89 protein-coding genes, 6 tRNA genes and 1 pseudogene (2 of these 96 only partly in view) are annotated in these 115343 nt (G+C 54.4%); 31 read left to right on the top strand and 65 right to left on the bottom strand.

The features are described from left to right. The 4 genes from ACFOTD_RS02160 to ACFOTD_RS02175 all read right to left on the bottom strand — a co-directional run. Window positions 1–563, bottom strand: the 5' portion of a protein-coding gene (locus ACFOTD_RS02160; RefSeq protein ID WP_378115272.1) for a DedA family protein. Its footprint begins 40 nt before the window's first position; only the first 563 of its 603 coding nucleotides appear in the window; it begins with the start codon at window positions 561–563; its stop codon lies beyond the left edge, outside the window. Window positions 564–706: 143 nt separating this feature from the next. Beyond that, window positions 707–946 carry an HPr family phosphocarrier protein gene (locus tag ACFOTD_RS02165; protein WP_271749424.1) on the bottom strand — a complete coding sequence of 80 codons (240 nt, stop codon included), beginning with the start codon at window positions 944–946 and terminating at the stop codon, window positions 707–709. 83 nt (window positions 947–1029) lie between these two features. After that, a complete protein-coding gene (locus ACFOTD_RS02170) occupies window positions 1030–2145 on the bottom strand; it encodes an aminopeptidase (RefSeq protein ID WP_378115275.1) in 1116 nt (371 codons plus the stop codon). Between the two features lie 143 nt (window positions 2146–2288). Next, window positions 2289–4271, bottom strand: coding sequence for a GGDEF domain-containing protein (locus tag ACFOTD_RS02175; protein WP_378115277.1), 1983 nt, complete (start codon window positions 4269–4271; stop codon window positions 2289–2291). A 376-nt stretch (window positions 4272–4647) separates the two neighbouring features. Here ACFOTD_RS02175 and rpsD point away from each other — a divergent pair, with 376 nt between their 5' ends. Beyond that, window positions 4648–5247: a 30S ribosomal protein S4 gene (rpsD, locus tag ACFOTD_RS02180; protein WP_378115279.1), complete on the top strand. Its 600-nt coding sequence runs from the start codon at window positions 4648–4650 to the stop codon at window positions 5245–5247. Window positions 5248–5471: 224 nt separating this feature from the next. On the opposite strand, the gene ACFOTD_RS02185 is transcribed toward rpsD, so the two are convergent. Both ACFOTD_RS02185 and ACFOTD_RS02190 read right to left on the bottom strand, forming a co-directional pair. Then, the gene (locus tag ACFOTD_RS02185; protein WP_378115281.1) at window positions 5472–7010 is read right to left on the bottom strand and encodes a flotillin lipid rafts scaffold protein FloT; all 1539 of its coding nucleotides are present in this window, start codon (window positions 7008–7010) and stop codon (window positions 5472–5474) included. Window positions 7011–7048: 38 nt separating this feature from the next. Then, window positions 7049–7549: an NfeD family membrane protein gene (locus ACFOTD_RS02190; RefSeq protein WP_378115283.1), complete on the bottom strand. Its 501-nt coding sequence runs from the start codon at window positions 7547–7549 to the stop codon at window positions 7049–7051. Window positions 7550–7774: 225 nt separating this feature from the next. On the opposite strand from ACFOTD_RS02190, the gene ACFOTD_RS02195 reads away from it, so the two are divergent. Then, window positions 7775–10945 (top strand): transglycosylase domain-containing protein, encoded by a 3171-nt coding sequence (locus ACFOTD_RS02195; protein WP_378115285.1) that lies wholly within the window; start codon window positions 7775–7777, stop codon window positions 10943–10945. A gap of 677 nt (window positions 10946–11622) precedes the next feature. Here the strand turns inward: ACFOTD_RS02195 and acsA are convergent. Continuing rightward, window positions 11623–13347 (bottom strand): acetate--CoA ligase, encoded by a 1725-nt coding sequence (acsA, locus tag ACFOTD_RS02200; RefSeq protein ID WP_378115287.1) that lies wholly within the window; start codon window positions 13345–13347, stop codon window positions 11623–11625. 291 nt (window positions 13348–13638) lie between these two features. On the opposite strand from acsA, the gene ACFOTD_RS02205 reads away from it, so the two are divergent. Next, entirely contained in the window at window positions 13639–14271 is a 633-nt protein-coding gene (locus ACFOTD_RS02205; protein ID WP_378115289.1) for a GNAT family N-acetyltransferase, read from the top strand. 19 nt (window positions 14272–14290) lie between these two features. Further along, on the top strand, window positions 14291–15487 hold the full coding sequence (locus tag ACFOTD_RS02210) for an acetoin utilization protein AcuC (RefSeq protein WP_378115291.1): 1197 nt from the start codon (window positions 14291–14293) through the stop codon (window positions 15485–15487). Window positions 15488–15566: 79 nt separating this feature from the next. Here ACFOTD_RS02210 and ACFOTD_RS02215 read toward each other — a convergent pair whose 3' ends face one another. From ACFOTD_RS02215 to ACFOTD_RS02230, 4 genes are all read right to left on the bottom strand, one after another. Beyond that, window positions 15567–16262 carry a 5'-methylthioadenosine/adenosylhomocysteine nucleosidase gene (locus ACFOTD_RS02215; protein WP_378115293.1) on the bottom strand — a complete coding sequence of 232 codons (696 nt, stop codon included), beginning with the start codon at window positions 16260–16262 and terminating at the stop codon, window positions 15567–15569. Window positions 16263–16369: 107 nt separating this feature from the next. Further along, window positions 16370–17377: a catabolite control protein A gene (gene ccpA, locus ACFOTD_RS02220; protein ID WP_378115295.1), complete on the bottom strand. Its 1008-nt coding sequence runs from the start codon at window positions 17375–17377 to the stop codon at window positions 16370–16372. Between the two features lie 127 nt (window positions 17378–17504). Next, on the bottom strand, window positions 17505–17855 hold the full coding sequence (gene ytxJ, locus ACFOTD_RS02225; protein ID WP_378115297.1) for a bacillithiol system redox-active protein YtxJ: 351 nt from the start codon (window positions 17853–17855) through the stop codon (window positions 17505–17507). Between the two features lie 107 nt (window positions 17856–17962). Continuing rightward, window positions 17963–18373, bottom strand: coding sequence for a hypothetical protein (locus ACFOTD_RS02230; RefSeq protein WP_378115299.1), 411 nt, complete (start codon window positions 18371–18373; stop codon window positions 17963–17965). A gap of 231 nt (window positions 18374–18604) precedes the next feature. Between ACFOTD_RS02230 and ACFOTD_RS02235 the strand changes: the two genes are divergently transcribed. Continuing rightward, on the top strand, window positions 18605–19138 hold the full coding sequence (locus ACFOTD_RS02235; protein WP_378115686.1) for a type 1 glutamine amidotransferase domain-containing protein: 534 nt from the start codon (window positions 18605–18607) through the stop codon (window positions 19136–19138). 89 nt (window positions 19139–19227) lie between these two features. On the opposite strand, the gene ptsP is transcribed toward ACFOTD_RS02235, so the two are convergent. The 4 genes from ptsP to aroA form a co-directional block, all read right to left on the bottom strand. Next, window positions 19228–20985: a phosphoenolpyruvate--protein phosphotransferase gene (gene ptsP / locus ACFOTD_RS02240; protein ID WP_378115301.1), complete on the bottom strand. Its 1758-nt coding sequence runs from the start codon at window positions 20983–20985 to the stop codon at window positions 19228–19230. Then, window positions 20982–22868 (bottom strand): glucose PTS transporter subunit IIA, encoded by a 1887-nt coding sequence (locus ACFOTD_RS02245; protein WP_378115303.1) that lies wholly within the window; start codon window positions 22866–22868, stop codon window positions 20982–20984. The genes ptsP and ACFOTD_RS02245 overlap by 4 nt, the downstream gene beginning before the upstream one ends. Window positions 22869–23002: 134 nt before the next feature. Further along, window positions 23003–23431: a CoA-binding protein gene (locus ACFOTD_RS02250; protein ID WP_378115305.1), complete on the bottom strand. Its 429-nt coding sequence runs from the start codon at window positions 23429–23431 to the stop codon at window positions 23003–23005. Between the two features lie 44 nt (window positions 23432–23475). Continuing rightward, a complete protein-coding gene (aroA, locus tag ACFOTD_RS02255; RefSeq protein WP_378115307.1) occupies window positions 23476–24771 on the bottom strand; it encodes a 3-phosphoshikimate 1-carboxyvinyltransferase in 1296 nt (431 codons plus the stop codon). Window positions 24772–24902: 131 nt separating this feature from the next. On the opposite strand from aroA, the gene ACFOTD_RS02260 reads away from it, so the two are divergent. Next, window positions 24903–25205: a rhodanese-like domain-containing protein gene (locus tag ACFOTD_RS02260; protein WP_378115309.1), complete on the top strand. Its 303-nt coding sequence runs from the start codon at window positions 24903–24905 to the stop codon at window positions 25203–25205. A gap of 215 nt (window positions 25206–25420) precedes the next feature. On the opposite strand, the gene gndA is transcribed toward ACFOTD_RS02260, so the two are convergent. The 3 genes from gndA to ACFOTD_RS02275 all read right to left on the bottom strand — a co-directional run bounded on the left by gndA (window position 25421) and on the right by ACFOTD_RS02275 (window position 28462). Continuing rightward, window positions 25421–26836, bottom strand: coding sequence for an NADP-dependent phosphogluconate dehydrogenase (gene gndA / locus ACFOTD_RS02265; protein WP_378115311.1), 1416 nt, complete (start codon window positions 26834–26836; stop codon window positions 25421–25423). 140 nt (window positions 26837–26976) lie between these two features. Next, window positions 26977–27645, bottom strand: a complete 669-nt coding sequence (locus ACFOTD_RS02270; RefSeq protein ID WP_378115313.1) for an SGNH/GDSL hydrolase family protein — start codon at window positions 27643–27645, stop codon at window positions 26977–26979. Window positions 27646–27865: 220 nt separating this feature from the next. Continuing rightward, a complete protein-coding gene (locus ACFOTD_RS02275) occupies window positions 27866–28462 on the bottom strand; it encodes a hypothetical protein (RefSeq protein ID WP_378115688.1) in 597 nt (198 codons plus the stop codon). Between the two features lie 179 nt (window positions 28463–28641). On the opposite strand from ACFOTD_RS02275, the gene ACFOTD_RS02280 reads away from it, so the two are divergent. Further along, the gene (locus tag ACFOTD_RS02280; RefSeq protein ID WP_378115315.1) at window positions 28642–29283 is read left to right on the top strand and encodes a YktB family protein; all 642 of its coding nucleotides are present in this window, start codon (window positions 28642–28644) and stop codon (window positions 29281–29283) included. Between the two features lie 124 nt (window positions 29284–29407). Here ACFOTD_RS02280 and ACFOTD_RS02285 read toward each other — a convergent pair whose 3' ends face one another. Next, entirely contained in the window at window positions 29408–32413 is a 3006-nt protein-coding gene (locus ACFOTD_RS02285; RefSeq protein ID WP_378115317.1) for an efflux RND transporter permease subunit, read from the bottom strand. Between the two features lie 215 nt (window positions 32414–32628). Next, a complete protein-coding gene (locus ACFOTD_RS02290) occupies window positions 32629–33813 on the bottom strand; it encodes an MFS transporter (RefSeq protein WP_378115319.1) in 1185 nt (394 codons plus the stop codon). Between the two features lie 275 nt (window positions 33814–34088). Here ACFOTD_RS02290 and ACFOTD_RS02295 point away from each other — a divergent pair, with 275 nt between their 5' ends. Next, complete coding sequence (locus tag ACFOTD_RS02295; protein ID WP_378115321.1) at window positions 34089–35558, top strand: aminotransferase class I/II-fold pyridoxal phosphate-dependent enzyme; 1470 nt, start codon at window positions 34089–34091, stop codon at window positions 35556–35558. 77 nt (window positions 35559–35635) lie between these two features. Here the strand turns inward: ACFOTD_RS02295 and ACFOTD_RS02300 are convergent, their stop codons facing one another. The 3 genes from ACFOTD_RS02300 to ACFOTD_RS02310 all read right to left on the bottom strand — a co-directional run bounded on the left by ACFOTD_RS02300 (window position 35636) and on the right by ACFOTD_RS02310 (window position 37065). Beyond that, the gene (locus ACFOTD_RS02300) at window positions 35636–35926 is read right to left on the bottom strand and encodes a DUF1292 domain-containing protein (protein ID WP_090115327.1); all 291 of its coding nucleotides are present in this window, start codon (window positions 35924–35926) and stop codon (window positions 35636–35638) included. A gap of 131 nt (window positions 35927–36057) precedes the next feature. After that, window positions 36058–36633 carry a stalk domain-containing protein gene (locus ACFOTD_RS02305; protein WP_378115323.1) on the bottom strand — a complete coding sequence of 192 codons (576 nt, stop codon included), beginning with the start codon at window positions 36631–36633 and terminating at the stop codon, window positions 36058–36060. Window positions 36634–36843: 210 nt separating this feature from the next. Further along, complete coding sequence (locus ACFOTD_RS02310; protein WP_378115324.1) at window positions 36844–37065, bottom strand: hypothetical protein; 222 nt, start codon at window positions 37063–37065, stop codon at window positions 36844–36846. Between the two features lie 175 nt (window positions 37066–37240). Here ACFOTD_RS02310 and ACFOTD_RS02315 point away from each other — a divergent pair, with 175 nt between their 5' ends. The 6 genes from ACFOTD_RS02315 (at window position 37241) to ACFOTD_RS02340 (ending at window position 41904) form a co-directional block, all read left to right on the top strand. Next, window positions 37241–37975, top strand: a complete 735-nt coding sequence (locus ACFOTD_RS02315; protein ID WP_378115690.1) for an MBL fold metallo-hydrolase — start codon at window positions 37241–37243, stop codon at window positions 37973–37975. Window positions 37976–38608: 633 nt separating this feature from the next. Continuing rightward, window positions 38609–38684, top strand: a tRNA-Val gene (locus ACFOTD_RS02320). Between the two features lie 207 nt (window positions 38685–38891). Further along, complete coding sequence (locus tag ACFOTD_RS02325) at window positions 38892–39314, top strand: hypothetical protein (RefSeq protein WP_378115326.1); 423 nt, start codon at window positions 38892–38894, stop codon at window positions 39312–39314. Between the two features lie 130 nt (window positions 39315–39444). Continuing rightward, window positions 39445–39520 (top strand) — tRNA-Val (locus tag ACFOTD_RS02330). A gap of 128 nt (window positions 39521–39648) precedes the next feature. Continuing rightward, window positions 39649–40824, top strand: a complete 1176-nt coding sequence (locus ACFOTD_RS02335) for an acyltransferase family protein (protein WP_378115328.1) — start codon at window positions 39649–39651, stop codon at window positions 40822–40824. A 150-nt stretch (window positions 40825–40974) separates the two neighbouring features. Beyond that, window positions 40975–41904, top strand: a complete 930-nt coding sequence (locus tag ACFOTD_RS02340) for an S-layer homology domain-containing protein (protein ID WP_378115330.1) — start codon at window positions 40975–40977, stop codon at window positions 41902–41904. Between the two features lie 68 nt (window positions 41905–41972). Here the strand turns inward: ACFOTD_RS02340 and ACFOTD_RS02345 are convergent, their stop codons facing one another. Continuing rightward, window positions 41973–42725, bottom strand: coding sequence for a uracil-DNA glycosylase (locus ACFOTD_RS02345; protein ID WP_378115332.1), 753 nt, complete (start codon window positions 42723–42725; stop codon window positions 41973–41975). Between the two features lie 90 nt (window positions 42726–42815). On the opposite strand from ACFOTD_RS02345, the gene dat reads away from it, so the two are divergent. Beyond that, entirely contained in the window at window positions 42816–43661 is an 846-nt protein-coding gene (dat, locus tag ACFOTD_RS02350) for a D-amino-acid transaminase (protein WP_378115334.1), read from the top strand. A 46-nt stretch (window positions 43662–43707) separates the two neighbouring features. Here the strand turns inward: dat and ACFOTD_RS02355 are convergent, their stop codons facing one another. Beyond that, entirely contained in the window at window positions 43708–43875 is a 168-nt protein-coding gene (locus tag ACFOTD_RS02355; protein WP_378115336.1) for a hypothetical protein, read from the bottom strand. 221 nt (window positions 43876–44096) lie between these two features. On the opposite strand from ACFOTD_RS02355, the gene ACFOTD_RS02360 reads away from it, so the two are divergent. Next, complete coding sequence (locus ACFOTD_RS02360; RefSeq protein ID WP_378115338.1) at window positions 44097–44627, top strand: YdhK family protein; 531 nt, start codon at window positions 44097–44099, stop codon at window positions 44625–44627. Between the two features lie 145 nt (window positions 44628–44772). Here the strand turns inward: ACFOTD_RS02360 and ACFOTD_RS02365 are convergent, their stop codons facing one another. Both ACFOTD_RS02365 and ACFOTD_RS02370 read right to left on the bottom strand, forming a co-directional pair. Continuing rightward, complete coding sequence (locus tag ACFOTD_RS02365) at window positions 44773–44982, bottom strand: KGG domain-containing protein (RefSeq protein ID WP_378115340.1); 210 nt, start codon at window positions 44980–44982, stop codon at window positions 44773–44775. A gap of 273 nt (window positions 44983–45255) precedes the next feature. Continuing rightward, window positions 45256–45330: transfer RNA gene (locus tag ACFOTD_RS02370), tRNA-Leu, on the bottom strand. A 367-nt stretch (window positions 45331–45697) separates the two neighbouring features. On the opposite strand from ACFOTD_RS02370, the gene ACFOTD_RS02375 reads away from it, so the two are divergent. Genes ACFOTD_RS02375 through ACFOTD_RS02385 form a run of 3 tightly spaced genes read left to right on the top strand, consistent with a single transcriptional unit; the run spans window position 45698 to window position 46789 of the window. Then, complete coding sequence (locus ACFOTD_RS02375; protein ID WP_378115342.1) at window positions 45698–46324, top strand: hypothetical protein; 627 nt, start codon at window positions 45698–45700, stop codon at window positions 46322–46324. Between the two features lie 23 nt (window positions 46325–46347). Beyond that, the gene (locus tag ACFOTD_RS02380; RefSeq protein ID WP_378115344.1) at window positions 46348–46536 is read left to right on the top strand and encodes a hypothetical protein; all 189 of its coding nucleotides are present in this window, start codon (window positions 46348–46350) and stop codon (window positions 46534–46536) included. A 37-nt stretch (window positions 46537–46573) separates the two neighbouring features. Beyond that, complete coding sequence (locus ACFOTD_RS02385) at window positions 46574–46789, top strand: hypothetical protein (protein WP_378115346.1); 216 nt, start codon at window positions 46574–46576, stop codon at window positions 46787–46789. Between the two features lie 960 nt (window positions 46790–47749). On the opposite strand, the gene ACFOTD_RS02390 is transcribed toward ACFOTD_RS02385, so the two are convergent. Genes ACFOTD_RS02390 through ACFOTD_RS02400 form a run of 3 tightly spaced genes read right to left on the bottom strand, consistent with a single transcriptional unit; the run spans window position 47750 to window position 55688 of the window. Then, window positions 47750–48232: a hypothetical protein gene (locus ACFOTD_RS02390; RefSeq protein WP_378115348.1), complete on the bottom strand. Its 483-nt coding sequence runs from the start codon at window positions 48230–48232 to the stop codon at window positions 47750–47752. Window positions 48233–48262: 30 nt separating this feature from the next. Continuing rightward, on the bottom strand, window positions 48263–52915 hold the full coding sequence (locus ACFOTD_RS02395) for an RHS repeat domain-containing protein (RefSeq protein WP_378115350.1): 4653 nt from the start codon (window positions 52913–52915) through the stop codon (window positions 48263–48265). Window positions 52916–52928: 13 nt separating this feature from the next. Continuing rightward, a complete protein-coding gene (locus ACFOTD_RS02400) occupies window positions 52929–55688 on the bottom strand; it encodes a glycoside hydrolase family 78 protein (protein WP_378115352.1) in 2760 nt (919 codons plus the stop codon). A gap of 579 nt (window positions 55689–56267) precedes the next feature. On the opposite strand from ACFOTD_RS02400, the gene ACFOTD_RS02405 reads away from it, so the two are divergent. Further along, entirely contained in the window at window positions 56268–56786 is a 519-nt protein-coding gene (locus tag ACFOTD_RS02405) for a DUF4365 domain-containing protein (protein ID WP_378115354.1), read from the top strand. Then, window positions 56771–57898 (top strand): hypothetical protein, encoded by a 1128-nt coding sequence (locus ACFOTD_RS02410; protein ID WP_378115356.1) that lies wholly within the window; start codon window positions 56771–56773, stop codon window positions 57896–57898. Before ACFOTD_RS02405 ends, ACFOTD_RS02410 begins: the two co-directional genes overlap by 16 nt. 333 nt (window positions 57899–58231) lie before the next feature. Here the strand turns inward: ACFOTD_RS02410 and ACFOTD_RS02415 are convergent, their stop codons facing one another. The 5 genes from ACFOTD_RS02415 to ACFOTD_RS02435 all read right to left on the bottom strand — a co-directional run bounded on the left by ACFOTD_RS02415 (window position 58232) and on the right by ACFOTD_RS02435 (window position 66911). Then, the gene (locus ACFOTD_RS02415; RefSeq protein WP_378115358.1) at window positions 58232–58414 is read right to left on the bottom strand and encodes a helix-turn-helix domain-containing protein; all 183 of its coding nucleotides are present in this window, start codon (window positions 58412–58414) and stop codon (window positions 58232–58234) included. A gap of 328 nt (window positions 58415–58742) precedes the next feature. Next, window positions 58743–59444 (bottom strand): YfjL-like protein, encoded by a 702-nt coding sequence (locus ACFOTD_RS02420; protein ID WP_378115360.1) that lies wholly within the window; start codon window positions 59442–59444, stop codon window positions 58743–58745. A gap of 63 nt (window positions 59445–59507) precedes the next feature. After that, window positions 59508–64418 (bottom strand): RHS repeat domain-containing protein, encoded by a 4911-nt coding sequence (locus ACFOTD_RS02425; RefSeq protein WP_378115362.1) that lies wholly within the window; start codon window positions 64416–64418, stop codon window positions 59508–59510. Further along, the gene (locus ACFOTD_RS02430) at window positions 64415–65221 is read right to left on the bottom strand and encodes a hypothetical protein (RefSeq protein WP_378115364.1); all 807 of its coding nucleotides are present in this window, start codon (window positions 65219–65221) and stop codon (window positions 64415–64417) included. Before ACFOTD_RS02430 ends, ACFOTD_RS02425 begins: the two co-directional genes overlap by 4 nt. 22 nt (window positions 65222–65243) lie before the next feature. Further along, the gene (locus tag ACFOTD_RS02435; RefSeq protein ID WP_378115366.1) at window positions 65244–66911 is read right to left on the bottom strand and encodes a fibronectin type III domain-containing protein; all 1668 of its coding nucleotides are present in this window, start codon (window positions 66909–66911) and stop codon (window positions 65244–65246) included. A 432-nt stretch (window positions 66912–67343) separates the two neighbouring features. On the opposite strand from ACFOTD_RS02435, the pseudogene ACFOTD_RS02440 reads away from it, so the two are divergent. Beyond that, window positions 67344–67894, top strand: a pseudogene (locus ACFOTD_RS02440) (recombinase family protein). A gap of 746 nt (window positions 67895–68640) precedes the next feature. Beyond that, on the top strand, window positions 68641–69669 hold the full coding sequence (locus tag ACFOTD_RS02445) for a YbjQ family protein (protein ID WP_378115368.1): 1029 nt from the start codon (window positions 68641–68643) through the stop codon (window positions 69667–69669). 504 nt (window positions 69670–70173) lie between these two features. Here the strand turns inward: ACFOTD_RS02445 and ACFOTD_RS02450 are convergent. The 15 genes from ACFOTD_RS02450 to ACFOTD_RS02520 form a co-directional block, all read right to left on the bottom strand. Then, window positions 70174–70299 carry an SOS response-associated peptidase family protein gene (locus ACFOTD_RS02450; protein WP_378115370.1) on the bottom strand — a complete coding sequence of 42 codons (126 nt, stop codon included), beginning with the start codon at window positions 70297–70299 and terminating at the stop codon, window positions 70174–70176. Between the two features lie 275 nt (window positions 70300–70574). Continuing rightward, a complete protein-coding gene (locus ACFOTD_RS02455) occupies window positions 70575–72107 on the bottom strand; it encodes a hypothetical protein (RefSeq protein ID WP_378115372.1) in 1533 nt (510 codons plus the stop codon). A 478-nt stretch (window positions 72108–72585) separates the two neighbouring features. After that, window positions 72586–72768 carry a hypothetical protein gene (locus ACFOTD_RS02460; protein WP_378115374.1) on the bottom strand — a complete coding sequence of 61 codons (183 nt, stop codon included), beginning with the start codon at window positions 72766–72768 and terminating at the stop codon, window positions 72586–72588. 233 nt (window positions 72769–73001) lie between these two features. Then, window positions 73002–73940: a tyrosine-type recombinase/integrase gene (locus ACFOTD_RS02465; protein ID WP_378115376.1), complete on the bottom strand. Its 939-nt coding sequence runs from the start codon at window positions 73938–73940 to the stop codon at window positions 73002–73004. A 172-nt stretch (window positions 73941–74112) separates the two neighbouring features. Further along, window positions 74113–74198: transfer RNA gene (locus tag ACFOTD_RS02470), tRNA-Leu, on the bottom strand. Window positions 74199–74233: 35 nt separating this feature from the next. Next, a tRNA-Ile gene (locus ACFOTD_RS02475) sits at window positions 74234–74309 on the bottom strand. Between the two features lie 32 nt (window positions 74310–74341). After that, window positions 74342–74418, bottom strand: a tRNA-Met gene (locus ACFOTD_RS02480). An 80-nt stretch (window positions 74419–74498) separates the two neighbouring features. After that, entirely contained in the window at window positions 74499–74690 is a 192-nt protein-coding gene (locus ACFOTD_RS02485) for a YycC family protein (RefSeq protein ID WP_378115378.1), read from the bottom strand. A 120-nt stretch (window positions 74691–74810) separates the two neighbouring features. Beyond that, the gene (locus tag ACFOTD_RS02490) at window positions 74811–74975 is read right to left on the bottom strand and encodes a hypothetical protein (RefSeq protein WP_378115380.1); all 165 of its coding nucleotides are present in this window, start codon (window positions 74973–74975) and stop codon (window positions 74811–74813) included. A 95-nt stretch (window positions 74976–75070) separates the two neighbouring features. Next, window positions 75071–76636: an ABC transporter substrate-binding protein gene (locus tag ACFOTD_RS02495; RefSeq protein ID WP_378115382.1), complete on the bottom strand. Its 1566-nt coding sequence runs from the start codon at window positions 76634–76636 to the stop codon at window positions 75071–75073. Window positions 76637–76791: 155 nt separating this feature from the next. Further along, on the bottom strand, window positions 76792–78342 hold the full coding sequence (locus tag ACFOTD_RS02500) for an extracellular solute-binding protein (RefSeq protein WP_378115384.1): 1551 nt from the start codon (window positions 78340–78342) through the stop codon (window positions 76792–76794). Further along, on the bottom strand, window positions 78339–79226 hold the full coding sequence (locus ACFOTD_RS02505; RefSeq protein ID WP_378115386.1) for an ABC transporter ATP-binding protein: 888 nt from the start codon (window positions 79224–79226) through the stop codon (window positions 78339–78341). The genes ACFOTD_RS02500 and ACFOTD_RS02505 overlap by 4 nt, the downstream gene beginning before the upstream one ends. A gap of 3 nt (window positions 79227–79229) precedes the next feature. Further along, complete coding sequence (locus ACFOTD_RS02510) at window positions 79230–82115, bottom strand: ABC transporter permease (protein ID WP_378115388.1); 2886 nt, start codon at window positions 82113–82115, stop codon at window positions 79230–79232. Between the two features lie 3 nt (window positions 82116–82118). Further along, a complete protein-coding gene (locus ACFOTD_RS02515; protein ID WP_378115390.1) occupies window positions 82119–83222 on the bottom strand; it encodes an efflux RND transporter periplasmic adaptor subunit in 1104 nt (367 codons plus the stop codon). Further along, window positions 83182–83874 (bottom strand): ABC transporter ATP-binding protein, encoded by a 693-nt coding sequence (locus tag ACFOTD_RS02520; protein WP_378115392.1) that lies wholly within the window; start codon window positions 83872–83874, stop codon window positions 83182–83184. The genes ACFOTD_RS02515 and ACFOTD_RS02520 overlap by 41 nt, the downstream gene beginning before the upstream one ends. A gap of 235 nt (window positions 83875–84109) precedes the next feature. Here ACFOTD_RS02520 and ACFOTD_RS02525 point away from each other — a divergent pair, with 235 nt between their 5' ends. The 7 genes from ACFOTD_RS02525 to ACFOTD_RS02555 all read left to right on the top strand — a co-directional run bounded on the left by ACFOTD_RS02525 (window position 84110) and on the right by ACFOTD_RS02555 (window position 98144). Next, window positions 84110–85792, top strand: coding sequence for a glutamine--tRNA ligase/YqeY domain fusion protein (locus ACFOTD_RS02525; protein WP_378115394.1), 1683 nt, complete (start codon window positions 84110–84112; stop codon window positions 85790–85792). A gap of 111 nt (window positions 85793–85903) precedes the next feature. Continuing rightward, window positions 85904–87304: a beta-N-acetylhexosaminidase gene (nagZ, locus tag ACFOTD_RS02530; protein ID WP_378115396.1), complete on the top strand. Its 1401-nt coding sequence runs from the start codon at window positions 85904–85906 to the stop codon at window positions 87302–87304. Window positions 87305–87360: 56 nt separating this feature from the next. Further along, window positions 87361–88092 carry a winged helix-turn-helix domain-containing protein gene (locus ACFOTD_RS02535; RefSeq protein WP_378115398.1) on the top strand — a complete coding sequence of 244 codons (732 nt, stop codon included), beginning with the start codon at window positions 87361–87363 and terminating at the stop codon, window positions 88090–88092. Next, entirely contained in the window at window positions 88085–89317 is a 1233-nt protein-coding gene (locus tag ACFOTD_RS02540; RefSeq protein WP_378115400.1) for a sensor histidine kinase, read from the top strand. Before ACFOTD_RS02535 ends, ACFOTD_RS02540 begins: the two co-directional genes overlap by 8 nt. A 110-nt stretch (window positions 89318–89427) precedes the next feature. Continuing rightward, window positions 89428–90204 carry an ABC transporter ATP-binding protein gene (locus ACFOTD_RS02545; protein ID WP_378115402.1) on the top strand — a complete coding sequence of 259 codons (777 nt, stop codon included), beginning with the start codon at window positions 89428–89430 and terminating at the stop codon, window positions 90202–90204. Then, window positions 90179–92146 carry an ABC transporter permease gene (locus tag ACFOTD_RS02550; RefSeq protein WP_378115404.1) on the top strand — a complete coding sequence of 656 codons (1968 nt, stop codon included), beginning with the start codon at window positions 90179–90181 and terminating at the stop codon, window positions 92144–92146. Before ACFOTD_RS02545 ends, ACFOTD_RS02550 begins: the two co-directional genes overlap by 26 nt. A gap of 370 nt (window positions 92147–92516) precedes the next feature. Next, the gene (locus tag ACFOTD_RS02555) at window positions 92517–98144 is read left to right on the top strand and encodes an Ig-like domain-containing protein (protein ID WP_378115406.1); all 5628 of its coding nucleotides are present in this window, start codon (window positions 92517–92519) and stop codon (window positions 98142–98144) included. A 95-nt stretch (window positions 98145–98239) separates the two neighbouring features. On the opposite strand, the gene ACFOTD_RS02560 is transcribed toward ACFOTD_RS02555, so the two are convergent. The 13 genes from ACFOTD_RS02560 to lspA all read right to left on the bottom strand — a co-directional run bounded on the left by ACFOTD_RS02560 (window position 98240) and on the right by lspA (window position 113128). Next, window positions 98240–99025: an ABC transporter permease gene (locus tag ACFOTD_RS02560; RefSeq protein WP_378115408.1), complete on the bottom strand. Its 786-nt coding sequence runs from the start codon at window positions 99023–99025 to the stop codon at window positions 98240–98242. Window positions 99026–99041: 16 nt separating this feature from the next. After that, window positions 99042–99860, bottom strand: coding sequence for an ABC transporter permease (locus ACFOTD_RS02565; RefSeq protein WP_378115410.1), 819 nt, complete (start codon window positions 99858–99860; stop codon window positions 99042–99044). After that, window positions 99857–100900: an ABC transporter ATP-binding protein gene (locus tag ACFOTD_RS02570; RefSeq protein ID WP_378115411.1), complete on the bottom strand. Its 1044-nt coding sequence runs from the start codon at window positions 100898–100900 to the stop codon at window positions 99857–99859. Before ACFOTD_RS02570 ends, ACFOTD_RS02565 begins: the two co-directional genes overlap by 4 nt. Before the next feature lie 392 nt (window positions 100901–101292). Next, window positions 101293–101538 carry a hypothetical protein gene (locus ACFOTD_RS02575; RefSeq protein WP_378115413.1) on the bottom strand — a complete coding sequence of 82 codons (246 nt, stop codon included), beginning with the start codon at window positions 101536–101538 and terminating at the stop codon, window positions 101293–101295. 581 nt (window positions 101539–102119) lie between these two features. Continuing rightward, entirely contained in the window at window positions 102120–102773 is a 654-nt protein-coding gene (gene pyrE / locus ACFOTD_RS02580) for an orotate phosphoribosyltransferase (RefSeq protein ID WP_378115415.1), read from the bottom strand. Beyond that, window positions 102770–103513, bottom strand: a complete 744-nt coding sequence (pyrF, locus tag ACFOTD_RS02585) for an orotidine-5'-phosphate decarboxylase (RefSeq protein ID WP_378115417.1) — start codon at window positions 103511–103513, stop codon at window positions 102770–102772. Before pyrF ends, pyrE begins: the two co-directional genes overlap by 4 nt. 126 nt (window positions 103514–103639) lie before the next feature. Next, entirely contained in the window at window positions 103640–106855 is a 3216-nt protein-coding gene (carB, locus tag ACFOTD_RS02590) for a carbamoyl-phosphate synthase large subunit (RefSeq protein WP_378115419.1), read from the bottom strand. Continuing rightward, complete coding sequence (gene carA, locus ACFOTD_RS02595) at window positions 106842–107987, bottom strand: glutamine-hydrolyzing carbamoyl-phosphate synthase small subunit (RefSeq protein ID WP_378115421.1); 1146 nt, start codon at window positions 107985–107987, stop codon at window positions 106842–106844. Before carA ends, carB begins: the two co-directional genes overlap by 14 nt. Window positions 107988–107992: 5 nt before the next feature. Further along, window positions 107993–109312, bottom strand: a complete 1320-nt coding sequence (locus tag ACFOTD_RS02600) for a dihydroorotase (protein ID WP_378115423.1) — start codon at window positions 109310–109312, stop codon at window positions 107993–107995. Window positions 109313–109365: 53 nt separating this feature from the next. After that, window positions 109366–109911, bottom strand: a complete 546-nt coding sequence (pyrR, locus tag ACFOTD_RS02605) for a bifunctional pyr operon transcriptional regulator/uracil phosphoribosyltransferase PyrR (RefSeq protein ID WP_378115692.1) — start codon at window positions 109909–109911, stop codon at window positions 109366–109368. A 295-nt stretch (window positions 109912–110206) separates the two neighbouring features. Next, window positions 110207–111460, bottom strand: a complete 1254-nt coding sequence (locus tag ACFOTD_RS02610) for an LL-diaminopimelate aminotransferase (protein ID WP_378115425.1) — start codon at window positions 111458–111460, stop codon at window positions 110207–110209. 134 nt (window positions 111461–111594) lie between these two features. Then, entirely contained in the window at window positions 111595–112545 is a 951-nt protein-coding gene (locus ACFOTD_RS02615) for an RluA family pseudouridine synthase (RefSeq protein WP_378115694.1), read from the bottom strand. Between the two features lie 52 nt (window positions 112546–112597). Beyond that, window positions 112598–113128, bottom strand: coding sequence for a signal peptidase II (gene lspA, locus ACFOTD_RS02620; RefSeq protein ID WP_378115427.1), 531 nt, complete (start codon window positions 113126–113128; stop codon window positions 112598–112600). A 222-nt stretch (window positions 113129–113350) separates the two neighbouring features. Between lspA and ACFOTD_RS02625 the strand changes: the two genes are divergently transcribed. Continuing rightward, window positions 113351–114094 carry a TraR/DksA C4-type zinc finger protein gene (locus tag ACFOTD_RS02625; RefSeq protein WP_378115428.1) on the top strand — a complete coding sequence of 248 codons (744 nt, stop codon included), beginning with the start codon at window positions 113351–113353 and terminating at the stop codon, window positions 114092–114094. Between the two features lie 89 nt (window positions 114095–114183). On the opposite strand, the gene ACFOTD_RS02630 is transcribed toward ACFOTD_RS02625, so the two are convergent. Both ACFOTD_RS02630 and ileS read right to left on the bottom strand, forming a co-directional pair. Continuing rightward, window positions 114184–114549: a DUF5665 domain-containing protein gene (locus ACFOTD_RS02630; protein WP_378115430.1), complete on the bottom strand. Its 366-nt coding sequence runs from the start codon at window positions 114547–114549 to the stop codon at window positions 114184–114186. A gap of 206 nt (window positions 114550–114755) precedes the next feature. Then, window positions 114756–115343: the 3' portion of an isoleucine--tRNA ligase gene (ileS, locus tag ACFOTD_RS02635; RefSeq protein WP_378115432.1), read on the bottom strand. 2514 nt of this gene lie beyond the right edge of the window; only the last 588 of its 3102 coding nucleotides appear in the window; the start codon falls outside the window, past its right edge — the gene reads right to left on this strand; its stop codon occupies window positions 114756–114758.

Here is a 115343-nt window from a genome sequence, read left to right on the forward strand (position 1 = left end):
AGAAGCAGACCGCCCATGCCGACGAGCAGCGCAAACGCCATTACCGCTTCGCGTTGCACGAAGAGGGCGCTCTCCCGCCAGTGCTCGCCGAGAAGCACGCCGATCAGCTCAAACGTACTTGCCCAAACGAGCGCGCCCAGCGAAGCGTAGAACAGGAACGGCCGGTACGGATGCTTGCCGAGTCCGATGAACAAAGCGGTCATATGCCTAAGGCCGGGCACGAAGTAGCCGACAAGCACGAGGACATGCCCCCACTTGGAGAAGCGCGCCTCGTGCCTCGCGAGCTTATCCGGCGTCAGGCGCATCAGCGGTCCTAGCCTCGTCAGCAGCGGCCGTCCGAGCCACCTGCCGAGCAAGTAGCTCAGGGACATGCCCGTCAAGCTGCCGCCGATGGCCGCCAGCATCGTGAAGCCAAGCTTCAGATGCCCTTGCGCCATCAGGTAGCCAGCCGCGGTCAGCAGCGCTTCGTCCGGTACGGGGATGCCGACCAAGCCGAGCGCCATCGCGAGAAACAATCCGACGTAACCGTATTCGAACACAAGCCCTAGCAGTGAATCGGTCATGGATAGTCTGCATCTCCTGGTGGGGGCAGCGAGCTGCCCGGATATGTACGATTGGCGAAAGGTCCCTTGAAGACAAACACCCCGTCCGCATGGACGGGGGAAGCCGATATGGGCAATGCCGGGGTACGATTCGCCCGGAGGCGTCAGTCGACGATCGTGACGTTCAGGCTGTGCTTGGCGAACACTTCGCCGAGCTCCTTCTTCGCCTCGTCCGCATCGGGACCGTGGACGTGCAGCTCATAAGCATGTCCGCCTACGAGCGTGGTGAAAAGGCCCAGAATACTTTTAACGTCGATGTACTTGTTGTCCGCTTGAAGCACGATCGAAGAGCGGAACTTGTTCGCAGTTTGTGACAATTCCACGATTGCAGCGTTGTTGGTCAAGGCAATCCCTCCAAGAATTAGGGTTCACGATTTCATTACCCATCATACTCTGTATCGCGGAACGGTGGCAAGGGGTAAACGCTTCATTTCAGGTTGTCCGGATTTAATCCCTCCAGCTCGGGCAGGACGAACAGTCCGTCCTTGCGAATCAACTTGTCGTCGAAATAGATCTCGCCGCCGCCGTACTCGGGGCGCTGAATGAGGACGAGATCCCAATGAATGGCCGAGCGGTTGCCGTTGTCGCAATCCTCGTAGGCCTGTCCCGGCGTGAAATGCAGGCTTCCGGCGATTTTCTCGTCGAAAAGCGTATCCTTCATCGGGTGAAGGATGTACGGATTGAATCCGAGGCTGAACTCGCCGATATAACGTGCGCCTTCGTCGGTGTCGAGCAGCGCGTTGATCCGCTCGTTGTCGTTCGCGGTCGCTTGGACGATTCTCCCGTTTTCGAACGTGAATGTGATGTTTTCATAAGCGAATCCGTTGTAAACGCTCGGCGTATTGTAGGCGATCGTGCCGTTTACCGAATCGCGGATCGGACACGAGTACACTTCGCCGTCCGGAATATTGCGGGCGCCGGCGCACTTTTTAGCGCCGATGTCCCTTATTGAAAAGGACAGCTCGGTGCCCGGCCCCGCGATCCGCACCTTGTCCGTCTTTTTCATCAGCTCGTGGAGGGGATCCATCGCTTTGTCCATTTTAGCGTAATCGAGATTGCAGACGTCGAAGTAAAAGTCTTCGAACGCTTCGGTGGAACGGCCCGACAGCTGCGCCATCGAGGCGTTCGGATAGCGGAGCACGACCCATTTGGTATGCTTGACGCGCTGCTCCAGATGGATCGGGTGACGATGCATGCTGTCGAAGAGCGCCATTTTGTCCTTGGGCACGTCGGACAGCTCGTTCACGTTGTCCCCGGAGCGGATGCCGATATAGCCCTGCATGCGCTTCATCCGGTCCATCTCGTACGCGGCCCACGTCTCGACCATCTCGGGGCGGGCATGACGCAGCAGCTCCCGCGTGACGGAGCGGTCCTCGATCTCCACGTGCGGGTATCCGCCCCGCTTCGCGACCTCCTCGACGAGCGCCTTGAGCAGCTCGCGCTCCGGTCCGATCATCTCGATCAGCACATGCTCGCCCGGCTGCACGTTAACGGAATATCCGGCCAAATTAGCCGCCAATTGTTGAATTCGCGCGTCGCGCATCGATACGACCTCCGATTGTCTGATGTCTTAAGCGTGCTAACATTGTACCACCGCGGATATCATATTTAAAAATGCCGGAATGCCAAAAAGGACAAGCGGAGGAATCTCCTCCGACTTGTCCTTGGACGCGCCGCCGGCTGCGGTCAGCCGACCGTCACGCAGTTGCGGCCCTGGTGCTTGGCTTCGTACAGCGCCATATCCGCGCGGTAGAACAGCGATTCGACGCTGATCCGCTCGTCGCCTGCGGACCACTCCGACACGCCGCACGACACCGTCACCTTGGGCGCGGTCTCCTCCTCTACGCGGCTGCGGATCCTCTCGGCCACCTTGAGCGTCTGATCGAGACTCAGCTGCGGCAAATAGATGGCGAGCTCTTCGCCGCCCCAACGCGCAGCGATATCGCTCTCCCGGATCGCGCTGCGGATGATGGAACTGACTTGGATCAGAATCGCGTCGCCCACCTGATGACCGTACGTATCGTTGATTTTCTTGAAATGGTCGATGTCGACGACGATCAGCGAGCCCGACGCGTCCTTCTCCTGCTTGCGCTGAATCCGTTCGTTCAAATAATGGCGCGCGTACAGTCCCGTCAGATTGTCCGTGATGACCATTCGCCGAACTTCTGCGTGCAGCGACGAATTCGACACCGCCAGCCCGATATGCGCGGACAACACCTGCAGCAGCTTGTAGTTCTCGTAGGAAAAATGATTCGGCTGACGATGCGTGACCATGATGGCGCCGATCACTTCGCCGTTCAGCAGCAGCGGAGAAGCGATCAGCGAGCGCGAGCGCGTCGATTCGAGCAGCCGGGATCTGACCGGCGTCGCCGAATGGTAATCCGACAGAATAATCGGCTCCTTGGTCGCCAGCATGACGCCGCAAAAGCCGTAATCGATCGTGAAAACGTCGTTGTTCAGCTCGGGCACGTTGGACGAGATGACGCTGAAGTGATTCAGCTGCATGTCGAGCTGCATGATGAAACAAAAGTCCGCATTAAAAATAGACATCAGCTCGGACGTAGCGAACTGAATCGTGTCCGACAGGCGAAGGCTGCTGTTGAGGCGCTGTGTCAGCTCGTTGATCAGACGCAGCTCTCCGATCAGCACGTTCGCCTGCTCGTGCATCCGCGCCTTCTCGAAGGCGGTGCCGGCACCGCTCGTCAGCGTCGAGACGAAGCGCATGTCGAGATCGTCGAACGGCTCGGCCGACAGATCGAGCCGGAGCACGCCGTATACGCCCTGCTTGCCCGCCAGCGGAAACGCGATCCGGCGATACTCGCCGACGCCGTCCTCGCGCTGCTCGCCGTCCATGAACGCTCTCCAGCACAAGTCCATGTCCTGGTGATGAAAGGCGAGCGGCTGCACGCGCTCGTTGATGCTGCTGTAATCTTGCGACAAAAAGAGGTTCGTTCTGCACGTCGGATACATCTGCTCGAGACTGCTGAACACCTCTGCCAGCACGTTCTCCACGTCGATGTGGTCGTTCATCCGCCGCATGATCTCCAGCAGCCGGTCCTTGCGCCGGTCTTCCCGCTTGGCGCGATTGGACGCGTGCAGCTGGCTCTCGACGAACAGATGCTCAAAACGGCGGTACAGACAGCTCTTGATATGCAGCGCCGCTGCCTGAAGGAGCTTGAGCTCTCCGGCACCCGCGGCGCCGGCCGGCGCCGCGCAGACGATCGCCGCGCACACGAACCCGGTGGAGCGGCTGAATATCGGAACGGCAAGCGTATCCCGGCTTCTCAGCGCGGGATGAACGTGCTCCTCCGCGCGCATGAGCGCGGGCCGGCACGACTCGAGCGCCATGCCGGCCGCCGTAGGCCCCGCTGCCTCGAGTCGCCACGAGGCCGGCAGACCGGCGTTCGCGGATGCGCCGGCGACGGCGACTTCGGCATAATCGGGGTGAACGAGCACGATCGGCCATCCGGACAGCCATGGAAAGCCCTCGCTCTGCTCGACCCAATCGCCAAAGCTTTTTTGCAGCAGCTCATGTATATAAGGAAGATCGGCTTCCGTTAGATCCTGTCCCGCTATCCAAGACGGCAAGTCATCCGTAGCGCGCTTGAGCTCGACCCCAGCGTGATGATGATGTCGAACCGAGTCTAAATTTTCCCTTGGTTGAACCATCCCGGACCCTCCCCGCCGCGCTTCTATATTAACTATACAATGGACTCGTGATTTTTGCACTAGAAAGCGAGCAAATATCGGGACTTGTGTCTTGCGTCTCGACACTTATACAACGCGCTTATTTTCCGAAAAAAGCAAGCACCATTTAAGTTGTCCAGCTGTAAGCGTGACGACCTTGACATTCGCCTTGTTTTTCTTATAATATTTATAGTTGAACATTGGGCTCTTTGTTTGTGTCACCCTCACGAACGGTTCCCTCGGCGGGCAGCGGCTGAACTTCTTGCCGGGAAGAAGATTCTCTTCTTTATGGAATGCGTTCGGCGCAACGACAACCCATTTTCAAAAAATTCCCTTTTGAAAAAGGAGTCACACATTCATGTCCAGATATACCGGTCCTAAATTTAAACTAAGCCGCCGCCTCGGCATTTCCCTGAGCGGTACCGGCAAAGACCTCAAGCGTGCGTTCCCTCCGGGGCAACACGGCGCGAACCAACGCCGCAAGATCAGCGGCTACGGCCAGCAATTGCTTGAAAAGCAAAAGCTGCGCCACATGTACGGCCTGAACGAAAAGCAATTCCGCAACCTGTTCGACCGCGCTTCCAAGCTGAAGGGCAAGTCGGGCGAAAACTTCATGTTCCTGCTTGAGAGCCGCCTGGACAACCTGGTATACCGTCTCGGCTGGTCCAATTCCCGCGCAGGCGCGCGTCAACTCGTGTCGCACGGTCACGTGACCGTGAACGGCAAGAAGGTCGACATCGCTTCCTACACGGTACTAGTAGGCGACATCATCGGTCTTCGCGAGCGCAGCCGCGGCCTGAAGGCGATCAAGGAAGCTTCGGATTCCCGTCATCACATCGCCGGCTACCTGGACTTCAACCAAGCCGCTATGGAAGGCAAGTACCTTCGTCTGCCTAGCCGCGAAGAGCTGTCCCAAGACATCGACGAACAACAAATCGTCGAATTCTACAGCCGCTAATCGTTTTGCCATCGCAAGCATGCGCTCCGGCCCAGCCGGGGCGTTTTTTATTGGAGTCGTAGATGGCCGATATTTACGTCTAGGGGCCGCATGGATCGGCGCATTGACGATATAGGTCCGCATCTGCCGGCTGGCAATACGCGCAAACGTAACAAACCCGTCCGCTGCTGCGGACGGGCTGTTCATTGTTCCACTCATAGGACGGATAAGTTCGGTCAGCCGGACTATACGTTTGTGCCTTGCGTTTCGTCTCCCTGCTGCGACAGCGCCACCGGCGCGGTAGCAGGCGCCGTCGCAGGCGCGGGCTTGCCCGGCTTGGTCAGGCGCTGGACGAGCTGCCCGATGTCGATGCCGGACACGCTTTTCAGCATCTCGGGCGCGGTCGCCATAAGCGAAGTCACGTAGTTGCTGACGCGCGCCGCCCCTTCGCCGTGCCCCGTGTCGACGACGGTGAGCTTGTCGATCGACGCGATCGGCTCCGCCACCTTGCCGGCGAGCTCCGGCAGCATCTTTACGATAATGTCCAGCACGGCCGCTTCGCCGAACTTCTCGAACGCCTGCGCAAGCTTTTCCTTCGCTTCGGCTTCGGCCAGACCGCGCAGCCGCACGACTTCCGCATCGGCCGTACCTTTCGCCCGCGCCGCTTCGGCTTCCGCCAAGCCGTTCAGCCGCTTCTGCTCGGCATTCGCCTTGGCCTCTGCCTCGATCCGGTACTTATGGGCATCCGCTTCATTGATCTGTCTGGCCTTATCCGCTTCGGCCGCCTGTACGACCGCATAGCGGTCGGCGTCGGCTTTTTTCTTGACCTCGGCGTCGTACTGCTTCTCGCGGCGAAGGATCTCCTTCCCCTCCAGATCGATTTCCCGCTCCTTGCGCACGATCTCGACCTGCATCTGCTCCTCGACGACGCTTTGCTTCGAGCGCGCCTCTTGAATGGAATAGGCTTGGTCGGCTTCGGCCTTCGCCAAGTCCGATTCCTTTTTAAAGGAAGCGACCTTCAATTCTTTTTCCTTCGTCGCTTCGGCGACGTTGGTATCGCGCAGCAGCTCCGCCTTCTGGCCCTGCTCCTCCGCCGCGGCCTTCTGAATCCGCGAGTCCCGGATCGCTTGGGCTTCGGCGATATCCGCATCCCGCTTGACCGCCGCGATCCGCGGCTTGCCAAGCGCCTCGAGGTAGCCGTGCTTGTCGCGGACGTCCTTGATCGTGAACGAAACGATCTGCAGACCCATCTTTTTCAAGTCGCGCGCCGCCTGTCCTTGAACCTCCTGCGCAAAGCGCTCGCGGTTCCGGTATACCTCTTCGACCGTCATCGTACCGAGGATCGCGCGCAGATGGCCCTCGAGCACCTCTTGCGCTTCGCCGCGAAGCGCATCCGTCGGCTTGCCCATGAACTGCTCGGCAGCCGTAGCCACGTCCTCCACCGCGCCGCCGATCTTGATGATCGCCACCGCGTCGGTCAGCACCGGCACGCCTTGCTCCGTGTATACTTCAGGCGTGCTCACGTCGAGCTTGTGCGACAGCAGCGACAGAAATTGGGCTTGCTGGAATATCGGTAAAATAAAAGCGCCTCCGCCCCGCACGATCTTGATCCGGCGGCCCGATTCGTCCACGGACACGTTTTTGCTGCCGAGGAACGAGCCGGTCACGATCATGGCGAGGTCCGGCGCCACCGTCTTGTATCGCGCCCAAAACGCGAGTCCAAGCACGAGCAGGACGGCGACTACGATGATCGGGATATAAAGCGCTTCGTCAATCGTTTGCATTTGCATTCTCCTCTACTCACCTAAGTATGATTCCTTTGCTACTCCAGCCGAGATACGCCGAGCACGTCGTCTTTCACGCGCACGACCACGACCTTCGTTCCTTCGGCCAGCGCTTCGCTGTCGAAGCTTTCTGCAATGTGATTGGCATTGCCGGCGCCCACCCGCACGAGCACCTCGCCGAAGCCGACCGCCGGAATGGACGTGATGACCTCGGCCCGTTTTCCCTCCAGATCCCGGATCGAGTACGCGACCGAATTTTCGCTGTTCTTCATCGGTCTCACGTAAACGAAGTGCATCGCCAGACCGCCTAGCGCGGCGGCCGCGGCAGCGCATGCGTACACGCCTCCGGACGGAAGAGTCGAGTAACGGGCCAGCAGCAGCCCCGCGCCGCCGAAGATCGTAATCCCCCCCGCCAGGACGACGGGCTCGAACAGATCGTGAGGGAGGAAATCGAACGCGCCTCCGAGATCGCCGATGAGCAGCGTGACCAATGCCATCAGCACGCCGAACGCCAAACAGCTCCAGAACAAAATCTCCACGCTTCCCCTCTCCTTCTGCGCCAGAATCCGTTTTCGACGACATTAATACATACGACAAGCATTTCCAAAAGTTTCTCTGCCCCCTCCTGTTATCGGCCAATCGGTGAAAAAATTGGAAGAGCTTGTCCCTTCCTGGCGCGCGAATGCAATCGAACGAAGATGCGGGAGGTCAAACAATCGCCTATTGTGATATAATAAGACTGTTTTGTTGAAGGAGGATACATAATGAGCGATACCAAACAGCCTTCCAAGAAGCCGAAACGAAAAAAACGCTCGCCATGGGTCATGGCCGCCAAATTGTTCACTTATACCATATTGTGGCTGGTATTTTTCGCCGTATTGGCAGGTCTGGCTGCCGGCGGCGCCATAGGCGGATATATTGCGGCCTTGGTCAAGGACGATCCCATCCGGTCGAGAGCGTTAATCGAGGAAAAAATCAACGAAAACAATGCAACCGGTTTCGTCTATTTCCGGGACGGAACGCTGATCGGCCAGCTCCGAACCGAGGAAGACAGGCAGCCGATCACGTACGACAAGATTCCTCAGGTCATCATCGATTCGGTTCTGTCCATCGAGGACAAAAATTTCTTCAATCATGTCGGCGTCGACACGAACGGGCTGTTCCGCGCCGTCAAGCAACAACTGCTTAACGAGGACGTGCAGACCGGCGGCAGCACGATCACGCAACAGCTGGCGCGTCGCGTATTCCTCAGCCTCGACCAGACGCAAAGCCGCAAGGCCAAGGAGATCTTCTTATCCCTCCGGCTCGAGCGCTTCCTGGGCAAGGAAGAGATCCTCACCGCCTACCTGAACAAAATTCCTTACGGCAACGGCGCGTCCGGCTACCAGGTGTACGGTATCAAGGCCGCCAGCAAAGGAATTTTCGGTATCGAGGATTTGAGCAAGATCAATCTGGCGCAGGCGGCTTATCTAGCCGGTCTGCCGCAGCGTCCTTCCGCTTATTCGGCCTTCACGGGCAAAGGCGACTTCAACGAAGCCAACTTCAAGCGGGCGCTTGCCAGACAGAAGCTCGTCCTGCAGAAAATGCTAGAATACGGCAAGATCAATCAGCAGCAGTACGACGAAGCGATCGGGTTCGACGTCTACAGCTCGCTCGCCAAGCCGACGGAAAAAGCATACAACACTTATCCTTATCTGATGCTCGAGGTCGAACGCCAGGCCGCCATGCAGCTGGTGCTGCAGCAAAACCCGACGCTCACCATCGACGATCTCAAGAAAAAGGAAAATGCCTCTCTTATCGAAGACGCGCGCGAGCAGCTCCTGCGCGGAGGCTATAAAATCACCACGACCATCGATAAAAAAGTGTACGACACGATGCATAAGGTAGCGGAGGATCCGAAAAACTTCTCGCCGGACAGCAAGACCAAAGGCGTCGAGCAGACGGCCGCCGTCATGCTGGATCACAAGACCGGCGCGATTCTCGGCATGATCGAGGGCCGCGACTTCCATATCGAGCAGCTTAATTTCGCTACACAGATGGAGAGGCAGCCAGGCTCGGCCATGAAGCCGATCGGCGCCTACCTGCCGGCGATCGACAAAGGACTCATCAGCCCGGCCAGCATTTTGGACGACGCGCCGATCATTTTGAAAAACAGCGGCTCGAGCCTGCACATTCCGAAAAACTCGAACAACCGTTATTCGGGCCTCGTCACGGCACGGTACGCGCTTAACCAATCGCTCAACCTGCCGGCGCTCAAGGTGTTTCTCGACAAGGTCACGATCAAGGGCGCATGGGACTTCGCGCGTCAGCTGGGCATTACCACGCTCGTGCCGGAAGACGACTATGCGCAGACCGGCGTTATCGGCGGTCTCAAGTACGGCGTCACCGTCGAGGAGCTGACCAACGCATACGGCGCAATCGCCAACAAAGGCGTGTTCAACGATGCGTACCTGATCGAAAAAATGAAGGATTCGTACGGCAACATCGTAATCGAGCACAAGGCATCGCCCAAGCGCGTCGTCTCCGAGCAATCCGCATACCTGATGACCGATATGCTCCGCACGGTCGTTACGGACGGAACGGGCAAATCCGTCAAAAACGGATTTAAAAATTACGGCAAGATTCCAATTGTCGGCAAGACGGGCACGACCTCCAACTACGCGGATGTCTGGTTCGAGGGCTTCACCCCGGATATCACGCTGGGCGTATGGGCCGGCTACGAAAAGTCGGTTAATACGCTCTCCACCGACGGACACGCGCGCGCCAGGGAGATCTGGACCAAGGTCATGAATGAAGTGACCGAAGCCCGCCCCGAGCTTTTCCCGACAACTGAATTCAAAAAGCCGGACGGCATCGTCTCGATGACCGTGTCGAGCGTCAGCGGCAAGCTGCCGACCGATCTCACCCGGTCCGCGGGCAAGCTCGTGACGGACATTTTCAACAAGAAATACATTCCGACGGAGGAAGACGACTCGCTCGTCGCCGTCAAATACATCTCTTACAACGGCGTCAACTATAAACCGTCGCCGGAGACGCCCGAAGACATGCTCCGCGAATCGGTCATGACCAAGCGGGAAAAGCCGCTCGACGAGCTCATCGAGCAGTTGAAAGCCGCGCTCGACAAAGTGCCGGCTTCAAGTCGGAAGCCGCTGTCCTATTATTTGCCGAAGGATGCCTCTGGCGGTGCGCCGTCCAAGCCCGATCCGCGCGTGGACGACGGCTCGGCGCCGAGTGCGCCTGGCAATATTACGGTCGAACAGCTCGGCGGCGGCAAAACGCGCATCTCCTTCACCAAAAGTCCGCAGGCGGACGTCGTCGGCTACAGGCTCTACCGTTCGGTGAACGGCGGATCGTTCGTCAAGACAGGCAGCTCGGTGCTGACCGGCGAAGACACCCGTTTCATCGACTATTCGTCCTCCGGCAGCGTAAGGTACGCCGTAACGGCCGTCGACGTCGCAGGCAACGAATCCGGACGCAGCGAATCCTCCTCTTCCGGAGGCGGCGGCGGTGGCAGTGCTGGCAACGGCAGCGGCGGTATTGACAATGGCGGGGGTTCGAAGCCGAATGACAATGTTCCGCCGCTTGACGGCCAGGGCACAGGCCCGGCGGATCCGGTTACGAACGGCGGAACGCCGTCGAACGATCCCGGTCAGGCGCAGCCTGCGGCACCGTCCGCGCCAGCCGGTCTCGCCGCTCAACCTTCGGCAGGCGGTACGACACTCAGCTGGAACGCCAATCCCGACGCCGACAAAGTAACGCGCTATGAGGTATGGTACAGCGCCAGCGAGAAAGGCAATTACAGGCGTGTCGAGTCGACGCAGTCGAACCAGTACGAATTGTCCGGCAATAACACGGCCGGCTGGTATCGCGTGCGAGCCGTCAACGATACCGGGGCCTCCGACGCCTCGCCTTCCGTCGAGGTCAAGAACAGTTAGCCTCAATCCGTTCACAAAAAACGCTTCGGTATCGTTATCGTCTGCCGAAGCGTTTTTTTGTTCGTCCAAGAAAAGCCTTACTTGAAGATCGGAAAATTGCCCGGATATCCGAAACTTGATTCGCGCGTTGCGCCCTGCATCAGGTATCGCGCAAGTTAGTTAGAAACCCGTGGAGCTCGCGATCGGCACCTTCGTCGACAAATACGGAACGCGCCCGATCTCGTCAAATTGAAGGAAACCAAGTTCTACGCCTGGGATCCGCTGCGACACTGCGAATATTGCAAGGAGCCGGTTCTTCTTATCGTCTGATCAGCCAAGCTCCTCTGCTTCGATAAACAAGATGCCCTGTGGAGGACGTTTCGGCGTTCTCATTTTTTATGATTAGAGTCGCGACTGCCATGTTTCTGACTGACTTATGAATTGAACTCAACTGTACGACGCGTTCTAACCATATCCCCTTCGATCAGGGGCACGAGCAGTTTTCGAAGTTTTTTCGTCCTACCAAAAAGCACAAAAATCAGCAGTCATTAAACCCATATTTTGCTATAGAAAGAACAAATGTTCCCTATGGAGTGAGACGCGATGAGCGGAAGCCGCGGACTTTAAACGTGCTTTAATCACAAAAAGCCGCCCCTCGGAGTATCGCTTCTCCAAAGGGACGGCCTCCCTCAACGTTATTAATCTTCGATCGTAGACAGGTCGCCGGTCGGGAGATTGAGCTCCCAGGCCTTGAGGACGCGCCGCATGATCTTGCCGCTGCGGGTCTTCGGCAGTTTGTCTTTGAACTCGATCTCGCGAGGCGCCGCGTGCGCGGACAGTCCAACCTTGACGAACTTGGAGATATCCGCCTTCAGCTCCTCGGAAGGCTCGAAGCCTTCGCGCAGCGAGATGAAGGCCTTGATGATCTCGCCGCGGAGCGGATCGGGCTTGCCGATAACGCCCGCTTCGGCGACGGCCGGATGCTCGACCAGCTTGCTCTCGACCTCGAACGGCCCGACGCGCTCGCCGGACGTGTTGATGACGTCGTCGATCCGGCCCTGGAACCAGAAGTAGCCTTCTTCGTCCATGTACGCGGAGTCGCCGGACACATACCAGCCCGGGATCCGGAAGTACTCCTCGTACTTGGCCGGATTGTTCCAGACCTTGCGCATCATCGAAGGCCACGGCGTACGGATCGCAAGGTTGCCCATCCGCATCGGAGGCAGCTCGTTGCCCTGATCGTCGATGATGGCCGCCTGAACGCCCGGGATCGGCCGACCCATGGAGCCCGGCTTGATCTCCATGCTCGGATAATTGCAAATGAGCTGTCCGCCCGTCTCCGTCATCCACCACGTATCGTGAATACGCTGGTTGTATACTTTGAGGCCCCAACGAACGACCTCGGGGTTCAGCGGTTCGCCGACGCTGAGCACATGGCGCAGGTTGGACAGATCGAACGGGCTGACCGCATCGTCGCCGGCGCCCATCAGCATGCGGAATGCGGTCGGCGCGCTGTACCACACGGTAACCTTGTACTTCTCGAGCGTAGCATACCAATCCTGCGGGCTGAAGCGCCCGCCGCGGATGACATTCGTCGCTCCGTTCAGCCAAGGCGCGAAAATGCCGTAAGACGTGCCGGTTACCCAGCCCGGATCGGCCGTACACCAGTAGACGTCGCCTTCCTTCAGGTCAAGCACGATGCGTCCGGTATAATAATGCTGGATCATGGCATTTTGCACATGGTAGACGCCCTTCGGCTTGCCTGTGGAGCCTGACGTATAATGCAGGATCAACCCGTCTTCGCGGTCAAGCCATTCGATATCGGCCGTCTCGGACGCTTTTTCCATCTCGGTCTTGAAATCGACGATACCGTCGCCTGCGGCAACGCCGTCGCCGAACACGATCAGATGCTTAAGCTCCGGCAACTCGGCGCGCGAGATGCGCGGCAAGAGCGCCGGCGTAGTCACGATTGCGACTGCGCCGCTGTCCTGCAGGCGATCGCGGACGGCCGTCTCCATGAACGCTTCGAACAACGGTCCCACGACGGCGCCGATCTTCAGTGCGCCAAGCAGGGCGAAGTAAAGCTCGGGCGTGCGCGGCATAAAAATGAAGACGCGGTCGCCCTTGCCGATGCCGAGCCCGCGGAGCACATTAGCGAAACGTGCGGACTGCAGCGACAGATCAGCGTAAGTATAGCTCTCGTCGCGCTGCGCATCGCTATAGTGCAAAGCGATCGTACCGCCTCTGCCTTCTTCGACATGGCGGTCGATCGCCTCGTACGCCATATTGACTTTCCCGGTCTTGGACCAGGAAAAATGATTTTCGATGTTCTCCCAATTGAAGTTGCGCACCTCGTCCTCATATAAACCGAGATTTGCGGTTGTCGCCGTTACGGCCACTTTTTCATCCTGACTTAACGTCATTACCGATCACCTTCCCGTTGATTTGCTGCAAACCCGATGCTAAGTATACGAATGCGCTTACACGAAGAACAAAGCCCTTGAGGCTTGCTTTTGCCATTATACCATGCGTCCGACATACCTACGCAACCGAAGGAGGGAAATTTTCTCCAAGGCGTATATAACAATGGCAAAAACGCGTGCGAAATCGGTAAAAAAAGCGCGCGATAACGGCTTTGCCGTATAATGCTGTATAATGAGATTCGTTGAGACCCTCGCGCAAGACGTAATCGAATCGGCAAAAGGAGCGTGCGCATGGAACATTACAAGCGCTATCAGCGCGTCGCCAGGCCCGGAAGGGCGGGTCCGATCGTCATCGAAGGTCCGGTCGAACCGGAGCGGCTGAAGGACTACCGGCTCCACGACAAGCTCGACGCCTTCCGCAGGCCCCGGGAGCAGCACGAGGCGCTTGTGGAGATCGCAGGACTGCCCGAAGGCCGCATTATCATCTCCCGCGAAGAAGATTTGATCGTCGGCTACGTCACCTTCCACTACCCCGACGAACTCGAGCGCTGGTCCGAAGGCGGCATGGACGATCTGATCGAGCTAGGCGCCATAGAGGTGGCCGACGAATATCGGTCCCTCGGCCTCGGCAAAGCGATGATCGTCGCGGCGTTCGCGGAGGAGCAGCTGGACAATGCCATCGTGTATACGACCGAATATTATTGGCACTGGGACTTGGAAAAAAGCGGGCTTAACGTCTGGCAATACCGCGAGATGATGGAAAAATTAATGAAGTCCGTCGGCATGGTGTGGTTCGCGACGGACGATCCCGAGATTTGCGCGCATCCGGCCAACTGCCTGATGGTGCGTATCGGCAAGGACGTGCCGTTGTCGTCTGCCGAGCAATTCGACCGCGTGAGATTCCGCCAGCGGTTTATGTATTGACGAAAGGCAGGCGACCCCTGTGTCATCGAAAAGCGATCACGCGCGCTGGATCGACTGCAGCGCCGTAAAGCGGTACTCGTTTCGCGAAGATCATCCTTTTCACCCGATCCGGCTCGCCTTGACCGAGGAGCTGCTCGCAGATTGCGGCGCGCTCGGGCCGGAAGACAAGCTCATGCCGACCGCGGAGGGCGCGGCCGAGGCCGTGAATGCCATCCATCGGGCCGACTACGTCGAGACGGCGCGCGCGCTAAGCATTGCGGCCCCTGCCGTGTCCTACCAGGACCTGGCCGAGCAATACGGCCTCGAGGAGGACGGCGACACGCCCTATTTTCCCGGCATGCACGACGCTGCGCTGGCCGTCGTCCAAGGCTCGCTGAGCGCCGCCGAGGCAGTCATGTCAGGGGCGACAAAGCACGCCCTCCATCTTGGCGGGGGCCTCCATCACGCCTTCCGCGAGCGGGGCGCGGGCTTCTGCGTCTACAATGACGCCGCGTGCGCGATCTCCTGGATCCACCGCAAATACGACGCCAAGGTGCTTTATATTGACACCGACGTACATCACGGCGACGGCGTGCAGTGGAGTTTCTATACGGACCCGGACATTTTTACCTATTCTATTCATGAGACGGGCAAGTTCCTGTTCCCGGGCAGTGGGTTCGCGCATGAGCGCGGCGAAGGCAGCGGCTACGGCGCCTGTCTCAACATTCCCGTGGAACCGTATACAGAGGACGAATCCTGGCTCGAGAGCTTCGAGAGCGGCCTTGCACAGGTCATGCGCGCATTCAAGCCCGACGTCATCGTCAGCCAGCACGGCTGCGACGCCCACGCGCTCGATCCGCTCGCGCATATTCACTGCAGCATGCGAATCTACCGCGAGATGCCTCGCCTCATTCACCGGCTGGCGCACGAGCATACGGACGGCCGGTGGATCGCGCTTGGCGGCGGCGGCTACGAGCATTGGCACGTCGTCCCCCGAGCCTGGAGCCTGCTCTGGCTGGAGATGAGTGACCATCCGCTGCTCGCGTCGATTGACGCGTCACCGGACGGCGGACCTCTCCCCGCCTCCTGGCCCCGGCTCTCGTCGCCAGGCCGGCCGGCGGACCTGCCGCGATTCTGGCTCGACGATACGTCGCTGTGGTCGCCGATGCCCCGCCGAGCCGAGATCACGGCCAAAAACCGCGAGATTGTGGCTCTGGCGCTTCAGCACCTGGGATAACCGGCACACTTTTCAGAAAAAAACCAGCAGGTATCGCCGGCTTGACCGGACAAGACACCTGCTGGTTTGATAATCATCGTTATTTGCCCAGATGCTGCAGCATCTCATTGACGATCGCGAACGACCTGTTGGATGCAGTCACCGTAAACTCCGTAAAGTTCACGTCCGCCGAGCCGTCCGCCTTGTCCGAGATGGAGCGGATGACCACGTACGGCACCTCGTTCATCGCGCATACTTGCGCGACGGAAGCGCCCTCCATTTCCACGCACGAGCCCTGAAGCTCGTCCCTCAGCCGCACGACCAGTGCTCTGTCGGCGATAAACTGGTCGCCCGAGAGCACCTTGCCGGTCTTGATATGACCGGGGAACAGCTTGTCCCCTGCTTCGCGCGCCGCCTTGATCAGCGCTACGTCCGCCGCCCAGTCCGAGATCTCCTGGTAGGGCAGAACGCCGCGCGCATAGCCGAGCGCCGTCACGTCGATATCATGCTGCATGCTGCTCGAGGATACGACGATGTCCCCGATGTCGAGCTCAGGATCGAGCGCGCCCGCTACGCCGGTAAACACGACCCTGTCCGCGTTGAAGCGGTCGATGAGCACCTGCGTGCAGATTGCCGCGTTCACCTTGCCGACGCCGGACTTGCATACGACGACTTTGTGTCCGTGCAGGCTGCCCGCCACGTAACGAATGCCGGAGCGCTGCATCTCCACCGCATCCTCCAAGGCGCCGAGCAGCAGGTCGATCTCTTCCTGCATGGCGCCGATAATGCCGATCATGAGCATATCTCCTTTAAAACTCGAATAAGAAGCCCTGCGGCGGGCGATCAATGTCCGCGCAGGGCGATCAAACAGGTTATGGAACGGTCCGTGCCAAATGACGGCGATTAGCCGCGCGGCGCGACCGAATTGCGAACGATCAGCTCGTGATGGAGCGTTACCCTAGCCTGCTCGACGTTTTCTTTTTTCATTAATTTGGTGAGCAAACGCATCGAGACGGCGCCGATGTCGTACATCGGCTGCGCGACCGTCGTCAGCAGCGGACGGACCATCGAAGCCAAGCGGATATTGTCCACGCCGATCACGGAAATGTCTTCCGGCACCGACAGTCCTGCGTCCTGGATGCCGTGGATGGCGCCGATCGCCATCTCGTCGGTAGCGGCGAATACGGCCGACGGGCGTTCTTCCAGCTCGAGGAAGTACTGAACGGCCTCGATGCCGGATTCGTAGCGGTAGTTGCCGACGCGCACGAGCGATTCGTCGAACGCGATGCCGCTCTCCTCGAGCGCGCGCTTGTAGCCCTGATAACGAGCGTAGCCGTTGGCCGGATCCTGAAGCGTGCCGCTGATCATCGCGATGCGCTTATGGCCCTCGCCGATCAGCTTGCGGACCGCGTCGTACGCCGCCGTCTCGTGGTCGATATCGACGGAAGGCATCGTGCCCTTCTCGTCGGTCGTCGCGCAAAGGACGATCGGCACGTTGGACGTATTAAACGCCTGGATATGCTCGTCCGTCACGACGCCGCCCATGAACAGGAGCCCGTCCACCTGCTTCTCGAGCAGCGTGTTGATGACGCGAATCTCCTTCTCCTTGCGTTTGTCGGCGTTACACAAAATGATATTGTAATGATACATGTTGGCGATATCCTCGATGCCGCGCGCGACTTCGGCGAAGTTGGCATTCGCGATATCGGGAATAACGACGCCGACCGTCGTCGTCTTCTTGCTGGCGAGGCCACGGGCTACGGCATTCGGCCGGTAACCGAGACGCTCGATCGCTTCGTATACTTTTTTTCTCGTCTGGGGCTTTACGTTAGGATTGTTATTGACGACGCGGGATACCGTCGCCATCGATACGCCGGCCTCGCGGGCTACGTCATAGATAGTTACCGTCACATCTCACCGCTCCATTTGCTCATGTCAGGTCTTTGTCCGATTGGAGGACCCGTCCATGGTATATTAAGGTAATGATACGACAAAAGGGGCGTTTCCGCAATGGCAAACCCCGACATCCGTCGCGCTTTTAACCTTCCGAACCGACGCGTTCGTTCAGAAAATCCGAGGTAATGCGCCAGTGCGATTCGTCCCATACGGGATGTCCGTCGCGGACCAGAATCGCCTGCGGCGACTTGTGCTGCACCTGCAGCGCTTCTGCGATCGCATTGCTCACGGGGCGCTCCTCAATGACATGCACGATGGCGACGTCCACGGGCAGCTCTCCGCGTCCGCCGAGGAAGCGGTCCAGCTCGTCGTGCGCACCCGCGCTGATCGGGCAGGAGGTGCTGTGCTTGAAGACGAGCAGCGGTTTGCTCGACGTGTTTTTAAGCGCTTCTTCCCACTGTTCGACAGTCTGCAGTCTTTTCACATCCGACATCGCATGCATCCTCCTTGAAAATAAGTTTCATTGATTTTCATGGTATCAGAAATGAAAAAGTTTCGCAAAAAAAAGAAAAGGAGCGCGGCCGCTCCTTCAAAATTCGCCTAAAATATGTATTGTCCGTTAAGCTGCGCAAGCTTAGCCTCGAGCTCTCGCTTCCAGGCCAGGTCTCCCAGGGAGGCGGCGATCAAGAGCAGATCGAGCAGTTCGTTCGTTCGTTCCTCCGTCAGCTTGGCGATTCTCGCAGCATTCAGCGGCATTCTCTTAGAAACGGCCTGACTGAGCATGCCTGCCCATTCGTGCACTTCGTCGAACCGAATTTCCCGCGGCAAGGGCTTCGAGCCCAAGGCGGACAACAGGCTGCTCAAATCCGACTTGACGCCCGGATATACGACGTTGCGCGAGCAATGCCCGCAAGCGTACACGGGTACGCCGGCGATGCTCACCGTCTTGGAATAAAAGACCTTGCGGAGACCGAGCGCCATCGCTTCCCCGCATATACACCGTTTGAACAACTGACTCTCTCCTTACGCGCCGCGCGCGCGTTTCCAAAATCCCCGGGAGGGACGTTGAGAAAGTATATTCGGCGGACGCGCCTTCAACTCCTCCTCAGCAAACGACTGTAAATTATGGAAGCGAATCGGTATTAAAACAATACCTGCATACGGATGAACGCCTCTCACAAATGTGCTAGGATAGAAGATATTTGACGCGCATACGCGCAATGAACAGCCTACCTGGGAGGAATCGAATTGACTGAAGCCAAACGCGTCATTTGTCTGATCGACGACGAATTCGAAGACTTGGAATTGTGGTACCCGGTATACCGCGCCCGCGAAGAAGGCGCAGTCGTCTTGTACGCCGGTCCGGAGAAAGGACGCAAGCACATCGGCAAATACGGCGTGCCTGCCGTCGCTGACATTTCCTATGAGGAGCTGGATGCGGAGCAATGCGACGGCCTGCTCGTGCCGGGCGGCTGGGCGCCGGACAAGATCCGCCGCAGCGAGCGCGTTCAGGCTTTCGTGCGTGAGATCGACGCCGCCGGCAAGCCGATCGGCCAGATCTGCCACGCGGGATGGGTGCTGATCTCCGCCAAGATCCTTCAAGGACGCAAGGTAACGTCCACGCCCGGCATCCGCGACGATATGGAAAACGCGGGCGCGGTCTGGTTCGACGAAGCCGTCGTCGTGGACGGCAACCTGATCTCCGCAAGGCGTCCGCCGGACCTGCCCGAATATGCAAAGGCATTTTGCGACGTTTTATACGGCAGACTGTCCTGATCCATTTTATATCGGCCATTAAAAAAGATCCGTAAACGGCGGCTGTCGCCCGTTTGCGGATCTTTATTATGCGCGCTTGCAGTCCGGCCCTACCTTTTGCCCGGATGGAGCCGCTCGTCCTGCACCGCGGCCCCGGCATGGAACCGCTCCAGCCGCTCCTTGATCTCGGCGGCCGTCCCGAGCGCGAACAGCTCCTCCGTAACCTTTTTGCAGGCCATGGCGTTCGTGCGCAGCATCGTCGCCTTGACCGGAAGCACCGATTGCACGGACATGCTGAGCATCTGGATGCCGAGGCCGACCCAGAGCGGGATCGCCCGGACGTCGCCGGCCATTTCCCCGCATACGCTCACGGGAACGCCGTTTCTGGCGGCGGACTCCGCTACGGTGCGAAGCATGCGAAGCACGGCGGGATGGTACGGTTCGTACATATGGTTGATCTGATCGTTCATCCGGTCGACGGCGAGCGTGAACTGGATCAGGTCGTTGGTGCCGATGCTGAGGAAGGATACCTCCTTGGCAAGCAAGTCGGCGATCATCACCGCGGCGGGCACCTCGATCATCGCGCCGGTCGGCAGTCCATCGCGGAAGGGAAGCCCCTCCGCCGCAAGCTCCCGCTGGGCTTCGGCCAGCAGGGCATTGGCCGCCCGTACCTCGTCGACTGACGCGATGAGCGGATACATGATGCGGATGTTGCCGAAGACGGACGCCCGCAAGATCGCGCGCAGCTGCGTCTTGAACAGGTCGCTCCGGTCCAGGCTGAAGCGAATGGCGCGATAGCCGAGAAACGGATTGTTTTCCTCCGGCATATCGTAATAATCCAGCTGCTTGTCCCCGCCGATGTCGAGCGTGCGGATCGTCAGCGTAGCGGTGCCCAGACGTTCGGCCGCCGCCTTGTATACTTCGAACTGCTCATCCTCCGTCGGGAACCGCGAGCGGTCCATGTACAGAAATTCGGTCCGGAACAGGCCGACGCCGTCCGCGCCCCGCGTAAGCGCCGCATCCAGCTCTTTGATCGAGCTAATGTTGGCTGCCAAGTAGAGCCGCTCGCCGTCCGGCGTGACCGAAGGCACCTGGACGAGCTCCTGGAGCCGCTCCTTGGCATCCAGGTGCTGCTTGCGAAGCTCCGTATACCTGCCGACCGTCTCCGCGTTCGGCATGACCGCAAGCGTGCCGGCGCCGCCGTCCAAAATAAGCAGGTCGCCCGTCACGATCGGCTCGGACAGCTTGCCCTCGACGCTCATGACGAGCGGGATGCCGAACGCCCTGGCCATGATCGCCGAATGCGAGGAGGCGCTGCCGATCATCGTCACGATGCCGAGGACGACGTCGGGCTTGAGATGGATCAGTTGGGACGGAGTCAGCTCCCGCACAACCAGAATAAACGGCTGGGCATCCGTAGGCAGCGCGATCTCGGGGGCGCCGAGCAGGTGCTTTAGCAGCCGGTTGCCGACGTCCTTGATATCGAGCGCCCGCTCCTTCATGTACTCGTCGTCGAGCAGGTCGAACATCGTCACGAAGTGATCGATCGCTTCCTTTACCGCAACCTCCGCCGCCTTGTACTGGCGTTGGATGATGCCCTGGATCTCGTTCATGAAGACGGGGTCGTCCAGAATGGCCAGATGCGCGTCGAAAATGCTGGCCTCTCCCGCGCCGACCGCTTCGTCGAGATCGCTTTTCATTTGGCGAATCTCTGTTTTCGAACGTTTGACCCCCTCGTAAAGCCGTTCGAATTCGAGCGCGAGGTCGAGCGCGTCGATCTTCTGTTCGGGCAGCTCCCATTCCCAGTTGGGCAGCACGAACGCCTTGCCGATGGCAATGCCCTCCGAGCCTCCGATCGCTTGGATCATAACTCCGCCCCCCCGTTTTCTCTCTCTCTTACGACGACCGACATGACCGCGGCTTGACCTTTTTTAACCGCCTTGAACGGCGCGAAGCGCCAGGAGCGCACGATATCCGAGTTGGTAATGACCATCGGCGTCGCCAGCGACTTGGCATGCGCCTTGAGCGTGGGCAAATGAAACCGGATGAGCGGCTGCCCGGGCATGACCTCGTCGCCTTCCTTGACGAGCGCCGTAAATCCTTCCCCGTTCATCTGGGACGTGTTGATCCCGATGTGAAGCAGCACCTCGAGTCCTTCCGGCGTCTCGATCCCGATCGCGTGCTTGGTCGGATACAGGTGAATGATCTTCCCCCGCACCGGCGCGACCAGCTCTCCCTTTTCGGGAATAAATGCGACGCCATTGCCCACGAGCTTCTGCGCGAAAATGGGATCGTCCACTTCCTCGAGCGGGATCATGCGTCCTTGCAGCGGCGCATGGAACTGGACCTGGTGCACGTCGAGCTGCATCAGCTTGACGATCTCGCCGCGGATCAAATCCGAGTAAGTGCCGAATACGACCTGCACGTGACCGCCGCCAAGCCGGATGACGCCAGCGGCGCCAAGATGCCGCAGGCTTTTCGCGTCGACCCGCCTGTCGTCGTTAAGCGTCAGCCGCAGCCTGGTAATACAGGCCTCGATCCGCGAAATGTTGTCCTTGCCGCCCAGCGCCTGCAGAACGAGCGGCGCTCTGTACGGAATATCGCCGCCCCAATCGTCCAGCCGCGTGGAGTCCTCGCGTCCCGGCGTAGACAGCTGGAACCTGCGGATGCTCCAACGGAACAGCACGTAGTAAAAGACGCTTACCGCCAGGCCAATCGGAATGATCAGCCAGCCCCGCTCCGACAGCCTGAAGTTGATGATATACTCGAGCGCTCCTGCAGAAAAGGTGAACCCTTCGCGAATGCCCAGCTCGTACGTGAGCCACATGATCCCGCCGGACAGCAGCGCATGCACGATAAAAAGATAAGGCGCCACGAACAGAAACGCGAATTCGACCGGCTCGGTCACGCCCGTTACGAAGGCCGTCAGCGCCGCCACCCGGAACTGCTTGGCAGTCTTGGGCTTCAAGTCTTCGCGCGCCTCATGTATGATCGCGTAGGCGATGGCCGGCAAGGCGAACATGATGACCGGATACAGCCCGGTCATATAGACGCCGGCAGTCGGGTCCCCGGCAAAAAATCTCGGCATGTCGCCGAAATAGACGCTGCCGTCTGGCGCCGTATAGTCGCCGATCTGGAACCAGAACAGATGATTGAGTAGATGGTGGAGCCCGAAAGCGACCAAAATGCGATGCAAAAATCCATACAGGAATATGCCGAAGCCGCCCGCCGAATTCACCAGGCCTCCGGTCGCGCCGATCCAGGCGAGCAGCCCCTGGCCGATCCCGATCATGAGCCACGCGAAAAAGAAAGAGAAGGCGCTCATGAAGATGGGCACGAATCGGGTCCCGCCGAAAAATTGCAGCGATTCGGGCAGCTGGAACGACTTGAAGCGTTCGTTGGCCCAGCCGGACAGCATCCCGATGACGACGCCCGCGAACATCGAAGGCTGAACGCCACCCGGATCGTAGGCCTGCGTCACCGCGCCGAAAATAATCATGCCGACCAGGGACGCCATGCCGGCGTGCACGGATTGGTTCGACAAGCCCAGGGCGATGCCCACCGCAAATACATAAGGCACGTAGGCGAAAATCGCCATGCCCGCCGAATGCAAAAGCACGGGCGCCGACTGTAAGCCGACGGAGTCCCAAGGCAGCCGCGACAGCATGAGGAAAATGGCCGCCGCGGGCAAAACCGTCATCGGCAGCATCATCGCCCGGCCGAGCCTTTGCAAATAGCCGATTCCGAACATGCGAGCATTCCCTCCTCCTCTCTCGCGGTAGGTTCAAGATATAGGGGCCATACATTGCGTAAAAAAGAAAGGACGGACCGACCGCAGCGCTTATGGCTGAAGGCGCGGCCCGTCCGCGAGAAGCGAATGTCCGGTCAGCTTTTCCCTTGCGGAAGCAGGATCGAATCCTCGACCTTGATGCAGCGGTCCATGATGACGGTCAGGCCGCCGGCGGCCGCGATCGATGCCGCTTCGTCGTTCGCGATGCCCAGCTGCAGCCAGAGCGTCTTGGCCCCAGCGGCGACAGCCTCTTCTGCGATAGGAGGGGTGTGCTCCGGACGCCGGAATACGTTAACGATATCGATCGGCTCCGGAATGTCCGCCAGCGACTTGTAGCATTTCTCGCCGAGAATCTCGGTTTCCTTCGGATTAACGGGGATGATGCGGTAGCCCTTCGCCTGCATCGCGGCGGACACCATATGGCTGGTCTTGTCCGGATCGCCCGACAATCCGACCACGGCAATGTTTCTCGTCTCCTGCAAAATGCGTTTGATCTCGTCGCGGCTTGGATTCTCGAACGGCATGCTCGTCTACCTCCGTAGGATAAAGTTAACGCTCGCCCAGCGGCTTATTCGGTCCAGCGCACGTTGGCGCCCAGCGCCGTCAGATGATCGAAGTAATTCGGATAAGACTTGGCGACGTGGTGCGCATCCTTGATCGTCAGCGGCGCCTTCGCGCGGAGCCCTACGACCGTGAGCGCCATAATGACGCGGTGATCGTAGTGCGCGTCGATCGTCACACCGCCCTCCACGCCTTCCGGACGCCCGTGGACGATGATCTCGTCTTGCTTCTCCTCCACGTTCGCGCCGGCTTTGCGCAGCTCGGCCAAATAATCGGTGATGCGGTCGCATTCCTTGAAGCGGAGATTCTCTACGTTATAAAACCGGGAGGTGCCTTCGGCGAACACGGCTGCCGCCACCATCGCGAGCACGCCGTCCGTGAACTCGTCGCCGTCGAATTCGACGGCGCGGAGCTTGCCGTTGCCCTGAACGTGCACGATGCCGTCCTTGTGCGTAAGCGGCGTCCCCATCGCCTTGAGCACGTCGACGACGGCCCGCTCGCCCTGCTTGCTCTCCTCGAGCAGACGATGCACCGTGACGTCGGACTCGGTGACGGCGGCTGCCGCCAGGATCGCGGCCGAACCCGGATAGTCGCCCTGCACGACATACTCTTGCGCGCGGTAGCGCTGGCCGCCGGGCACCTTGAAGCGCATCAGATCGCTTGACGCTTCGACGACGATACCGGCCTGGGCCAGCACTTCGAGCGTCTGGCCGACGACGACCTTCGACTTGAGATCGTTCAGCACTTCGATCTCGCTGTCCTCCGCGAGCAGCGGCGTCAGGAACAGCAGCGCGCTGAGGAATTGCGAGCTCACGCTGCCCGATACCTGTATCTTGCCGCCGCGGACGGCGTCGCCGCCGCGAATCGTGATCGGCAGCTTGCCCTCGCGGTGCTCGATCGTCGCGCCCATACGCTCGAGCGCCGTGATCAGGTCGTCATGGGGCCGTTTGCCGAGCGATTCCGGGTACTTGTTGACGAACGTCACCTCGGGCAGCAGCGCCGCCACGGCCATCAGGAAGCGCAGCACCGCGCCGGCATTGCCGACGTCGAGTTCCTTGACCGGCTTGGGACGGCTGCCGAAGCCCGTGACGACGATCTTCTCGTCGTCTTCTTCGAGGACGGCGCCCAAATCCCGCACGCAGCGGCGCAGCGCGTCGCTGTCCTCGCTGTGGGCCGGATAGCGAATGACGCTCGTGCCTTCCGCCAGCGCGGCGACGAGGAGATACCGGGTCGTATAGTTTTTGGACGATAAGGCTTGAATCTCGCCCGCGAGCCGCGGGGTCGGTGTGACGATCATATCCATTTGGCAGCGCTCTCCTTCCGTTTATGAGGGGAAACGGTTATGTATGGTGTTGTTGCCGCGCAAGTTGACTTGCGGCGCGTCGTGTCCGTATGATGGGACTGAAGCTAATCGAGCGATGGAGGACGATCCAGATGAGCATGTATGAAACGACGACGGTCGATCAATTGAAGGCTCGGCTAGACGCGGGCGAAAAGCTGCACCTGATCGACGTCCGCGAGGACGACGAAGTCGCCGCGGGCATGATCGAGGGCGCCAAGCATATCCGTCTCGGGACGCTGCCGGACAGGCTGTCCGAGATTCCGAAGGACGAGGAAGTCATCTTCATCTGCCGCAGCGGCGGACGAAGCGGCAGAGCCTGCGAGTACTTGAGCCAGCTCGGCTACGGACGTACCGTCAATATGGTCGGCGGCATGCTGGCCTGGAACGAGCTTTAAGCCGGCAGGAATCTGAGGACGCTAGTCGCGCGGCAGCGCGGCCTGCGTCTTTTTTCATTCCGGAGGGCTGGTGGACGCCTCGTCCCTCATCATAGCATATTTGGCGCATTCCTACTCGCAGACTCTCGCGACCGCATATCGCAGGGACGGCCGAAGGAGTCCCGGACTAGATGGGCTCGATCGGCCGTCCTGTTGAATCTATGCGGGCTTCACGCTTAGTTGTGCAGCCAGTTGTGGTGGAACGTGCCTTCCTTGTCCAGCCGCTTGAACGTGTGCGCGCCGAAGTAATCGCGCTGCGCCTGCAGCAGGTTGGCCGGCAGACGCTCGGAGCGGTAGCTGTCGTAATAAGCGAGCGCGCTCGCGAACGCAGGTACCGGAATGCCGAACTTGACGGCGGACGAGACGACTTCCCGCCATGCGTCCTGGTAAGATTCGACGACGTCCTTGAAGTACTCGTCGAGCAGCAGGTTGCGAAGGCTCGGATCGCGGTCGTAAGCATCCTTGATGTTCTGCAGGAAGCGTGCCCGGATGATGCAGCCGCCGCGGAAGATCATCGCGATGTTGCCGTACTGCAGGTTCCAGTTGTACTCTTCGGAAGCGGCGCGCATTTGGGCGAAGCCCTGCGCGTAGGAGCAGATCTTGCTGGCGAACAGCGCCTTGCGCACGCTCTCGATAAACGCGGCGCGGTCGCCGGCGAACGCCGTCTTGGCCGGTCCCTTCAACACTTGGCTTGCGGCGACGCGCTCTTCCTTCATCGCGGACAAGAAGCGCGAGAAGACGGATTCCGTGATGATGGACAGCGGCACGCCCAGGTCGAGCGAGCTTTGGCTCGTCCATTTGCCCGTGCCCTTCTGGCCGGCGGAGTCCAGGATGACGTCGACCATCGGCTTGCCGGTCTCCGGATCCTTTTCAGCGAAAATGTCGGTCGTGATCTCGATCAGGTAGCTGTCGAGCTCGCCCTTGTTCCACTCGCCGAAAATCTCGTGGAGTTCGTCCGGCTGCACGCCGAGGACGTCCTTGAGCAGTTGGTAAGCTTCGCAGATGAGCTGCATGTCGCCGTACTCGATGCCGTTGTGAACCATCTTGACGTAGTGGCCCGCGCCGTCCGGACCGATGTACGTGCAGCATGGATCGCCGTTAACCTTCGCGGAGATGCCCGTCAGGATCGGCTCGACCAGCTTGTACGCTTCTTCGGGACCGCCCGGCATAATGGACGGGCCCTTGAGCGCGCCCTCTTCGCCGCCGGATACGCCGGTGCCGATGAAGTGGAAGCCGCGCTCCGTCAGATCGTTGCTGCGGCGCTGCGTGTCCGGGAAATAGGCGTTGCCGCCGTCGATGATGATGTCGCCCTTATCGAGGTGAGGCACGAGCGATTCGATCGTTGCGTCCGTGCCGGACCCGGCCTGGACCATGATCAGAATCTTGCGCGGCTTCTCGAGCGAAGCCACGAACTCCTCGACCGTGTATGTAGGCACGAGATTCTTGCCCTTGCCGTCCGTGTTGATCAGATCGTCCGTCTTCTCCCGCGAACGGTTGTAGACGGCTACGGTAAAGCCGCGGCTCTCGATGTTGAGCGCCAGATTGCGTCCCATGACGGCCATGCCGACGACGCCGATATTTGCATTAGACATATTTCGATTCCTTTCTCCAAGCCGTTAAGCCGTTTTTTCTGCGCGTTCTCAGCCAATCCTTATTGTACTCTTTTTGCCTGAAGATGAAAACCGGCCGCCCCGCCCCGCTGAAAACGGCGCCGGAACGCGCTTTTCGAGACTTACTCCGCCCGTGCGGCGCCGTCCCAGGAAAAGCCCAGCGCGTCCAGGAACGCCTTCGCCAAAGCGATGTGGCCGGTCGCGCTCGGATGAACGCGGTCCCACGCGATCGTCGCCGGATAAACGTGCGCGAGGATCTTGTCGAACGCAGCCTGCGTGTCTACGAACAGCGTGCCGTGATTTTCGGCGATCCGCTTCACGATGCCGCCGTACAGGTCCATCGACTGGCGCATGGCGTCGCTTGGGTTCGGCTCGAGATAAAACGGCGTCATGAGCACGATTCCTTTTACGTGCGTAAGCGTCTTTTCAACCAGCTCGCTAAGCGTCTCCTCGTATTCCTCCGCGTATACGTGTGACTCCTTGATGTACGGCTGATCGTATTGGCGCCAGACGTCGTTCGTGCCGATCATGACGGATACCCAGTCCGGGGACAAGTCCAGCACGTCGGTCTGCCAGCGTCCCGCGAGATCGCGGACCGTGTGGCCGCTCGTGCCGACGTTGACGACCCGCACCGCGAGCTCCGGATAGATGCTTTGCAGCAGTCCGGCCGCAACCGAGACATAACCGTTGCCGAGCCCGGCGCCCAGCCCTTCGCCGAACGGTCGGCCCCGCCCGCAATCCGTAATCGAGTCGCCGATCATGACCAGCTTGTCATTTGAAGATAGCTTCATTCGAATATCCTCCTCCGGATTCGCCTCATGGCATCATGTACGCGCTCGATGTCCTGCCTTCGTTTTCATGCCTTCGTTCTCATGTCTTCATTGCCACCACACATTTTAACCCGTTGATGCGTCGCAGGACAACAACAATTCCTACAATTCGGCCGTAAAATCGAACGCAAAAAAAGACGCTCCTGACGGAGCGTCCTTCGTCCATGCATTCTCTTCCGGCTTAAAGCTCGAGCTGGAGGCTCTCGACCCTCATCGAAGCGAGCTTGGCCTTGGAGGCCTCGACACCCTCCGCGTCTCCGGACTGGATCGCTTCGTGCAGAACGGCGAGCTCGTAGTCGATCTCAAGCCGCAGCACGCCCGCGCGCAGCTCGGCACGCCTCGATTTGTAAGCCTGAATCATATCTTCTACCGTGATCTGAGGGCGCTTCTGGAATATAATCCGATGCTCCATGCCTGACACCTCCACGAGACGTATGATTTCGCCGAACATAATATTCTCTATCAACAAGTGACGGTCGCGAAAACGCTTGACGACGGCATGGCCTCTCGAATCGTTGATCAGCTTTTCCAGCCACAGCGCGAACTTCTCGTCCTTGACTAAATAATCCCCGACCATCTTGTAGCGTCCGCTGGTTCGCTGGAAACGCAGCTTCAGCAGTCTCCTCCCCGTGCGGACGGAAACGAGAAAATACGACTCGCTCTCGTTCCAGTACAGGGAATAGCCTTCTTGGATCAAATCCCGAATCAAACTCTGAATCTGTCCGCGATCGAATCGAAGCTCCAAGTTGCAATATTCGACTTCATGGCTGCGGTTCACGGCCATCCCCCCCTCCTGCGATATGGGCAGCGATCGAGTTGTTGACCGAATGTTCAGATAATTTGTTCTTACCCTTATCTTATACTTCATCTTATGTTATGGCAACTTGGTTTCTTGACTATTTTCCGGTATAGTGAGGGCAAAATAGCAACCGAAATTTGCCTCAAGAGGTGACTAGCATGTCCACACTACTAAACGCCGGATTCGCGGGTTTTACGGATTCGGACTTCGACGCCATGACCGTCCCGGGTCTTGAAGGACGGATGGAAGCGATCATCCGGCAGGTCAGGCCCAAGCTGGAGGGTCTCGGGAACGCGCTGGCCCCCCATTTGGCCGAACTGTGCGCGGAGCCTATGTATCCGCACGTGGCCAAGCACGCCAGGCGGTCGGTCAATCCGCCGAACGATACTTGGGTTGCGTGGTCGCGTCATCCCCGCGGCTACAAAGCGCATCCTCATTTTCAGATCGGACTGTGGTCCACGCATCTGTTCATTCAGTTCGCCATCATCTACGAAAGCGGCAACAAAACGGTGTTCGCGGAACGCGCGGCGGACGAGCTCGATTCGATCCGCGCATCGATCCCCGCTTCGTTCGTTTGGTCCAAGGACCATACGCTCCCGGACGGGGTGCCGCATGCGGAGCTCTCTGCCGAATCGTTGACCGAGTGGCTGGCCAGGCTCAGAACGGTCAAAGCGGCGGAGATCACCTGCGGTCTCCATATCGCGCGCGGCGACGAACGCCTGCTTAGTCCCGACAGTCTGCTGCGGACGGCCGAGGATACGTTCCGCCGGCTGCTGCCGCTGTACAAGCTGTCCTTCTAAAGGAAGCCCCGACCGTCATCCGCATACTCATTCATACACCAAAATTCGCCAAAGCCAAACAGCGAACGAAACAAGAGAAGCCTCTCCGGACCGGAGAGGCTTCTCTTGTTTCGTTCGCAGTGAATCAGGCCGCGGCCGACTGGCTCGCCGCCCGCCGCTGGCGCTTCGCCTTGCGGAAGTGCAGCAGTTCGTAAACGCAAGGCACGAGTACCAGCGTCAACAGCGTCGCGACGATCAGGCCGCCGATGACGACGATCGCAAGGCTTTGCGACACGATGCTGCCGCTCTCCGACGTGCCGAATACCAGAGGGAGCATGGCGCATACGGTAGCGATGGCCGTCATGAGGATCGGACGCATCCGCGTGCCGGCCGCTTCGATCAACGCCTCGCGGATCGGCATGTGGGCTTCGTTCTTCTTGACGCGGTCGATGAGCACGATCGCGTTGGTGACGACGATGCCGATCAGCATGACGATGCCGAAGATCGCGGTGAAGTCCGGCGTCACGCCGGTGACGATCAGGCCGAGCACGGCGCCGATCGGCACGAACAGGATCGAGGCCATGATCGCGAGCGGCGCCCGCAATGTCTTGAACGTAAACACCATGATCAGGTAGACGATGCCGATCGAGACGAGCATCATCATGAACAGGCTCGCGAAGTCTGCGTTCTGGTCGGCCGACGCGCCCCCGACGAACAGCTTCACGCCGTCTGCCGGCTTGATATCCTTCATCGCGTCCGAAATCTTGCTTCCTACGATCGACAGTTGTGCGGGATCGACCGTGGCGCTGACGCGGATATACGTCTTGCCGTCCTTGTGATAGGCTTCGGTCGGCTGGTCGCTCTTGACCCATTCGGCGATCTGGGACAGCTTCTTTGGGCCTTCGTCCGTCGCGACCGTCAGATCGTTCAGCTCGGATGAAGCGCCGGGCACGAGCAGCGGCTCGAGCGACACGGGCAGCAGCTGGCCGTCCTTGACGACGTTCCCGAGCGGCACCGCGTTCAGCATGCCCTGCAGCTGTGAAGCGATGTCCGATGCCTTGGCGACCGTCGGATCGACCTGCAGCGTATAGACGGTTTTGCGTTCCTGTTGATTGCTGGCGACCTTGAGCACGTCTTCGATCGGCTTGATCTTGCCCATGACGAGGTCGGCCGTCTTGGTCAGTTCTTCCGGATTGTCGCCAACGACGTCGACGAAAACCTGGCTGCCTCCGCCGCCGAACATCAGCGAGCCCGCGGATGCGGACAACTCGGCGCCCGGATAGTTCGCCCGCTCGGTTTTAACCGCCTCGATGATTTTTTCCGCGTCGGCCTTCGGCTTCATCTGAATCGTATAGTCAACCTGGGTCGGCGACTTGACGCTGCCGTACATGGCGCCGTCCGCGCTGTTGCCCATGTCCATGCTCACCCACTCTTGGCCTTCTTGCTTCAAGAGGAACGCCTCGAGCTTTTTGCCGTTTTCAAGCACTTGGTCTACCGGCGTATCCTGCGGGTACGACAGCTGTACGTTGACGTTCGAGGCGTCGGACGAATCGATCGCGCCCTTTGGCAAGCTGAAGTAGGTCGCGATCGATCCGACGAGCAGGAACAGCGCGACGAGCAGCGGGAGCCACTTGTGCTTCAGGTTCCATTCGAGGAAGCCGCCAAAGCGCTTGGAAGGCTGGTGCTCCTTAATCTCGGACCGCTTCAGCAACCCCGCGCTCATGAGCGGGATGACGGTCAACGCGACGATCAGCGAGGACAGCAGCGAATAGGTGACGGTCAACGCGAACGGCAGCAGGAAAGACTGCAGTGAGCCGCGGAGCAGGCCCATCGGCAGGAACACGGCCACGGTCGTGAGCGTCGAGGCGGTGATCGCCGTGGACACTTCCTTCGTCGCGTCGATGACGAGCGAGACGGAGAACTTTTCCTTCTGGAGCCTGCGGAAAATGTTCTCGATAACGACGATGCTGTCGTCTACGAGCCGTCCGACGGCGACGGCAACGCCGCCCAGCGTCAGAATGTTGAGACTGATGCCCGACAGATCGAGCAGATACAACGTAAGCCCTAGCGACAGCGGGATCGAAACGATCGTGACGAGTGTCGCGCGGAGGTTGCGCATGAACAACAGGATGACGACGGTGGCGAACAGCGCGCCCATCAGCACTTCGCGCATCATGCTGTTCACGGAGTGAACGACTTGGTCCGAGGTGCTCATGATGACTTTGAGCTCCATGCTGCCGTCCTCTTCCATCAGCCGGTCGGCCGTCTTTGCGACGTCCTTGCCCACGCTGACGGCATTCGCGTTGGCGCCTTTGGAGACGACGATCATGAGCGCGTCCTTGCCGCCGATGCGGCTCACGCTCTCTTTGTCGTTGGACTGCGTCACGCTGGCGATGTCGGACAGCTTCACGCCCGGCGCCACCGGCAGCTTGGCGACGTCCTCCGCGCTGCCGAGCTCGGCGCTCACGTTCAGGTTGACGGCTTCGCCGTCAAGTACGGCTGCGCCGACCGATGCCGACGCGGTGCGTCCTTGCAATACCCCGTACAAAGCTTGTGCCGGCACGCCTTTGGCGGCGAGCTTTGCCGCATCCGGCACGATGACGATGCTCGGGCTCGACTTGCCGGACAGCTGAACCTGGCCTGCGCCGTCGATCGCCCGGAAGGCATCCACCGCGCGGGCTTCGGCTTTGGCCTTGTCCGCATCGCTCAGGCCGTCCTTAAACGTCAGCGACAGGAACGAGATCGGAATCATCGACGTGTTGTACTGGATGACGTACGGCTTCGAGACGCGCTCGGGCAGCTGCACGGCTGCCGATGCCTTCTCGACTTCGGCTTTCGCCTCCGACATGTCGGTTTTCGAGTCGAAGTTCAGATTGACCTGCGAGTAGCCGTCTCCCGAAGTCGACAGCATGCTCGTCTTGCCCTTGATCGCGGACAGCGCCTGCTCGAGCGGATCCGTCACCTCCCGTTCCATGGTGGCGGTGTTGTAGCCGGGACCGATGACGCTGACCGTCACCTGCGGGTTGTCGGCTTCGGGCAGGAACTCCATGGGCAGCTTAAAATAGCTGAAGACGCCCAGGCCCAGCGTCATGACGACCAAAATGACGATCGCCGCCTTGTTTTTGAATACGCCTTGAATGAATGAACTCACGATAAAAATAGCCCCTCTCCTCTTGCTTGCATCAGCTACGATCAAGCATAAAGGAGAAGGGACCGCAGGCAACAACGGCCAGAGACCGGACCTTCCCTCAGACTTAAGTCTGAGTCGGAATCGGACCCGGGCCGCTTCCAATGTCTTCCTGAGCGCAAAAAGAAACCGCCCCCAAGGGAGGCGGTCGGAACCATCGTACGCCAAGCTTAGCGCAATCAGGCTTGCTGCGAACGCGACGAGGCGCGGTCGGAGCTGCGGTAGCCGGCGAGCAGGCCAAGCGCGCCAAGCGACAGCAGACCGGACACGATAAACGGAAGTCCGGCTTGCGCGGACAGGAGCGCGGCCCCAAGCAGCGGACCGACGATGCGGCCGAGGCTGTCCATGGAGGAGCTGAGACCTGAGGCGACGCCTTGGGAGACGGTCGTCTTTTGCGTAATCAACGAGGTGACGCAAGGCTTGATGAGCGAGTTGCCGATGCCGAAAATGCAAAGGTACACGGAAGCGGCGATCCAATTCTGAGCCGTCAGCAAGAGGAAAAAGCCTGCCGCGGAGATGACGAGGCCGAACGCGATATAACGGCTCTCCTGTCCGGGCTTGACGCGCCGCCGCACGATCCCGCCTTGCACAAGCGCGCCGACCAGGCCGCAGAAGAAGAACATGAGACCGATCTTGCGCGGCGTGACGTCGAACTTGTCGATGCCGTAAAGCTGCAGCGTGCCTTCCAATATGGCCAGCGAGAACGTGACAAAAAAGGCGAGGACGTACAGCTGCTTAAGCGGCCCCTGAAAGGCGGTCCAGCGGGACTCGCGCCTCTGCAGTCTGGCGGCTTCGCGCTTGTCTGCCGTGAGCGATTCGGGCAGCTTGAGCCAGGCGGCCAAAAACGTGAGCAGCGACAGCGCGGCCGCGGCGAAAAACGGCGTATTCAAGGAGAATAAATTGCTCAGCTCCCCGCCGATAAATGGGCCGAACGTGAAGCCCATGCCGATGCTCATCCCGACGACGGCCATGCCCTTCGTACGGTTCTCCTCGGACGTAATGTCCGCGACGTAAGCGACGATGCAAGCGGTAACCGCGCCGGAGAACAAGCCCCCGAGCAGCCGCGACGCATACATGATCCACAGGTTGCCGTCCGCGAGTCCGAAGATCAGGAAGCTGACGGCAAAGCCGAGCACGCCGATCATGATGACCGGCCTGCGGCCGATCCGCTCGGATACGCCGCCCCATACGGGAGACAGCAGGAACGACACGAACGAGTAAAGCGACAGCATGCCGCCCGTATGCCAGTTCGCCGATTCCGGGCTGGCGTCCGTCACCAGCTGCGGCAGGATCGGTATGATGATGCCGAATCCCACGAATACGGTGAACAACATAAGTCCTACGATGATCAGCCTGCTTTTCACGTCTTTTTCTCCTTTAACCCTATTAAAGACCCGCGCCCGAAATCGTTCGGGAGCCGGCCTTCCTCATTACTTCATATGGTAGCACAACACCCGGACCGTTCCAAATGAAAGCGCATGACGTTTTGGTGACAGCTCGCCGCGCGTCTCCGGCATGCGCGGCGGGCTCCCGCGGCTTGCTCCTGCGGCTTGTTTCAACGGTTGCAATCCCCCGCGGTTTTGCTATACTCATGCTTGTTCGCAATCTATGTTCGGCATTGAAAGGCAGTGAAGCTAAAGTGGACCACTCCCGCACGCCCTTGTTCGATGCGCTGCTGCGCCACAAGGAACGCAATCCCGTCCAGTTCCACATCCCCGGCCACAAGAAGGGCGCGGGCATGGATCCCGAATTTCGCAGCTTCGTAGGCCAGAACGTTCTGGACATCGACCTGATCAATATCGCGCCGCTCGACGACCTTCACCAGCCGGTAAGCGTCATTCTCGAAGCGCAGCGGCTCGCCGCCGACGCCTTCGGCGCCGACGCGACGTTCTTCTCCGTCCAGGGCACCAGCACGGCGATCATGGCGATGATCCTGTCCGTCTGCGGCAACGGCGACAAGATCATCGTTCCGCGCAACGTGCACAAATCGATCCTGTCGGCGATCATCTTCGCCGGCGCGCGGCCCGTCTTTCTGTCGCCCGCGCGCGACCGCAACCTGGGAATCGATCACGGCGTGACGACCCAGTCGGTCCGCAGGGCGCTCGAGCGCCATCCCGACGCGGCAGCGGTGCTCGTCATCAATCCTACTTATTACGGCGTGTGCGCCAACCTGAAGGAGATCGTGGATCTTGTCCACGAGTATGACATCCCGGTACTCGTCGACGAAGCGCACGGCGCGCTCATTCACTTCTCGGACGAGCTGCCGCTGTCCGCGATGGCGGCCGGCGCCGATATGGCCGCGACGAGCATGCACAAGCTCGGCGGTTCGATGACGCAGAGCTCGGTGCTCAACGTCAGAGGCGCACTCGTCAACGTCAAGCGCGTGCAGACGATTCTGAGCCTGCTGACGACGACGTCGACGTCGTACCCGCTGCTCGCCTCGCTCGACGCGGCGCGGCGTCACCTGGCGATGAACGGCCGCGAGCTGGCCGCAACCGCAGTCGCCAGAGCCGAGCGCGCGCGATCGGAGATCAACGGAATCCCCGGACTGTATTGCTTCGGCGAGGATATCCTGGGCGAGGAAGCGACCTTCGATTACGACCAGACCAAGCTGACGATCCATGTCCGCCATCTGGGCATCACCGGTTACGACGCGGAGAACTGGCTGCGGGACAAGCACCGGATCGAGGTCGAGCTGAGCGATATGTACAATATTTTATGTCTCGTGACGCCGGGCGACGACGATGCGACGATGGGCATTCTGCTCTCCGCCCTGCGCGAGCTGTCCGACAGCTATATGGGCAAAGGCGAGATCAAGGAGCTGGTCGTCGAGATCCCGCAGATCCCGCATCTCTCCCTTACTCCCAGAGACGCCTTCTACGGCGAGACGGAGATCGTGCCTTTCCGCGCGTCGGCGGGCAGGATCATCGCCGAATTCATTTACGTATATCCGCCGGGCATTCCGATCCTGCTGCCGGGCGAGGTCATCTCCCAGGACAACATCGACTACATCGTCGATCACCTCGAGGTCGGGCTGCCCGTCAAGGGTCCCGAAGACCGCAACGTCGAGTTCGTCAAAGTCATCGTCGAGGAGACCGCCATCTCTTAAACGGACATAAAAAGAGCCAATCCTTCAAATGACGGCATTGTCGCCCATTTGAACGGATTGGCTTTTTTGCGTGAGCGTCAGTCCGCTTCCTGCGCGGCCAGTTCCTCGTACACCTTCATAACGCGTTCCCATTCTTCATCGTCTTCGATGTTGACCAGGACTTCGTCCTCGCCGTCTTCCTCGATCCGGAAGATGACGCCGTCATCGTCAGGATCGTTGCGGTCGAGCAGCACAGCGTAAGCTTGGTCCCCGCTCTCGAACGTATACACCAGCACCATCTCGTGCTCGTTGCCATCCTCGTCGGTCACGACGAATACGGCTTCATCGTGCTCGTGATCGCAGTTTTCGTCATGAACATGATCGCTCATGGGAGAACCTCCGTTCATCGGTTAAATTAGTCTTCGCCCTATCCTATCACTAACCCACTACCGGGTCAAACGACGCGACAAAGCCGCGATCCTAAGTCCGCGGCCTTGCACGATTCCGCGACTGGCGCGGCTTATTTGGCGAATACGGTCTTCTCCGACACGACCTGGTACGACCCGCCGTCGGCCGACCTCATCCAGAAGCGGATCGTGTACTTGCCCACGCTGCTGAAGTTGTAGGCATAGTCGCCGCTCGTGAACCAGAAGTTATCCTTGTCCGTCGGGAAGTCGCTTTCCTTGCTCGTATGCGTCTCGATTTCTTTCTCGTCCCCGTAAGGATCGGCGATCGTCACCTTGAACGCATTGATCGACACGCTCAGATTGTCCACCTGCGAAAATACCTTAAAGCTCTTTTTGCCGCGCTCCACGCCCCCGAACGGCTTGCTGCCGTCCATCAAAAACATGTGAACGTTCGGCTTGACGATCGACACCTTCTTGGAGGAGTCGTCCCAGATGACGAGCGCCTTCATCATATCAGCCAGGCTGCGGACGCCTACGTAAGCCTTGCCGTCCTCAAGCATGCCCTGGTCGTCCAGCTCCTGCTTGTTGATGACGATCCGCACCTTCTGCACGATCGTGTCCGCGTATATGGCGGAGCCGCCGACCAGGGAGAGCGCGACGGTCAATATCAGAAGCCTGCGCAGCTTCATTACCTATCCCTCCGATTTCGCCGCAAGTTGACAAACGATATTTTGTTGTATGTAAACGTATATACCGCTGCCGTTCGCAAAAGTTGCGGTAAGGGGAGAGATTAAAGTTTCGGGACGATTCGACCGATAATCCGAATTGTCGGCAGGACGGCTCGGAATATGCGGTTGCCCGGGAAATGCTCTCCCCTTCCGTTTATTTCCCCTTTCGCTTCACCCTTTTTTGGGAAGCGTAAGGACGCAGGGGACGCCCTTGCCGAGCGCGCCCGGCTTCGACATCCGTTCGAGGTACGCGATGCCTCTCGCGCACGGCGTCTTGCATACGGCGCATACGTCCGACAAGACGACCTTCATCTGCGGCTGGACATGCTCGGCGTGCGCTTTTTTCTTGGCTCCGCCTTTAGCGCTTTTGGTCTGGCTGGCTGGCTTGCTCATCTCGCGCTTCTCCCCCGGCGGCCGTGTGCGGAGCGCCAGGATAATTTATGCATGCAGACGCCCGGACGCCACTGCCGGTCCGGTATGGGAATTGACATCTTCTGCTACCTCATAAATTATGGTACAGTAATTTAGAATTTACGGTCGGGTGCTCGTAGGGACTGGTCACGGGAGGCTGCTGATGGATATTCGGATGCTGGGTTGCGGAAGCGCGTTCGCCAAGGAATTTTACAATAATAACGCCATCGTGTACGCGGGGGGCAAGAAGCTCCTGCTCGACTGCGGGACGACCGCGCATGTCGCCATGCGCAAGCTCGGCATCGCCCTGCCGGAACTCGACGGCGTGCTGATCACCCATATTCACGCGGATCACGTCGGCGGACTTGAGGAGCTCGCCTTTCAACTAAAGTTCCAGTTCAAACGGCGGATTCCTTTATATATCGCAGATTCGTTGACCGGCATATTGTGGGAGCATTCGCTTCGGGGCGGACTCGAGCAAGAAGGCTTGCTCTCGCTGTCCGATTATTTCGACGTCCGGCCGCTGCAGGAAGGGACGGCATACGAGGTGCTGCCCGGACTCACTGCAGAGCTGCTCCGCACGCCGCATATTCCGGGGAAGCTCAGTTACTCCATCTTATTCGGACCGTCCTTCTTCTACTCGTCCGACATGATTTTCGAGCCCGAGCTGCTCCGGCAGCTTGTCGCCGAGCGCGGCGTGGAGACGATTTTCCACGACTGCCAGCTGGAGCCGCCGGGCGTCGTACATACTTGTCTTCCTCAGCTGTTGACGCTGCCTGAGGATTTGCAGCGCAAAATCTATCTGATGCATTACGGAGATGCGCAACCGGCTTACGTCGGCCGCAGCGGCGAGATGAAGTTCGTCGAACAACACCGCTTGTACAGCTTTTAACTTAAGACGCTTCATGCAAGAAGGAGGAGAACCAACTTGACAGGCTTGTGGATCGGGGCTGCCATCATCGTAGCCATCATTATCTGGCTGACGATATGGGTAACGAAAAAAGCTTACTCCAAAAAGTGGGAAGGCGACAACGACGAATAGACGTCATTCTCTACGGACGGCGCATAGACGGTCGTTAACACGGGAGCCGTATCTTCCGGCTTGGGAAACAGGCTGCAGCCGGCAAGCGTTGCAGAAGCTCCGGCAATAATCAATAACTTGGCCGCACGAGCGCGGCCACGATTGCGAACGTTCATCGGGGATTCCTCTTTTCTTCTCTCGGATATCCCCAGTCTGTACCGATAGTGCCGCTTCTATCCTTCGCGATCGAGCAGCCGCACGACCGCAATCAGCACCGTGCCGATCAGCCCGAACAGCAAGACGAGCCATAGCGTTAACAACGGGATATTGTCCATTCCCGGGAAGCGCCTCCGATTCTGTCCATACTAGCCTTAGTTGCCGGTATTCCCAGTTTACGCGGCGATTAAGCGAATCATCCCGAAGCGGCGAAAATTCAAACGAAAAAAGTTATTGACTTCGATAGCTTGTCTTGCTATTATATAAAAGTCCTTCCGATTCCGATACGATCTGATAGCTCAGCTGGGAGAGCACTACCTTGACAGGGTAGGGGTCACAGGTTCGATCCCTGTTCAGATCACCATACTTTTCAATGACAGAAGCCTTGCGTTGCAGGGCTTCTTTTTATTTTCATTTCACCTTCTCTCTTCATCTCTCTTCTTTTTTCGTTTTATACGGCGCCTCCCTTCGTTCACGCTCCACCGCGGTCGATTTTTCCTGCCATTTCTTTTCACCCCGTTTAAAGTCAGGCTCTCCTGCTCACAATAACATCCGAAGGAGGGAATTCACCATGTTAAAAACTTCTCGCCGCAACGCGCTGCTCGCAGCGACGCTGCTGCTGGCGCTCGCCTCCCCCACGATGGCAGGCAAGGCCAGTGCCGAGACTCCGGCCGGAAGCGATCCCGCAGTCTCCCGGCAGTCTCAAACGCCCGCTGCTGCCGCGCCGGTACCGAACGCAGAACGCGTGCACCGCGAAGGTCATCACCACGGCCGCAAGCACCAGCGCCGCCTGAACGACATGGCCGAGGTTCTGGGCATGACGCCGGCTCAGTTGATCGACGAGCTCAAGAAAGGCAAGTCGATCGCCCAGATCGGCAAAACCAAAGGCATGAGCGAGGATCAGCTGATCGACAAGCTGCTCGATAAGGAACGCGTCCACCTCAAGCAGCAAGTCAACCGCTCCTGGACTGCCGAAGCCAAAAAAAATACGTAATGCGGCCGCCTCCAAATCGCGGGTCGGCGATCAGTCGACTCGCCGATTTGGAGCTTCGAATATTTTTTTTCAAAAACACTTTACACGGCGATAATCTTCCTCTATAATCAATCAAGTCGCCACCAAACATGATCTGATAGCTCAGCTGGGAGAGCACTACCTTGACAGGGTAGGGGTCACAGGTTCGATCCCTGTTCAGATCACCATACTTAACGACACAGAGTTCTCGATTCGATCGAGAGCTCTTTTTTATTTTCGAATCGCAAACCAGCGTTGACAATCTTCGGAAAATGATACAAAATGTATCCATCATCTCTTCGGAGGAGCTTACTTAATGAAAAATCGTTACTTACAATTGGATGCGCTTAGAGGGTTAGCCGCGGCGATTGTCCTGCTTGGGCATGTTTACGCGGTTCATGCGGAGCATTCGACATGGGAAACCCTGCTCTTCGACTCCCCCTTTTCCCCATTCGCTTTTCTTTTGAACGGGCATGCGGCCGTCATCTTCTTTTTCGTGCTCAGCGGCTTCGTCCTCTCCCTGCCCATTCTCGGCAGCCGGAAGGTCGCTTACGGCAGCTATATCGTGAAACGTTTTTTCAGAATATATGTGCCCTATATCATAAGTATCGCGGCTGCAATACCTTTGCTGGCCTTCGCCCCCAAATTCCAAAGCGACCTGTTCGCGCCCGCATACAATGCCAATTGGACGCATTCGCTCACCGCCAAAGAAATCGTCAATCATGCGATCGCGATCGGCCCTTTTAGAACCGTCGATTTGAACGGCGTAATCTGGACGCTCGTCCATGAAATGCGGATCTCGATTGTCTTCCCTTTCGTTGTCTTGATCTTAATGGCCCGTAAATGGGGAGCAACCTTAATGGCGCTTCCGGCGCTATCCGTATTGTCCGCACTGACGATCTCATATGCCCATATCAACGCAGGCGACACGCTTCATTACTTGTGCTTCTTTATTCTCGGCATGCTCATCGCCAAATACAAAAGCGAGCTCATCGATTTTATCGGCAGACGCCTCGCGCATATCCGTTGGGCTTTATGGATCGCCGGTTTTGTCGTTTATAATTACAGTTATTTCGTCGCGAAAAGTCTGGCAGGCGTCCAAGCGACGTTCCCTTATGGTTGGATGGCCGGAGACTACTTGTATGCTGTCGGCGTGTGCGCCCTTCTCGTCTTGTCCCTCTCATCGCCCCGGGCAACCTTTTGGCTTACGCGCAAAACGCCTGTTTTTCTCGGTAAAATTTCGTTTAGCCTGTATTTGTACCACTTCCTGATCCTGCTCTCCTTTATGCATTATTTCTATGGCCGCGCCTCATTTTATCTCTTACTCCCTTCGGCGGTCGCCATATCCTTCGCCGCGGGTTACCTGGGCTATAAATTTATCGAGCTGCCATCAATCGAGCTGGGCAGACGAATCGCAGGCAAGTTCAACGGCGGGACGAAGAACAGGGTCCGGCTTCGAAATGACGGGAAAGAAAATCAAGCCGCAGTCTGAGGTCCAATGTAGATATAGCTTTATTTCATGACCGCTAGCGACCTGAAGCCCTTGAGGCTTCCTTTTTATTTGCTGCAACCTTTCGCCGCACGCTTGCGTTTGAGTGGTTGACCGTTCGGGAAAAACAATCCATACAAGGAGGACACGATTATGAAAAAATCGTACAAGAGCTTGTTCGTTCTACTCGCCGTTTTGCTGTTCACCCTGTCCGCAAGCGGCTCCGCGTTCGCCTTCAACGATATTGACAAGGACGCCGGCAAAAGCTACATCGAGCAGCTTCAAAAGAAAGGCCTGATCAAAGGCGACGGCAGCGGGATGTTCAAGCCGAAAAGCGCGCTTACTGCGCAATCGGCCGTCTTGCTTATCGTGAACGGCTTCGGGCTCAACATCGACAACATCCGCTTTATCAAGGAGCCCAAAGCAAGCGACTTCTTTACGAAGGTCAAGGACGACGCGTATTATGCCAAAGCCTTTATCATCGCCAACCTGAACGGCCTCGAGATCCCGCGCGACATCGACCCGAACGGCAAAGTCACGCGCGAGCAATTCGCGCACTGGATTTTTAAGGCGATCAGCAAGAAGGGCGATTATGCCTGGATCGAAATGTACCAAACGTTCAAGGACGAAGATAAGGTCACGAAAGGCTACATGGATAGCGTCCAAAAGCTTCTCGTCGGCAAAATCGCGTCTCTCGACAACGGGAAGTTCCGTCCGAAGGACGCCATCACCCGCAGCGAAGCCGCGGTCATCCTCGCCAAGGCGCTCGCGTTCGTCAAAAACACGCAGCCCGTGCCGCCTGCGGAGCCCGAGCAACCAGCCTCTCCGCTGACTGAAGTTAAGCTGACGACCGAAGCGTACGGCAGCGAAGCGACGAAGGTCACGATCTCCGCCCAAGCACCGCATCCTGGCTACGGCATCGAGATCACGAACGTTGCGTTTAAGGATAAGCAGGCAATCGTAACCTATCGGGTCGTCAAGCCCGATCCGGAGAAATTCTATCCGCAAGTGATTACGACCGTCAGCGCGTCCGTCTATGTAAGCAACGCCTACACCCCCGTTCTCGGCGGCGCGGCGAAATAGTACCATTCCGTACAAAAGAGCCGCCCGGGAATCCCCCGACGGCTCTTCGTTTTTTTGCATGCAGCGATTTATTCCCGCCCGGTCGTATCGATTCTCTCCGCCGACGCCGCCGTCTCCCGGCGCATAAGCTCCCGCTCTCCAGCCGCCAGCTCGGGCACGCACCAATCGATCGGCTCAAGACCGGCTTGCTCCAGGTATTCGTTCGCTTTGGAGAAAGGCCGGCTGCCAAAAAAGCCGTTATGGGCGGACAAGGGGCTCGGATGCGCCGAAGCGATCACGAAATGCTTGCGATTATCGATAAATGCCGCCTTTTTCTGCGCATGGCTACCCCACAAGATGAACACGAGAGGCTCCTCCCGCTCGTTCAACGCCGCTACGACGGCGTCGGTGAACCTCTCCCAGCCTAGCCCCTTATGAGAGTTGGCCTCGCCTTCCCGCACCGTTAGTACCGCGTTGAGCAGCAGGACGCCCTGCTTCGCCCAATACGACAAATTGCCGTGGGGTGGAACCGGGCATCCGAGGTCGCTCTGAAGCTCCTTGAAAATATTGCGAAGCGACGGCGGCTGCTTCACGCCCGGCAGTACGGAAAAGCTGAGACCGTGCGCCTGCCCCGCACCGTGATATGGATCCTGCCCCAGGATGACCACCTTCGCATCCCGATAGGAAGTCAGATGAAGCGCCTCGAAAATATGGTGCATGTCCGGGAAGACCGTCCGCTCGCGGTACTCGGCCGCCAATTGCGTTTTTAACGTTTTATAATAGGGTTTGCCCAATTCGGGCTGTAGCAGGGACTCCCAATCGTTTTTGAACACCGCTGGCATGAGGCACGCCTCCTGATTTATGATAGCTATGAAGCGATTCTATTATATCAGAATCGATCTGTTCGCCCAAAAGGAAAAGGAGCTGCGCCCATGACTTCGATCTACTGGCACGACAACGCATTCCTGCCCGAGGAGGAAGTGCGAATCTCGCCGCATGACCGCGGCTATAATTTCGGAGACGGCATCTACGAGGTGTTCCGCGTTTATGGCGGCCACTTGTTCGAGGCCGAAGCGCACTTCGAGCGGCTGCGGCTCAGCGCAGAAGGACTTAAGCTGGCGCTGCCCTGGGGAATCGACGGACTGCGTGCGGCAATGTTCGAGTTAGTGGAGCGGAACGCGCTGTCCGAAGGCACGGTATATTTGCAAATCACGCGCGGCGCCGCCCCGCGCAACCATCTCTTCCCTGCCGGCGCCGCCCCCGTCGCGCTCGCTTATACGCGGGAGGTATCGCGTCCCGTTCAAACGATGGATCAAGGGATATCGGTCGTCACGCTCGAGGATATCCGCTGGCTGCACTGCAACTACAAGACGCTTAACCTGCTGGCCAACGTACTCGCGAAGCAGGAAGCGGCGGACCGCGGAGCCGCGGATGCCGTTCTGCACCGGGGCGGCACCGTTACCGAAAGCAGCGCTTCTAACGTTATGATCGTCAAAGACGGCACGGTTATTACGCATCCCGCGAACAACCTGATTCTGCACGGCGTCACGCGCGCCGTGGCGCTTCACCTGGCGCTGGACGCGGAGATCCCTACCCAGGAGCGCCCCTTTTCTCTGGACGAGTTATACGAGGCCGACGAGGCGTTCGTGACGGGCACGACCGTGGAGATCACGCCGATCGTAGCCGTGGACGGCCGCGAGGTGGGAGACGGCAAACCGGGCCCGATCACGCGCAGGCTGCAGCGCGAGTTCGCAGCCGCCATCGGACTGGGGCAATAATAAACGGCTCCGCCGCGCATCAAGCGCGAACGGAGCCGTTCCTTTATTAAACCTCGATGCTGAATACGACATACCGGTTCAGCTGCTTCTCATCCTTCTCCGCCTTCTCCACGACCCTGTAAGAATCGGCGCCCTCTTCCTGAATGACGAAGTACGACCGCTCGTGCTCCCTGAACAGTTTTTTGGCCAGATCGATCGCATATTGCTTCATCATGCCGTAATACCCCGCTTCCTCTTCACTTCGCAAAGGACTGCTTATTCATTACCCTTTCATCAATTCAACGCCGGAGTCGGATTTCCTGCCGGAATTAAAGGATGCGAGCATGAACCGTTTGCAATTGAATTTGCAATTGAATTTGCAATTGAATTAAAAATGCATTTTAATATACCCATGCAGGGTATGGTATATTATAGTTAAAAAAGGAGACGTACATGATGAAAAAACGGTTGGTTATCCTCGGTTTATCAGCTTCACTCGCATTAAGCGGCTGCGCGAACGGCGATGTCGAGGGCGGCATGAAAGGCATGCACCACCAGTCACATTCCAGTTCTACAATCATTCCGAACTTAAAGGAAGCGCATGCCCCGGCGTTCCCGGTCGGAAGCAAGATTACGATTCATTCCGATCATATGGAAGGGATGAACGGCGCCCAAGGGACCGTTTCCGGTGCGTACGCAACAACGATATACGCGGTAACCTACAAGCCATCCAAGGGCGGCAAGACCGTGCACGAGCACAAGTGGGTCATCCAGGAAGAGATAAAAGATGCTGGCGGGAAACCCTACGCCCCCGGCGATACGGTCATCTTAAACACAGACCATATGGCAGGCATGATGGGCGCCAAGGCCACCATCGATCTCGCCGTGGAGGGGACGGTCTATTCAGTAGACTACCAACCGACCTCCGGCGAAAATACGGTAAAAGATCATCGTTGGGTAACGGAAGACGAATTGTTCGCCGGATAAATTCATCACCGGTTTAAATTGAGCTCGAACTTATTCAGACGTTTTCGGCAAAATAGCAAAGCGCCGAATGCGGAGGCCGCATTCAGCGCTTTGCAGGTCATGCTATTTTACGATTGCTTGCATCCATTCACATTGGATCGTTCGATCAGGAGCGTCCGCCTTTGCGGCCTGCCTCTTCGCGGCTCATGCCGTCGCGATCGTCGCTTTGGCTGCGGTTGTTGCTGCCGCCGCGGGCTTCGCCGCCCTTTTCTCCGATTTCTTGGTAAAAGTCCCTGTCATGCGCCCTTGAAGTTGCTTCTCCACCCATACGTCCTGCTTCCTCGCGGCTCATCTTGTTGTCGTCGTTGCGTGCCATTCAGAATCACTCCTTTGGGTTTATCGGGCTTGCCTGCCCACGGTATATGTACCCGTCCCAGGTGAGCCTAAACGAAAAATGAGAGCTTTCTAACGACCATTTGTCGGGTGTGACCGGATGTAACGCAAACGAAAACGCTCCATTTCATGCAGTCGCGAGATACGCGAATGAACGAAATGGAGCGTGTTGATAGTCGTATGTAGGATTGCATTCGTACCGTAAGACTTCCGTTGTCGACAACGTCAACCCCAGCAGTCTATTAAAACAAAATGCCGAGGACGGGGGTCGAACCCGTACGATGGTCACCCATCGCAGGATTTTAAGTCCTGTGCGTCTGCCAATTCCGATAAAAGCTTGATAATACTCCATCTAACTACTTATCTTTTCACTAGCAACACAGGATCAAATAATAACGCTCCATATTTTTACTGAAATCATGTGTGCTACTTTTACAGTTTAAATGCGCTTTTTCATATTGTCAATTATCACTTGGAGTAGCCTTATTGGGTAAAGGGTGCTAGTCCACTATCCCGAGGTCCTCTAAATAACTCTGATTCATACCCTTTCTTCTATAAAATTTAATAATTACTTTATTTATTATATTATGGAATGAGGTCTATTATAATTACACTATTATATACTGCGTTTGGTATTATTTACTTTTTATTCTAGTTGATATATAATCACCTTGACTTAATAAAACGTGGGGGTTTTTATGATTAATAAATATTTAATAGCACCTTGTTTATTGGTTATCGATGAATTTAATTTTAAATTTGAAGGTGCATCAAGAAATAGAATAAAGGAATTTGCAGATCTAGAATTTAGTGAAGCTAATTTATCGCACATGTTGGGTGGACACTTTGGTCGTATGGCAAACTACAATTATCAGAACCGTGATCTCGTTATTAAACAAAAAGATTTTATGATTGAATTTAAATACCTCAGAAATTTTGCAACTAGCTTTAATACAAGATCGAATAAAATGCCATGGAAAGATGCTTTTCAAAAGGACTATAACTGGTTATGCGGTGAATTAAATAAAGGATACAAAGGAAAACGCGCATTTGTTCTTGGATGGTTTAACATTGGGGCTTTTAACACTCTAATGCAAATAGGAACTGGGAAGGGACAAACACCAGACTTTGATTTGGAAAAAACTCGACTTCTTCCATTTATTAATGCAGGAAAAAATAAAACTTCCCAAGTCTACTATAACTATAAATTCGCATATGAACCTCTCCCCGTTTTTCCATTAACTCCGTTGAAGTCATCCAGTGGTATCGATTGTATTTTTCTTGGATGTGAAACAGATAAATTTCATTTTGCAATTTATTATTAATCCTTGTACTTGAGGAGACCATTATGAAGAAAATAGTTAAAGGTAGAATTCTCACCAACAGGACTGTGAAAGGTAAGTTTTTAAAAAAGGCACATCCAAAAATTAATGATTTGCTAAACCTTCCAGGTGAAACGATCAGCAAAGAACGCGCTAAAGAGTGGCTGAAAGAAATTGAAGACATGCGCAATGAATGGGACTATAAATGGGACTAATGAGGTCTTAATCATTGTTAAAAGGGAGGTTATTGTTATGAAAAAAGTAAGGATGATAATGCTTTGCGCAAACATTGCAATTTCCACGGAAGTAATATTAGAAATGATCGTAGGCATTAAACAGAAACCGCTAACGATAGCTTTAGTCGCTTTAAATGTTGCAATGATCTTGACCCTATATAAGGAAGAACTCAAAGAGCTAATCAAAAAGATAAAAGGCGATGATGACTTTACTGGTGGTAACTTCGGATAGTTCACTATACCTAGTTGATCTTCCTATTGTACATTGCCGTAGCGAAAATAGTCATAAGGGAAGCGGTGATAAAAATTAAACCAGCAATTGCTTCAATTTTTTAATATTGCAGTTGACATTCTGCGGAGTGATGTTTAATAGACCGTTCATTAAATTGCTAAAAGACCAGTTAAAGTAAGTGAAGAAGAGGACTATACATTGGAGAACTACAATTTCAAAATTGCATTATACACACCTATATCGTAGAAAACCTAAATATCCCTCCCCTCATCCCCTCACAGAAGTCCGAGAGTATTCATTCATTAAGTAGAAGTCCATCACTTTGATGCAAGTGGGTTCCAGTCCAAAATTCTTTTCAACGTTAAAATGCAGCCATAGCGTTTCACTTTCAGACGATCACCGATTACGGATCATCGCACTGTTATAGCTGTTCTCCAGTTCCAGTCTCTTCAGTCCCTCCCATTTGTCCATTCGTCTCTTCCATCCGGTTTCGTCGTTCGTCGAAGCGAACTACCTAAACAAAGGAAGGAACAGCGAAATTCGGGCTGGAATACACCCCATCGAACTGGAACATACAGGAGAATTAACTCATATAACATTTCTTTCGGGGACAACAAAGGCATAAAGGGAGGAAGGCAGCCGTGGTTACAGCACTTTAACGGCGCTCAGACGCCATAACGGGCACCAGACAAGCATTCGGTTAAGAAGAGGCCCCCAAATGGCGACATCGGGATGCGTAAGCGTCTTTATTCGCCATTCAGGGGCAAAGAAGGTATTACGTCAACTTTAGTTTTCTTATTATTTTCGCTATTCTCGGAGACTCCAGATTGATCTGTCCCAATATGCCCGAACTACAGAAAAATAGAATGCAGCGTGTGAACTTAGAGCGATACTCCAAAACGGAAAACACATTAAAGACACATTAGTGTAGTTTCAATCTCAGTTCAAACTGATTACGCATCACTTACTCTTTGCGATAATTGTATAATATGTTACACCATCAATTATATTTTTTTTGCAAGTAAAAATAGCATTGTCAAGATTATAACCCGCACTACTTTGATCTTTCGTGTTTCCATCAAACAAAATCTGTAATTCCGATCCCTTTTCTGGGTTATAAGGAATCTTTTCCTCAAACACAATTTTATTATCCAAAACAAATATTAAACCACTCATTAAGTCAGTGCTACCGTTATATTCAAAACCAAGATGATTACTGACTTCTTTATTGGAACTCCCAACTTGAAATACAACCAGCTTATCCCACTCGAAACTGGTAACTCGTTCCATAGAAATGGTACATTCTGTGCGCTCACCACATTGACTATCTATCTCTTTTATTATTGATTTTGAAAGAGTTTTGTTATCCCTACATCCTCCTAAAAGCAACAATATTATGATAAACAAGCACTTGAAAACAAAGAACTTTGATTTTATAGGCATAGCTTATCCACCATCTTTCAAGTAAATTAACTATTTAAACTTAGCTGCTTGTACCGGATCAAATCCATTATTATCAAGCGATTGCAATCTCGCTAATGCCTTTTGGAATTGTTCGGTAGTTAGTTTTTGTTGGACAATCTTGAATGTTCCATCAGACTGTTCTACAGCCACATAGAGGCCAATTTCGTAAAAATAATGAAGTGTGGCAATTGCAATGGATTGTCTCAATGATTCTTCATCCATATATGATCCGATTGCTCTCCCAGCATTGTTGTTTAGCAAGTCAATTACTTTATCAGCTTCAGCTATAGAGCTAAAACTTGTCGAAGCTACATTTAAATTTTTTAGTAAATTGGGATTGTCTTCGTGAGCGTCACCGACTTCTTTTGCAATAGACTCACCAAATTGCACAGTAATCATCGCTTGCCATAACGCATGTCTGAATGCATTAACTTGCGAACCTTCGTGTGCATCATTTTCTGACAGTCCTAAGTAATTGGTAGAAAATCTTACAGCAACATTTGTAATATCCTTTTTACCTTTTCCGGGATCAGCTTTTCCAATTGCGCTTGCGATAAATGGATGCCTTGCAGCAAACAAAGCAGTTCTAGTTTTGGCACTTGAATTTCCTGTGGGATCGACTTTGATTAAAGGGTTATTTTCCACATACGTATACAAATTCAACGTTAGCGGATCATCTACCTGCCCCTCATTTGTATCCTCATTGATAAACCGTCCCAAGCTTGGATCATACCAACGCGCTCGCAGATATTGCAATTTCGTTGAACTATCCGTCATCTCCCCCGAATACTTGAATGGTTGAGCTACGGTCTCCATTTCAGAAGTAATATTACCGAAGAGATCGTAAGCATAACTGTTCAATCGCGTATTGCCTGTGCTGTCTCTGAGCTCGACGACATCGCCGTGCCCGTTTTGAAGATAGTAAGCCTTCGCCTGTTCGTCTTGGCGTGCGATGAGTCCCTGACCACGGATGTAGCGTGCTTTAAACGTAGCCACTCCACCGCTAACAGTCGCTTCTGCAGCTACCTGGTCTCCGTCCCAATAGTAACGCGTCGTCTGCCCGTTTTCGGTTCGTTCCCAGAGCAGCCCGTCGCCATTATACTTGTACGTCACGGTTCCTGTTGGCGTGGTCACGGAGGTCAAGCGATTCCATTTGTCATAGACATTAGCGGTTCCCGGGCTATCGAACAAATTGCTGGAGGTCATACCCGTACGGTTGCCCCTGCTGTCATAGGTAAAGGTTTCGCCATATTGGCTCGAATCTTGAATTCGGTTCAGCGGATCGTAGCCAAACGTGCTTACCGTACCGTTTTCCGTCCTAGTCTTTTGATTCCCATTGTTATCATAGGTATATCCAAATTGATTGACAATCGTACCATCGGCTTTTTTCTCGATTAATGAGCCGATCTGCATACCATCATACGCAAAGGTGGAGACGAGACCGTTTTTCTGAAACTTCTGCTTCGTCAGATCATTTTGAAAATAGTTGTATTTCTCTTCCGTATCATTCGTAAAGTCGAGAGATGATGCGACCGCGGACAGACGGTTTTTTGCATCATACTTATAATAGGTGTTATAGCCGAACGGGTCCGTCATGGCAATCCGATTACCGACGGCATCGTAGTCGTATTGGATCTTGCGAGCATCCGGGAAAGCAATGCTGGTTAAGGAGCCGTCTGCCGCATAACCATAGCTGGTCTGACCCGTCGCATCCGACATCGTCGTACGCTTCCCGGCTTTGTCGTAGCCAAATTCAATTACTTCCTCACCTGCGATAGCCTCGCCATCGATATTGGTTATCTCACGCTTAGTCAGGAAGTTCCTGTCATTGTAAGTATTCTTGGTCCATACCGTTTTACGATCGAACGTTCGGATCAAGTTGCTGTTCTTGTCGTAATAAAACTTCTCGATCTTACTATTTGAATCCGTCGACTTAATCAAGCGGCCGATCTCATCGTACGTCTTGGCTAAGGTCTTGGTATCCGGATACGTAATCAGCTTTAGATTGCCGAGGGCATCGTACTGATACGAAGTGGTCTCACTCTTGGCGTTCGTCACGCTCGTCAGATGTCCAAGAATGTCATACGCGTAAGAAGTCGTATTCGTTACCGCCAGATTGTCGGAAGCAGACGTGACGTTGCCGACATAGTCGTAGGCATACGTAGCCAGCGTTACAAGTGGCGCCCCGGTCGTCTTCGCCTCTTTTTTGGTCAGTACTCGCCCCAGCTTATCGTAGGTTTCCTCAATGGCGTAGCCCTCTGCATCTGTACGCTTGGCCTTATTACTCAGATCATCATAGATCATGGTCGTGATCGCCGATGAGACGGGCGTGATGTTACCCTGTGCGTCATAAGCGAACGTTGGAGGAGAGGTCACTTTATTCTGCCGGCTCCACTGGTCGTAACCGTAAAAGGTATCATTCCCCAGCGCATCTTCGGAGGATAAGAGTCGACCATTCGCATCATAATCGTATCTGGCTTTCGGCTTATAATCGCCATTAACGATAAAGCCCTCTTCGATCTTTCTGCCAACTGGATCCCAACGCGTGTAGACTTTGACTCCCGCCTCATCCGTTTGCTGAATCTCGTTGCTGTAATCATAGTATTGAATCTTAATGTTGCCGTTGTCTGGTTTAACGGCACCAACCGTACGTCCTAACGCATCGTACTGATACGTTGTCACTTTGCTGTTGCCGTCTGTATAACTGGATAGAGTTCCATCGGCTGTATTGTACGCATAGCCGGCAGTAATCGTCGTTGCTATGCTGTCCGCGTCACTGACAATAACACTGGTACTTGTCGGATAAGCACCCAGATAAGGAGCTGCCGTGTTGTACCCGATATTCGCAATGGAATACTGGCCTGCTTCGCGAAGTACCTTGAGCTGCGTCACATTGCCGTAGGTATCAAATGTGTTGTTGAGCGTCTCTTGCAGCACGGGTCCAGTCGCATTTCCGTTCCGGACACGCGTTGCAGTAACCGAGCCATATGTGGCGTTTCGCACATATTCGGTGTACTGCGTTTGCGTCGCGCTGATCGGTTGAGATACGCCGACCAGCAAGTGGGAAGTCGTGTCATAGGTGTACGTTGTCTGTATGCCGTTAGGGTCGGTGGCACTTAGGACATTGCCGTAATCGTCATAAACATTGCTCGTCTCGATGACGTAACTTCCCGCTGAACCTGATTCGCTTGTGGTCGTCTTGGTCTGAATGGGTACAGGCCAGTTGCGGTAACGCTCGTACGTGTAGTCCGTGGCGTTTGAATACGTCTTCCCGCCGTAGTTCGATACCGATACGATATTCGTATTGTAAAAGACCGGCGGCTTGTTCTCGTCAATGTAGTCCTTCTCATTGGTAAAGGTCGTTTCGGACAGACCATCGTTCAAAGCTACCGTAAAGGTCAGGTCTGCATTGTATGCCGAACCGATATCTCCGCTCGGATACGTGACATTGGTGACATTGACGGTTTTGACGCTGTTGTCCCATTGGATGAATTGATCCTTACGGGATTTGATGCGGTAAACCTCATTAGTCGCATTATAATCTCCGATTTTGCGCACAATCGGCGGCATGTACTCGAAGATCGTCTTTGCCCCAGTGGGATAGGTAATCCCTGTGAGAAGAGCGTAGGGATTACTCGCTGGTGTAGCCTGATCATATAAGGTAAACATGGCGTTCTTCAGATCATAATCGTACGTAGTAGAGCGTCCAGCTACATCAACGACTTGAGTCAGGAGTTCCTTCCCGTTTTGAGTCGACTTATAATAGACCACTTGCCGTGTTCCTTTGGTTAAGGTCACTTGCGATGCGGAATAGGTAATCGAGATGCTATTGCCGATCGCATCCGTAATGCTTGTGAGCACCGTCCCATATGTCGCATCGGTACTATAAGCAAACTGAACTTTATTGTTGTATGCGTCCGAGATCTGAATCAGTCGTCCGTCTGCATTAAAGTATTGATTGACTTTTTGAATCGACCGGAGGACATAGGCAGACGTCGAGCCCGATACCGTCACGGTTGTATCCGTGGCGAAGGTCAAGTCTTTCCATGGATAGCCCATCAATGAAAAATCCGAACCGAGTTTGAAAACACCTGAACCTGCCAGATGTAGATACTTGGTCGATTCAACTGTTTCGATAAACGAGATATCCCAGGTCCAGCCTTTGCCGATCGGAAATCTCTTTTCTTCCGCCGGCGGCACAGTCACATTGTAGCCGTACGACATCGACATTTGATTAAGCTGAGAGGCATCGCTATCATATTTACGCACAAGCGTGAATCCCAACCCGTTCCGTCCGGGTAGGGAGAGATCGGCTACGCTCTGCGATAGGCTGCCTGAGAGCGTAGAGATGCTCTCCTGTCCAAGGTTAATCGCAAAGGGGGCCTCGTCCGGCTTGGTTTTAACGAAGCTGTAGTCAGGAACGACTGTGCTCGCTGCAGTGCTAATCGCATAGTTCTTGTCGCCCAGCTCGCTGATGGTTTTACTTTTGGCCGAAGCTGACTTATTAATAGAATAAGGTGCCGGCTCGATCGGTGTCTCGGAGACGTCGATTAATCCCGTAGACGATGGCGTGGCTGCGAATCCCGCAGCTTCCGGATAAATTCCTGCAATTAGAGTTAACGTTATGAATACGGCAGTGATCCTGCCCCACCAGCTTTTCAACGCAAAATCCTCCTCAGTTTGTGATCGTCACGGTCTTGCCGGTAATATTGCCGTTAGCGTCGTATTGGTACGTCGTCGTATACTGCGCCGCTTGCCGGTTCAAGGAGAAGCCGTAGCTGGCTGTTGTACTGTAGCTGCCTCCGACACCAATGATCTTAATATAGTAAGTAGCACCTGCATTTACGTTATAGATGATCTCTTCAGCGAGTCCCGTGCCTCTGATGCCGGCCGCGATCAAGTTCATAGAAGCGTCATAGACGTAGACATCATAGTTTAGCCCCGTCGGTACGGTGAGTTTAAACTTTTCGACGCCAGCCGCTGTCGCAGTATACTTGTAAAAGTCGACGTCCGTAGCCGTGGAAATCAAAGAGGTATAGTTCTGTGCATAGCTGATTGGGTATGCTTGAGCCGTCGTGTCGTTCGGTTCATATGCGTTTGGCAAGACTAAGCTACGCATAGCCGCAGCAGACCATTCCAAACCGTCTTTTGCGGTTATTCTAAAGCTCCAGTTTCCGCTCGCCAAGGGAGGCGTCGTAAAAGACGTAGCATTGCCGGTAAGCGCACCAGAGTTGTAGGCTACCGTCGTCCAATTATCCTGCGAGCCCTGGATTTGATAATTGCTCTCTGCCTGTCCGTCCGCGTCGCTATATGTCCAGGTAAAGGTTAGGATATTATCAGTTACCTGTTGACCATTCGTATAAGAGGTAACGTTGACCGTCGGAAGGTTATTGACTTTAATATAGTACTTTGCCGAGTCGGCGGAGATGGCTCCTTTATTGTCTTTGGTGCGGACTAGCCAGTTGTATGTCCCGTTTCTGCTTAGCGTACTCGTAGGCACCGTGTAGGAGGCAACGCTGGAGCTCACCCATCCGCTATCGCGAATTAACGTAGTTCCATTGTAGATTAAGACCTGGTACTGTCCCTGCGTATCGCCGACATCCGGATCGGAGAAAGTCCAGTTTAGTGCAGGTGTTGTGGTGCCTACTAACGTAGGGGTTGCTGAATTGGTGCTGCCAGGGTTTAGTGCGGTTGGCGCATTTTGTACGGTGTTGTGTTTGATCGTAAATGTCGGGGATTGTACCCACGAGCCATAGTCGATTCCGTCAAACGGTCGAATACGAATGATTGCGTTCGTCGTATTGGCGATTGAACTAAAGTTATATGTGTAAGAGGATGCGCCCGCGGCGGTTAACGGAACGATATCGCTCCAGGTCGATCCCCCGTTGGAGGAGAGTTGGATATTGTACTTCAAGCTGGACTGTGGATCGTCCTGATCGATTGCGGCGTTCCAGGTAATGTTGTAATTAGAGTCGACAATGGTGCCGCTCTGAGGTGCGGTGATGGCGGCGGTGCCGGGGGCGTAGACGTTGTAGCCAATAATAATTTGTGCATAATTCGGAGTCCAATTGTCGTAAGTATAAGATGAATTTAATGAATTAGTGCTTAAATTAAATCTTATATAATCATTCGCATTGGTCACTTGATTAGAAGAGAACCATGCTTTAATAGGATTTGTGATATCAATGGATAAAAAGCCTTCTGTCCCTTGTACAGTAGTAGAGGGCATTGATCCAAATACTGCATTAGAGAGGTAAGGGGTAAAGGCATAATTCATATCTAAAGTTTGTGCTATTCCATTCCCATGGTATTTCATTGTCAAGGTAGCAAATTGTACCTTTGTTCCGTTTGTTGGAAAGGGATTCACATAGAACTCAATTATTCCTGTTCCATAATACAATCGATTCCACGAATCATAATACCTATAAAGAGAAAATCCTCCTCTATCAAAATACCCTTGATTGCCCGTTGGAGTGAAATCCCCCCCACTAAAAGCAATGTTACTATAGATTCCATTGTGTCCATAAGTAATAATTGTAGGATCTATTGTAACTGGGTATTTTAAATCAGTTGGGTCGAAGGACAGATCCAAAATCTTCTTGTTGCCTTCTATTCTAAACTTTTGCTTAACATTTTTAATGACACCGTCCTGGTCAATTAGCCATGGGGATTGAATCTCTAAATCATCAGTTTTCAGTGTTTCATCTAAGCCCTGAATTTCAAAAGAAAAAACAGTAGGTGAATCTGCATTTTTTAAGATAATATCTTCTTTTATTGCATTGTTTAAAACGGTGAGAGTAACATCAGTATTTTTCCAAACATTAGTATACTTAACGCTGCTATCATTGTAAATTGACCCCATGACAGAAGTAGTGTTGAGAGGAATAAACTTCACGCTAGAATTATTTTTCCCTACTGTATACCCATTGCTATATACCTTCGGAATAACTGCATCGTAAGGGACTTGTAAGGGCCTGTAGTTAGAATTCTTCCTGTTATTGAAATCCATTTTTTCAGATTCCATTAAATTTTTAAATGCGTTTGATATCTTTACATTTGACTTATATATGTTTGCTTCATCCGTTAATTTTGTATCAGCATCATGCCAGACTCCCTCATTATCCTGATAATAAGGTGTACCAGAAGAAATCTCTGCAACAAAAGAACCATCATTTAATTCGTAATGCTTACTGTTTTCGGATTGCAGTTCTTTGGCTTCTCTCTTTACCGTTTTTTTAAGTTCCTTTACTTTGGCCGATACTTCTGGTGAAATATTTGCCTCAATCGAATAAACTGACTTTTCAACTGATGTTCCATTTGCGACTTTCACCTCGCGTGTAGTGTTATTCGCCGCACCTGCAACATTGCTCAGAGCTGTAATAGTCAAAGACATAATGAGCAAAACCGAAATGTAAGATTTCCAAATATACCTCATGAATATACCGTTCCCCTTTATCGATTGATTCATGGTAGGGATTTAATCCGGCCCCCCCTCTTCCATCCCAGCCATGATAATTCATCATAAGATTAAAAAAGTGAAAAAATTGTCAAACTGTGAAGTTCGATAAAATAATTTTGACAGTTGTACAAATACGCGTCGATTTAGATAAGCTTTTATTTACAAAAAATATGCAATCACCTCATCATAAAAAGAACCGATTTGCACTGGGCCAACTCGATTCTTTAAGCAAATTGTTATACAGCGAATAATAGGAGCGATTGCTTTGTTACCGGCAAACTCCCCTTTCATATAGGTGGCATTCGTATGACAATAAAATAAATTTCGGTATGCTCATTTTCGTATACACTAGAATCTCTTCAACGAAAACTGTTACAAATTGGATTTTTTCGGAACATCTCCTTATTTTCGCGACCATTTTTTGTATCTTTATAGCTTCTGCGAGATAGCTATTAAGAAATCATGAAATTTGTCATATCATCCCTAAATATCAGGAAGGTTTCTTAAAAAATATGGAGAAATAGAAAGTAAAAGTTTTTTGAGGTGTAATTTCTTATGATTGAACAACACATTAAAGAAGGATTAAGCCGTGCTTATACTCTCGCGGTTGCACATAAGGCCGGTTTTAACTGTTCAAAGCCTGAGTATGATTATGGCATTGACGGTTCCATAAAAGATGTACAAATTATTAGACCAGGTAGGTATTTAGATTGTGGATTCAGTATTGACTACCAATTGAAATGCACCGTAAACGTAGAATATGAAAAAGACCACTTGAAATATGATTTAGAAGCAAAGACCTATAACGATCTAATAATTGAAGATGTAGGTACTCCTAGAATTTTGATTCTTTTTGTATTACCAAGTGACCAAAGTCAATGGTTAAATATTTCAACAAATCATACAATATTAAAAAATTGCGCATGGTGGTATTCATTAAAAGGAATGCCTCCAACGAATAACGAGAATACTATAAGAATACGTATCCCACTTGAGCAAATATTAACTGAGCATGCATTATCTGAGTTAATGAGTAAAGTTAGAAAAGGTGAGGAATTATGCAACCTAGCATAATAGAATTAAACAAGATTGTACGATATTTACTTCAAAATGGATGGCATCAAAATTACGATTTTCCAAATAAAAATATGTACGTCTTCTTTAAGTCTTTAAATGATGATCCAGCACAAGACACACGTACTCATGTTGTACTTCCAGCCAAAGAAACTTTCGTGGATTACCCTATTAAGCTGAACGATACACTTGAGTCGCTCAGTATAATTGAGGATCGAAAAATTAGCGACATTATTAAAGAAATCCTTTCTCCCAGTAGTGACAATTTAGAAATCAGAATTATTTCTAAGTTTTCTGAAAATGGAACAATCCCTCTCAATTATGCTTCTAGACTTATTCAAGGTTTAAAAAATTTAATTATATCCTCAGCCAACACAGAAGAAAATCCTCGTCCCTTTTTCAAAAGACCCTCCTTTCGCGCTAAAAAATTTGGAGAATTATTTAGCCTTGGTCAAACTAGTGTTGGTAGCTATATAGTGAATATTGAGTCAGGTTCATTAGAGGATGAAAATTTAGAATTGTATGTAGGCGAAGAAGGACTAACTACAGCACCATTCTCAAGAAGAATTGTTCAAAGAATTCATAACTCAATGTTACAGGTTAAAAAATTTAATCAGCCTAATTACAAGCTAGGTGATTATTTAAAAAACGGTTATTTGTTTGGTCTAAATGCGAACATTTGTGAAGCATTAATAGCACTCTTTAATGACGACGAGTCCGTAAAAATAGAGACCAGAATAAAATACTCTTCATATCTTGAAAAATCTAATGATTTTCCGGAATTTATACAATTCAACAATGCAGACTACCACACACTTAAAATGATTGCTAATGCTTTTAGAGAACAAGAAAATGAAGTGATGATTATTGAAGGTAAGATTTCTAAACTTAGTACAAAGGAGGAGCTCCAAAGTACAGCATACGGGGTTATAACCATTGACTATATTGAAGATGGCTCTAAAAGAAGTGTACGTGTTGAACTTAATGAAGACCAATATAAGGTAGCTTGTGATGCACATAAACTAGGTAAACGAATTCAAGCAATCGGGATATTGGATTTTAGTAAAAAATCATGGGAAATTGTTCAATTGGAGAAGTTTACTATCCTTTAGGAGATATCGAAATTTCAGACTGCAATTTCTTAGAATGTCGTATTCTTAAATCAAGTCAACAAGTTCCTTTTGAAAATTCGAGTATAATCATTTTTTTGGGTATGTAAATCGTGATTGGAGTTTCAAGTGTGCTATGTGGTCTTAAATAAGTCGTATTCTTAAATCAAGTCAACAAGTTCCTTTTGAAAATTCGAGTATAATCATTTTTTTGGGTATGTAAATCGTGATTGGAGTTTCAAGTGTGCTATGTGGTCTTAAATAATAGGAAATTAACTTTTTGGTAATAACCACTCCCCCCACTTAGTAAAAAAAGCCATCCATTCGGATAACTTTTTAAGCACTTCCTTGTTCGCTTCTCCGCTTAATTGCTCTGTATAGTGAAGCACGACTTATCCCTGTTAGTTCTTCAATTTCTTTAGCTGTATGACCTTGAGCATCATAAAGCTTCAATGCCTGCTCAACTTTTTTCTGATTGGAAATAGGTCTGCCGCCTTTCCTCCCCCTGGCTGCCTTCAATGCAGCTTGTGTCCAACATTTCGCTCAAACTCAGCGAATACTGCAAGCATTCCGAATAGAGCTTTCCTGGCTGCGGTGGTAGTGTCAATACTATCAAACTCATAGGAGTCAGATATTTGTAATCCGAAGTCGTTTCAGTTAGTGTCTTGTCTTATTTTATTGTAACTTTCGTTATTAATCCGTTGATTCTATTTATGCTTCATCTTATACTTCATCGTGAGCGCCTCTTATGTGGGATCTACTCTTTGCTAGAACGTTCTCCAATATACGAATGTCGCTTTTTTTGAAAACTTGATTTTAGCTATCGAGTTCAATTAATTGTAAGATTTCAATTTTTTAGATATGCCAATATTGAATGTTGATTATCAACACTAATCGCTTGGTTCCAATTCATCTTAAATGTCGCTAGTGTCTTAAACTGATCGTTAATAAAGTCGATTGTGATGATATTGAAGTAAACCCTATCTTTTGTTATTTCTTGAATAATTGAATTTAAATTTTCTATATCGCCCTCTTCATAATGCTTTTTAAGGGATATGTTAATCAGTGCTCTTTTCTCTTCTGTAAGTGAAGCTGCATAATCACCATACAAAGGTATTTTATAAACCGAGTTCTTGCCATGTGGAGGTTCTTTAGGAATATAGTTTTTTATAAGTATCGCATTATTTGTATAATATTTTCCAAATATGATTTTTACTTCTGACGATATTTCCTTATCCCAGATATTTCTATAAACATTGTCCTGTAACTTATTTGTTTGTTCATCTCGATACACGTTAAATATTTGTGTTTCATTACTTTCCATACTAATCGTTGCATAAAAAGCAGGATTTTTAATAGTTGAGTTTTTAAAACTGAACGTTATACTATTTATTTTGAACTCCTCTTCATAGCTGTTAATTAAATACTCTTGAACTGATTTTTTAAAATAATGTTTTCTAAACGGATCTCCGTAAAAAAAACTGTATACGAAATAGGAGCTAACAATTAAAACAAATAGCAAAGATGAAATATAAATTTTTAATTTCAAAATTCCCTCTCCTTCTCTATTTAACTGGGAGAAAGCGTTAGATAACACTCCCTCCCCTGTTCTTTAATGCTCCATTAAACGTTTTATTTGCAAAAAGTTTCTATTTGCATTTGCATATTTACCGTTTCTTTTATTATTTTCATATTTTTTCATTATATTAGACTGTGCCTTATAATTAGCTGCTAATTGTGCTTCATATTGTTCATGAGTATAGGCACGGTTATGAAATTTATTTACTAGATCCACATATGTTGTATTAGGTACTATCCCCCCTTTGCCAAAGTATTCAGCAAATGACATTCCAATAGATAATTTACCTGAAGCCAATCCACTAATTGTGGTAGTATTACAGTTACATTTAAACAGACTGTAATCTCCATTATCGCCAGCTTGGAAGTCAGCTTCATATTTTTTTGCCATTGCAGAAAAAATTTCATATGATTCATTGAAATCTCCTTCTATATAAACACTATGTTCATAAATAGGAGAAAAATTTCCATCCTTGTCCAACCCATTCAGCCAATCATTTAAGTTTTTTAAATTTATCAAAACTTTTGGATCAGTAATTGGAATCATTACTACAGCTTTATCACCGTAGTAGTAGTATGCCCATTCCCCCTTACTGTTTTGAACAAGCGCTGAAGTGTGACCATAACCAGCTGCACTAGTAGGCGCATTAATTACTATTGCATCATTACCACTAGGGTCGACATGTGTTAGTGGGTTATTTCCCACATAAGTATACAAATTCAAACTAAGCGGATTATCAATTTGCCCCTCATACGTATCTTTAGTAATAAACCGCCCCATGCTTGGATCGTAAAATCGTGCTCTGAGGTAATACAGTCCCGTTTCTGGATCTTCAATTTCACCGGCATATTTAAACACATTAGGGAGTGTTCCAGTCTGGGAAACCGTATTTCCCCATTCATCATATCGATAACTTTTAACCGGTTCACCAGTATTGTCAATAATCTGCACAACATCTCCGTGACCATTGTACAAATAATAATATTGCGATCCATTTGTGTCTTTACGCGTTAGTAGGCGATCGGGTCCCCACACATATTGACTTGTGACTTGATTGGATGCATTTGCTTCGGCTATGACCTGCCCATCATCATTATAAGTGTAACGAGTTGTTCCTGTTCCTGTAGTTTTTTTAGCTCTCAGCCCATCAGGTTCATAAGTAAAGTTAACTGTATTACTCCCTAGCGTAGCGCTAGTTAATCTGTTCCAGACGTCGTAATTATACGTACTGTTTGCTGAATTGTCATTCAAAACGTCTGTATTGCTTGAAGTCAAACGGTTTCCAAGCCCATCGTACGTATAAATATATTGACTTCCGTCAGGCCGCCAAATTGTCTCCAAACGGTTTAGTTTATCATACGTATAGGTGGTAGTACCTGTACTGTCCTTTATAGTCTTAATATTGCCATTGCCATCATAAGTGTAGACGTACTCACTTAAAATCTGGGGCCCTTTAAAATTGGTTAATTGCTTTAATCGCTTTAGTCCATCATAAACGTACACTGTCTTTAAAACGACGCCATTAGATAATGTAGGATATGTTATTTGTTTCAATGTACCATTCGCATAGTATTCGTAGACGGCATTTTTTGAAGTATCGTTAATATTTGCTGCAATTGCACCGTCAGTTTGTACCTTCTGCAATTGAGTTTTATTATATAGGTAGTTGGTAGCAAATGCCGTCTGATCGTTTTTGATTTGAGTTAGTCGATTAAGCGTATCGTACTGGCGGGTTGTGGACTGCGCATAGTTATCCTCTCCGGTATATTGTTTAGTTTTGAGCAATCCTAATGCAGTGTATGAATAAGCAGTCTTTCTCACCATTGCATTGTTTATTAGTTCTTCTCTCTTTTGTGGTCCAAACGGATTTTCGTTATAGTATGTTTTCTGAGTATAATTGCCTGCTGTTGCCGTCTTAAGATTGTTTAGCTCATCATAAAAATAACTAAATACCGTACCTAATGCGTCAGTTTTCTGCTCTATGTTTCCTAATGGACTTCGCACATATGATGATTTAGTCGTTGCAGTAGTGCCTTGAAGCGTTAGATCAAAAGCTTGATTCAGAGTGCCAGTTTCGTCATATTGCTTTTCAGTTACCCAAGTATTGTTACCATCCTTTTGTTGATTAGTTTTTAATTGACCAAGTTTTGTATATGTGTAACTAGTTTTTTGCATTAATGGATCTGTTACTTCAGTCAGTTGTTTAAGTTTGTCATAAAGGTAGCTGTAACCGGACCCATTGGGATCAGTGTAGTTAACTAGGTTGCCCACGATATCATATACATAACTTTCTTGTACAATTTCGCTTGTATCTGGCCAAATAGGATAAGCCTTTCGGCTCGTTGTATTTCCCCATACATCACTGTATGTTTCCAATCGATTTTCTTGTTGTGCCACATTTGTTGTATACGTGTTTAAATTGGCCTTATCAACAAAGAAAGTAGTTTGTTTCCGTTGTAAAATATCATTCTGCGTTATATATCTATTCCCAAATTCGTCTTCAATTTGAACCACTTCATCCCACGGCCCATAGTAATAGATATTCGTATTGTTTAAATCATCTATTACCTTAACGGGTCTTGATTGGTTGTCATACTGTACTTGCTTTTCATTTATCCATTTCGCTAATTCCGTATCAAGAACATTTTGACCCAATAATTGACCGTAAGTATTATAATACTGGTTCCGTTGTTGACTAATAGAAGTAACATTCGTTGTTTTATTAATTGCTTTTACATAGGAATACACTCTAAATGCCGAACGAACACCATTAAAGTTTACATTTATTTGAGGTGTATATTCATTTAACTGCTCCAGTTGATATTTAATCCCATCCTGTCCCGTGTATGCCGGCTGTAAGGTTGACGTTACACGTCCCAAAGCATCATACTTATAAACAGTTTCATTTAAAGCATTATCTTTAGCTGACTTTATTAGACCTAAAAGCATATCATAACTGTAGATATCTTTGGAAAAAGTGGATATGTTGTTCTTATCAGTATAAAAATTGCGAATTTCAGTAGGATAAGCATATCCCGCAGATGCACCATAATCTGTCTCCAATTTAGCGTTTTTTCCATTTTCAATCACTTGGGATTGTATGGTTGTTTGAACCTGATTGGTGGCATTTAGTGTATAGCTATAATTAACGGTATCAGCATTCGCGTTGGTTGCCGCCTTAAGACGCCCAAACCTTCCAACTCCATCATTGTTCAAGTTGTCATAATAAGAGTAGGTTTGAACAGTTGCATTTGCATCAGTTAAACTTGACCAGTTTGACGCTTTGGTTAGCCAGTGGTATGTTGGATGATACTCAAAGCGAGTTGTATATTTTTCTTTTGTTGTGGCATTTGAATACAAGGCCGTAGGTAATTGCAGTGTAGTGCTGGCCACTGGGCCCCAAGATGTATAAGTATTGGCTTGGTAGAGCTTTTCCCCCGCCACATTTGAAGAATTATAAATTTCATATTCTGTTGTAGTCGGTGAATATTTAAAATTGGGATCAAAGGCCGAATTTATAACTATATTTCGTTCTCCATTGCTAGCTGTCGTTTCCGTACGCGTCGGTTGCCGCTTACCATTAAATGTTGATTTCTTTTTTAAATTATTAATTTGCTTAGACTCCGAAGTGTAAATGTATGTTTCAGGCAAATTATCTGAATTCGTATAATCAGGAAATCCAGAAAAATCATTGGTATAATCGTACGTTATTAAATTTGTTTCTTCGGGAATCAAAGCGTTTTGGATATCAACTCTTGATTTAATTCGATAAGCGTAATATGCGCCGCTCGTCCCTAAATTTCTTGTCACCTTTTCATAATCAAATTGAGTCTTACTATTGTTGTACTGAATAGTCTTTAATAACAAGTAGGTTGAGGTTTCCCAGTTACCATATGGAAACTCTAATTGTTTATGCGTAAAATCAAAATGTGATTCTTGAAGTGAATATTCGTAGTAAGTACTTGTAGCTTGGACAGTATTATAAGCTTCGGTAACTCTCCATAGTTTCGGGCTGTTTCGATAATTAATAGTGTCGCCCGTTTTTGTGTATTGAACTGCATATGAAGAAGTCTTGGCAGGATCTTGAACAGATACGGTTATATTTTCCAAAGCGTTGACATTGCCATCAAGAGTATTTTCATAATTAAACGTAACAAGCCGACCTACCGTATCAGTAATTTGATAAGGAAAGTTATATTGGAGATCGTAGCCTGGTCGTTTCTGGTATGTAAAAATAATTTCGTTACCATTTTTATCTTTAACACCCATTAAATTTCCATAACTCGAAAAATAGTATTTCTTTAAGTTCTCGTCGGTAAATAAATAGTAAGATCGACCAAATTGTTCAGATTGACCATTATCATAGCTATAATCGAAGGTGATTTTTGCATCTTTATTAGGATAATCCTTTAATATCCCATCTGATGTAAATTCGTAACTAGCACCAAACCCATCGTGATAAATATTATTTTCAATATAGGGGAAGGAAAATGACCAACCTGATCCTAAATTAAATCGAGAATTCAGCTCAGTCTTAGGATTTAGTAAATTCATAATAGTCCAAGAGTATACTGGCGGTTGGCATACCGTATCAGTACACGACTGATACGCTGTCACGCGCCCTTCAGCAAATTTAGAACCTGCCTCGGCTTGCGAAGAATTATATATACGGCCAATATTAAGATCTAATCCATCTCGGCCAGGAAGAGAAATATCTGTTTTTTTAATCGTAAGCGAACCGCTTTGAGGGTCGATAGTTTCCTCCATTTGATACCTGTCGGCCAAGAAGGGTTTGTTAGTTTCATTTACTACCTTCGGAACGACAAGGCTATTGAGTGCGCCAGCGACTTCCGATGCAGTATCGGCATAAGCAGCTTGGCTACCCACACTAAAAAATAACAGAACACCAAGAGCTAGCTTGAGCTTTTCTAAAATCCTCTTCATTGCGCACTTTCCTCCGATCGCTGAACAGGCTCGTAAAGTTGGACGACTTTCGCAAAGAACTGGTCGCCGCCATCGTGGTAACCTTCGATAATTTCTTCAATCGTTAAATTAGCATACGATGCATACACCTTTAAAATTAACTCGGCCGTTTCTGCAGAATATGCCTGCTCTTCAACTTTTGAAGTAGTTAAAGGAAATGCTCGACTTTGCGTGTTATTCGCTGTTTCTTTCCCTATAAAGGATTCTTGCCGCACTTCGAGAGTTTTTGGAGCGTCAAGCTCGCCGTTTAGCCAAGCTTTGGCCAGCTCTATTCTCTGTTGTTGAAAACTCTGTCCCGCCTCTGCGTTTTGTAAGACTTCGTTAATCGGCAAGCCATAACTTTTTCCAATCACAGTTGCTTCTAACAAATCTTGAATCGTCATTCCTTTAGAGAACCAGTGTAAAATCTCTTCTTTAGAAAGTTCAATTTCATTTTCAAGAATGCTTACGCTTGTAGTTGTCAATTCGGACGTCTCATAGACTGATCCTGCAACACTTAATATGTCTAGTCCATAAACAGCATTCGCAACTGTAATTTCTATTGCCTTTGGTGGCTCATGATTTATTACCATTGGTGGAGGTGGAGTAGGTTCAACTAAAAATGATGATCCTTGCTCCTCTACTGGATTTATATAGTCTTTAATTTTATCTACTTGCGCTGTTGCATAACTAAATGAATCAAAATTAAACGATGAGAAGATTATTCCTAAAACTAAGGCTAGAATTAGCCATTTATTTCTCTTCATTTTTTTCACTCTTTTCATGTTTTCTCCTCCATACTAAAAGTTAATTGTTAACCACTTGTTTGGATGTTAAGCTTCCGTTGTTATTGTAATAATAATTTATTGTTTTATTGTTCATCACGATGCTAGTTAGCCGGCCGTTAGTATAGATATAAACTGCTTCGTTAAAAAATTTCACAGTAATTGGTACACTAGCAGCTGAAGTCCCGATCGAATCGCTCGCCTTTACTGAAAACGTATACGTGACAAACGGAGTTGTAGTAATATCAACAAATAGTTTGGCCGTAGTTCTCAGTTGGGTCGTTCCATTATAAATATAGTAAGTTATTCCTTTCCCAGCTCTCGTATATTCTGGTTCAGACCAACTTACTTTTGCAGTATTTATCCCAGTTTTTATAGCAGTAACATTTCTAGGAGCGGTTAATTGGTCAGTAGTTAAATTAATTATGACCGGTGTGCTGTTTGTTGAAGTTCCCAGCGGATCACTCGCTTTTACTATTATTGTATAGGTAACAAAGTTAGTTATTGTAAAATCAAAGGTTGTATTGGTAGTAGTCCCCAACAGTATCGTTCCATTATAAACAGAATAAGTTGGTGCATATCCTCTCGTATATTCTGGCTCTGACCAACTCACTCTTGCAGTGGTTGCATTGGTCTTCACTACACTTACATTTAATGGAGCAGTTAACTGGTTAGATGTTAAATTTACGATAACAGGTGTACTCCCTGCTGAAGCCCCTGACGAATCACTCGCTTTTATTGAAATAGTATATGTTTGAAACGGAGTAGCAGTGTATTCAAAGGTTTTATCGGTTGTAGTTCCTAACAAAGTCGTTCCATCATAGATAGAATAAGTTAGCGGCAACCCTCTAGTGTCTTCTGGCTCGGCCCAACTTACTTTCGCTGTAGTTATACCGCTTTTAACTACACTAACATTTAGGGGAGATGACAACTTATTAGTAGTTATATAAATATCTTTAGTAACATAACTAGCAGTAACGGAATGATAATAGGTCAGTCTTCCCATATATGTTTGGTTGGGCAATAAATTTGCTGAAGTATATTCTCCATTTAACGTATTGTTACTATTTGAGATGTTCTGCCAACCAGAAGTACTATTCCAGTATTCCAATTTATTCCCCCATTGACCCGAAACTTCATAGACCGCCTTCCATGTTATTGAATTATTTGTTGACTTTATTTTAATAATACTTGGCTCAGGCACGGATAGTGCAACCCAATTATCCAAGGTTACCCAAGTACTACCATTAAGGTATGTTAGTCTGCCCATATAATGACCTGGCGTCAAATTAGTTGAAGAATATGTCCCATTCGCTGTGTAATAGTCTGGAGTTATATTGGACCAACCTGTACCTGATTTGTATAGCTCAAGTCGATTTCCATAAATGCCACTTGTAGGATAAACAACAGTCCAATTTATCTGCGTTGAGTTAACAGCAACGCCAGTAATTGATGGAGTAGAAGCTGCTAAAGATGAAGTTGTTTTGTTACTATTAGTCTGTCCACTTTTTATTAATGGTTTAGGCGTTGCTTTAATTAACGAAGAAGGATTTGGAGGAAGTGTAGAACTAGGAGTAGAAGATGGTGCTGAAACGGTATTAAAGCTCTCTGTTTTCTCAGCAGCAAAAGCAGTATAACAAATGATAATTGATAAACAAATAAAGCATATAATTAAACCGTATTTTTTCATATTACCCTCCATAATAATAGTCGCTTTTACAATGATCGAAATATGAGTCTTTTCTCCTTTCATAATTTACAAAGATTATATAATTCGACCATGAAGATAAATATATAACACTAGCCTTGTCATAAATTGTCGGTTTGTGACTCTGTTATAAATATTATTGGCTATTATTATACTTAATAATTGAAGTCCGCCTTATCTAAGTATGAAGCCCAGCTCTGTAATGCTTGTCACATTTAAATTCCAATTTAATTGGGGATTCAGATGTGCTATATGGTTATCGCATTTTTTATATGAAATCTTTGGTAAAAACCACCCCCGGATATGTTAGTTCAGTGCCATAACTTACAAGTATTTACACCATATATTGGATAACGTAAAATCAATGCATCTCTCGGTGTCATACCTTATGGTCATAATCGGAGGTCAACATTTATGATTTACGGCTATGCAAGAGTGTCCACTGTAGGGCAAGATCTTGAAGCACAGATTCAGCTTTTAAAAACTTACGGTGCGGAAAAAATCTATTCAGAGAAATTTACCGGCACTAAGAAGGACAGGCCAGAGTTTATCCGATTGCTCAAGGAACTTACATCTGGAGATACCCTGATTATTTCAAAGCTTGATCGCTTCGCACGTTCAACCGTAGATGCCATAACAATAGTTAGAGATTTGTTCAGTCGAGGAATACGCATCCACACATGGGGGTTATTGAGGATACTGTAACAGGAAGACTCATTCTCACTATCTTCTCTGGCTTTGCAGAGTTTGAGAGAGATATGATTGTGGAACGTACCCAGGAAGGAAAATCAATTGCGAAGCTGAAAGAGGGCTTTAAGGAAGGTCGCCCAAAAACTTATACGATAAAACAAATCAATCATGCTTTAGAACTGCTACAAATGAATTCATATAACAAAGTTACTGCGTTAACCGGAATAAGTAAGTCGACTCTTATAAGAGAAACCAGGAAACGTAAAGCACTGTGACAATGCTTATCAATCGACTTTACTCTTATGGTTTTTTTATGCTATGTAGATATGTGCATTTAAAGAAAAAGTAGCCCCCATCCCACGACAATGGTAAGGGCTACTTTTCTTTCGGTTGTCCGTCATCTAGTCGAAGCCAACTGCTCTTAAAGCGGTAGATCATGTACAAGTGGGGGTTAGCGCACTTCACTTGTTCCAACTATATACTACCGTAGACTCCCACTTTTATTTAAGTGAGGTATTGATAACTCGATTATCAATCGATGATCTATCGGCAAAATGTGTATATGCCGCTATGCTTTAATGCTTTTTTTTCAACATTTGCATAAAACTACTGTATTATCGAAAATCCTTTACCCTCTAAGCTTTAGCCTTACACCTTAACAAGTTATCATTGTTATCAAATCGGAGGTACTTAACAATTGACGTTTTTGAATGGCTCCCTTTTTAAACCTTTAGTCTATGGAGATCCGTCTAGATCTGTCTGCCTGGACTAGCCAGATGAGAGCGATGGTCATTCCCATATTCCTGCAATGGTTCTAATAATGGTTCTTGTAATGGAAAATAACACTTCTGCCGATGCTGTACGTTTCCAGATTAATCTCTGCATTTAGCTCAGCTGTTTCATGACCATATTTATCTTATAAAGAATAACCTTCCCACTTATTTTAATATTGATATTTAAAGTAAACTGTGTTTCGATAGAACTTTAATGCTTGCTTTAACACCTCACGGAGGCGATACATATGGCAAAAGATAATGTATTAGTTACAACTACATCACTTAAAGAGTCAATCGAACTTAGGGATTACAAAGGGATTGTTTCGGCAAGAGTTGTAACCGGAGTCGATTTGTTTTCGGATTTTTTTGCCAGCTTCAGCGATATCTTCGGTGGCAGATCCGCAACATATCAAAAACAATTAAAAAGCATTTATGACGAGGTTATGGAACGTCTCACTAGTGAAGCAACAAAAATAGGTGCTAATGCGATCGTAGGTGTTAGTATAGATCATGACGAGGTTTCGGGTAAAGGTAAACAAATGTTTATGGTTACAGCAACGGGAACTGCCGCTTTTATTCCTGATTATGGAGTCGAAAAGAATACTTTGCCTCTCAGCATGCAGAATGAAGTCTCATTTGAAAAGTACCAGAGTGAATATGTCCGGCTTAACATGATTTATAACGTAAACCAAGATTATAATGTGGTGCCTAACTATTGGCCATCAATCTTAGAATATTATTCACCGGAAGTAATGTCACAAATATTTAAGCTTTTTCAAACGACAGAGTATGATTATAACAACTCGCTCGAAAATGTGTTTCAATACTTCATGGGTGTTGATGAGCAAACAGCAAAAAAGTTTTTATATGATAAGCTAAATTCTCACGGTAAGGCAATGACCATAATCGCAAAAACAAAACTTATCGACTATGAACTTATAGAGAATATACTTGTTACTAATACTGAGTGGATTGTAAAGAAATATGCACTTGTACTCGTTAACGGAGATAAACGCAAATATCATACAGATGATATTGTGCAACTTGAAAAGATTCAAGACTTAATTAATAGTAAGTTTATTCAAAGAGCAAGGTATGACTCAGATAAATGGACCTGTGAATGTGGCAAAGTCAACAAGACCAATGTTACTTATTGTAAGTCGTGTGATAATGATGATCGAGGATTCAAAAAAGGTGAGGTTAGCGTAGAAGACACTCTTTCCAAATTAAAAGAAAAAATATATGTTTTAAAGAATATTTTTGGCCAAAAGTAGAACTTGGAAAGCAGTAAAAATAAATAAACTACAGAAAGCGCCAGTCAGTCTGGCGCTTAATACTCAAAAATTCTCAATTTCCCATGGATTAACAGCCCACGCTTCCTTCGGCTGACGCATATTCCCCCATACTCCATTCCTTTAATATCCGCGCCTGTACGCACTGAATTTCTTCCTAATCGATATATTTTTTTCCGTAAGCGCCTTGAGCAATCGCAGCAGATCTGCTTCTCGGCGCCCCGTCTTCCTCCAGAGAATCCACATGGACGGGAATCGGTTGTGCCTTAATACTTAAGCCGCTAGGATACGCAGCAGCTTGCGTCGAGATCAGGCAGCACGATCGAGCCTCCTATTTTCTGTTCAACGTCACTTCTTCGATAAGGGAAGTTCCAGTATTACTAAAAGAACCGACGTTCTTTGTTACCAAGTAACGTCTCATTTTGACCGCATCGTAATACACGAGCAGCTCTTGAAGTTTTCGAGGTCGTCCTCTTCCGGATCGAGCTAGGGATCTATGATCTTCGATGGCAGAATCACCGGCATGCGATCATGAACGTCTTCTACAAACTCATTTGGTGTCGTGGTGATGATCGAGGAGCTGCGCAGGGGACCGTCTGGGCCGTTCCACACATCCTATTGACCGGCAAAGCCGAACGGATCGCCAGACTTGAGCACGGATCAGCAGTGAAAGAATTTGCTCCTCAGAGTGAAAAACATCATCGCGTGATCTATCGTGAAACGCACACCTCACATGCTTTTCCGCTAGTCTTACCTGTGAAGATTAATATTTATAAATCACGCTGAACGCTTAGTGGCAGTAGATAAGTAGAGATTTTGTACATAGTGATCGGATCGATAACATTTAACAAACTTCGAGCGATGAAAGTAACATAGTTACGTTCATGCTATACATTTTTATTTCGTCGATTTTCCGCCATTCTACTTAGCTTACTCATATTAGACTCCGATACACCGTCGTATACCCATTCATCTCCTTCCCAATCTTCGTCGTATCGTTTCCCTGTGTTCGCAGCTTGACATAATTGATCGATCATATCTCTTATTTCTTCAAGGTCTGCTGATGAAGCCCGCTTCCCCTTAATCTGGTCCAATAACGCTTTCCTAGCTTGAAATAGAATTTCCTCAGAAAAACTTCTACCCTGTCCAAAAATCATGTCTAAGGTTATTTCTTCGACAGAATGATTAGATTGAGTTTCTGATGATTCATCAACGGTGTTATTAGATATTATAGCTACGGCAAATATTAGATTTAGATTAAAATCATTCGGAATATTTGCGCTATTTATTTTATTACCATCATAAAGTAAGATAGGAGTTCCATTGAAACGCTGTATTTCTTCATATAATTCTATTATTCTTCCTGCTTCCTCAGTTGCAGCACGACGGTTAGAAAGATGTTGTAAGTATTCTTCCTCATATTGTTGCCACAGATCGTTGTAAGCTGGCAGTTTTTTAAATCTCTTTACAAAACCTAGATCAATTTCATGTTCCTCTGCAATTTTAAATAGAGCATAATCATCGTATTGTATCTTAGCATAAACCGTTTCACCGTTTCGATTTACGACCTGACGACCGACATTAGACGTTTTAATTCGATCTTTAATATCTGAACTACTTAAGAATCCCAGAACAGTATCGTACTCATTCGACGTTCCTTGATGGAAAATTTCTTCTGAAGTTGTTAATAAAGGAACTTCCACTTGTCCTACTTTCACTTCCGGAAGACTTTTAAGAGTATCTCCCTCTTCTTTAATTTGCCCAGATTTATCTTCATGCAAATCAAATTCGCCTGCTATTTCAGTCCCGCTTAAAGGGAAATTATTGAGGTAGAACTTACCTATGTCAGTTTTAAAATGACCCAAACTATCTTGGTTTGTTTTCCCAGGTCTCCAAAGAACGATTTCTTTTTCTATTAAATTATCTATAACAGCCTTTCCGGTATTTGGCGAGGAGTAACCTAATACATCGCTCCATTTCTCTTTCTGTTTTGTGTATCCTTTCTTCCCAAAAGCAAGAAGTGTGCAAATTACATAGAATTCGTCAGGATCGTCCGTAAGTTGAAATGTATTGCGATCGATAAGTTCATATCCTACCTCACGAATTGGAAAGGTAATCGATATTACTGTATTTAAACTGAACTCTGTGGGACTTATTTGAATTACGCCTTTTTGACTAATTTGCTGAAGTAACTTTTTAATGCTTGCCGGATTTCGTTTGTCGTCATAATAGATCGTTTGAAACTTAACTATAGTATTGACTGAAATCTCTGTCACCCCCAAAAACCAAGACATTCTCGCTTGAAGTAAAGCATAAAGGTAAAGTTCCTTTGGGTTGAGCCTCCTGTCGCCGTGGACGAGAAACGAATTAAAAACAATAATCTTGCCCTTACTCATTTGGTTGAGAACAGCTTTACCCATAGCCACCGATCCCTTTGTTAGTTAGTATATTGTTAATAAGTATATTGTTAAAGAACACCATAAATTGAGTTGATTTCACTCACTTTTCGGCTTCCGGTACGTAACCTTTTTTTCCATACAGTAATGGATGGAGCGAGATATAAGAGTACATTTTTTACTTCTCTCCTGGATTCTATTGTCAATTAGCAGCGGATACCAACTAATCCTACTCATTTCATCCAAGATTTTCACTAGTGAGTTAGAGGGAACAGAGGAATAATTGCCCAATTTACATTGATTTTATTAGTAACGCAGTATATAATAGTAGTTTCTCAACACGCATAGATCAGTCTATTCAACAAAAAAGGCGGCAGCAGCCGCCTTGGAAATGTTATTGAATTCTTTGCTCTGATCGAATAAATTGTAAAAGTTCATCCATTGCCGTTAGAAAACCCAAGTCTAAAACTTGCTCGGCAAAGCATATAGCATTGCCATGCTTTTAAACATTTTGGCGATCGTGAAATTGGTTTCCCTTTATTTCTATTGCATTCCCAACTATTCTATACATCAATGGAGCAAACTTCTCTACTTGCAGTTCTCTATAAATTGCAAATTCTCTAATATCGACTTCTCTTGCCGCTTGTATTTCTTCATTGCTAAATTTTATCTCAGCCAGTCCCATCACCTACCTCTCTTGTGTATGTTTTCATAATAGCATCTGGAATATTCATTTCTACATGAAAATTAGAACAATAGAGGGTAATCAGACCAGTAGACGCTCATATTTCGATTGTAAGCCCACAGAAATCTCCCCCCTCACAATCAACCACATCATAGCTAAACCGCTCAGAAGGGCTTCTTAAGCGTCAGAGAACGAACATGCAATTGTGAAGAGACCCTTAACCACCTATTTAACTAAATCCTTTTTAATCGCTTTTTGTTCGGCATTAAGGTACTAATAGGCGTAGCAGATAAATGCTGCTCTTTAAGATCATTATTAGTTAAAGCAACATAACGTTTCGTCATACTTAGATCCGCATGCCCTAGAATCCGTTGCAACGTTAATGCATTTGCCCCATTACGTAGAAAATACAAGGCAAACGAATGCCTTAAGTCATAAGGGCGAATATGCACGCCTAGAAAACCACTATATATTTCCAGCCTATCGCCCCAAGTGTGACGGTTTAAGCTCTTACCTTCATATGTGCAAAAAATAGGTACTTCCTCTGACCATTCCGAGGCCCGCACACTTATTAGACGTTTTATTTCAATAGCAGTTTGCGTTGAAATCGGTAGCGTTCTTGAAACCCTAGTTTTTGCATTTTTAGCGGCAATATAAACCTCAAGTGCATCTGAATTAAAATCACTTGGCACTAATGCAAATGCTTCTTTAGGACGGATCCCACAATCCAAAGTTAGTAACAGCAAACAAAAATCTCTAATTCCAACAAAGGTGGACTTGTTTGGTAAAGAAAGTAGTTTTATAAGAGTATCAGTGCCTAGATTAACTTTGCGGCCTTCATCTTTACGTTTTTTTAAATCAGACAACGGATTAGTTGAAATTATATCCTCAGTTACACACCAGTTAAGAAATGCCCTCAGATACACAAGACGGTTATTATAAGTACTTGGTTTAATATCCGGCTGAGCCAGATACGAGTATAACTGGGTTTTGAGAATAGAAAAATCAAAGGTTGGATTAAATCGATTCATGAACTGTGATATATGACGAGAATAATCATCGTATGTTAACTCACTTATACCTTGGGCCTTCTTCAAAAAAAGAAATTCATCCATCGCGTTCTTCCAACTTAGCACACGCTTCTTTAGAGTCGTTTTAGTAATTCTTGACATAAAAAGAACTCCTTTCATCTACTTAAAATAAGAAAAGTAGTAGTGAAGGGAGTATCATCTGCGACATGATCCTTGGTGCACATGTACGTATCTGTACCTCACAGGATCAAGCGACAATTATTCTTTTACCGTTATATATGGCTAGGGACGTAAACCCCATATCTCATAAGTATGCCGAGGACGGGGGTCGAACCCGTACGATGGTCACCCATCGCAGGATTTTAAGTCCTGTGCGTCTGCCAATTCCGCCACCCCGGCATGGATGGATGCGGGCGCTTGACCGTTCCTCGCTGTGGTGGGCCCTGAGGGACTCGAACCCCCGACCAATCGGTTATGAGCCGACAGCTCTAACCACTGAGCTAAGGGCCCTCGTCATGATCCTACGAGGAAGCAGAGAAAGTTGGTTGCGGGGGCAGGATTTGAACCTGCGGCCTTCGGGTTATGAGCCCGACGAGCTACCGGGCTGCTCCACCCCGCGTCGTTAAACGATCAAGTGTCCCTCAATGGCGACAAGAATTAATATACCGCACGAAGAGATCATCCGTCAAGGAAAAATCGCTATTCTTTTTGATTTTTCTCCTCATTTTCTTTTGACTCTGACTCCGAAGCGGCTCCGGCTTCCTTTTCGGCCATCTCCGCGAGCTTCTGAAGCAGGATATGCTGCGGCATGTGCATCAGATGCTCTAGCGGCACCTTCAGGTGTGCCGCAAGCTTCTGCGCGGTGTCCGCGGACAGCGGCATTCTCCTCATCTGCTTCCCCTCCTGTCATAAATATTAAGCGGACGCGAACCGCTCTTCTTCTCCGTCGACGATACCACAGCAAGAGGACCCGCCGCAACCGTAGTCTGCGGCGGGTCCTTCTGAACGCGATTACGGCATGTACCGGACGCCGAATTTTCCTTTTCTCGAACGGTACACTTCGACCTCCCGCGGCATTTCGACGCCGAACAGCCAGCCGTCGTTCTCGATGCGGCGCACGAGGCATCCCGCCTGGAATTTGCTATCGTAAAGCCGCGACCAGTACACCCAATTCATCCCTTATCCGTCCCTCCGGATTGTGGTCGTTATGGGTATAGGATGCTCGAATCGGATACGATTTAACCCCGGCGGCCGGGTCGGAAGGCGCCTTCTTATTGTTCGATGGCGACTGCCTCCCCTGCGGCCGCCCGCAACATATTTTTCATGCCGGATTGCGCCGCGTCCCTGTAGGTCTGCAGCTCCGAGGACAAATCCCCCGTCGGATCCAGCTTGATCTTCTGCAGCAGCTCGTTGCCCTTGCTGTCCCATTCGGCCAGCGCTTCGTCGATCGTCTTCTTGCCGTCGGCCGCCTCCTGGAACAGATAGCCGCCCAGTTCCGAGATGAGATTGAGGTTGGGGCGCTCCCGGTATAGCGCTTGGTCGGCCTCGCCGAGATCGTCGGTGTTTACCTTGACATTGGTAAACGCTTCTATACGGTAGTTGGCCCCATCTTTTGGCTGGATGAACTTCTGCCGCACGCTGAGCTCTCCCTGGCTTCTCGCCTTGAACTTCGCCACTTCCTCGCTGTTCATATGCTTGATGAACGCCCAGGCATCGTCCGGATTGGCGCTCTTCGCATTGACCGAGGCCAGGTTGCCCAGATACACGCCGTTCGAGCCCCCGCTCTCGAGCTGCGGCATCGTCACGACGTCCCAATCTAGCGCTTGGGCGTTTTTCATTTTGCTTGCGTTTTTATTGTAGTTGATCAGATCGTTCACCATATAATAATTGCCGATGACCATGGCGATCTTGCCGCCGATAAATCCGTTGCCTTGGTACGGGTTGTATGCGTAGCTTCCGTCTGAAGACGCCATGGAAGCCGTCTGCTGCATGTCTTCGGCATGCGGGATTACCCGGTCTTTATAGAGCTGGATCGGCTTGGACCACGCATCGGCCCATGTCTTCGTATGGACGGTCATCTTCTCCCCGGTCGTATCGAACATTCTCATCTGCGAGAAGCTTGCGACCGTGGATTGGGCGTCATACATGCTGAGCCCGCCGCCGTAGTTGTTAAAAGCGAATCCATACACCGCATCCTTGTCTTTGCCGCTTTTCATCGATTGGGCTACGGCGAACAGCTCGTTCCACGTCATGCCGTCTCTTGGCGGTTCTACCTTCGCATTCGCGAACAGCTTTTTGTTGTAGAAGACCGCATTGCTTGAAAAGGTCGGCGACAGGCCGTAAATGCGGCCGTCTCCCTGCGCCTTGATCGTGTCGATGACGGCCGGCAAAAAGTCGGACAGATCCATCTTGTCCTGCTTGATATAATCGTCGAGCGGCTTCAGGAGATTGTCCGATGCCAGCTTTTTCATAGACGCGATATCCGTCATCACGACGTCAATCGGGTTATCGCCTGACATGATCGCCCGCAGATTTTCTTGCGGATCCTGCTGTTGCTGCTTTTTGCGTTCTTCCTCGGTCGCGAACTGCATATTCGAATAATCGTTGCCGTATACGAACTCGATGTCGATATTCCCGTGGTCCACCTCGAACATATCGGTCATCTGCTGCCGGTAATACGATTCGCTTTCCTTGCTCCCGTAAAGCATGCCGATCCGCAGCGTTCTGCGTTCCTTGTCATTGCTCTTTGCGCTATCCGTGCAGGCGCCAAGCACGGGCACGGCGACCAATAGCGACGCCAGCGCGATGCCCCAGCTTTTGTTTATTTTCTTTAACATTGAATAGTCCCCCTTCTGTTTCCTCAAGCGGCAATATCTTCCGTTCATGGGCGAAAAAAAGCGCGATCAGCTCATGGATGACTGATCGCGCAAAGGTAGTAAATCATGATGGATAGCGAAGTCGAAGTAAATGGATATTTAAAAGTTCAGGTCAATCAGTCCAGCGGTCTGACTACGCCGCCGCCGCCGTACACGTCGCCGCCGATGCCCGGATCGAACTGTCCCTTCGGGTTCAGCTTGATCTTTTGCAGCATGTCGTTGCCTTTTTCCTCGTATTCCTTGAGCGCTTGCTTGACGGAAAGCTTGCCGCTCAGCACCTGCTGGAATTCGCTGCTGCCCAACTGATTGATGTAGTTCAGGTTCGGACGCTCCTGCAGAAGCTTGGCGTCGGCCAGGGATTGCTGCGGAGCCGGCTGCAGCTGCGTGAACGCGTTGATGTTGTAGTTCATGCCGTCGCGCGGCTTGATGAACGATTTGCGGGCCGTCATTTCGTAGCTGCTGCGGGACTTCAGCTTCGCCCAGTCCTCGCCGTTCATGAACTTGACGAATTCCCAGGCATCGTCCGGGTTGGCAGCCTTCGCGTTGATGCTCGTCAGCGCGCTCAGCGTGATATTCGTGCCGACGCCCGGCGCTTCGTTAATGAATTGCGGCACCGTCACGACGTCCCAGTCGAGCTTCGTCATCTTCAGCTTTTCATAGTTTTTGTTGTAGGTCTCGAGATCGTTCAGCATGTAATACTGACCGAGCACCATCGCCATCTTGCCGGAGAAGAAGAGCTGGTTCTGGTACGGGTTGTAGACCTGGTTGCCGTCGCCGCCGGCGACTTCCTTGTTTTGTGCCTCGTAAATCTTCTGCATGTCGTCCTGCGTCGGCACGACGTGCTTTTTGTACAGATCGGCGATCGTCGTCCATACCTTTTCCCATTGCGCCGTGTTGACAAGCATCTTTTCGCCCTTTTCGTCGTATACCCGCAGGTTCAGCGGCGCGGCATACTGCGTCATGTCGGAGAAGCCGTCGCTCGCCCCCCATTGGTTAAAGGAGAAGCCGAACGTCGCGTCCTTGCCGCCCTTGCCGTCTCCGAAGCGCTTGGCCAGGTTGATGACTTCGTCCCAGCTCATGCCGTCGTGCGGCGGCTCGATGTTGTTTTTCTGGAACAGCGTCTTGTTGTAGAACAGCGCCGAAGGCACGAAGGTCGGCGTCAAGGCGTACAGTTGGTTGTCTCCGACCTGCTTGATGCCGTCGATGACCGAAGGCACGTAATCGGTCAGATCGATCTTGTCTTCCTTGATAAGCGGATCGAGCGGCTTCAGCATATTTTCCTGGACGAGCTGGCTGAGCATGGCCGTAGAGTCGACGATCATGACGTCAACCGGGTTGGCGCCCGTCATGATCTCTTTTACCTTGGCAAGCTGGTCGACGTTTTGCTGCTTGTCGGGCTCCTCGAACTGCTGCTCCGTCCAGTCGATCGCGGGTACGAGCTCGATATCGATATTTTTGTGCGTATATTCGAAAAGGTCGGTGTACTGTTGACGGTAATACGATTCGTCCTGCGAGCTGCCGTACATCATCCCGATGCGCAGCGTGCGGCGGTTGTTCGGATCGTCTTCGTTCTTGTCGTTGCACGCTGCGAGCAGCGGCACGAGCAGGCTTAGCGTCAGGCCGCCGGCCACGACACGTCTAACTGTTTTCTTTCTTTGGTCCATCATGCGGATTCCCCCTCGTTTGTTTTGGGCGCGCGGATGACGATCTTGTCTCCGTCGAACTCCATCGTTGCCTTGTCTCCGATCTCAAGCTGCTTCAAATATTCCTTGGGCACCTGCAGCCGCCCGACGCGGTCGACGACGACAAACGCCTCGTGCACGTCGTCGTTCACGCCAACGCCGCTAAGCGGGGGCGCGCCGTCCAGGTTCGGATTGCGCTTGATGAACTCGGTGCTCGTCAGTCCGTCGCGGATCGCGACGACGCGGTCGACCTTGCCGGCAAGCGACAAGTCGTGCGTGACGATGACGATCGTCAAGCCCAACTCGCGGTTGAACTTGCGGAAGATGTCCATAATGATATCGGACGTCCGCGAGTCGACCGAGCCCGTCGGCTCGTCGGCGAGCAGCATCTTCGGGCGGTTGGACAGCGAGATCGCGATCGCGACCCGCTGCTGCTCCCCGCCCGAGAGCTGCGTCAGCTTGTTGTGCATCCGGTCCTTGAGCCCGACCCACTCCAGCAGCTGCTTGGCGTAAGCGCGGTCGACCTTGCCGTTGAACATCATCGGCATCTCCACATTCTCAAGTGCCGAAAGGTACGGCAGCAGGTTGCGCGCGTTATTCTGCCAGATGAAGCCGACCGTCTCTCGCTTGTACTTCACCAGGTCGTGGTCGGTGACCTTGAGCAGGTCCCAGGGTCCTACCCGTACCTGGCCGGCGGACGGCCGGTCCAGTCCGCCAAGAATATTGAGCAGCGTCGACTTGCCGCTGCCGCTGTTGCCGATGATCGCCATCATCTCGCCGTCCTTGACGGACAAATTGAGCCCTTGCAGGGCGACGACCTCCAGATCGTCGGTCTTGTAAATTTTGACGAGTCCTTCGCAATCGATCATGGATTAGCGCTCCTCTCCCAGCTTGACGGCCTGATGGACGCGCAAGCGGCGGATATGGGTGATCAGCATCAGGACGCCGACCAGCATCATGAAGCCGACGACGATATACAGGCGATAGGTGTCTGTCTGCTCGAAAATGACGCGGAACGGCGGCACTTGGCCGGCCGTATTGTCCGTCGTCTGCAGGAACGGCAGGAACAGCATGCTCGCTAGCTTGCCGATGCCGATGCCGAGTCCGATCGACAGTCCGGCGGTGAATACCTGTTCGAGCAGCAGCATGCCGGTCAGCTGGCGCCTGGACAATCCCATCGCGCGCAGGATGCCGATCTGCACGATCCGTCCCGACAGGTTAAAGAACCAATACAGAATGTAACCGGATAGCGTGACGATGATCGTGACCATGAATCCGAGGCTGAGAATGCCGAACACGCCGCCCCTGGCCGGGTGCTTGCTCTGCGCGATCAGGTCGCTGCGGGCATCCGAGATCGATGCGATCTCCACGCCCTTCTCCTGGAGCGCCGGGATGAGCGGCGCCGTCTTGGCGTCGGGCTCCATCTTGAGCCAGACGTCGTAAGGCATGAGCGGCATATTGTCGTATAGGTAATCCAGATTGGCGACCAGGAACGGGGATTCGTCCGGATACTGCGCCGGCCAGTAAGGCAGCGTCGCCGCGATGATGAACGGGATCTTCTGATCCTGCAAAATCGCGTCGATCTGGTCGCCCGGCTTCAAATTGTATTTTTTGGCCAGGTTGCTTGAGACGAGGGCATAGCCTGCGGATCTGCCCATAACGGCCAAGTACTTGTAGAAGCCCGCAGGATACAGGTCTTTGCGGTACCAGGCTACCCGGGCGAAATCGACGTTGTCGATGCCGACGACCGTCGCCTGGCCCGCCGTCCGGTCGGCGACCGTAAGGCTCGCCTTCGCCTGCAGCACGCGGGCTGCATGCACGACGCCGGGCAGGTGCCGGAACGTCTCGAATGGCGGCTCATTGTAGTTGATCTTGGTCGGTACCGGGCGCGATTGCCCACCGCCGGAGCCTCCTCCGCCGCCCGAGCCCCCGCCGCCGGAACCGCCGCCGCTTCCTCCGCCGGAACCGCCGCCCGAGCCGCCGGAGGGCTGAGACACTTCGGCATTGCCTTCCCAGGCAGCCGAGACGACGACGTCCGCGCCGTGCTTATACAAAATGCGCTCCTCCGAATTCAGTCCGATCGTACGGGCCGCCGACGCGTTGTAAACGCCGAGGCCGAGCGTCAGAATGAGCAGGATCATCAGCGGGTAGTACGACTTCGCGGAGCGCGACAGCTGCGTCAGCGTCAAGTAGAGCGACACCGGCAGGAACGAGCGGCCGAGCCAGCCGAACAGCGCCAGCAACAGCGGGAACAGCCGCAGAAACACGAGGCCCGCCGCGAATATGCTGATCGCCGGCACGAAAAACAGAAACGGCTGCACGTTCAGCTGGTCGGTCGTCATGCCCGTCTTGAACGAGATCATCTGGCGTTCGTTGAACAGATACCAGCCGTATGCGGCCACGCCCACGAGCACGACGTCGAGGAACCAGCGCTGCCAGAAAGGCCTGCGGTCGCCCCGCGCCATTTTGCGTTTGTAGTCGACGATCGAAGTGCGCGTGAATACGAGCGCCGGGATGACGGCCGCGCCGATCGCGACGACGACGGCCGCCGCGCCTGCCAGCACGCTGTCGGTCGAGAAGCCGACCGGAATCGACTTGCGGTTGACGAATTCAAGGAATCCGCTCGCCGAGCCGATGCTTTTCGCCATATACCAGCCGATGAACGGCCCGATTACGAGCGCCACGATGCCGAGCAGAATGCCCTCGAGCAGGAACAGCAGGAAGATCTGCCGCGTCCCCGCCCCCCGGCTTCGGAGCACCGCGATGTCGGAGCGCTGCTTTTCGAGCGACTGCTGCGCGTTCATCGTAATAAAGTAGAATACCATCGTGATCATCGGCGCGGCGAGCGTGAACAGCATCGTCTGAAGCTGCACGCTCTGCTTGCGGAATTCGCTCAGCATGTCGGCGAAAGAGATGACCACCTGGGTGTCCTTAAGCAGCTGGTTGGATTCGATGTCCGCCCGCGACAGCGTATGGGCGAGGGGCGTCAGTTGGCTCGTCTGGATGTTCCGCAGGTCGTAGGCGGAGTACCAGGCCGCGATTTGCAGCGGAATCTTCTGCTGCCCCACGAGATCCTCCAGCATGGCGGGCTCGGCGATGAACATCGTGCCGAGCAGCGTATCGAGGCCCTGGTACCAGTACGCGGCCGAATCGGCCTTCGGCTTGAAGCTGCCGACGATCTCGACGCGCAGCGTCACGTTCAGTCCGCCGTAGATCGGGTACAGGAGCACGTCGCCGACATGCAGGTCGAGGCGAAGCATCGCCTCCTCCATCATGACGGCCTGGAGCGTGCCGTCCGACCCTGCACGGTCCGCGAACCACTTGCCGCCGGCAACCTCCACTTGATCCTTCAGGCCGCTTAAAGCCGAGATCGTCATCTTGCGCGTGCGGCTCGCGTCGACTTTGCCCGGATCTTCGGGCTGCACCTCAGCCGAGCGGATCGACAGGCTACGCTGATCGGCTTCCTTGGGGAACCCGACGCGCGAAGGCACGTCTTCGTTAATATAACGGTCGACCGCGGCGAAGTTCGCCGGATCCGTCTTGCCGTCGCTGGACTGGTAGCGGAAAAGCAACGAGCCGGCGGGCAGCCCCTGGCTGTTCTCCTTCAGCGAGCTCGCGACGACGCGCTTAAGCGCGCCGTCCGCGTACATCGGTATGCTGGTCGTGAAAGCGACGGCCACGAGCAGCCCCGCGAGCGTGCTGAGCGTAAGCCAGCGGGTGTTCCACATTTTGCGAAATAAAAACCGGATGAGCGCCATAGCTTAGGAGCCTACGACTTTCTGTCCCGGCGTCAGACCTGACAGTACTTCAATATCGGTCGCCGTCTGCTGGCCGACCTCGATGTCCACCTCGCGCTTGCTACCGTCGGCCTCGGCGACCTGGACGTACGTCCTCGCGCCGGCCGTATGCAGCGTCGAGCGCGGGATGACGACCGCATCGACCTTACGGTCGACGACGATGGAGAAGCTGAGCGGCGTGCCGCGTCCCGCCCCCGCCGGCAGCTTCGCCACCGAGATCAGCAGATAGTCGCTGAGGTTCGTGACCTTCGGCCCTTGAGCGCCGCCGTTTCCGTTGCCGCCTTCTGCCTTCGGCACCGGCAGCGACTTGATCTTGCCTTTGACCGCGCCCGCGCTGTTGATATCGACCGTCGCCTCCATGCCGACCGCGACCTGCTGCAGGTCGTCGGAGGACATCTCGCCCGCGACGATCAGGCTGCTCGGATCGGCGATGACGCACAGCGGATCGTACACCTTGATCGCCGCGCCCTCCTGGACGCTGACCGATACGACCGTGCCGCCGAACGGCGCCGCCAGCACGGCGCTGCCGATGTCCGTCTCCAGGTCGCTGATCTTCTGGCGCGCCTCCTCGAAGGCGATCTGCTTCTGCTCGAATTCGATCGGATCCATCTCGTCCTTGTCGCGCAGCGTCTGCTTCATCTGAAGCTCCTGCTGGCGGAACTGGAGCTTCTGGTCGCGCAGCTGCTTCTTCAGGTCCTCGACGTCGAGCTCAGCGATCGTCTGTCCGGCCTTCACGACGTCGCCGGGTTGTATGTACAGCTTTTTAAGACGCATGCCCTCCATCGCTTTGGCCGAGTAGTAGAGCGTCTTCTCTTGCGTGGACAAAATCTTGCCCGAACCGGACACCGCCGTCTCGAGCGTCTTGGTCGTCACTTCGTATTCGGGTTTCTTGGAAATCTCCGGGAGCTGGATCTGCGACAGATCCTCCTCTTCCGGTTCGTCGGGCAGCAGCGAGCAGCCCGCCACGGCCGTGGACAGGGCGATCGCGGCCAGGATGCCCGCCGCCCGGCGCATGCCGCTTTTCTTTTTATCCTGCGACGAATACGCCGTCCACCATTTCATAGACATGGTCTGCAACCTCCATAATCGTGGTATCGTGCGTGGTCATGCAGATCGTGACGTTCTCCGTGCGCACGATCTCCCGGAATACCGCCATGACCTGCGCCGCCATCTGCGAGTCGAGCTCCGCGGTCGGCTCGTCGGCCAGCAGCAAGCTTGGCCGATGCGCGATCGCCTTGGCGATCGCCACGCGCTGTTGTTCGCCCCCCGACATCTCAAAAGGGCGGTGATGCATCCGCTTCGCAAGTCCCACGAGCTCGAGGCAAGCGGTCACCCGGGACTTCCACTCGCTCCGCGGCTTCTTGGCCATCCGCATGGACAGCTCGACGTTCTCGTAGGCGGATAACAAAGGCATGAGGGCGTAGGCTTGAAAAATAAAGCCGATATCCTTGCGGCGGATCTCCGTCCGCTTGTCGTCGTTCCATGCATGAAACGGCTTGCCTTGAAAAAAAATCTCTCCCTCTGTCGGCCTGTCGAGGCCCCCCATCAAATTCATCAGCGTCGTCTTCCCGGAGCCGGATCGGCCCTTCAGCATGATCAACTGGTTCGGCTCGAGGGTCAGATTAATGCCCTTCAACACGCGCAGCTTCTGTCCGCCCACGTCGAAGGATCGCTCCACGCCCTTGACGCTGAGCAGCGGCTGCCGCTCGGGAACATCCATTGCCTTTCCTCCCTCGGTCTTCCATCTTACAGTTCAACATTATAACGAGAGGTTTCGCGAAAAAGTTACGTCTTTAGATTAAATTTATGAGAAATCTGAAAAAATGCTGAAAGTTTTTTCGCCTAAGCGCTTTCGCTTGGGCCGACATCGTTTTTTTGAGCAAAGTCTTTATAAGAAAGGGTATAATTGTGTATCATGAATAAATATCCTCGCAGCATAGAAAGGTCGGGTCGCCGTGGACAAAACCTCCGAAAATAAAACTTCATCCTCTAACTTCATCAAGAACATCGTGATCGACGATCTGGCAGCGGGCCGGGTCAAAGAAATCGTCACTCGCTTCCCGCCGGAGCCTAACGGTTACCTGCATATCGGCCATGCCAAGTCGATTTGCCTGAACTTCGAGCTCGCCGACGAGTTCAAGGGCCGCACCAACCTGCGGTTCGACGACACGAACCCGGTCAAGGAAGACGTCGAATATGTCGAATCGATCAAGCAGGACGTCAAATGGCTCGGCTTCGATTGGGACGGCCTGTTCTTCGCGTCGGATTATTTCGGGGAAATGTACGAGCGCGCGCTCCTGCTGATCCGCAAGGGACTTGCGTACGTGGACGATCAGTCCGCCGACGAGATTCGCGAATCCCGCGGCACGCTGACCGAGCCCGGCAAGCCGAGCCCCTACCGCGATCGCTCCCCCGAGGACAATCTCGCGCTGTTCGGAAGCATGAAAAACGGCGAGTTCGCGAACGGAGAAAAGGTGCTCCGCGCCAAGATCGACATGGCTTCGCCGAACGTCAACATGCGCGACCCGGTCATTTACCGGATCGTGCACGCGCACCATCACAATACCGGCGATGCCTGGTGCATCTATCCGATGTACGCTTTCGCGCATCCGATCGAGGATGCGATCGAGGGCGTCACCCACTCGATCTGCACGCTGGAGTTCGAAGATCAGCGCCCGTTCTACGACTGGGTCGTCGCGCAGTGCGAGATGCCCAGCGTGCCGCGCCAGTACGAGTTCAACCGCCTGAACCTGACCAATACGGTCATGAGCAAGCGCAAGCTCAAACAGCTCGTCGACGAGAAGGTCGTGGACGGCTGGGACGATCCGCGCATGCCGACGATCTCGGGTCTTCGCCGCAAGGGCTATACGCCCGAAGCGATCCGCGCGTTCTGCCGCGAGATCGGCGTCGCCAAGAGCTACGGCGTCGTGGACGAGCGCATGCTCGAGCACTTTATCCGCGAGGACCTGAAGCTCAAGGCGCTGCGCACGATGGCCGTCCTGCGGCCGCTCAAGGTCGTCATCACGAACTATCCGGAAGGACAGACGGAATGGCTCGACGCGGAAAACAACTCGGAAAACGAAGAAATGGGCAGCCGCAGCATTCCGTTTTCCCGCGAAATCTATATCGAGCAGGACGACTTCATGGAGGTTCCGCCGCCCAAGTATTTCCGTCTGTTCCCGGGCAACGAAGTGCGTCTCAAGCACGCCTACTTCATTAAATGCGAGGAAGTCGTCAAAAACGAAGCCGGCGAAGTGGTCGAGCTGCGCTGCACATACGACCCGGAGACGAAGAGCGGCTCCGGCTTCACCGGCCGCAAGGTCAAGGGCACGATCCATTGGATCGAAGCGTCGCAGGCCGTGCCCGCCGAATTCCGACTTTTCGAGCCGCTCATCTTGGACGAGTCGGACGAGGACGACGCAGAGGGCAAGACGTTCCTCGAACGCATCAATCCAAATTCGCTCGAGACGCTGTCCGGCTTCGTCGAGCCCGGCATGAAGGAAGCGGCCGCGCAGGAGAAATTCCAGTTTTTCCGTCACGGCTACTTTAACGTCGATCCCAAGGACAGCGCGCCGGAACGGCCGGCGTTCAACCGGATCGTGTCGCTCAAGAGCTCCTTCGACGCCTCCAAAGCCTGATCCGTCGGCCAACCGTCCCGGACGATTCAATATTCCTATCCAGCCCCTTCGCCGCCTTAAGCGGCGGGGGCTTTTTCACTCCGCCAGACCGATCTCAAAAGGAGGTTCATTATGTCCCGCAACAAACTCGTCCGCAAGCCGCTCTCTCTCCCGCTCCTGTCGCTGCGCGCCGCCGCGTTATCCGCAGCCGTCGCGCTCCTGGCCGGCTGCGGCGGCCCCTCGGGCTCCGCCTCCGGGACCGCCCCTGCAAGCCCGACGGTCTCGGCTCCCACGGCGACGCCCGGCGCCTCTCCCTCCGCCGCCCCGTCGTACGAGGCTTCGCCGAGCGCGTCCGCTTCCGCCTCTCCGGCACCGTCCGCATCGCCTGTTCCCACGCCGGCGGACGGCTCCGCTTCTTCCGATTCGATCAAGGACCGCATCGCGAAGATGAGCCTCGAGGAGAAAATCGGGCAGATGATTCTGGCCGGCTTCGTTGGCGACGCGGCGCCGGATGCGGCTACGCTTCGCATGATCCGGGAAGACCGCATCGGCGGCGTCATCCTGTACAAGGACAACATCGCGAGCGTATCGAAGACGGTCAAGCTTATCAACGCGATCAAAGCCGCGAACGCCAAAGCCGGCAACGCGCCCATTTTCGTCAGCGTCGACCAGGAAGGCGGCAAGGTCAGCCGGCTGCCCTCCAGCTATAAAAAGATTCCGGAAGCGGCCGTTGTCGGGAAAACGGGCGACGAAAACCTGGCCAAGCGCATGGGCGAGCTGCTGGCGCGCGAAGTCCGGTCGGCCGGCTTCAACGTCGACTTCGCGCCGGTACTCGACATCAACAGCAACCCGGACAACCCGGTGATCGGCACCCGCTCGTTCGGCGCGACTGCCGAGCTGGCGACTCGCATGGGTCTGTCCGCCATGCGCGGCCTGCGCGAGGAAGGCGTCGTCTCCGTCGTCAAGCACTTTCCCGGACACGGCGACACGGCGGTCGACTCGCATCTCGACCTGCCTGTGCTGAACAAGACGGCAGAGCAGCTTGCGAAACTGGAGTGGGTACCGTTCGAAGTGGCAATCGGAGAGCAGGCGGACGCCGTGATGGTCGCGCATATTTTGTTCCCGAAGATCGATCCCGACGCGCCCGCTTCGTTTTCCAAGGTGATCATCGGCGACCAGCTGCGCGGCAAGCTCGGGTTCAAGGGCGTCGTCATTACCGACGATATGACGATGGGCGCGAACGCCAAGCACTACGATCTGGCAGACGCCGCCGTCAAGAGCGTGTCTGCGGGCAGCGACATCCTGCTCGTCGCGCACGGTTACGACGTCGAACGTAAAGTGTACAAGGCGCTGATCGGCGCGGTGCATGACGGCAAGCTGACGGAGGCGCGGATCGACGAGAGCGTGACGCGCATTCTTACGCTCAAGGCGCGCTACAAGCTTAGCGATGCGGCAGCGGCCGTGCCGGAGCTGCAAGCGCTGAATTCGGACATCGGGTCCTGGCTGGACGACATGGCGAACGCGAAAAGCTGACGGACGGCGCCAACCGCATCCAAATCAATCGATCCGACAAAGGAGGCTCCGGCCGCATGTACCGGATTATGATCGTCGAGGACGACGAAAAAATCGGCGCGCTGCTGCGGGATTACATCGGGAGATACGGCTTTGCGGCGCATGTCGCCAGCCGGTTCCGCGATCTTGCCGCCGAATTCGAGGACGTGCAGCCTCACCTGCTGCTGCTCGACATTAACCTGCCGTACTTTGACGGCTACTATTGGTGCAGACAGATCCGCCTGCGCTCGAATGTGCCGATTATATTCCTGTCCGCGCGGTCCGGCGAGATGGACCAGGTCATGGCGATCGAAAACGGCGGCGACGACTACGTCGCGAAGCCGATCCCGCTCGACCTGCTCATGGCCAAGATCAAAAGCGCGCTGCGGCGCGCCTACGGCGAATACGCCGGCGGGCAGGCGCAGCCGAGCGCCGACACGGTCGCCGCCGGCAGCCTCGCGCTCGACATCGGCCGCAGCGAGCTGTCTTGGCGGGGCGCGCGCGTGCCGCTGTCCAAAAACGAGCGCCAGCTTGCGTACGCGCTGCTCCGCCAGGCAGGGCGCATCGTCTCGCGCGAGGAGCTGCTCGAGGCGCTGTGGGACGACGTCCAGTTCGTGGACGACAACACGCTGACGGTTAACGTCACCCGGCTCCGCAGAAAGCTCGAGGAGCTGGGGCTAAAAGATGCGATCGACACCGTCCGCGGCCAGGGCTATCGTCTGCAAGCAGACCCGGACGAAGTCGGCGGAGCGGCGGCCGCCCATGACTGAGCGCGGAGCGGACGGCAAGGACCTCAAGGACCTCAAGGACCTCAAGGACCTCAAGGACCTCAAGGACCTCAAGGACCTCAAGGACCTCAAGGACGTCAAGTATAGCAAGGTCAGTAAGGACACCAAGGACAGCAAAGCGCCTTATACGTTCCGGGATTTTTTGCTCGACCGCGTCCCCCACGTTGCCGCTCTCGTCGTCGCGGTGCTGCTCGCGCTGTCCTTTGTCCAGCTGCTGCTGTGGAATGTCGGTCTGCCGCTCTCTTGGGCAGACGACGCCTATATTGCGCTGCTCGTCGCCCTCGTGGTGACCGCATGGCTTACCGTCGGCTGGCTGCGGCGCAAGGCGTTCGCCCGCGAGCTCGACGAGGCCTGGCGGCAGGCGGCGGCAGGCGATGCCGCCGCCTCGCTCGCGCTCGCATCGCCCGCGACGCGCGAGCAGCGGGCGCTGGTTGCGCTGGTGGAACGGCTGTACGCGGCTCACGCGAACGAGCTGAGCGAGCTGCGCCGACAGCAGGAGTTCCACCGTCATTTTACGGCGCGCTGGGTCCATCAGATGAAGACGCCGCTATCGGTCATCGAGCTGCTCATGCAGCGGCATCCCGATGAAGGCGCCGCCGCCGGGCCGCGCGATACCGAGCGCAGCGTCATGGAGGAGACCGACCGCTTGCGGCACGGTCTGGATATGATGCTCCATACGTCCAGGCTGGACAAGTTCGAGCTGGATGCGTCTTTTCGCGCCGTGTCCCTGTCCGAGATCGCGCGCGCGGTGCTGGGCGAATACAAACGTTCCTTCATCCGGCGCTCGATCTTCCCCTCGCTCGAAGGCGACGCCGTCGTGGAGACCGATGCCAAGTGGCTCTCCTTTATCCTCGGCCAGCTTGTATCCAACGCGATCAAATACAACAAAAAAGGCGAAAGCACGCAGCGTCTCCTGATCCGGATCGAAGGAAGGCCGGACGGGTCGGCGCTGCTCCGCATGACCGACGAGGGAATCGGCATCGCGGCCGAGGACCTCCCTCGGCTGTTCGATCCTTTTTTCACCGGGAGCAACGGCAGGCTGACCGGAGAATCGACGGGCATGGGACTTTATCTTGCCAGGCAGGCCAGCACGCGGCTTGGCATCGGTCTTCGCATCGAATCCTCGCAGGGCGTCGGAACGACGGTTACGCTTGAATTTCGACCGTCCGGCATCCACCGGCTGTCCGGCGATAGCGGCCGAACGTGACAACTTTGTAAGGTAACCGCGCCGGATTTGCAAGTAAAATCGATGGGCCGGCCCTCCCGACGCCGCTATACTTGAAGCATAAAGACAACAAGTCAGGAGGGTTCACCCGCATGCAAGTGCTTAAAACGCAAGGCTTGTCCAAAGTATACGGCGCCAAGGGCGGCGTCGCCTATCACGCGCTCGACCAGATCGACCTATCCGTCGACAAAGGAGAATTTGTCGGCATCATGGGCCCGTCCGGCAGCGGCAAAACAACGCTGCTCAACCTGCTCGCCACGATCGACAAGCCGACGTCCGGAACGCTCGAGATCGGCGGGACGAATCCCGTAAGCTTAAGTCAGCGGGATATCGCCTTGTTCCGCCGGCGCGAACTAGGCTTCGTCTTCCAGGATTTTAACCTGCTCGACACGCTGCCGATCAAAGAAAACATCATTCTCCCTCTCGTGCTTGAAGGCGCGAAGCCGGCGGTCATCGAGCAGAAGCTGCGCCCGATCGCCGAGCTTCTCGGCATCCAGGGAATCCTGAACAAACGGACCTACGAAGTATCGGGCGGTCAGAAGCAGCGCGCGGCGATCGCGCGGGCGATCATTCACGAGCCGTCGCTGCTGCTCGCGGACGAGCTGACGGGCAACCTCGATTCCAAGTCCGCCAAGGACGTCATGAACGCGCTGCAAGATTTGAACGAGCGTCTGGCCGCGACGGTACTGCTCGTGACGCACGATCCGTTCTCCGCGAGCTACTGCAAGCGCGTCCTTTTCATCAAGGACGGCAAGCTGTTTTCGGAGATTCGGCGCGGCGCGAACCGGCAGGCGTTTTTCCAGCAAATTTTGGATGCCTTGAGCGTGCTGGGAGGGAATTTCGATGACGTTCCGTTCGCTCGCGCTTAGCAACGTCCGCGGCAATTGGCGCGCCTACAGCGCCTTTATTTTAAGCAGCGTGTTCTCCGTCCTCATCTTCTACCTCTACGCCGCTTTTCTGCTACATCCCGACGTTCAAAGCGGCGAGATCAAGGGCGCGCTTCAGGTGAAGCAAGGCATGCTGGCCTGCGAATTTCTGATCATCGTCTTCTCGTTTTTCTTTGTCCTCTACTCGAACTCGGCGTTCATGAAGACGCGCAAGAAGGAATTCGGGCTGTTCACGCTATTTGGCATGACGCGCGGTCAGATCCGCAAAATGGTGCTGTACGAGAGTGCGTTCATCGCCGCGGTGTCCATATTGGCGGGCATCGGCCTCGGCATGCTGTTCAGCAAGCTATTTTTCCTGGCGCTCGGCGCGCTGCTCGGCTCCGGCGAGACGATCCGTTTTGCTGTGCCTCCCGCTGCCCTATGGATGACGGCGGCCGGCTTCTTCGCCTTATTTATGATCATCACCCTGCTTACGCTCTTTCGGGTCGGCCGCTCCGAGATCGTGGAGCTGCTGCGCGAAGCCCGCAAGCCGAAGCCGGAGCCGCGCCTGTCCGTCTGGGCAGCGATCGCGGGCTTCGCGACGCTGGGGGGCGGCTACGCACTCGCTTTATCGATGAACGCCCGCACCTTCCTCTTTCTTTCGCTTCCGGTCATCGGCCTTACGGTCATCGGCACTTATTTTTTATACGCCCAGGGCAGCGTCGCGATTTTGCGTCTGCTGATGCGCCGCAAGCGGTTCTACTACGACCGGACGAACATGCTGACCGTCTCGCAGCTCGTCTACAAAATGAAAGACAACGCGCGGCTCCTATTCGTAATCACGGTCATGAGCGCGGTCGTCCTGTCGGCATCGGGCACCGTATACGTGCTGCAGCAGCTGCAAAAATCGCAAATTCTCGAGCACGCGCCTTTTGCGATCGGCTTCGTCGAGCGTGGCGAAGACGCCCACCGAGTAATCGCTCCCGGCGAGGTGGAGCGAATCGCCCGCGAGGACGGGCTGCATATCACCAGGCAGCAAAAGCTGTCCGGCTTGCTCGGCGAAGGGATCTCAAAGGACGACTCTTCCGCTGAAGCAGCGAACCAAAACAGCGGTTTTGAAGCGATGATCGTCTCCGATAGCGACTATAACCGCGAGGCCAAGCTGCTCGGACGCAAACCGGCAGCCCCTGCCGGCGACAATGCCGTGCTGATCCTGCCTTATCAAGAGATGGAGAGCTATCGTCCCATCCAGAACGGAGCGATACGCCTCTCGCTGGGCACCGAGACAGTCAAGCTGCAATTGACCGACCAATTCGCGGGCGCCGTCGCAAGCCCCGTCTCCTTCGCGACTTATCTGCTTGTCATAGACGACGCCCTCTTCGCAGAGCTAAGCGCAACGGCGCCGGCCGACAGCCGGCTCGTCAGCTACGGCTACGACTGGTCGGACTGGGAGCATAGCGGAGACACGGTAGGAAAAATCGTGAAAAAAATCGATCCGGCCTTCGAATCGCAAGCGCAGACGTATAGAGTGCCGAGCTACGTTTCCACCAACCAATCGATCTCGCTGACGCTGTTCATCGGCCTGTTCATCTCCCTGCTGTTTTTTATCGCGATGGGCAGCCTCATTTACTTCAAGCTGTTTACGGAGCTGCAGGAAGATCAGGCGCAGTTCAAGGCGCTGTCCCGGATCGGCATGACCGCCTCCGAGATCCGTCGAATCGTCGTCACGCAGGTCGGACTCGTCTTCCTGATCCCCTGCATCGTCGGCAGCGTCCATGCCTTGTTCGCGATTCAGGCGCTGGGCAACCTGCTTGGCAGTCCGATTCTCAAGTATGCCGCCGTCGTGTTTGCCATCTATCTGGTTATGCAAGCCGCTTACTTTGCCGTAACTTGCGCCACTTATTTGCGGAGCATCCGCAGCGGCGGCCGCACGGCGACGGAATAGACACGAAGCGGATTCGGGATACCGGCACAACATCTCGTTAAAAAGACCTCCTGTCCTTCGCCCATATTGCGAGGGAACCGGAGGTCCTTCTATTTTTTTAAAAAACAAAGATCGAACGAAGCACGAAAATCCGCTGTTTTTGCCGTCCGGTTCCAAAAGATATAAAGATGATTTAAAGTCGTGGACCGAAAAACGAAATTTGCTATATATTGGTTGGGAAACGCCATTCCAGCGGAGAGGATGCGGTTAACTGATGGTGTGCCCTAAACGACGACCAAAAAGGAAAACGTTTTCCTAAATTTGAAAAAGCATTTATTCACGCTTTTTGATGGACCGTTTCTCATCGAACATGGAGAAAGGCGGAAAAGTGATGCATCTAATGATGAAAAAGCTGCTGCTTTACGTTCTTCTGCTCGCCCTGCTTATCCCCGGGGGCATAACGCTAACGCTTCCTACGGCGCGTGCAATCGCCGCAAACGACAACTTGGTATCGAACGGCTCGTTCGAGGTATACGACGATCCCAACCTGGGCGGCTGGACCGCCCGAAAAGCCAACGGCTGGAGCATCTGGACGGACGCTTCCCTCACGCCAGTTGCGCCTGCGGTCACTGTAGAGCTGTATCATGCCGCCCCCGGCGCTGGCAGCCGTTCGCTGAAGATCAGCTCCGCCGCGCCGAACAAAAGCAGAATAACGGTTAACCAAGGCGGGATCGCGGTCGTGCCGGGTCAGGAGTACCGTCTGTCGGGCGCCTTCAAGACGTCGCAGATCGTCGGGGCTTCCAACGCTTACGGCGTCAACCTTCGCGTCGCTTATTTAAATGCGGCGGGGCAAGCCCTCCAGACCGACTACCTGGTCAATGCCAGCACGCCCGTACGCGGCAACAACGCGGACTTCAAAAGCTATGCGCGCTCGACGACTGCGCCTTCAGGAGCGGTATCGGCGCGCATCGACGTCGATTTTAATCAGGTGTCGGGCAGCGCCTGGTTCGACGACATCCAGTTCAGGCCCTGGACTTCTTTGAAAGGCATCTCTTTCGCCGACGACGGCAGCCTGCTTCAGCCGGGCGGGGTAAAGGCCGCTCCGATCCTGCTGCAGCCGGCCGATACTTCGGAGACCGGCATCGTATGGACATCGTCGAATCCGGCGGTTGCGACTGTTGATGCCGCAGGCTCCATCTCCGGTGTCTCGCCCGGTCTCGCGAGCATCCAGGCCGCGTCGCCCGACGGGAGTGCGAGCGGCATATACCCTGTCGTCGTCACGCAAGCGGGATTGCTCGCAAACGGAGGCTTCGAAACCGTCTCCGCAGGCTCGGGCAACGGCTTCACCGGCTTGCAGGCGTCCGCCTGGTCCGCTACCGCCTCTTACGGCAGCCCCGTCGTGACGGTGAGCGACGCCGTGTACGGCGCAGGCGGTCATGCGCTCTCCATCGGAGCCGCAGCGAATGCCAAAGCCTCCGTCGCCCAGCGCAACATCGTCGTCTCCGGCGGCAGCTGGTATCGGCTGAGCGGTCTCATCCGCACCGACGGCCTGAGCGGAGCCGGCGCCTCTCTTCGATTGGCCTGGAACGGGGCCGGCGGCTCCGTGCTCGGTACCGTGTACGGACCTGCCGCTCCCGTGAAGGGCACGACGCAGGGCTGGCGGGAAATAGGCGACCTGTTCCAAGCGCCTGCCAATGCCGTTCGCGCCAGCGTATACGCCTATTACGACACCGGATACGGCCAAGCCTGGTACGACGAGCTCCAGCTGACGCCATGGGTGCCGGTCGCCTCCCTCTCGCCTGCCGGCGCAAGCTTCCGCAGCCTGGCGCCAGGAGAGAGCCAGACGCTATCCGCGATCTTCGCCCCGACGGGCGCCACCGATCGGCGGATCGTCTGGCAATCCTCCGTACCTTCCGTGGCGACCGTCGACCAGAACGGCCGCGTGACGGCTGTCGCAGCCGGTCATGCCGTCGTCTCCGCCGTCTCTATCGAGGGCGCGAAGCGAGTCGACTCCCGGATCGACGTGACAGGCTTCAAAAACGGCGGCTTTGAGAAGACGACCGCGGCTTCGGGCGGCTGGGTCGGCTCGCGTCCGACAGACTGGAGCTCTTACTTCACCCCGGCCGGCGCGACCAACCCACAACTGACCGTCGATACGGCGGTTAAAAAGGAAGGCGCGAACGCCATTCGCTTTCAGGCGGCAAGCGCAGGCAAAGCCGTCGTCTTCCATCTCATCGAAGGCGCGGCGCCGGGACTCAGCTACAAGGTCGGCGGCTGGCTCAAAACAGACGGCGCGGCGAATCACACATACCTACGGGTCATGTATCTCGACGCGAACAATCAGCCCGTGCTGCCCAACCCCTTCTACGACTACGTCCAGCCCGCTGACGGCAGCGCGCCCAAGGACGGCGACTGGACTTATTATGAAAAAATCGTAACTGTCCCTTCCGGCGCTCAAACCGCCCGCGTCGAGGTCGCCTACGAATCCGGCACGGGAACGCTATGGGCGGACGAGATCTCGGTCATCCCCTGGGTGCCGGTCGACAGCGTCAAGCTCGCGCCGCGCAAGGGACTGCTCGGGATCGGCGCCGATATGACGGTAACCGCTTCCTTTTTGCCGGCGGACGTCACCAACGACAAACTGGCTTGGTCTTCGGACAATACCGGCGTCGCGTCGGTATCAACATCCTTGGCCGCGCCGAACGCCGCCGTCGTTCACGGCGTTTCGGACGGGCTGGCCACGATACGCGCTTGCGGCGAGCCGCGGAGCGCGGGCGCCGCCGCCCCTTGCGGCACTTTCACCGTCAATGTAGGTATAGGCACCGATATTACGGCTGCGGACATCGCCGTGCAGCTCGACGAGGACGCCTCCGTAATTGGACCGATTGAAGCCACGGATGCTGCGGGAGACGCGTTGACCGCTTCCGTCTTCCTGCCGCCGGCACACGGGACCGCCTCCATCCAGCAGGACGGATCGTGGAATTACTACCCGGACGCCGACTATAACGGCAAGGACGCCTTCACGCTGCTTATTACGGACGGCCATGGCCATTATGGCTTCTCGGCCGCCGATCTCGTCGTACGCCCCGTCGAGGATGCGCCTGTCATGACCAAAATAGAGGTCAATGCGGGCACGACGCAAAATGTCGTCCTTTCAAGCGACTATACGATCGTGTCGGCGACCGATGCGGACGGCGAGGCGCTGACGTTCGGCCTGGCGCCAGGCAGCGCATCCGGACCCGCGCACGGGACGGCGACCGTGCAGCCGGGCGGTCGCTGGTCCTACGCGCCGGATGCCGGATATACGGGCTACGACCGCTTCGTCATCCAGGTTAGCGACGGCCATGGCGGCACGGACCGGACCAGCATCGCCGTCTATGTCGGTATGCCCGGCTCGGAGCTCATCGCGACGCTCGCTTCCCGGCACGCAGCTCCTGCCTCCGCGCATCCGCGGCTGTATGCCGACGCGGACGACTTCGACCGCATTCGCGGCCTTGTGCAGACCGATCCGATCATGGCCGAGTGGTACGCCAAAATCGTCTCCTACGCGAACAGCGTCGTGAACGATCCGCCGTACGGCTACCAGACGACCGGCAGCGGCGCGGATATCAGCATCCTCCCGCGCGCCCAGCAGATCATGAAGCGGATCCAGACGATGGCGCTCATGTATCAAATCACGGGCGATCCCGATTACGCGGCAGCCGGCGTCTCCCAGCTCGAGGCGATGGCGAACCCGGCTCAGTTCAAGGACTGGAACGGCGGCGCGACGAATTTCCTCAGCATCTCCGAGATGGGCACGGCCGCGGCGATCGGCTACGACTGGCTTTACGACGCCATGACGCAGCCGCAGCGCGACGCGCTGCGCGCCCGCATCGTATCCGAAGTGCTGCTGAAGGCCAAGAACGTATTTCTAAAAGGCGGGAGCCTCGACTGGTGGACCCGCTCCCCAAGCAACTGGAACGTCGTCGTAAACGGCGGACTCATCGCCACCGCGCTTGCCGTCGCAGACGAGGCCGATGCCAACCGGGTCGATACGGATGCGCCGGACCCGGCCGACCGGCTGCCGATCGCCGCTACGGTGCTCGAACGGGCGATTTCTTCCGTCCAGGTCGGGCTCGGCGTGTTCGCGACGCAAGGCGACTGGCCGGAGGGCACCGGCTACTGGGACTACACGACCGAATATCTTGCCTTTATGATCGGCGCGCTGCGGGATACGCTCGGAACGGACTTCGGCTTTATGCAGCTGCCCGGAGTCGCGCAGACGCCGAACTACATGGCTAGCCTGCACAGCGAAAACGGACCGTTCAACTATGGGGACTCGCTGACGACCGTCATCGATTCTCCCCAGTTGCTCTTGTTCGCCGATCTGCTCGGCGATCCGAGCGCCTCCTGGTTCCGTCAGTACGCCTACGCCAAAAACAAGACGGCCGAGCCGCTCGACCTGATCTGGTACCGGCCCGGCAACTTCGCGGGCGCCGCCGCGCCGTCCGGACTGGACGCGCTCTACGATTTTCCGCTCAAAAACAACCTGGCGACGTTCCGCGACTCCTGGAACAGTCCGAGCGCCGGCTTCGCCGCGATCAAGGGCGGGATCACCAATTACAACGTCACCAATTCGAAGCATGCGGATCTGGACGTCGGCACGTTCGTGCTGGATGCGCTCGGCGTACGCTGGGCAGTCGACCTGGGCAAGGATGACTACGGCTTGAACCAGTACTTCGAGTTCGATCCGGCGAAGGATCCGAACCGCTGGGACTACTACCGGAAACGGGCGGAAGGCTCGAATACGCTCGTCATCAATCCCGGTGACGGACCGGACCAGGCGATCGACGCCGTAGCGCCGATCGTCGCCTACGATTCGAAGCCCGAAGGCGGTTACGCGATCGTCGATATGACGTCCGCCTATAAGCAGGACGCCGTTTTCGCGAAGCGCGGGCTGCAATTCGGCGAGCATCGCGCGAGCTATCTGCTGCAGGACGAAGTGCAGCTGAAAAAGCAGTCCGATATGTACTGGTTCATGCATACCGAAGCTTCGATCACGCTCTCGGCGGACCACAGAAGCGCCGTGCTCGAGCAGGACGGCAAGCGGCTCTACGCGCAGCTGCTCACGCCTGACGGGCAATTCGAGGATCGGCCGGCCGAGCCGCTGCCTTCTTCGCCTCATCCCGCCGTCCAGGCGCAAAATACGAAGCAGCGCAAGCTCGCGATTCATCTGCCGGAAGCGCGCGGACTCGTCACGATCGCCGTCCGTTTCACGCCGCTGTCCGCCGCCGAGGCGATTCCATCTGCAGCGCCCGCGGTCGTGCCGCTCTCGGACTGGTCCGTCGATGCGTCGCCGGTCGCGACGCTGTCGTCGATCACGCTCGGAGGCGTCCCGCTGCAAGGCTTCGCTGCGTACAAAACCAAATATGCAAGCGAACTGCCGCTGTCCGTCCGATCGGCGCCGATCGTTGCGGCGACAGCCGCCGACCCAAGCGATACCGTGACCGTCACGCAAGCTTCCGGAATTCCCGGAACGGCCATTGTCGAAGTGACGGACGATCTGAGCATCGCCGCTCCCAGCGTCTACTACGTCGACCTCGTCCGCGGCGTCACGACCGGCATTCTGCCCGGCGTGCCCGTCTTGCCGCTCGCCTATTGGCGGGACAGTGGCCCGGCAGGAAATGCATGGCCCGGCGTCAATGCCGCGGACGGCAACCCCAATACGTATTGGTCGGTCGGAGGCGCGCAGACGATTGACTTTGACCTCGGCTCCGAGACGACAGCCGACTACGTCGGCATTTCTTGGGTCAAAGGCAACGAACGGCAATTTTTCTTCGATATCGAAGCTTCGTCGGATGGAATCGGCTGGACGACGATTTACTCCGGTCCAAGCTCGGGCAAAGTAACTGGCGACTATGAAATTTACGACATCCCGGCGACCACGGCCCGCTATCTTCGTCTTAGCGTCTTTGGCAACACAAAAAGCGATATTACGAGCATCGTCGACGTCATGGCGTACGGCCCGCCGTCGGCCTGATCGTTCCGCACCCGACAAACGCCCCACGGCAAGCAGGCCAGTTATAAGCGCCTGCTGCCAGTGGGGCGTTTTATTTCGTGCGGCGAGCTTCCCGCTTAATTCCGCATCGCCATCGCATTGCCGGAAGCGTATCGGGCAAGACCCGCGCGGAATAGCAGCACGCCGGAAGCGGAAAAGACCGCGGCTGCGCCGAATGCGGCGGCGGCAAAAGCCGGATTAAAATCCCGCATGAGTCCGATCGGCATATAGGCGATGAAGCCGGCGGGAACGACCGTGAACAGGATGACCTTGGCGGCGCCGCGGAAGATCCCTGTCGGATAGATCGTCAATGAGACGAAGCTGCCGAATACTTGGCTCGCGATGCCCTCCGCATTGCCGATCCAAAAAGCCAGAGATCCCGCGATGACCATAACGCCGATGAACAAGACGCCCGAGACGAGCAGCGCGCAGGCGAACAATAGGCAGCCCTTAAGCGTCAGATCGCCGGCCCACAAAAACACGATCAGGCCGAAAACGAAATCGCCTGCGCCGGTCACGGACATGCGGCTCGACAGCACGTTCAGCAGAACCGGCTTCGGCTGGGACAGATACATGTCCAGCTGACCCGAGGATACGATCGTCGCGACGCGCGGAAAATTGCCGAACAGCACGCTCGCCCATCCGAAGCCGCCTGCGGATACTGCCCACAGGAGCATGACGTCGCCGATCTCCCATCCGCTGACGACCGGGAACCTGTCGAAAAACAAATGCCAGAAAAAGAGCCAAATCGCATTGTTGACGAACATCATGCCTGCCAGCAAAAAAAAGCTGAGCCGATATTCCAATGCCGCAGCGAGATTGATCTTCCAGCTGGTCAGCAGGAAACGGACGGTACCCGCCATTCGCTTATCCTCCCGCTTATCCTCCGTTGACATGGAGCTTTCCCGTTCCTCTCCTGAAAATAAAAGCGACGAGCAGAGCCAGCGCGGCAATCCACGCGAGCTGAAGCGAGCAGGCCCGCAGCAGCTCGTGGCCGTCGAACCGGACGCCAAGGCGGGCGGGCAAATACAGCGCCGCCTGAAACGGCAGCCAGGCGCATATCCGCTGCAGCCACTCGGGCATAAGATCGATGGGGATCAGCAAGCCGCCCGCCGTGAATTGCAGCTTCTGCAGTACGAAGTCCAGTCCGCGCGTCTCTTCAACCCATAATGCGCACAATCCGACGGCCGCGGTCATCAAAAAAGAAATCGTCAGACCGAGCATAGCGAGCGGCAAATAGGCTATCAGACCATAACCTGGCGCAGGCGGTCCGACCGACAGCCAGGCGACCAGTCCGCCCGCCGCCAGCAGAACGGCAAACCGCAAAACGCCTTCTCCCAGGTAGGAGCCGTAATGATAGCCGACATACGAAAGCGGCCTCGTCAGGCGGACGGCGATGTCCCCGCTTTTGACTTCCTCCTCGATTCTTGCGCCGACAGGCGGTCCGGCCATCGTGATCGCTTCCGTGAATACGAGATACCAGACGATCTGCCGGAGCGTGAAGCCGCCGATTGCCCGGTCGTAATTCCCCTCGTACGCCGCACCGTAAAGCTGGCCGAGCACGTACAGAATCAGCAGCAGAAAACAGGATCGAAGCAAAAAGTCCGCCTTGTATGCCCATTGCTGGCGAAGCGCGATCCGTACGACCGCGAGCTGCTTGCGGCCGGCGCCTGACAGGATGCGAACGGCTTGATTCAAGTCGAAACGCCTCCCTTCGTCTTCTCCATGCCGTAAATGTGCTTAATGATGTCCTCCAACGCTGGATCCTCCACGGTCAAATCTTCGATGCGCGCCGCTTGCGCCAGCGAGGCGAGCAGCTGATTCATGTCCGTCTGCGCAAGGTCGACGGTCAGACGGATGCGCCTCCCTTCGATCGCCGCCAGCTCGATGCCTTCAGGCAGCGGCGCCCAAGCTCGCCGGCCGAACCACTCGGCGATCGGAGCCGGTTCTTCGGTATCCGCCAGCGTGACCGTAACCGTCTTGGAGCGCAGCAGCTCTCGCCTAAGCAGCGCGACCGGCCGGTCGACCAGCACGCCGCCGTGGTGAATGACGATCGCCCGCGAGCAGAGCTCTTCGACGTCTTGGGCATCGTGAGAGGTAAGGAGCACCGTCGTCCCCTCCTCGCGGTTGCGCTCGCGAATGATCTCGCGAATGCGATCTTTGACCACGACGTCGAGTCCGATCGTCGGTTCGTCCAGAAACAAAATCTGCGGTCGGTGGAGAAAGGAAGCCGCGATCTCGCAGCGCATGCGTTCTCCGAGCGACAGCTTGCGAACGGGCGTATGCAAATACGGTCCAAGCTCGAACCGTTCGACCAAGCGGTCCCGGCGTTTGGCATAATCGCCCCGGTCCAGCTCGTAAACCCGGCTGATCAGCTCGAACGTATCGATCGGCGGCAGATGATACCACAGCTGCGACTTCTGTCCGAAGACAGTGCCGATGCGGTAGGCCAGCTTCGTCCGCTCCCGCCATGGCACAAGTCCCGCTACTTTCGCTTCTCCGGCGGTCGGATGCAAAATGCCGGTCAGCATCTTGATCGTCGTTGATTTGCCTGCGCCGTTCGGGCCGAGCAGCGCCACCGTCTCCCCCGCTTCGACCGATAAATCGATGCGGTCGACCGCAGTCTTTTCTTTCCATTCCGGCGCAACGAGCGCCCGCAGGCTGCCGCGCAGTCCCGCCTGCTTTTCCTTCACTCTGAACGTCTTGCCGAGCGCCCTCGCCTCTAGAGCCAGCTTCATCCCGGCCCCCCCTTTATCCGAATCTCAACGGCGGTCAAACCAAAAAAGACCCGCGGCAAATCCGCCTCATGGCGGAACTTGCCGAAGGTCTTTTATCCCTACGGTGTAAGGAGGCTATCGCCTCATCGGTCTCGCTCGGTTCGACCGCCCGGTTGACTGGCTGCGAGGCGTCGGCTCCCTAGAAACCCTTCCGTTTGTTGATAGATATTACCAGCCGTCCGGATTATGAACAACCGGTTTAATCGATTTTCCGGATGAACGGTATCGATGGCGGGCATCGAATATTTTCATAGAAGCGATCGACTCGAAGAATGGACCGCTCGGGTGCAGCAGATGCAAAAAAACCTCCGTGCATCGTCCGCTGCCGCAGCGGGATGCCGAAGGTCATTTTCTCAGGCGGTGAACAGCAGATCCTCCATCATCGTCAGCAGACGGTGACGCATCCGGATGAGCTTCTCGATCGCCTTGGTGCGGAACATCTCACTCTCGCCCATCCAGCGCAGGCTGCCGATCATTTCGTGCGTTCGGTCCATCTCGATAATCTCGTCGGTATGAACCATGTCGCGGTCGTAAATGCGTACCCGGTAAAGCAGGTCTTCTGTCTCGGTCAGCAATTGTTGGTAGATGTCGGTGTTCATGATTATAATCAGCCTCACTTTGTCGTTGTTATCTATTCGTTCCAGCTTCTCGTTTGCACCGTATTGATCTTCATTAACCCGGATAGAGCGGATTGAATCAACGACATAGGAGTAAGTTGCGCAAACGTCTATTGCCGGTTCATCCGCCAGCCGTTCTGAAGGGTTAGCTTATCGGCGCCCGCATCAATCCTTTTCCGTAACGCTTTCAAATATACATCTAATTTCGCCGATGCCGACCCTTTTAGAGAAAGTAGATGCAAAAATGCATTTATTTTCCTCCATAAGTCCGATTGCGGACTCATGCTTTGAATTTACCTGCATATTTGCATTTATTTCATCAAGTGCCGTTCGTCGGCAGAGAATACATGTACAAATGCAGCTTTTATCGATAATCAACGCATCCGGATAGCTCCGGCATGCCCCATGCACGCTCACCATGCCCACTAAATCATTAACAAAATCCCGGCCTCTCGTCCGATGGGACATAAGGCCGGGATTGATTGAGCTATTCTCGAGGCGCTTGACGCACGTCGAGGCGGAGAGCGTCGCTCGCTTGCGCAGACACGGATACGACGGTTTATTTAGGCCCAGACGAACGCTTTCGGATCCTTGCGCCATTCCTGCAGCAGCGCGACGTCCTGCTCGCGGACGGCGCCGCGCGCAAGCGCCACGTCGATCAGCGCGCCGTAGCTAGACAGCGTGTCGAGCGGCACCGACTCGGCGGCGAACGCGTCCAGCGCGTTTTGGAACTGGTACGTGAAGATCGCGATGACGCCCTGTACTTCGCAGCCGGCGTCGCGCACGGCGACGGCTGCCTTGAGCGAGCTGCCGCCGGTCGAGATGAGATCCTCGATCAGAACGACCTTTTGTCCCGGCTTGAAGTGGCCTTCGATTTGGTTTGTCTTGCCGTGACCCTTGGCCTTGTCGCGTACGTACAGCATCGGCAGGCCGAGAATGTCGGCAATCCATGCCGCATGAGGAATGCCGCCGGTCGCGATGCCGGCAACGGCCTCGCAGTCCGGGTACTTGTCGCGGATGATCGCCGCGAAGCCTTCCGCGATCGTGCGGCGGATCGCCGGGTAGGACATCGTCAGCCGGTTGTCGCAGTAAATCGGCGACTTGATGCCGCTCGTCCAGGTGAACGGGTCTTGCGGGCGCAGCGATACGGCGCCGATGTCCAGCAGCGCGCCGGCGATAACGGCCGGCAGCTGCACAAGGTTAACGGATTCGCTCATGCTTCGGTCAGCTCCTTCAAAATGGATTCGAATGCCTGCGCCGGATCCGGCGCGGCGACGATGGGACGGCCGATGACGAGGTAGTCCGTGCCGCCGCAGGCCGCCTCGCGCGGGGTCGTCACGCGCTGCTGATCGCCGAGCGCGGCGCCGGCCGGGCGAATGCCCGGCGTCACCGTGAGGAAGCCCTCGCCGCAGGCGGCCTTGATGGCTTCGACCTCGAGCGGCGAGGCGACGACGCCCTGCAGTCCGGCGTGCTTCGCCAGCACGGCATAGCGCACGACCGCTTCCTCTACGCTGCCCGCGATGCCGATCTCGCCGTTCAGCGTCTCCCGGCTCGTGCTCGTCAGCTGCGTGACGGCGATGACAAGCGGCGCCGCCTGCGCTTCTCCTGCCGCGACTGCGTCGCCTACGCCCTGCATCGCCGCCTGCATCATCGCGCTGCCGCCGGCCGCGTGGACGTTAAACATGTCGACGCCCATGCGCGTGATGCTGCGCGCGCCGCCGCGCACCGTATTCGGAATGTCATGCATCTTAAGGTCGAGGAAGATCTTGAAGCCGCGCTTTTTCAGCTCCCGCACGATCTCGTGTCCGGCCGCATAGAACAGCTCCATGCCGACCTTGACCCAGCAGCCCGTGCCTTCTAACCGGCTTGCCACCTGCAGCGCGGCCTCGGCGTCGGGCTTGTCCAGTCCGACCATAATCTTGGCCGCGGCTTCCTTGCGCGTCAGCGTTAACGTCATCGTCTTCTTCCGCCTTCCCGTCTCGGTTTTGGACTCTAAGTATCGCTTTTTCTTGTCTTTCGCCCATATAGAAGCCCGATCCGCCGCCGATGAAGCTGGCGGAAGACCGGGCATGGCACGTTATTATTAATAAACCGGCATCGGTTCGCTGGAGAAGCGCAGCGCCTGCAGCATGTGCAGCAGCGCGCTCACCGTGTCGAGCGACGTGAGGCACACGACGCCGTTCTCGACCGCCTCGCGGCGGATGCGGAAGCCGTCGCGCTCCGGCGTCTTGCCCTTCGTCAGGGTGTTGACGACGAACTGCGCCTGTCCGGTGCGGATCAGGTCGACGATGTTCGGCGAGCCCTCGCTCAGCTTGTTGCAGCGCTTGACGCGCATGCCGGCCGCTTCGAGCGCGTCGGCCGTACCGCCCGTGGCGATCAGCTTGTAACCGAGGTTGTAGAAGCCGCGCAGAATCGCGATCGCTTCTTCCTTGTCCTTGTCGGCGACCGTCGCGATGATCGATCCCGATTGCGGGATTTTCATGCCCGAACCGATGAGACCCTTGAACAACGCCTTCGCGAAGTGGCGATCGCGGCCCATGACCTCGCCCGTCGACTTCATCTCCGGCGTCAGCGTCGGGTCGACGCGGCGCAGCTTGGCGAAGGAGAATACCGGCACCTTGACCGACACGTGATCGTCTTCCGGCCACAGGCCGTCCTTGTAGCCCAGGTCGGCCAGCTTCTCGCCGAGAATCGCGCGGGTCGCGAGGTTCGCCATCGGGATGTTCGTGACCTTGGACAGGAACGGTACGGTACGCGAAGAGCGCGGGTTGACCTCGATCACGTATACCTTCTCCTGCCAGACGACGAACTGGATGTTGACCAGGCCGACCGTCTTGAGCGCCTTGGCGATGCGGATCGTGATGTCGACCGCCTGCTGCTTGATCTCGTCCGACAACGTCTGCGGCGGATACACCGCGATCGAGTCGCCGGAGTGGACGCCGGCGCGCTCGACATGCTCCATGATGCCCGGAATGAGTACCGTCTCGCCGTCGCAGATCGCGTCGACTTCGATTTCCTTGCCCAGCATGTAGCGGTCGATCAGGACCGGGTGCTCCGGATTGATCTTGACCGCAACCTTCATGTAGGAGAGCAGCTCGTCGTCGGAGTATACGATCTCCATCGCGCGTCCGCCGAGGACGTACGAAGGACGTACGAGCACCGGATAGCCAAGCTCTTGCGCCGTACCGACGGCCTCGTCGACGGAAGTGACCGTGTTGCCCTTCGGCTGGGCGATCTCGAGTCCGCGCAGCAGCGCTTCGAACCGTTTGCGGTCTTCGGCTTCGTCGATGCTGTCTAGCGAGGTGCCGAGGATGCGCACGCCTGCCTTGGACAGCGGCCCCGCCAGGTTGATGGCCGTCTGGCCGCCGAACTGGACGATGACGCCGAGCGGCTGCTCCTGCTCGATGACGTTCATGACGTCTTCGAAGAAGAGCGGTTCGAAGTAGAGTCGGTCCGACGTATTGAAGTCGGTCGATACCGTCTCGGGATTGTTATTGATGATGACGGCTTCGTAGCCGGCGTTGCGGAGCGCCCATACGGCGTGCACGGTCGAGTAGTCGAACTCGATGCCCTGGCCGATGCGGATCGGTCCGGAGCCGAGTACGATGACCTTTTGCTTGTCGCTCGGGAGCACTTCGTTCTCGGTCTCGTAAGTCGAGTAGTAATAAGGCGTCGTCGCTTCGAACTCGGCCGCGCAGGTATCGACCATTTTGTATACCGGCTTGAGGCCTTGCGCGAGACGGTGCTCACGGATGTCGGCTTCGACCGTCAGCGCGGCGGACGCGCCTTGGCCCTCGCGGCGCAGCTCGGCGATCGCGCGGTCCGTGAAGCCCATGCGCTTCGCCTTGTACAGCGTCTCCGGCGTCAGGCCCGGCTCGCGGCGAATGACGTCCTCGAACGACACGATGCGTTCGATCTTGTCCAGGAACCACCAGTCGATGCTCGTCGTGTCCTGGATGTGCTGCAAGCTCCAGCCGCGGCGGAACGCTTCGGCGATCAGGAACAGGCGCTCGTCGTCGGCCTTGGCCAGACGCGTCGTCAGCGTTTCTTCGTCAAGCTCGTCCGCGCCCTTCAGGAACAGCCGGTGCACGCCGATCTCGAGCGAGCGAACCGCCTTGTGGATCGACTCCTCGAACGAGCGGCCGATCGCCATTACTTCGCCGGTCGCCTTCATCTGCGTGCCCAGCTTGCGGTTGGCGTCCGTGAACTTGTCGAACGGCCAGCGCGGAATCTTGCTCACGATATAGTCCAGCGTCGGCTCGAAGCAAGCGTAAGTCTGGCCGGTAACCGGGTTGACGATCTCGTCGAGCGTGTATCCGACGGCGATCTTGGCCGCCATCTTGGCGATCGGGTAGCCCGTAGCCTTGGAAGCGAGCGCCGAGGAACGGCTGACGCGCGGATTGACTTCGATGACGTAATATTGATAGCTCTGCGGATCGAGCGCGAACTGTACGTTACAGCCGCCTTCGATATTCAGCGCGCGGATGATCTTGAGCGAAGCCGAGCGCAGCATCTGATACTCGCGGTCGGACAGCGTCTGGCTAGGCGCCACGACGATCGAGTCGCCCGTGTGCACGCCGACCGGATCGAAGTTTTCCATGTTGCAGACGACGATGCAGTTGTCGTTCGCGTCGCGCATGACTTCGTACTCGACTTCCTTCATGCCGGCGATCGACTTCTCGATCAGACATTGGCCGATCGGGCTGTAGCGCAGGCCGTTCGCCACGATCTCGCGAAGCTCCTCTTCGCTGCCGGAAATGCCGCCGCCCGTGCCTCCCAGCGTATAAGCCGGACGCACGATGACCGGATAGCCGATCGTGTCGGCGAAGTCCACAGCACCCTGTACGGTCGTGACGATCTCGCTCTCGGGCACCGGCTGCTCGAGCTCGCGCATCAGTTCGCGGAACAGGTCGCGGTCTTCGGCCTTCTCGATTGCGGTCAGCTGCGTGCCGAGCAGCTTGACGCCTTCGGCTTCAAGCACGCCCGCGCGCGCCAGCTCGACGGCCATATTGAGGCCCGTCTGTCCGCCGAGCGTCGGCAGCAAGCCGTCCGGGCGCTCCTGGCGGATGATCTGGGACACGAACTCGAGGTTGATCGGTTCGATGTAAACTTTGTCGGCCATGTTCGTATCGGTCATGATCGTGGCCGGGTTGCTGTTGATCAGGACGACCTCGAGGCCTTCTTCCTTCAGCGCCTGGCAAGCTTGCGTGCCTGCATAGTCGAACTCGGCCGCCTGGCCGATAACGATCGGACCTGAGCCGATGACGAGAATCTTTTTGAGTTCATTATTTCTGGGCATACTGCAGTTCTCCTCTCAGCATCTCCGACAGTTGCGCTTGCCGCGGGCGTTCGGGGTTTTTCAGCTTGTGCTCGCGGATCATCTCCAGGAACTGGTCGAACAGATAGCTGCTGTCGAACGGTCCGGGAGCGGCTTCCGGATGGTACTGGACGCTGAAGGCCGGGAATTGGGCGTGCTTCAGGCCTTCGATCGTCTTATCGTTGTTGTTGATATGCGTCACGACGAGGTCGGTGCCCGCGACGGACTCTTCCTTGACCGTGTAGCCGTGGTTCTGCGAGGTAATGTAGCAGCGGCCGGATTCGAGCTCCTTGACCGGGTGGTTGCCGCCGCGGTGGCCGAACTTCAGCTTGTCGGTGTCGGCGCCGCAAGCGAGCGCGAACAGCTGGTGACCGAGGCAGATGCCGAAGATCGGATATTCGCCGAGCAGCTGGCGGACCGTCTCGACCGACTCCGGCACGTCCTTGGGATCGCCGGGGCCGTTGGACAGCTGGATGCCGTCCGGGTGCAGGCGGCGGATCTCGTCGGCCGTCGTGTTGTGCGGCACGACGATGACGTCGCAGCCGCGCTGCGTCAGCTCGCGCAGGATGCCGCTTTTCGCGCCGTAATCGATCAGCACGATGCGTTCTTTGGTGCCCGGGCTCGAAAATACGTTTTTCGTGGACGTCCAGGCAACCTGGTTGCGCGGCAGCGGCGTCGAGCCCATGCGCTCTTGCAGCTCCTCGACGCGCTCGCTTCCCGTCGTAAGGATGCCTTTCATAACGCCGTGGCGACGAATGATCCGCGTCAGCATGCGGGTGTCGACTTCGCTGATGCCGATGATGCCGTATTCTTTAAGAAGATGGCCGAGGGAATCCTGGGCGCGCCAGTTGCTCGGCACTTCCTCGTAGCGGCGCGTGACGAACCCGTGGATGAACGGCCGCACCGACTCGAAGTCGTCGCGCGTGATGCCGTAGTTGCCGATCAGCGGAAACGTCATCGTGACGATCTGCCCGCAATACGACGGATCCGAGATGACCTCCTGATATCCTGTGATGCCTGTATTAAATACGACTTCGCCCACCGACGCGCCTTCCGCGCCGAACGATTGCCCCGTAAACAGGGTGCCGTCTTCAAGTAAAAGTCTCGCTTGCATCCCGATCACTCCTCGCTGCTCTTAAGTATGCCTTGTTCTTCGCTCCAGACCGTCTTGCCCGCGACTATCGTAAGCGTCGGCCAGCCCGACAGCTTCCAGCCCGTGAACGGGGTGTTGCGCCCCTTCGTCAGGAAGCTCGCCGGATCGACTTCCCGCTCGACTTCCAGATCGATCAGCGTAACGTCCGCAGGCGCCCCGACTTCAAGCGTCCCCGTCTCCAGCCCGAACACCCGGGCAGGATCGCTCGTCATCCGGCCCAGCAGGAACCCGAGCGTCCAGCGGCCGGTCTTGACGAATTTCGTGTACAACAGCGGAAACGCCGTCTCGAAGCCGACGATGCCGAACGGCGCGCGCTCCATGCCCTTCGCCTTCTCTTCCTCGCTGTGCGGCGCGTGGTCGGTGACGATGATGTCGATCGTCCCTTCCTCCAGCGCCTTGATGCACGCTTCCACGTCGCGCGGCGTACGCAGCGGCGGGTTCATTTTCCAGTTCGTGTCCATGCTGTCCGGTATGTCTTCGTCCGACAGGAGCAGATGGTGCGGACATACCTCCGAGGTGACGTTCACGCCGACCGACTTGCCCAGCTTGATCAGCCGGATCGACTGCTCGGTGCTGACGTGGCAGACGTGATAGTGCACGCCCGTCGCCTCCGACAGCAAAATGTCCCGTCCGACGTGGATCGCTTCGGATTCGTTAGGAATGCCCTTCAGACCGTGTCGCTTCGCGAACGCGCCTTCGGACACCGCGGCGCCGACGACCAGCGAATCGTCCTCGCAGTGCGCGATGATCGGCATATCGAGCGACTTGGCAAGCGCCATCGCGTTTTTCATCATTTGCGCGTTCTGCACGCCGACGCCGTCGTCCGTAAAGCCGATCGCGCCTGCGCTCTTAAGCGATTCGAAGTCGGTGAGCTCGCGGCCGAGCTCGTTTTTGGTGATCGCCGCGTATGGGAGGACGCGCACGCCGCAAGCGGCCTTGGCCTTGTCCAGCACGAGCTTCACCGTGTCCGCCGTATCGATGACGGGCCGCGTGTTCGGCATGCAGGCGATTGTCGTAAAGCCGCCCTTCGCCGCCGAAGCCGTGCCGCTCGCGATCGTTTCTTTATGTTCGAAGCCGGGTTCGCGCAAGTGCACGTGCATGTCGATCAATCCGGGCGATACGAGCTTGCCGTCGGCATTGATAACCTCGGCGCTACCCACGTCCGGCGCAGCGGATCCGTCGAGCCATTGCGCGACCAGGCCGTTCTCCAATTTCAAGTGCTTCTTGACCGTATTTCCGGTCTTCGGATCGATCGTAAGTCCGTTAAGTATCCAGGTCGTCGTCAAAGGATTTCCTTCCTCCTTTTGCTAGTAAAGCAGCTCTGCCCATTCCGAAATGCTCAGCCGCCGACTTCCACTTCCCGCGGATGCTTGATCATTACCCGGTCGTCGCCGTCGAATTCCGTCAGCGACACCTCGATCTGTTCGTGCTTCGACGTCGGTACGTTTTTGCCGACGTAGTCGGGCCGGATCGGCAGCTCGCGATGACCGCGGTCCACGAGGACGGCCAGCTGGATCGACTGCGGGCGTCCGCAATCCATGAGCGCGTCCATCGCCGCCCGGATCGTGCGTCCCGTGTAAAGCACATCGTCGAAAAGGATGATGCGCTTGTCCTTCACGTCGAACGGGCGGTCTCCGTCGCCGCACACGACGCCCGCCGCCGCCCCGTCCGCCAGCGGACGGTCGTCGCGATACCGCGTAATGTCGAGCTCGCATGCCGCGATCGGATTGCCTTCGATCTCGCGGATCCGCTCGGCGATCCTTCGGGCCAGATAGACGCCCCGCGTCCGGATGCCGACGATCGCGCAGCCTTCGATCCCTTTGTTTTTCTCCAAAATCTCGTGCGCGATCCGCGTCAGCGCCCTGCGGATGGCAGCCTCGTCCATAATGATGTTCGGGGAATCCTGCACGGGTGCGCCTCCTCCTCGGTAAGACGGCATCAAAAAACCTCCTTGGCTAGCCAAGGAGGTCGGGACATACGAAGATGATGACGCTGGGAACCGGGCCGCATAGTCGGTCCAAGTACGATCCGCGTCGGATCTCATCCAAAGTATTCGCGCCACCTTGCCAGTCTCACGGGACTGAATTAAAGGTACGGGTTCATTGGTACTCATTATCGCATTTTCGACATGGACTGTCAATAAAAAGCGGGGGCTTGATTGCCCCCGCCTAAGACAAACCTTAAAATTCGAATTCGACGTCCGTCAGACGGCGCTTGATCTCGCCGATGACGCGGCGTTCTTCTTCCTCGCCGGCGGCAAGGAACGTGACGGAGAAACGCACGAAGTGGCCGGCATCATCCCACGGAACGGACGAGATGAGCTTTTCGCGGATGAGGAATTGGGAGAAATCCTCGCCCGTCTCAAAGCGCTGGCCGCCTTTGATTCCCTTCGGCGCTTCGACGTACAGGAAGAACGAGCCCTTCGGCTTTTCGGCCTTGAAGCCGATTTCGTTCAGCGCGGCGACCAGCAGGTCGTGACGGCGCGAATATTTCTGCGCGATCGCTTCGGTGATCGACGGATTCGCAAGGCCGTAAGCGGCAGCTTTTTGGATCGCGATGAACTGGCCGGAGTCGTTGTTGTCCTTGATGTCGCTGAACGCCTTCACGATCAGCGGGTTGCCCGCGACGAAGCCGATCCGCCAGCCGGTCATGTTGTAAGACTTGGACAGCGAGTGCAGCTCGACGCCGATATCCTTGGCGCCCGGGACGGACAGGAAGCTGAGCGGCTTCGCGCCGTCATAGGTGAGCGCGGCATACGGCGCGTCGTGCACGACGACGACTTCGTTTTTCTTCGCCCATTCGACGACTTCCGCGAAAAATTCGGGGCTGGCCGCCGCTCCCGTCGGGTTGTTCGGGTAGTTCAGGTACAGCAGCTTGGCGCGCTTTGCGATGTCGGCCGGAATGGCGGACAGATCGGGCAGGAAGTTATTTTCCTTGGTAAGCTTGATGTTGTAGACTTCGCCGCCCAAATACTTGGTGTGCGTGCCGAGCACCGGATAACCCGGTACGGTCATGATGGCGACGTCGCCCGGATTGATGAATGCGGAAGGCATCATCGCAAGCGCCGGCTTGGAGCCGATCGAGTGGACGATCTCCGTGGCCGGGTCGATGCCGTCTACCGAGAACACTTCCTTCAGGTACTTCGCGGCGGCAGCTTTGAACTCGGGAATGCCGTTGTCGGCGTAGCCGCGGTTCTCGGACTTGGCCGCTTCTTCGGCGAGTTTGGCGATGATGCCGTCGTCGGCCTTCTCGTCGGGCTCGCCGACGCCGAGGTCGATCAGCTCGATATCGGGAAACGCAGCCTTGGCCGCAGCCTTGGCGCGCTTGATCTTTTCGAACTTGTAGATGTTCGTATCCTTGCCGTAATTCGCGCCGCCGATGCGGTCCGCAAATTGCTGTTGAATGAAGGTGCCTTGATATTGTTCGACGCTCACTTGACGACACTCCTTGTCCGATGGCGGACGTGTGATGGGATCCCTTGCTTTATGGTACCAATATGCCCTAAAAAGGGCCCCCGCCGCCATGGACAAATCCGTCGATCATTTGCAGAAATTCTAGCGCAAAAATGCTATTTCGTGCGCAGCATATACAGCGCATGCTCCATATCCTGGGGAATCGGGGCTTCGAAAAGGAGCCGCTCTCCGGAGCGCGGATGATCGAAGCCGAGCACGCCCGCATGAAGCGCCTGTCCCTCCATGCCAAGCGTACGGCCCGCGCGCCCGCCGTAGAACGGGTCGCCGACGATCGTATGCCCGATATATTTCATATGCACGCGGATCTGGTGGGTGCGCCCCGTCTCAAGCTGCAGCTCGACGAGCGTGTAGTCCCCGAAGCGCTCGATTACCGTGAAGTGGGTTACCGCCCGCTTCGCGCCCTTTTCCGTGACCGTGAACAGCTTGCGGTCGCTGCTGTCGCGTCCGATCGGCGCGTCGATCGTGCCGCGGTCATGCGGCACGTTGCCGTATACGAGCGCGGTATAGCGGCGCGTAACGGAGTGATCCTTGAGCTGCTGCGCGAGCGATGCATGCGCCAGATCGTTTTTGGCCGCCATGAGCAGGCCGGACGTATCCTTGTCGATGCGGTGCACGATGCCCGGACGCAGGCTGCCGTTGATCCCCGACAGGTCGCGGCAGTGATGCAGCAGCGCGTTGACGACGGTGCCCGAGGCGTGACCCGGCGCAGGATGCACGACGAAGCCCCGCGGCTTGTCGATGACGATGACATCCCCGTCTTCATAAACGACGTTCAGCGGGATGTCTTCCGGCTGCGCCTCGATCGGCGCAGCGTCGGGCACATCTACGGTCAAGATGCTGCCGGCGTGCAGCTTGGCGTTCGGCTTGATCTTCATGCCGCCAATCTGCACCTGCCCGTCGCGGATCCAATCCTGGATTTGCGACCGCGACACGGACTCGTCTCCGATCGCGCCGGCCAGGAACTTGTCGACCCGCTGTCCCGCGGCTTCCTCGCCGATTTCCCAGGACAATGTGCCTGCGGCGCTTTCCTCGTCCTCGTCGGACATAACGAACGGACGCTCCCCTTCCGGAGGCGCCGTTAAAGTGACTTCTTCATTTTCAGACCGGCTGGTGTTCGCTCGGTTCGTTCTGTTGTTCATTCTTGGTCTCCTGTGTCGGTGCTGGCGTGAGCAGCGAATCGAGAATAATCAGACATACGCCGACGACGATCGCTGAATCGGCGATATTAAAGATCGGGAACGTATAAGATCCGAAATTGAATTGCAGAAAATCGACGACTTGTCCGTAAAACGCGCGATCGAGAAAGTTGCCGAGCGCTCCGCCCAGAATAAGCGACAGCGCGGCGAGCATCAGCCTTCTGTTGTTCCGGTGCGACCGGTTCAAATAGATGACGATGGCGCTCACGACGACGACGGTGATCAGCAGGAAAAACCAGCGCTGCTCCTGCAAAATGCCGAAAGCCGCTCCCCGGTTGTGAATAAACGTGATGAGGAAAAAGTTGCCGATGACCTTGATCTGCTCGTTCAATTCCAGGTTGTGCTCGATGAGCTTCTTGGATACGTAATCGATGGCGAATACGATCGCAGCTGCAAGGTAGTACACCCATAAGCCGATTTGACGTCGTTGCATGTCCGGATTGCCGCCCTTCCGCGAATGATTCTGACCGCTTTGGCCGAATGCACTGATTTTAACATACCGCCTGAGCGGGCGTCCAACGTCTTTCGCCAATTCACGGCAGCGCCGCCAATAGATGCTCGCCCTTGGCCCGACATGAATATCCGTCCGCGCGAGCAAACTAGCTTTCGTATGGAACGCCTTGTCGCTTCGCGACAAAATCGAGGAGGGATCGGCATGCATCGTACGTTGTCCGACAGTTACATGTCCCAGCAGCGCCGCCGGCTCTTGGATCTTCGGGCCGATATCGAGAGCCGCGTCGGCGCCAGCGGGCACTTCGGCCTGACGGATAGCTACCGCGACGCCACGGGCGATCTGAGCGGCATCGACAATCATCCCGCGGACGCCGGCACGGAGACGTTCGAGCGGGCCAAAGATATCGCCTTGCTTGAACGCGAGGCGCTGACGCTGGAAAAAATAGAAGCGGCCGTCCGCCGCATGGATACGGGCGAGTACGGCATTTGCGAGGCCTGCGGCAAATTCATTCCGTCCGAACGGCTCGATGCGATGCCGACCGCCGTGTACTGCGTCGAGCACGAGCCGATTCAGGCGGAAAAAGAGGGCCGTCCGGCCGAAGAACTGTTCTTGCATCCTCCGTTCGGGCGCACCAGCATGGACGAGAGCGACGAACAGAACGGCTTCGACGGCGAAGACGCCTGGCAAATCGTCGAATCGTGGGGCAACTCGGACAGTCCGGCCATGGCCGAAGGCAACAACAACGACGATTACGGCGCGCTCTACATCGAATCGGATGAAAACGACGGCTTCGTGGAGCCGATCGAGAGCTTTTTATCTGCGGATATTACCGGTCACTCGAGCGGGATCGTGCGCAATAGCGCCTACCGAAGGTACCTCGAGTCCCACGAAGGCGAGGGCTTGCTGGAGCCGGACATTTGGTCCGACGAACAACCTAACGATTAATGGGATAGGACGTCTGCCTTCGGCGGGCGTCCCTATGTTATCGCATCCGCTCTCGCTAGCAATCGCAAGGGCAGCCTCATACCCCCAGCTCAATAATGCTCGATTTCCAGCTGTCGCTGCACGATCTTGACGATTTCGGCGATGTAGTCGCCGATGATCGGCAAGTTAAGCGCACCGAGTATTTGAAGCAGCCACACGATCGTAGCCGCAAAAAAGGTAAAGCCCAGCGCGATGCCGATGCCTCTAGCGATGCCCGACAGCCAATTGCGCCATATGAGCTGCCACGGCCTGCTCATCAGATTTACGTAATCTTTCAGCTGCGCCTTCTCCATCTGCACGGCTAAATCGTCCAGCCGCTTGGACAATCCCTCGAGCAGACGCCGCAGCGCCCCCGCCTCTTCCGCCAGCGTCTTCATCCTGGTGTCCGACCTCGCGTCCGGCTTATTTTCGCTCATGCCGTTTCCCTGCCTCCCGCGCAAAAACGAGCCCTGCCGCCGGAACGACTGGCCAATGGCCTCGCGTTCGCTTGCGGACAGGACTCGTTATCGCTTCCTGCTCTTATTCAGGTTGGCACAAATCGCGGCGGTTCATACACCTGCGGAGCGGAAGGCTACCCGCTGTAGAAGCTTCGTCGGTGATGAAGCCGACCAGGAGCGGCCGCTTAGCCCGCAACGATCGCGATGCCGATCCGCAGCTCGCCGGCCTGGACGGTCTCCGTCGCATCGGTGCGTCCGAACGAAACGTCGTTGACGAGCACGTTGTCGCGCAGCACGTCGCCATAGGCGCGGAGCGCCGCTTCGATCTCGGCGTCCGCCTCGAGCACGAGGCCCACTCTTTGCTCGATCGGCAGATCGAGCTTTTTGCGCTGGTCCTGTACGGCTCGGATGACCTCGCGCACGATGCCTTCCTGCACGAGCGCAGGCGTCAGCTCCGTATTGAGCGCGACGGTGACGCCGCCGCCGGAGGCGGACGCAAAACCCGGCTTCGCCTGCTTGTCGACGAGCAGCTCGTCGAGCGTGACGGCGAGCGCTTCGCCTTCCGGCGACGCATAGGCCAGCTCGCCGGTCGACACGATCGCGCGCGCTTCCTCTGCCGAGAGCGACTTCAGCTTGCTCTGGATCGGGCCGACGTGCTTGCCGTACTTTTTGCCCGCCAGCTTCAAGTTCAGCTTGAGCGTGTAATCGACGAATCCGCTATCCTCGGTAACGAGCGTGACGGCCTTGACGTTGATCTCGTCCTTGACGATCTC

The organism is Cohnella sp. GCM10012308 (assembly GCF_042649185.1).
Lineage (GTDB): Bacteria > Bacillota > Bacilli > Paenibacillales > Paenibacillaceae > Cohnella.

Coding starts and splice junctions, on each gene's coding strand:
- ACFOTD_RS02170 (WP_378115275.1), bottom strand. CDS start 2,145: ATGCGCGACGCGCGAATTCAACAATTGGCGGCTAATTTGGCCGGATAT.
- ACFOTD_RS02175 (WP_378115277.1), bottom strand. CDS start 4,271: ATGGTTCAACCAAGGGAAAATTTAGACTCGGTTCGACATCATCATCAC.
- rpsD (WP_378115279.1), top strand. CDS start 4,648: ATGTCCAGATATACCGGTCCTAAATTTAAACTAAGCCGCCGCCTCGGC.
- ACFOTD_RS02185 (WP_378115281.1), bottom strand. CDS start 7,010: ATGCAAACGATTGACGAAGCGCTTTATATCCCGATCATCGTAGTCGCC.
- ACFOTD_RS02195 (WP_378115285.1), top strand. CDS start 7,775: ATGAGCGATACCAAACAGCCTTCCAAGAAGCCGAAACGAAAAAAACGC.
- acsA (WP_378115287.1), bottom strand. CDS start 13,347: ATGACGTTAAGTCAGGATGAAAAAGTGGCCGTAACGGCGACAACCGCA.
- ACFOTD_RS02205 (WP_378115289.1), top strand. CDS start 13,639: ATGGAACATTACAAGCGCTATCAGCGCGTCGCCAGGCCCGGAAGGGCG.
- ACFOTD_RS02215 (WP_378115293.1), bottom strand. CDS start 16,262: ATGATCGGCATTATCGGCGCCATGCAGGAAGAGATCGACCTGCTGCTC.
- ytxJ (WP_378115297.1), bottom strand. CDS start 17,855: ATGTCGGATGTGAAAAGACTGCAGACTGTCGAACAGTGGGAAGAAGCG.
- ptsP (WP_378115301.1), bottom strand. CDS start 20,985: ATGATCCAAGCGATCGGAGGCTCGGAGGGCATTGCCATCGGCAAGGCG.
- ACFOTD_RS02245 (WP_378115303.1), bottom strand. CDS start 22,868: ATGTTCGGAATCGGCTATTTGCAAAGGCTCGGCCGGGCGATGATGCTG.
- ACFOTD_RS02250 (WP_378115305.1), bottom strand. CDS start 23,431: ATGCCGTTCGAGAATCCAAGCCGCGACGAGATCAAACGCATTTTGCAG.
- aroA (WP_378115307.1), bottom strand. CDS start 24,771: ATGGATATGATCGTCACACCGACCCCGCGGCTCGCGGGCGAGATTCAA.
- ACFOTD_RS02260 (WP_378115309.1), top strand. CDS start 24,903: ATGAGCATGTATGAAACGACGACGGTCGATCAATTGAAGGCTCGGCTA.
- gndA (WP_378115311.1), bottom strand. CDS start 26,836: ATGTCTAATGCAAATATCGGCGTCGTCGGCATGGCCGTCATGGGACGC.
- ACFOTD_RS02270 (WP_378115313.1), bottom strand. CDS start 27,645: ATGAAGCTATCTTCAAATGACAAGCTGGTCATGATCGGCGACTCGATT.
- ACFOTD_RS02280 (WP_378115315.1), top strand. CDS start 28,642: ATGTCCACACTACTAAACGCCGGATTCGCGGGTTTTACGGATTCGGAC.
- ACFOTD_RS02300 (WP_090115327.1), bottom strand. CDS start 35,926: ATGAGCGATCATGTTCATGACGAAAACTGCGATCACGAGCACGATGAA.
- ACFOTD_RS02305 (WP_378115323.1), bottom strand. CDS start 36,633: ATGAAGCTGCGCAGGCTTCTGATATTGACCGTCGCGCTCTCCCTGGTC.
- ACFOTD_RS02310 (WP_378115324.1), bottom strand. CDS start 37,065: ATGAGCAAGCCAGCCAGCCAGACCAAAAGCGCTAAAGGCGGAGCCAAG.
- ACFOTD_RS02325 (WP_378115326.1), top strand. CDS start 38,892: ATGTTAAAAACTTCTCGCCGCAACGCGCTGCTCGCAGCGACGCTGCTG.
- ACFOTD_RS02335 (WP_378115328.1), top strand. CDS start 39,649: ATGAAAAATCGTTACTTACAATTGGATGCGCTTAGAGGGTTAGCCGCG.
- ACFOTD_RS02340 (WP_378115330.1), top strand. CDS start 40,975: ATGAAAAAATCGTACAAGAGCTTGTTCGTTCTACTCGCCGTTTTGCTG.
- ACFOTD_RS02345 (WP_378115332.1), bottom strand. CDS start 42,725: ATGCCAGCGGTGTTCAAAAACGATTGGGAGTCCCTGCTACAGCCCGAA.
- dat (WP_378115334.1), top strand. CDS start 42,816: ATGACTTCGATCTACTGGCACGACAACGCATTCCTGCCCGAGGAGGAA.
- ACFOTD_RS02355 (WP_378115336.1), bottom strand. CDS start 43,875: ATGATGAAGCAATATGCGATCGATCTGGCCAAAAAACTGTTCAGGGAG.
- ACFOTD_RS02360 (WP_378115338.1), top strand. CDS start 44,097: ATGAAAAAACGGTTGGTTATCCTCGGTTTATCAGCTTCACTCGCATTA.
- ACFOTD_RS02365 (WP_378115340.1), bottom strand. CDS start 44,982: ATGGCACGCAACGACGACAACAAGATGAGCCGCGAGGAAGCAGGACGT.
- ACFOTD_RS02375 (WP_378115342.1), top strand. CDS start 45,698: ATGATTAATAAATATTTAATAGCACCTTGTTTATTGGTTATCGATGAA.
- ACFOTD_RS02380 (WP_378115344.1), top strand. CDS start 46,348: ATGAAGAAAATAGTTAAAGGTAGAATTCTCACCAACAGGACTGTGAAA.
- ACFOTD_RS02385 (WP_378115346.1), top strand. CDS start 46,574: ATGAAAAAAGTAAGGATGATAATGCTTTGCGCAAACATTGCAATTTCC.
- ACFOTD_RS02390 (WP_378115348.1), bottom strand. CDS start 48,232: ATGCCTATAAAATCAAAGTTCTTTGTTTTCAAGTGCTTGTTTATCATA.
- ACFOTD_RS02400 (WP_378115352.1), bottom strand. CDS start 55,688: ATGAGGTATATTTGGAAATCTTACATTTCGGTTTTGCTCATTATGTCT.
- ACFOTD_RS02405 (WP_378115354.1), top strand. CDS start 56,268: ATGATTGAACAACACATTAAAGAAGGATTAAGCCGTGCTTATACTCTC.
- ACFOTD_RS02410 (WP_378115356.1), top strand. CDS start 56,771: ATGCAACCTAGCATAATAGAATTAAACAAGATTGTACGATATTTACTT.
- ACFOTD_RS02425 (WP_378115362.1), bottom strand. CDS start 64,418: ATGAAGAGGATTTTAGAAAAGCTCAAGCTAGCTCTTGGTGTTCTGTTA.
- ACFOTD_RS02430 (WP_378115364.1), bottom strand. CDS start 65,221: ATGAAAAGAGTGAAAAAAATGAAGAGAAATAAATGGCTAATTCTAGCC.
- ACFOTD_RS02435 (WP_378115366.1), bottom strand. CDS start 66,911: ATGAAAAAATACGGTTTAATTATATGCTTTATTTGTTTATCAATTATC.
- ACFOTD_RS02445 (WP_378115368.1), top strand. CDS start 68,641: ATGGCAAAAGATAATGTATTAGTTACAACTACATCACTTAAAGAGTCA.
- ACFOTD_RS02455 (WP_378115372.1), bottom strand. CDS start 72,107: ATGGGTAAAGCTGTTCTCAACCAAATGAGTAAGGGCAAGATTATTGTT.
- ACFOTD_RS02460 (WP_378115374.1), bottom strand. CDS start 72,768: ATGGGACTGGCTGAGATAAAATTTAGCAATGAAGAAATACAAGCGGCA.
- ACFOTD_RS02465 (WP_378115376.1), bottom strand. CDS start 73,940: ATGTCAAGAATTACTAAAACGACTCTAAAGAAGCGTGTGCTAAGTTGG.
- ACFOTD_RS02485 (WP_378115378.1), bottom strand. CDS start 74,690: ATGAGGAGAATGCCGCTGTCCGCGGACACCGCGCAGAAGCTTGCGGCA.
- ACFOTD_RS02490 (WP_378115380.1), bottom strand. CDS start 74,975: ATGAATTGGGTGTACTGGTCGCGGCTTTACGATAGCAAATTCCAGGCG.
- ACFOTD_RS02495 (WP_378115382.1), bottom strand. CDS start 76,636: ATGTTAAAGAAAATAAACAAAAGCTGGGGCATCGCGCTGGCGTCGCTA.
- ACFOTD_RS02500 (WP_378115384.1), bottom strand. CDS start 78,342: ATGATGGACCAAAGAAAGAAAACAGTTAGACGTGTCGTGGCCGGCGGC.
- ACFOTD_RS02505 (WP_378115386.1), bottom strand. CDS start 79,226: ATGATCGATTGCGAAGGACTCGTCAAAATTTACAAGACCGACGATCTG.
- ACFOTD_RS02510 (WP_378115388.1), bottom strand. CDS start 82,115: ATGGCGCTCATCCGGTTTTTATTTCGCAAAATGTGGAACACCCGCTGG.
- ACFOTD_RS02515 (WP_378115390.1), bottom strand. CDS start 83,222: ATGTCTATGAAATGGTGGACGGCGTATTCGTCGCAGGATAAAAAGAAA.
- ACFOTD_RS02520 (WP_378115392.1), bottom strand. CDS start 83,874: ATGGATGTTCCCGAGCGGCAGCCGCTGCTCAGCGTCAAGGGCGTGGAG.
- nagZ (WP_378115396.1), top strand. CDS start 85,904: ATGTCCCGCAACAAACTCGTCCGCAAGCCGCTCTCTCTCCCGCTCCTG.
- ACFOTD_RS02535 (WP_378115398.1), top strand. CDS start 87,361: ATGTACCGGATTATGATCGTCGAGGACGACGAAAAAATCGGCGCGCTG.
- ACFOTD_RS02540 (WP_378115400.1), top strand. CDS start 88,085: ATGACTGAGCGCGGAGCGGACGGCAAGGACCTCAAGGACCTCAAGGAC.
- ACFOTD_RS02545 (WP_378115402.1), top strand. CDS start 89,428: ATGCAAGTGCTTAAAACGCAAGGCTTGTCCAAAGTATACGGCGCCAAG.
- ACFOTD_RS02550 (WP_378115404.1), top strand. CDS start 90,179: ATGACGTTCCGTTCGCTCGCGCTTAGCAACGTCCGCGGCAATTGGCGC.
- ACFOTD_RS02555 (WP_378115406.1), top strand. CDS start 92,517: ATGCATCTAATGATGAAAAAGCTGCTGCTTTACGTTCTTCTGCTCGCC.
- ACFOTD_RS02560 (WP_378115408.1), bottom strand. CDS start 99,025: ATGGCGGGTACCGTCCGTTTCCTGCTGACCAGCTGGAAGATCAATCTC.
- ACFOTD_RS02570 (WP_378115411.1), bottom strand. CDS start 100,900: ATGAAGCTGGCTCTAGAGGCGAGGGCGCTCGGCAAGACGTTCAGAGTG.
- ACFOTD_RS02575 (WP_378115413.1), bottom strand. CDS start 101,538: ATGAACACCGACATCTACCAACAATTGCTGACCGAGACAGAAGACCTG.
- pyrE (WP_378115415.1), bottom strand. CDS start 102,773: ATGAGCGAATCCGTTAACCTTGTGCAGCTGCCGGCCGTTATCGCCGGC.
- pyrF (WP_378115417.1), bottom strand. CDS start 103,513: ATGACGTTAACGCTGACGCGCAAGGAAGCCGCGGCCAAGATTATGGTC.
- carB (WP_378115419.1), bottom strand. CDS start 106,855: ATGCCCAGAAATAATGAACTCAAAAAGATTCTCGTCATCGGCTCAGGT.
- carA (WP_378115421.1), bottom strand. CDS start 107,987: ATGCAAGCGAGACTTTTACTTGAAGACGGCACCCTGTTTACGGGGCAA.
- pyrR (WP_378115692.1), bottom strand. CDS start 109,911: ATGGACGAGGCTGCCATCCGCAGGGCGCTGACGCGGATCGCGCACGAG.
- ACFOTD_RS02615 (WP_378115694.1), bottom strand. CDS start 112,545: ATGTCCGACGAGGACGAGGAAAGCGCCGCAGGCACATTGTCCTGGGAA.
- lspA (WP_378115427.1), bottom strand. CDS start 113,128: ATGCAACGACGTCAAATCGGCTTATGGGTGTACTACCTTGCAGCTGCG.
- ACFOTD_RS02625 (WP_378115428.1), top strand. CDS start 113,351: ATGCATCGTACGTTGTCCGACAGTTACATGTCCCAGCAGCGCCGCCGG.
- ACFOTD_RS02630 (WP_378115430.1), bottom strand. CDS start 114,549: ATGAGCGAAAATAAGCCGGACGCGAGGTCGGACACCAGGATGAAGACG.